The organism is Blautia sp. HCP28S3_G10, from assembly GCF_052065235.1.
Lineage (GTDB): Bacteria > Bacillota > Clostridia > Lachnospirales > Lachnospiraceae > Blautia_A.
Genome location: NZ_JBQHUL010000005.1, coordinates 1 through 115343, shown reverse-complemented (window position 1 = coordinate 115343; position 115343 = coordinate 1). Strand labels below are relative to the sequence as shown.

The 115343-nt window shown below is 41.7% G+C and carries 85 protein-coding genes, 1 tRNA gene and 2 riboswitches (1 of these 88 running past the window's edge); of the genes, 8 read left to right on the top strand and 78 right to left on the bottom strand.

Annotation, left to right across the window (positions count from 1 at the left end; all coding sequences use genetic code 11):
• The 4 genes from ACTNB8_RS04095 to pyrF form a co-directional block, all read right to left on the bottom strand.
• A protein-coding gene (locus ACTNB8_RS04095; protein WP_441052559.1) for an MATE family efflux transporter crosses the window boundary here: on the bottom strand, positions 1-301 show its beginning. It extends 1025 nt beyond the left edge of the window; 301 of the gene's 1326 nt are visible here — the first part of the coding sequence; the start codon lies at positions 299-301; its stop codon lies beyond the left edge, outside the window.
• 86 nt (positions 302-387) lie between these two features.
• A complete protein-coding gene (locus ACTNB8_RS04090; RefSeq protein ID WP_441052526.1) occupies positions 388-1293 on the bottom strand; it encodes a dihydroorotate dehydrogenase in 906 nt (301 codons plus the stop codon).
• Positions 1290-2072, bottom strand: coding sequence for a dihydroorotate dehydrogenase electron transfer subunit (locus ACTNB8_RS04085; RefSeq protein ID WP_441052525.1), 783 nt, complete (start codon positions 2070-2072; stop codon positions 1290-1292). Before ACTNB8_RS04085 ends, ACTNB8_RS04090 begins: the two co-directional genes overlap by 4 nt.
• Positions 2073-2093: 21 nt before the next feature.
• Complete coding sequence (gene pyrF, locus ACTNB8_RS04080) at positions 2094-3020, bottom strand: orotidine-5'-phosphate decarboxylase (RefSeq protein WP_441052521.1); 927 nt, start codon at positions 3018-3020, stop codon at positions 2094-2096.
• Positions 3021-3308: 288 nt separating this feature from the next.
• On the opposite strand from pyrF, the gene ACTNB8_RS04075 reads away from it, so the two are divergent.
• Positions 3309-3509: a cold-shock protein gene (locus ACTNB8_RS04075; RefSeq protein WP_005425201.1), complete on the top strand. Its 201-nt coding sequence runs from the start codon at positions 3309-3311 to the stop codon at positions 3507-3509.
• A gap of 74 nt (positions 3510-3583) precedes the next feature.
• Here ACTNB8_RS04075 and ACTNB8_RS04070 read toward each other — a convergent pair whose 3' ends face one another.
• Both ACTNB8_RS04070 and ACTNB8_RS04065 read right to left on the bottom strand, forming a co-directional pair.
• Entirely contained in the window at positions 3584-3844 is a 261-nt protein-coding gene (locus ACTNB8_RS04070; protein ID WP_441052507.1) for a hypothetical protein, read from the bottom strand.
• Between the two features lie 83 nt (positions 3845-3927).
• On the bottom strand, positions 3928-4767 hold the full coding sequence (locus tag ACTNB8_RS04065; protein WP_441052505.1) for a DegV family protein: 840 nt from the start codon (positions 4765-4767) through the stop codon (positions 3928-3930).
• A 185-nt stretch (positions 4768-4952) separates the two neighbouring features.
• Here ACTNB8_RS04065 and ACTNB8_RS04060 point away from each other — a divergent pair, with 185 nt between their 5' ends.
• A complete protein-coding gene (locus tag ACTNB8_RS04060; protein ID WP_441052503.1) occupies positions 4953-5456 on the top strand; it encodes a DUF5721 family protein in 504 nt (167 codons plus the stop codon).
• Here ACTNB8_RS04060 and ACTNB8_RS04055 read toward each other — a convergent pair.
• The 9 genes from ACTNB8_RS04055 to ACTNB8_RS04015 all read right to left on the bottom strand — a co-directional run bounded on the left by ACTNB8_RS04055 (position 5407) and on the right by ACTNB8_RS04015 (position 15565).
• A complete protein-coding gene (locus ACTNB8_RS04055; protein ID WP_441052501.1) occupies positions 5407-5796 on the bottom strand; it encodes a sporulation initiation factor Spo0A C-terminal domain-containing protein in 390 nt (129 codons plus the stop codon). The two genes, ACTNB8_RS04060 and ACTNB8_RS04055, sit on opposite strands and share 50 nt — an antisense overlap.
• A gap of 380 nt (positions 5797-6176) precedes the next feature.
• The gene (htpG, locus tag ACTNB8_RS04050) at positions 6177-8231 is read right to left on the bottom strand and encodes a molecular chaperone HtpG (RefSeq protein WP_441052499.1); all 2055 of its coding nucleotides are present in this window, start codon (positions 8229-8231) and stop codon (positions 6177-6179) included.
• A 229-nt stretch (positions 8232-8460) separates the two neighbouring features.
• Positions 8461-11535, bottom strand: coding sequence for a choice-of-anchor D domain-containing protein (locus tag ACTNB8_RS04045; RefSeq protein WP_441052497.1), 3075 nt, complete (start codon positions 11533-11535; stop codon positions 8461-8463).
• A 234-nt stretch (positions 11536-11769) separates the two neighbouring features.
• Positions 11770-12027 (bottom strand): glyoxalase, encoded by a 258-nt coding sequence (locus tag ACTNB8_RS04040; protein ID WP_296156345.1) that lies wholly within the window; start codon positions 12025-12027, stop codon positions 11770-11772.
• Positions 12028-12831 (bottom strand): HAD family hydrolase, encoded by an 804-nt coding sequence (locus ACTNB8_RS04035; RefSeq protein ID WP_441052495.1) that lies wholly within the window; start codon positions 12829-12831, stop codon positions 12028-12030.
• Positions 12824-13489 (bottom strand): HAD family hydrolase, encoded by a 666-nt coding sequence (locus ACTNB8_RS04030; RefSeq protein WP_441052493.1) that lies wholly within the window; start codon positions 13487-13489, stop codon positions 12824-12826. Before ACTNB8_RS04030 ends, ACTNB8_RS04035 begins: the two co-directional genes overlap by 8 nt.
• Positions 13467-14084 (bottom strand): Maf family protein, encoded by a 618-nt coding sequence (locus ACTNB8_RS04025; protein WP_441052492.1) that lies wholly within the window; start codon positions 14082-14084, stop codon positions 13467-13469. The genes ACTNB8_RS04030 and ACTNB8_RS04025 overlap by 23 nt, the downstream gene beginning before the upstream one ends.
• A 132-nt stretch (positions 14085-14216) precedes the next feature.
• Positions 14217-14927: a glycosyltransferase family 2 protein gene (locus tag ACTNB8_RS04020; RefSeq protein ID WP_441052490.1), complete on the bottom strand. Its 711-nt coding sequence runs from the start codon at positions 14925-14927 to the stop codon at positions 14217-14219.
• A 565-nt stretch (positions 14928-15492) separates the two neighbouring features.
• Positions 15493-15565: transfer RNA gene (locus tag ACTNB8_RS04015), tRNA-Thr, on the bottom strand.
• A 187-nt stretch (positions 15566-15752) separates the two neighbouring features.
• On the opposite strand from ACTNB8_RS04015, the gene ACTNB8_RS04010 reads away from it, so the two are divergent.
• Entirely contained in the window at positions 15753-17420 is a 1668-nt protein-coding gene (locus tag ACTNB8_RS04010) for a glutamine--tRNA ligase/YqeY domain fusion protein (RefSeq protein WP_441052489.1), read from the top strand.
• A gap of 39 nt (positions 17421-17459) precedes the next feature.
• Here ACTNB8_RS04010 and ACTNB8_RS04005 read toward each other — a convergent pair whose 3' ends face one another.
• The 17 genes from ACTNB8_RS04005 to ACTNB8_RS03925 all read right to left on the bottom strand — a co-directional run bounded on the left by ACTNB8_RS04005 (position 17460) and on the right by ACTNB8_RS03925 (position 33699).
• On the bottom strand, positions 17460-17795 hold the full coding sequence (locus ACTNB8_RS04005) for a hypothetical protein (RefSeq protein ID WP_441052487.1): 336 nt from the start codon (positions 17793-17795) through the stop codon (positions 17460-17462).
• A 66-nt stretch (positions 17796-17861) separates the two neighbouring features.
• Positions 17862-18458: a sigma-70 family RNA polymerase sigma factor gene (locus ACTNB8_RS04000; protein ID WP_441052486.1), complete on the bottom strand. Its 597-nt coding sequence runs from the start codon at positions 18456-18458 to the stop codon at positions 17862-17864.
• A gap of 16 nt (positions 18459-18474) precedes the next feature.
• Positions 18475-19212 (bottom strand): 23S rRNA (guanosine(2251)-2'-O)-methyltransferase RlmB, encoded by a 738-nt coding sequence (gene rlmB, locus ACTNB8_RS03995; RefSeq protein WP_441052484.1) that lies wholly within the window; start codon positions 19210-19212, stop codon positions 18475-18477.
• Positions 19209-19634, bottom strand: a complete 426-nt coding sequence (locus tag ACTNB8_RS03990; RefSeq protein WP_441052482.1) for a Mini-ribonuclease 3 — start codon at positions 19632-19634, stop codon at positions 19209-19211. The genes rlmB and ACTNB8_RS03990 overlap by 4 nt, the downstream gene beginning before the upstream one ends.
• Positions 19619-21028 (bottom strand): cysteine--tRNA ligase, encoded by a 1410-nt coding sequence (cysS, locus tag ACTNB8_RS03985; RefSeq protein WP_441052480.1) that lies wholly within the window; start codon positions 21026-21028, stop codon positions 19619-19621. The genes ACTNB8_RS03990 and cysS overlap by 16 nt, the downstream gene beginning before the upstream one ends.
• 53 nt (positions 21029-21081) lie before the next feature.
• Positions 21082-21549, bottom strand: a complete 468-nt coding sequence (ispF, locus tag ACTNB8_RS03980; protein ID WP_296156330.1) for a 2-C-methyl-D-erythritol 2,4-cyclodiphosphate synthase — start codon at positions 21547-21549, stop codon at positions 21082-21084.
• Entirely contained in the window at positions 21546-22826 is a 1281-nt protein-coding gene (locus ACTNB8_RS03975; RefSeq protein WP_441052478.1) for a sn-glycerol-1-phosphate dehydrogenase, read from the bottom strand. The genes ispF and ACTNB8_RS03975 overlap by 4 nt, the downstream gene beginning before the upstream one ends.
• Before the next feature lie 142 nt (positions 22827-22968).
• Entirely contained in the window at positions 22969-24444 is a 1476-nt protein-coding gene (locus ACTNB8_RS03970; protein WP_441052476.1) for a serine hydrolase, read from the bottom strand.
• 91 nt (positions 24445-24535) lie between these two features.
• Complete coding sequence (locus ACTNB8_RS03965) at positions 24536-26896, bottom strand: ATP-dependent DNA helicase (protein WP_441052475.1); 2361 nt, start codon at positions 26894-26896, stop codon at positions 24536-24538.
• Between the two features lie 196 nt (positions 26897-27092).
• Positions 27093-27320, bottom strand: a complete 228-nt coding sequence (locus ACTNB8_RS03960) for an HPr family phosphocarrier protein (RefSeq protein WP_296156325.1) — start codon at positions 27318-27320, stop codon at positions 27093-27095.
• A gap of 182 nt (positions 27321-27502) precedes the next feature.
• Positions 27503-28822: an aspartate kinase gene (locus ACTNB8_RS03955; RefSeq protein WP_441052473.1), complete on the bottom strand. Its 1320-nt coding sequence runs from the start codon at positions 28820-28822 to the stop codon at positions 27503-27505.
• A gap of 122 nt (positions 28823-28944) precedes the next feature.
• Positions 28945-29226: a DUF2325 domain-containing protein gene (locus ACTNB8_RS03950; RefSeq protein WP_296156321.1), complete on the bottom strand. Its 282-nt coding sequence runs from the start codon at positions 29224-29226 to the stop codon at positions 28945-28947.
• Positions 29227-29377: 151 nt separating this feature from the next.
• Positions 29378-30079, bottom strand: coding sequence for a tRNA (N6-threonylcarbamoyladenosine(37)-N6)-methyltransferase TrmO (tsaA, locus tag ACTNB8_RS03945; RefSeq protein ID WP_441052557.1), 702 nt, complete (start codon positions 30077-30079; stop codon positions 29378-29380).
• A gap of 13 nt (positions 30080-30092) precedes the next feature.
• A complete protein-coding gene (locus ACTNB8_RS03940) occupies positions 30093-30935 on the bottom strand; it encodes a patatin-like phospholipase family protein (RefSeq protein WP_441052471.1) in 843 nt (280 codons plus the stop codon).
• Between the two features lie 7 nt (positions 30936-30942).
• A complete protein-coding gene (larC, locus tag ACTNB8_RS03935; RefSeq protein ID WP_441052470.1) occupies positions 30943-32268 on the bottom strand; it encodes a nickel pincer cofactor biosynthesis protein LarC in 1326 nt (441 codons plus the stop codon).
• A 14-nt stretch (positions 32269-32282) separates the two neighbouring features.
• Positions 32283-33041 (bottom strand): nickel pincer cofactor biosynthesis protein LarB, encoded by a 759-nt coding sequence (larB, locus tag ACTNB8_RS03930; protein ID WP_441052469.1) that lies wholly within the window; start codon positions 33039-33041, stop codon positions 32283-32285.
• A gap of 28 nt (positions 33042-33069) precedes the next feature.
• Positions 33070-33699 carry a hypothetical protein gene (locus tag ACTNB8_RS03925; protein WP_441052467.1) on the bottom strand — a complete coding sequence of 210 codons (630 nt, stop codon included), beginning with the start codon at positions 33697-33699 and terminating at the stop codon, positions 33070-33072.
• Between the two features lie 218 nt (positions 33700-33917).
• Between ACTNB8_RS03925 and ACTNB8_RS03920 the strand changes: the two genes are divergently transcribed.
• Positions 33918-35144: a dicarboxylate/amino acid:cation symporter gene (locus ACTNB8_RS03920; RefSeq protein WP_441052465.1), complete on the top strand. Its 1227-nt coding sequence runs from the start codon at positions 33918-33920 to the stop codon at positions 35142-35144.
• 96 nt (positions 35145-35240) lie between these two features.
• Here the strand turns inward: ACTNB8_RS03920 and ACTNB8_RS03915 are convergent, their stop codons facing one another.
• The 3 genes from ACTNB8_RS03915 to ACTNB8_RS03905 form a co-directional block, all read right to left on the bottom strand.
• Entirely contained in the window at positions 35241-60263 is a 25023-nt protein-coding gene (locus ACTNB8_RS03915; protein WP_441052464.1) for an InlB B-repeat-containing protein, read from the bottom strand.
• 67 nt (positions 60264-60330) lie between these two features.
• Entirely contained in the window at positions 60331-61500 is a 1170-nt protein-coding gene (locus ACTNB8_RS03910) for a tetratricopeptide repeat protein (protein ID WP_441052463.1), read from the bottom strand.
• A 329-nt stretch (positions 61501-61829) separates the two neighbouring features.
• Entirely contained in the window at positions 61830-62948 is a 1119-nt protein-coding gene (locus tag ACTNB8_RS03905; RefSeq protein WP_441052462.1) for an Ig-like domain-containing protein, read from the bottom strand.
• A gap of 146 nt (positions 62949-63094) precedes the next feature.
• Between ACTNB8_RS03905 and ACTNB8_RS03900 the strand changes: the two genes are divergently transcribed.
• Positions 63095-63979 (top strand): aldose 1-epimerase family protein, encoded by an 885-nt coding sequence (locus tag ACTNB8_RS03900; RefSeq protein WP_441052461.1) that lies wholly within the window; start codon positions 63095-63097, stop codon positions 63977-63979.
• Between the two features lie 110 nt (positions 63980-64089).
• On the opposite strand, the gene ACTNB8_RS03895 is transcribed toward ACTNB8_RS03900, so the two are convergent.
• The 8 genes from ACTNB8_RS03895 to ACTNB8_RS03860 form a co-directional block, all read right to left on the bottom strand.
• Entirely contained in the window at positions 64090-65463 is a 1374-nt protein-coding gene (locus tag ACTNB8_RS03895) for an NAD(P)/FAD-dependent oxidoreductase (RefSeq protein WP_441052460.1), read from the bottom strand.
• 641 nt (positions 65464-66104) lie between these two features.
• The gene (locus ACTNB8_RS03890) at positions 66105-67520 is read right to left on the bottom strand and encodes an alanine/glycine:cation symporter family protein (RefSeq protein WP_441052459.1); all 1416 of its coding nucleotides are present in this window, start codon (positions 67518-67520) and stop codon (positions 66105-66107) included.
• 143 nt (positions 67521-67663) lie between these two features.
• A riboswitch (glycine riboswitch) is annotated at positions 67664-67762 on the bottom strand.
• Positions 67763-67772: 10 nt separating this feature from the next.
• A riboswitch (glycine riboswitch) is annotated at positions 67773-67849 on the bottom strand.
• A 164-nt stretch (positions 67850-68013) separates the two neighbouring features.
• Positions 68014-69258: a 3-isopropylmalate dehydratase large subunit gene (locus ACTNB8_RS03885; protein WP_441052458.1), complete on the bottom strand. Its 1245-nt coding sequence runs from the start codon at positions 69256-69258 to the stop codon at positions 68014-68016.
• A complete protein-coding gene (locus tag ACTNB8_RS03880) occupies positions 69258-69764 on the bottom strand; it encodes a LeuD/DmdB family oxidoreductase small subunit (RefSeq protein ID WP_441052457.1) in 507 nt (168 codons plus the stop codon). The genes ACTNB8_RS03885 and ACTNB8_RS03880 overlap by 1 nt, the downstream gene beginning before the upstream one ends.
• Positions 69765-69782: 18 nt before the next feature.
• Positions 69783-71033, bottom strand: a complete 1251-nt coding sequence (locus tag ACTNB8_RS03875) for a 3-isopropylmalate dehydratase large subunit (RefSeq protein WP_441052456.1) — start codon at positions 71031-71033, stop codon at positions 69783-69785.
• A gap of 2 nt (positions 71034-71035) precedes the next feature.
• Positions 71036-71518, bottom strand: a complete 483-nt coding sequence (locus ACTNB8_RS03870) for a LeuD/DmdB family oxidoreductase small subunit (RefSeq protein WP_441052454.1) — start codon at positions 71516-71518, stop codon at positions 71036-71038.
• 117 nt (positions 71519-71635) lie between these two features.
• Positions 71636-72139 (bottom strand): N-acetyltransferase, encoded by a 504-nt coding sequence (locus tag ACTNB8_RS03865; protein ID WP_441052453.1) that lies wholly within the window; start codon positions 72137-72139, stop codon positions 71636-71638.
• 44 nt (positions 72140-72183) lie between these two features.
• Positions 72184-72483 (bottom strand): hypothetical protein, encoded by a 300-nt coding sequence (locus ACTNB8_RS03860; protein WP_441052451.1) that lies wholly within the window; start codon positions 72481-72483, stop codon positions 72184-72186.
• A 189-nt stretch (positions 72484-72672) separates the two neighbouring features.
• Here ACTNB8_RS03860 and ACTNB8_RS03855 point away from each other — a divergent pair, with 189 nt between their 5' ends.
• Positions 72673-72972 carry a LysR family transcriptional regulator gene (locus ACTNB8_RS03855; protein ID WP_441052449.1) on the top strand — a complete coding sequence of 100 codons (300 nt, stop codon included), beginning with the start codon at positions 72673-72675 and terminating at the stop codon, positions 72970-72972.
• An 11-nt stretch (positions 72973-72983) separates the two neighbouring features.
• Here ACTNB8_RS03855 and ACTNB8_RS03850 read toward each other — a convergent pair whose 3' ends face one another.
• Both ACTNB8_RS03850 and ACTNB8_RS03845 read right to left on the bottom strand, forming a co-directional pair.
• Entirely contained in the window at positions 72984-73172 is a 189-nt protein-coding gene (locus ACTNB8_RS03850; protein ID WP_296156293.1) for an indolepyruvate ferredoxin oxidoreductase subunit alpha, read from the bottom strand.
• A complete protein-coding gene (locus tag ACTNB8_RS03845; protein ID WP_441052447.1) occupies positions 73172-74092 on the bottom strand; it encodes an AraC family transcriptional regulator in 921 nt (306 codons plus the stop codon). The genes ACTNB8_RS03850 and ACTNB8_RS03845 overlap by 1 nt, the downstream gene beginning before the upstream one ends.
• A 142-nt stretch (positions 74093-74234) precedes the next feature.
• On the opposite strand from ACTNB8_RS03845, the gene ACTNB8_RS03840 reads away from it, so the two are divergent.
• Positions 74235-74387: a hypothetical protein gene (locus ACTNB8_RS03840; RefSeq protein ID WP_296156290.1), complete on the top strand. Its 153-nt coding sequence runs from the start codon at positions 74235-74237 to the stop codon at positions 74385-74387.
• Between the two features lie 89 nt (positions 74388-74476).
• Here ACTNB8_RS03840 and tsf read toward each other — a convergent pair whose 3' ends face one another.
• From tsf to ACTNB8_RS03760, 16 genes are all read right to left on the bottom strand, one after another.
• Complete coding sequence (gene tsf, locus ACTNB8_RS03835; RefSeq protein WP_178416744.1) at positions 74477-75418, bottom strand: translation elongation factor Ts; 942 nt, start codon at positions 75416-75418, stop codon at positions 74477-74479.
• 32 nt (positions 75419-75450) lie between these two features.
• Entirely contained in the window at positions 75451-76179 is a 729-nt protein-coding gene (gene rpsB, locus ACTNB8_RS03830; RefSeq protein WP_296158180.1) for a 30S ribosomal protein S2, read from the bottom strand.
• An 857-nt stretch (positions 76180-77036) separates the two neighbouring features.
• Entirely contained in the window at positions 77037-77825 is a 789-nt protein-coding gene (locus ACTNB8_RS03825; RefSeq protein ID WP_441052445.1) for a pseudouridine synthase, read from the bottom strand.
• A 13-nt stretch (positions 77826-77838) separates the two neighbouring features.
• Entirely contained in the window at positions 77839-80037 is a 2199-nt protein-coding gene (locus tag ACTNB8_RS03820) for a DUF6449 domain-containing protein (RefSeq protein ID WP_441052444.1), read from the bottom strand.
• Complete coding sequence (locus tag ACTNB8_RS03815; RefSeq protein WP_441052443.1) at positions 80012-80914, bottom strand: ABC transporter ATP-binding protein; 903 nt, start codon at positions 80912-80914, stop codon at positions 80012-80014. The genes ACTNB8_RS03820 and ACTNB8_RS03815 overlap by 26 nt, the downstream gene beginning before the upstream one ends.
• Positions 80911-81288: a GntR family transcriptional regulator gene (locus tag ACTNB8_RS03810; protein ID WP_441052442.1), complete on the bottom strand. Its 378-nt coding sequence runs from the start codon at positions 81286-81288 to the stop codon at positions 80911-80913. Before ACTNB8_RS03810 ends, ACTNB8_RS03815 begins: the two co-directional genes overlap by 4 nt.
• 155 nt (positions 81289-81443) lie before the next feature.
• Complete coding sequence (locus tag ACTNB8_RS03805) at positions 81444-82166, bottom strand: lysostaphin resistance A-like protein (protein ID WP_441052441.1); 723 nt, start codon at positions 82164-82166, stop codon at positions 81444-81446.
• A gap of 110 nt (positions 82167-82276) precedes the next feature.
• Positions 82277-82924 (bottom strand): HAD-IA family hydrolase, encoded by a 648-nt coding sequence (locus tag ACTNB8_RS03800; protein WP_441052439.1) that lies wholly within the window; start codon positions 82922-82924, stop codon positions 82277-82279.
• 65 nt (positions 82925-82989) lie between these two features.
• Entirely contained in the window at positions 82990-83886 is an 897-nt protein-coding gene (locus tag ACTNB8_RS03795; RefSeq protein ID WP_441052438.1) for a hypothetical protein, read from the bottom strand.
• Complete coding sequence (locus tag ACTNB8_RS03790) at positions 83862-85079, bottom strand: serine/threonine protein kinase (protein WP_441052437.1); 1218 nt, start codon at positions 85077-85079, stop codon at positions 83862-83864. Before ACTNB8_RS03790 ends, ACTNB8_RS03795 begins: the two co-directional genes overlap by 25 nt.
• Positions 85080-85308: 229 nt before the next feature.
• Positions 85309-87075: an arginine--tRNA ligase gene (argS, locus tag ACTNB8_RS03785; protein WP_441052436.1), complete on the bottom strand. Its 1767-nt coding sequence runs from the start codon at positions 87073-87075 to the stop codon at positions 85309-85311.
• Positions 87076-87087: 12 nt separating this feature from the next.
• Positions 87088-87957: a DegV family protein gene (locus ACTNB8_RS03780; RefSeq protein ID WP_441052435.1), complete on the bottom strand. Its 870-nt coding sequence runs from the start codon at positions 87955-87957 to the stop codon at positions 87088-87090.
• A gap of 190 nt (positions 87958-88147) precedes the next feature.
• Positions 88148-89404 (bottom strand): ABC transporter permease, encoded by a 1257-nt coding sequence (locus tag ACTNB8_RS03775; protein ID WP_441052434.1) that lies wholly within the window; start codon positions 89402-89404, stop codon positions 88148-88150.
• A 14-nt stretch (positions 89405-89418) separates the two neighbouring features.
• Positions 89419-91461, bottom strand: a complete 2043-nt coding sequence (locus ACTNB8_RS03770) for a hypothetical protein (RefSeq protein WP_441052433.1) — start codon at positions 91459-91461, stop codon at positions 89419-89421.
• Entirely contained in the window at positions 91458-92138 is a 681-nt protein-coding gene (locus ACTNB8_RS03765) for an ABC transporter ATP-binding protein (protein ID WP_441052432.1), read from the bottom strand. The genes ACTNB8_RS03770 and ACTNB8_RS03765 overlap by 4 nt, the downstream gene beginning before the upstream one ends.
• Positions 92135-93664, bottom strand: coding sequence for an efflux RND transporter periplasmic adaptor subunit (locus ACTNB8_RS03760; RefSeq protein WP_441052431.1), 1530 nt, complete (start codon positions 93662-93664; stop codon positions 92135-92137). Before ACTNB8_RS03760 ends, ACTNB8_RS03765 begins: the two co-directional genes overlap by 4 nt.
• Before the next feature lie 302 nt (positions 93665-93966).
• On the opposite strand from ACTNB8_RS03760, the gene ACTNB8_RS03755 reads away from it, so the two are divergent.
• Complete coding sequence (locus tag ACTNB8_RS03755) at positions 93967-95094, top strand: hypothetical protein (protein ID WP_441052430.1); 1128 nt, start codon at positions 93967-93969, stop codon at positions 95092-95094.
• Between the two features lie 77 nt (positions 95095-95171).
• On the opposite strand, the gene aspS is transcribed toward ACTNB8_RS03755, so the two are convergent.
• The 17 genes from aspS to ACTNB8_RS03670 all read right to left on the bottom strand — a co-directional run bounded on the left by aspS (position 95172) and on the right by ACTNB8_RS03670 (position 115181).
• Complete coding sequence (aspS, locus tag ACTNB8_RS03750; RefSeq protein ID WP_441052428.1) at positions 95172-96971, bottom strand: aspartate--tRNA ligase; 1800 nt, start codon at positions 96969-96971, stop codon at positions 95172-95174.
• A 13-nt stretch (positions 96972-96984) separates the two neighbouring features.
• Complete coding sequence (gene hisS, locus ACTNB8_RS03745) at positions 96985-98238, bottom strand: histidine--tRNA ligase (RefSeq protein ID WP_441052427.1); 1254 nt, start codon at positions 98236-98238, stop codon at positions 96985-96987.
• 12 nt (positions 98239-98250) lie between these two features.
• Positions 98251-98826 carry an HD-GYP domain-containing protein gene (locus tag ACTNB8_RS03740; protein ID WP_441052425.1) on the bottom strand — a complete coding sequence of 192 codons (576 nt, stop codon included), beginning with the start codon at positions 98824-98826 and terminating at the stop codon, positions 98251-98253.
• A gap of 9 nt (positions 98827-98835) precedes the next feature.
• On the bottom strand, positions 98836-100362 hold the full coding sequence (gene hemZ, locus ACTNB8_RS03735) for a coproporphyrinogen dehydrogenase HemZ (RefSeq protein ID WP_441052556.1): 1527 nt from the start codon (positions 100360-100362) through the stop codon (positions 98836-98838).
• Positions 100334-100963, bottom strand: coding sequence for an MBL fold metallo-hydrolase (locus ACTNB8_RS03730; RefSeq protein WP_441052423.1), 630 nt, complete (start codon positions 100961-100963; stop codon positions 100334-100336). The genes hemZ and ACTNB8_RS03730 overlap by 29 nt, the downstream gene beginning before the upstream one ends.
• 17 nt (positions 100964-100980) lie before the next feature.
• On the bottom strand, positions 100981-103311 hold the full coding sequence (locus tag ACTNB8_RS03725) for a RelA/SpoT family protein (RefSeq protein ID WP_441052421.1): 2331 nt from the start codon (positions 103309-103311) through the stop codon (positions 100981-100983).
• Positions 103312-103403: 92 nt separating this feature from the next.
• Positions 103404-103928 (bottom strand): adenine phosphoribosyltransferase, encoded by a 525-nt coding sequence (locus ACTNB8_RS03720; protein ID WP_296158158.1) that lies wholly within the window; start codon positions 103926-103928, stop codon positions 103404-103406.
• 115 nt (positions 103929-104043) lie between these two features.
• Positions 104044-105756: a single-stranded-DNA-specific exonuclease RecJ gene (gene recJ / locus ACTNB8_RS03715; protein WP_441052419.1), complete on the bottom strand. Its 1713-nt coding sequence runs from the start codon at positions 105754-105756 to the stop codon at positions 104044-104046.
• Between the two features lie 81 nt (positions 105757-105837).
• Positions 105838-108276: a protein translocase subunit SecD gene (secD, locus tag ACTNB8_RS03710; protein ID WP_441052417.1), complete on the bottom strand. Its 2439-nt coding sequence runs from the start codon at positions 108274-108276 to the stop codon at positions 105838-105840.
• 21 nt (positions 108277-108297) lie between these two features.
• On the bottom strand, positions 108298-109662 hold the full coding sequence (gene scfB, locus ACTNB8_RS03705) for a thioether cross-link-forming SCIFF peptide maturase (protein WP_441052416.1): 1365 nt from the start codon (positions 109660-109662) through the stop codon (positions 108298-108300).
• Between the two features lie 82 nt (positions 109663-109744).
• Positions 109745-109885, bottom strand: a complete 141-nt coding sequence (gene scfA / locus ACTNB8_RS03700; protein ID WP_015541285.1) for a six-cysteine ranthipeptide SCIFF — start codon at positions 109883-109885, stop codon at positions 109745-109747.
• 72 nt (positions 109886-109957) lie between these two features.
• Entirely contained in the window at positions 109958-110308 is a 351-nt protein-coding gene (locus ACTNB8_RS03695; protein ID WP_441052414.1) for a TIGR04086 family membrane protein, read from the bottom strand.
• A 58-nt stretch (positions 110309-110366) separates the two neighbouring features.
• Positions 110367-111941 (bottom strand): hypothetical protein, encoded by a 1575-nt coding sequence (locus ACTNB8_RS03690; RefSeq protein WP_441052412.1) that lies wholly within the window; start codon positions 111939-111941, stop codon positions 110367-110369.
• A 195-nt stretch (positions 111942-112136) separates the two neighbouring features.
• The gene (locus tag ACTNB8_RS03685; RefSeq protein WP_441052410.1) at positions 112137-112724 is read right to left on the bottom strand and encodes a YdcF family protein; all 588 of its coding nucleotides are present in this window, start codon (positions 112722-112724) and stop codon (positions 112137-112139) included.
• A 21-nt stretch (positions 112725-112745) separates the two neighbouring features.
• Positions 112746-113510, bottom strand: coding sequence for an N-acetylmuramoyl-L-alanine amidase (locus ACTNB8_RS03680; RefSeq protein WP_441052408.1), 765 nt, complete (start codon positions 113508-113510; stop codon positions 112746-112748).
• Between the two features lie 73 nt (positions 113511-113583).
• Complete coding sequence (locus tag ACTNB8_RS03675) at positions 113584-114510, bottom strand: DUF5688 family protein (RefSeq protein WP_441052406.1); 927 nt, start codon at positions 114508-114510, stop codon at positions 113584-113586.
• 185 nt (positions 114511-114695) lie between these two features.
• On the bottom strand, positions 114696-115181 hold the full coding sequence (locus ACTNB8_RS03670; RefSeq protein ID WP_441052405.1) for a low molecular weight protein-tyrosine-phosphatase: 486 nt from the start codon (positions 115179-115181) through the stop codon (positions 114696-114698).
• Positions 115182-115343 lie beyond the last annotated feature (162 nt).

Below are 115343 nucleotides of genomic sequence, written 5' to 3'. Positions count from 1 at the left end.
CTACAGCAAACGCTGCCATCAGATAAATCGACATGGCAACATAATGGCGCATTTCATCATATTTACGTGCACCAAACCGCTGCGCCACGATAATTGCAAACCCACTGCTCAGACCGTTCAGCCATCCGGTCACGAAAAACATCAGTGAACCGGTGCTTCCAATTGCAGCCAGTGCATCTACACCGATAAACTGTCCAGCCACAATTGAATCTACTATATTATAAAATTGTTGAAAAACATTTCCAAGAAACATGGGAATCATAAACTGAATAATCAGTTTCACAGGATTTCCAACAGTCATATCATTTGTTCTGTTCTTTTCCACAATAACCTCGTTTCCCAAAAAACAGGAAAAAGCTTTCGCCTTTTCCTGTGATATGTATTACCTTATTTAACAATGCCAATCAACTGACTGATATCTTCAACTTTCTGTTGTTTCATGAATTCTTCAATTCCTTCTGCAATTTCAACTGTTGCATACGGATTAAAGAAGTTTGCAGTTCCAACGGACACTGCTGTAGCACCTGCCATAATAAACTCAAGTGCATCTTCTGCTGTGGCAATTCCGCCCATTCCGATGATTGGAAGTGATACAGCCTGCGCAACCTGATATACCATCCGTACAGCTACCGGTTTAACGGCCGGTCCGGACATTCCGCCCGTCTTGTTAGCCAGTGCAAATGTTCTCCTGTAAATATCAATTTTCATTCCTGTAATAGTATTAATCAGAGAAAGAATATCTGCCCCTCCGGATTCCGCTGCTTTTGCCATTTCTGTGATATCAGTCACATTCGGACTGAGTTTCATGATGATCGGCTGTTTTGCATATTTCTTTACTTCTTTTGTTATAGCTTCCAGTGCCTGTGGATTCTGTCCAAAAGCAATGCCTCCTTCTTTTACATTTGGACAGGAAACATTGATCTCGAGAAGATCTACAGGTTCATCTGCCAGGCGTTCTACTACTTCACAATAGTCTTCGGTGGATTTTCCACAGACATTAACAATTATCTTTGTATCGTACTGTTTAAGAAACGGAATATCTCTTTTGCAGAAAAGATCAATTCCCGGATTCTGCAGTCCGATCGCATTCAGCATTCCGCTTGCGGTTTCCGTCACTCTTGGTGTCGGATTTCCCGGCCACGGTACATTGGCCACACCTTTTGTCACAACTCCACCGAGACGGTTCAGATCAACAAACTCACTGTATTCTGCGCCGGAACCAAAAGTTCCGGAAGCTGTCATTACAGGATTTTTGAGTTCAACTCCTGCGAGATTTACACCTGTTCTGATCATAATTCCACCTCCGTGCTCAGGAATACCGGGCCATCTTTGCACACACGTTTATTGTGTACCTGTGAGTGTGCATCAATTTCTTTTGATTTGCAGACACAGGCCAGGCATGCACCAATTCCGCATGCCATTCTCTCTTCCATGGAAATCCAGCATGTAATGTTTTTCTCTTCTGCATATTCTTTCAGTGCCCGGAGCATTGGTGTTGGACCACAGGCAAAAATCACATCTGCCTCAAGTGCATTCTCTCTGATCGCATTCAGAACATTTCCTTTTGTTCCTGCACTTCCATCTTCTGTTGCAACATAAACATCAGCGTATTTCTCAAATTCATCATTAAGAAACAGTTCATCTCTGTAACCGAGTACTGCTGTTTTCTTTGCATTCAGCTGTTTTGCAGTTTCAAGCATTGGAGGAATTCCGATTCCACCACCAATCAGAAATACTCTTTTGCCTTCTGCTTCTTCTAGTGGAAACCCGTTTCCAAGAGGTCCCATCGCTTCGATGGCAACTCCTGAATGAAGTCTGGAAAAAGCTTCCGTGCCGGTGTTTTTACCGGTAACTCTGTAAACCAGACGGATTCTTCCGTTTTCTTTATCTATCTCACAGATACTGATCGGACGTGGAAGAAGTTTACTTCCATCTCTTGTATAAAGAGACAGGAACTGTCCCGGTCTGGCATTTGCAGCCATATGATCTGCCTGAAGCCAGAGGCTGAAAATCCCTGTTCCTATTTCTTCCTGGCTGACAATCTTCAGGCTTTCTTTTGTTTTCTCACGCATTTCTCTCCTCCTGTTCTTCTGTCAACGATTGGAAAGTGCACCGCTGATATCTTCGATCATTACTTCTACAGCTTTACGTGAAGCATCTGCGTAATTCAATTCTCCATAAGACGCATATGCTTCCTGTTTGTATGCAGCAATAATTCCTCTGGAAGAATTAACAATTGCACCAAGTCCGTCTTCATTAAAGAAATGTACAAGATCAGCACCTTTGCCACCCTGTGCACCATATCCCGGAACAAGAATAAATGTTTTCGGCATAAGTTTACGAAGGACTTTACCCATTTCCGGATATGTGGCCCCCACAACAGCACCAATATAACTGTATTCATCACCCATATGGTCTTCGCCCCACTGAGCTACTTTTTCTCCAACCCACTCATAGAGAGGACGTCCCTCAATAATTCTGTCCTGGAATTCTCCGCTGGATGGATTGGAAGTTTTTACAAGGATAAAAAGACCTTTCTTTTCTTCTTTACATACATCAATGAATGGTTTGACACCATCTGAACCAAGATATGGATTTACAGTTGCAAAATCCTCGTCAAATCCTGCATACTTTTTGCTTCCTACCCGGACTTTTCCAAGATGACCTACAGCATAAGCTGCAGAAGTGGAACCAATATCGCCCCTTTTGATGTCACCGATCACAACAAGATCTTTTGATTTACAGTAGTCTACTGTTTTTTTGTAGGCCACAAGTCCTGGAATTCCAAACTGTTCATACATTGCTATCTGAGGTTTTACCGCCGGAATCAGATCATAAGTTGCATCTACGATTCCTTTATTGAACTGCCAGATTGCTTCTGCAGCCCCTTCCAGTGTTTCTCCGAATTCCGCAAATGCATTTTCCTGGATATGCTTTGGAATATAATTTAACATCGGATCAAGTCCTACTACGATTGGTGCATTTGTTTTACGGATCTTTTCGATAAGTTTATTGATCATAACTGCTTCCTCCTGAAACTTGTTACTTTTCGTTACTGTTCACTCCGTTCACAGTAACTATTCTTTCTACAACATAATACACGAAATATACCATTTAATAAAGTGTTTTTTTATATATACCTTGACAATTTACCCCCTTGGATATATAATCCAAACATAGACCGCTGATTACTTAATATAAAATCACTAGTTTTTAGAGATTATATATTACATGATATAGTCTGTAAAATCTGGTGATTTTTTTCGTCAGATGGACTTTTAACTTTTTATTTTTATGGAGGTAACATCATGAACAAGGGAACTGTAAAATGGTTCAACGCAGAAAAAGGTTATGGCTTTATCACAGGAGAAGACGGAGCTGATGTATTCGTACATTTTTCTGCAATCAATGGCGAAGGATTTAAATCTTTAGACGAAGGACAGGCTGTAACTTATGATTTAACAGAAGGCGCTCGCGGAATGCAGGCTGCTAACGTTACAAAATTATAATTAATTCTGACACTTCAGGTCTTCGGACAAAATAAAAGCCCCCGGCTAAGCCGGGGACTTTTTATTTTACCTGTTTATTCAGCATCGCTGGAAGCAGCTGAAAGACCTGAAACATAATTATCAACTGCCGAAGTATCCATAACCGTTTCCTGTACAGTGCTGGCATCTTTCTGGGCGATCTTGGAATATGCGGAAAAACCAATCCAGCCGATCATCGCAACACAGATTACAACCCATGCCAGAATCTCAAGTCTGTCTATCAGTCTTTCTTTCTTGGAAGTTCTTTTTCTGTCATACTTCCCTGATTTATATTTGTCTACTTTTTTCTGACTCATATCTGAATCTCCTTTGCTGTATCTAAATCGCTTTCTATCCCTTAATTATACCACACACTCATTCAAAATGGAAGTATTTGTTATTACACAGCAACGATTACACCGCCATCATTTGCATACATGCTGCTGACACCGGCTGTATCAAGAATAACCACATCTTTCATTGGCATTCTTTCCTGAAGTGCTTTCTGAAGCAGCTGTGCTCTTTCTTTACAGTTACAATGTGAAATTGCCAGAACCTTTGCTCCACTGTTCTGTGTCTTCTCCACAATCTGCTGAGCCATTTTTACAAGAGCCTTATTAATTCCTCTTGCCTGATCCAGCTGGCAAATTGCACCTTCATCCGTAGAGCCCATTACCGGTTTAATCTTAAGTGCACTGGCTACCAGTGCTTTCACCTTACTAAGGCGACCATTTTTTCGAAGTGTTTCCAGATTATCAAGCACAAAAAATGTATGCTGTTCTTCAATATATGCGTCTACTGTTTCGATTACTTTTTCAAAAGGATATCCTGCTTCTTCACATTCCTGTATTTTCATTCCGATCAGAGTCTGTCCAACTGATGCGGACTTCGAATTAAATACGTGAATCTTTCTGCCCGGCTTCTCCTCCAGAAGAAGATTCTTTCCAAGAACTGCACTGTTATACGATCCGCTCAGTTCTGCAGAAAGTGTAACTGCATAAATGTGATCTGCATCACAGTCAAAAGCTCTCATATAACGTTCCGGTGAAGGGCATGCGGATTTGGGGCATTCTGAACACTCTGCAACTTTTTTCAAAAAAATACTCTGGTTAAATGTATCATCATCTATTATATTTTCACCACCGACATTCAGAGTCAGGGCAACTGACTCAAAGCGCTGATCTTCTTTCCACTGATCTAATAACTCCCCACAACTGTCTATGATAATTTTATAGCTCAAATATATCGTCCTCTTTTCCATAATATGTAGTATTCAATACCACATCTATATTACCATATAGCTACATATTTGAAAAGACTTTTTGCAAAAACTCTGTTTTTTTTTTAGATTCTGCATTATAATAGGGATACTGTCCACGTCATTTACTGTAACATAATAATGGCAATCTGAAAAAGGAGTTCCAAATGCTCGCAATAAAAATCGATAATGTCAAGACCTTTATGAATCAGTTACTTATAGGAAATACTTTTGATTCCTTCTCTCTGATCGAGGCGTCTATCACTACTTTTAATCATTTTTCTATTGATGGTACACTTCATCCGGACTTTTTTGATACAGATATTCGTAATTCTCTGACAGAATCCGGACGTGTTTATTCTTTATGGAAAGAACTGAAGTCCTACTGTTATTCTCTTACCAAAGGCAGGATTCCACCTTTACAGTTTAAATATGTATTCTGCATCCCTCCCCTGCATGCCGCTTCTGTCTGTCAGTCTGCACTGGAATTCCATGTTGATCCTGCAGTTAAGAATTTTGTTTTTAATATACAATACAAAAACCAGGAACTCATCTGCACAACGGGCGTAGCATTCAGCACTTTTACTCTGGATAAATCGGCAGAATCTCTGTGGGATTCTCTTATTGTAAGCTACCTCCGCAAAAATCAACTTGACTACCATAACCTGTAAAAATATTTCGTTTTTCTTCTCCTGTCTGAAAAACATAATATGCCAGCATATCTATAAATTCGCTGTTTGTAGGTTTGTATCGAAGAGGATAACCAGCTATCTCTTCCAGCATTTTTCTGTTTGTAAGCCAACAGACATTTACAACTGTGCGAATGTCATGTTCCACATTTACAGAAGTTGATTTAAATTTTCTCGCCAGACGTGGATATATATCCTTTGTTATTCTGATTGGTTTTCCCTGCTGCTCTATTGTCATATTCACAGCTTCGGCCACATAATAATATCCTTTATATTTTGCCGTTATCCCCATATGTCTGACTACACGAAAAATTTCTCTCATACTTTCCTTCCCTCCTGCTTTTCCCATTTTTCGACAATTCAAGGATCATTCTGTTATTCGAGAATGCCTCTGCATTCTTGCTGCGAGATGCGCGTCATGCAATATTTGTTGCTCGCCACCTACAGAGGTGGGAGGCATCTCACATCTGATATACTTTTCAGGTTCCTTCACATTAACCTTACAGCAGGGGGAAAAATCTCTCTTAATTTTCGCCATAACCAAAGTTCATTCCATAACTACCCGGAAAATCACAGCCATTCTTTTCCTGACAATTACTTAAATAATAATATATAAATTCCAATCGATTTTGTCAATATTTATGTAAAAAAGGCCATTTTTACCGCAAATTCGGCAAAAATGGCCTATGATTTATCTGTTTTCTATTTATTTGTCAAAAGCATAAGAATCTCGTTACTTCTCTGAACAAATTTTGTCATTTCATCCGGAGACAGCTGTTTATGGCTGATCATAGCAAGATCGTACAACTGCTGACAGATCACTGTTGCATGATCAGATTCCTGATTTTTCTCAAGATACTGAACCAGAGGATGGTTTGCATTGAGAACAAGTGTTTCCTGTCCACCAAACATTCCCGGATCCATTCCATACATGTTATACATCTTCATCATATCCTGCATACGACGGCTTTCTTCTGAAAGAGTCATCATTGCTGCGACAGATTCATTTTTAAGATTTTCTACTTTTACTTCCAGTTTGTCATTATTCAGATTCTTGCGGAACATTTCTGTAAGAGTTTTTGCTGTTTCTTCATCTGCTGTACCATCGCCCTTGAGTTCATCAGTAAGATCCGCATCAATTCTCTTAAACTGGATTGTCTGATCTTTCTGCTCCAGATGAGAAATAAATGGCGTATCAATATTATGTGAAAGAATCACAGCATTCTTGCCAGCAGCTCTGAACATATTAATGTACTGGCTCTGCTGTACCGGATCTGTCACATAGAAAATAGTAGTTTTTTCCGGTTCTCTCTCATTATTTTCGTCTTTTTTCTCTTCAGCATTTTCTTCTGTCTTTTCTTCTGCTGTTTCTTTTTTGTTTTCCTCTATACAGTCTTTCAGAGTAAGATATTTGTTATCAATATCTTTGAACAGAATATAATCATGAAGTTTTTCTGCAAATTTGCTGTCTTTTATACAGCCAAATTTGATAAACGGACTGATGTCATCCCAGTACTTTTCATAGGATTCACGGTCTGTTTTGCACATTCCGGTCAGCTTGTCTGCAACTTTCTTTGAAATGTATTCAGAAATCTTCTGTACAAATCCGTCATTCTGAAGAGCACTTCTTGATACGTTAAGCGGAAGATCCGGACAGTCAATAACACCTTTCAGAAGAAGCAGAAACTCTGGAATTACTTCCTTGATATTATCTGCAATAAATACCTGATTATTATACAGTTTAATAGTTCCCTCTATAGAATCATATTCTGTATTGATCTTCGGGAAATACAGAATCCCTTTCAGATTAAACGGATAATCCATATTCAGATGTATCCAGAAAAGAGGTTCCTTGTAGTCCATAAATACTTTACGGTAAAATTCTTTGTAATCTTCATCTGAACATTCATTTGGATGCTTCATCCACAGTGGATTTGGATCACTTAATGATACAGGACGTTTATTGATTTTGACAAGATCCTTTGCTGGTGAAACCTCAACGGTTTCTTTCTCACCTTTGTCATTTTCTTTTTCTTCTGTCTTTGCATCTTCATGAATATGTTCTACAACAACATCATCGTCACGTAAATCTTTTTCATCAATGGTCTCATATTCCTGCTCTGCATTTTCTTTGGCAAGATAAATGTTTACCGGCATGAAAGAACAGTATTTTTCAATTACCTCTCTCATACGATATTCATTACAGAATTCAAGACTCTCATCATTCAGAAACAAAGTAATTTCTGTTCCAGGTGTAGTTTTATTACCATCCTGCATATCGTATTCTGTACCGCCATCGCAGGTCCAGTGTACTGGTACAGCCCCCTCTTTATAGGAAAGAGTATCAATGTGTACCTCGTCTGCTACCATAAACGCAGAATAAAATCCAAGTCCAAAATGACCGATCATCTGATCATCTGTTGTTTTATCTTTGTATTTTTCAAGGAATTCCGTAGCTCCTGAAAAAGCAATCTGAGTAATATATTCCTCTACCTCATCAGCAGTCATGCCGATACCATTATCTATGAATTTCAAAGTTTTTTCATCTGAATTAACAAGTACCTGTACTGCCGGTTTATAATTGTCCGGGAAAGTATATTCTCCCATTACTTCAAGTTTTTTAAGTTTTGTGATCGCATCACAGCCATTAGATACAAGTTCTCTCGCAAAAATATCATGGTCAGAATACAGCCATTTCTTTATGATTGGGAAAATATTTTCACTGTTAATTGATAAATTTCCATGCTTTTCAGCCATATTATCCACTCCTTTAGTTCATTTTTTAACATCTTTCTATATATTAATCCCCTTACACACAAAAGTCAAGGATTTTTTTAGCACTCATTCAATTTGAGTGCTAACAGTTTCTGATATACAGAGAAATTCCCACCGGCAACTTCTCTTAGAACCTATAGCATTAAAAGAGAGGCTCCTGTTTGGAACCTCTCCTGTTAAATACTGTTTCATATAAATTCAGATACAGCTTTTATTTGCGTTTCTTTTTGTATACGATAACTCCGCAGGCTGCTCCTGCCGCAATGATCAGAATAATCACAAATGGTGCAATCGGTGTATTGTCACCGGTTTTGACCGGTTTTTTCTGATTAGCCGCCGGTGTAATATCCAGTCCCGGTGCAGTTACTTTTGCTTTTGTCACAGAGAACGGCACCTGCTTGGTATCATAGCTGCCTGTATCACTCCACATACTTCCTGAATATTTTTGCTGTTTGAATGTTACTTTCAGTGTATAAGAACCACTTTGTGCAAGTCCAAAAGAAGCAGTGTACGGTGCTGCGTTCCAACCATTGGTATTGATCACCGTCCAGTTCAGCGGAACATAACGGGTATCTTCTTCTTTCGGACTGCCGTTATCCATTCCTGCTCCTATAGCAGTAAATGAAATCTTGGATTGTGTTGTATATACTCCGTTATACTCAATTCCCGTAATCTTATTGTTATCTGTAGAAGCAAGTTTTGCTGAGTATGCATTAACACTGACTTTTACGGTTGTGGTAAGCGCAATTTTATTATCGTTATCCACGCCCTCTGGAAGTGTCACTGCTCCTGTCACAGTAAACGACTGGGCTTTTGTGCTGGATGCATCATAGGAACATTTCTTCATGTCCCAGGTGACAGATGCCTTCATGTTTCCGTTTGTAGTTTCTATCACTACTGTAGATGGAAGTTTCAGGGCATTTGCTTCCTTTTTGGTTCCATTTGCCAGATTTTTGATCTCTGCTGGCTGCTGGATCTTTGTTATCGATGCAGTTCCTTTTACAACCTGGAAATCCACTTTAAGAGATCCTTCCGCATTTGATGTAGAACAAACGATTTTAACCGTCTCAGAATAATCTCCTGGATTCAGTCCAGTTTTGGGTGTAACTGTAAAACTTACAGACTCTCCCGGATTAAGATTCAGAGCATCTGCACTGACTACGCTTATCTGGAAATTATTTGCAGCCGGCTGAATCAAAGTCTCTGCCATATTTCCACTGTTGGTAACTGTAAATTCCTGGCCGGATATCTGTCCATATCCTTTTTTTGCGCTTGCAAAGTTCAGAGCTTCAGGATAAACATTAAGCAGGTGGCTCGCATCTTCTACTGTAAAATATGCTGTTACAACTGCATTCGTTCCCTCTGCATCACTGATTTCAAATGAGTCTGTATACTCATCTCCTTTAGCCGAAAGATTTTTTACCGGACGCACTGTAAGTGTTGTACTCTGGCCTGCCGGTATAACAGTATCTTTCAGTGTAAATTCAAAATTGGTAACTGAATTTGTCACTGCAACATTTGTTGCATCTTTGCTTCCTGTATTTGTAATGGTCACATACTGTTCCTTCGGTGCTTCCGCATATCCGACCACTGCCTTTCCAAACTCCAGTTTCGGATTATCCACGGTAAGTACCGGTGCCGCAATCTTTATGGAAGCTTTTACCGTTACCGCCTTTGTTTCATCTTCATCAGCTGTAAAAGAAATACTGTCTTCATATGTTGTTTCTATATCCAGTACCTCAGTCGGAGTAACCGTAAAATCAAAGCTTTCACCAGGGTTGATCATCTGAGAAGCCGGAGTTACTGTCACATTTCCGTTAAGCGCTGCTGCTTTTACTGTAAGTGCAGTTTCTGAAGAGTTTTTAATGGTTACTGTCTTTGGTGTTTTGTCAGTAAATTCTACAGATTCAGAAGACGTCAGTAATGTTACTGTATTTTCATCTGTGCCTGCCGGTTCTTCCGGCGGTTCTTCCGGCGTTTCTTCCGGTGTTCCTGGCTGAGTCTCAGGTGTCACCTCAGGCAGTTCTGCATTATTATCCTGTCCGTCACTGTCCTGAGAATCAGAATTCTGTGCTGCTTCTACTGTAACTTTCGCTGTAAAAGAAGCTTCTGCACCTTCTTCGCTTGTATAAGTAATAATATCTTCATAACTGCCAGGAGAACGGCCTTCACGCGGACTTACCCAGAGCTGGACGCTCTGACCTGGTTCAAGTGGTGAAGTGATATCCTGTACTGCAAAGTTCTCAGGCGTGATTCCTGTAAAATTAAGTGTACCTGTACCTGTATTGGTCACAGTCACAAACTGACCTTCCACTGACGTTTCCTGTCCTTCCGTAACTGTACCGAAATCCATAACTTCTGCAGTTCCGTCTCCGACTACTGCTGAAGCCTGATAATACACTGCCGCTTCTTCTGAACCGGCATCACTCTGTTTTGTCTCATCCGCAGCAGCATCTTCCTGTTCTGATTCTTCTGCCGAATTTCCGTAAGTACCGTCTTCTGTGGCTGCCGGAATTCCATCGACAGCAGTCGTTCCAGCTGTCTCATCTGTATTATCATCAGATGTAGCTTCCGGAATTCCTGTATCTGTGTTTTCGGAAGTTTCCTGTTGATCTGCTACTTCAGTTTCTGATACTTCCTGGCTCTGATCTGTCATGCCGGATTCTGTATCTGTATTTTCTGCAGGTGCTGCCTCCGGAATTTCCTGCTGGGTCTCATCAGTCTGTGCTTCTGTATTTTCCTGTACATCCTGATTCTGATCTTCTGCTGTACTGTCGGAAGTCTGTGCTGTATCTTCTGGAAGTGCTGCCTCCGTGTTTTCTTCGGAAGCAGTTTCTTCTGCTGCATCTGCCGCCGGTGTTTCTGATGGTGTTACCTCAGTTTTTTCAGCTACCGTATCTGTTGTCGCTTTCAAAGTACCCGTAAAACCTTTATCCTCAATTCCGGTAACTGTAAGCACGATCTTTGAACCAACATCATCAGCTGTGATTTTGTAGGTTTTTTCTTTGCCAAGTTCTTTCAGTTCCGGTGTTTCTCCTGCCTTTTCAGCTGCTTCATTCTCGGGTGTCAGCCGGCTCCAGACATAATTGACACTGTCTTCTGTCAGACCCTCCGGCTTTACCTCCTTGAACTCAGCACTCAAAGTACTCTCTGTCATTGCAGTTCCATGAATCTTAAGTTTGCCATCCAGCGTCACAGTTTCTGCTGCAAAAACTGATACCGGAAGCATGGATAAAACCATGAATAATGACATAAGTATTGCAAGGATATTTTTATTTTTTCTCATTTCTTCTCCTCCTTTACTTATTTTGTTACTGCTCACAGTAATCTTGTTTACCTGCCTCATCTCTAATAAATCCTGTTTGTTTTTCAATTATCTGTTAGTGATTATAACATACGCTCCATCAGTAATGTAATTTCTATTTTCCGTTTACATAAAGCAAAAAAAACATTCTGTCTTACTTCCTGCCGAACAGAACGCTAAAACAGAATGTTTTACAGTAATGTAGTCGAACCGTTATTATCCTTCCACAATCAGATATCCACCGGAAGGCAACCTGAATACTTCACATGCATCTTCCAGATCCTGGTCAGACATACCGCTTACGTCTGCCCCGGCTTCGTCCAGATACTTTCTCACTTCTCTGAGGGATCTTACCTCAACGGCCATACAGTCCTCAAGAAATTCCTCTGCTTCTTCATAAGATTCTGCCACTGGTTCATCATAAAGTCTTCCCTGTTCTTTAAGAAAAGTATTTACACATTCTTCTGTATACATTCAGATTACCTCCTCAATATTACCTTTTGCTTTTATCAGTTTTTTTAATATTGTTTCCACCCGTTCTGTCTCATACGATGCAGATTCCCGTACTCCCTGCTTTGCGTGTGCCATGGCAAAACTGTAAGGTACTGCCTTCAGCATTGCCATATCATTATATTCATCTCCAAACACCACACATTCTTCCGGCCGGATTCCCAGACGCTCCTGATACTCTTTCAGGCCTCTGGCCTTATTTGTCGTGAATGGCACGAAATCCACCCACGCAAATCCGGAAGTAACTACCGTACATCTGTCTCCAAAACGTTCTTTCCAATAACTGACAGAATCTTCCAGGATTCCGCCTCTTTCATATACTGCCAGCTTCATACACGGTTCTGTAATTTCTGAAAGATCTTTTATGATCCTGCAGTTGTTTTTGACAACATTCAGCATCAGATCTTCAAAATGTTCTGTTTTCGGTCTGATATAATAATAATCTTTTGTCGAACAGGTGAATTCTGCCCCGTTTTTATTTTCTATTGCTTTTATAATTTCAAGAACAAGTTCTCTGGGAAAACTGTCCTGATACAGTACTTCATCATTAAACACTGCCAGCCCGCCGTTTTCGCTTATAAAAGCCATCTCATCTGCAACAGGTGCAAACAGCCTTTTCATATTGGCATACTGTCTGCCACTTGCAGCCACAAAAAGAATTCCAAGATCCTTCAGCTCTTTTATAAGCGGAAAAAGTTCTTCAGGAAGACTCTGTGCCCCATTAAGAAGAAGTGTTCCGTCAAGATCACTTGCCACCAGTTTAATCATGATTCAGCTCCTTATATATTTTAAGCAGATCCAGAGGTTTTTCTGCAATGATCTGTGCTCCGTTACTTTCCAGTTCCTCTCTATCACGAAATCCCCATAATGCTCCTACCGTAAACATGCCTGCTGCGGTTCCCGTGAGCATGTCCGTTTTGGTATCTCCGACATACATACATTCTTCCGGTTTTACCCCGAATTCCTCTGCTGCTTTAAGAGGGCCATCCGGAGCCGGTTTACGACGTATCTGATCACTTTGTCCAAGCACAAGATCAAAATATCCGGGGAACATTTTTGCAATAACTTTTATCGCAGCCTCGTGGGGTTTGTTGGAGCATACTGCAAGTTTTGCGCCATGATCTTTCAGCTGCCGAAGCATTGTAATAATGCCATCATATGGAACCACTTTATATAAAGGGTCTTCATCAAATTTTCTGCGGTACAGGTTACGTACTTCTTCATAGTGTACCAGCTCAGGGTCGCCCGCATCAATGAGACATCTTCTGACCAGCATATCGGCCCCCTCTCCGCTGTAATATTTAAAATTATCTGCCGGCTGCTCCTTAAGTCCCATATTTCTTAAAATTTCATTGGCTACATATGCCATTGAATCCAATGTATTTGCCAGAGTTCCGTCAAGATCAAATATACATGCCCTTATCATCTTCAATTCCTCTCAGTTCAATTCCTAATTTTTTTGCCTCATAAAAAAGTCTGCCTACCGGAAGACCGACAACGTTTGTATAAGAACCGTCAATCCCTTTCACATAAATCCCAAATTTCCCCTGTATGCCATAACTTCCAGCCTTGTCCATAGGTTCTCCTGTACTGACATATTCCCGGATTTCTTTTTCTGTAACAGGATAAAAAGTCACATCTGTTTTTTCCGCAAATACCGTTGCTTCCCATATTCCCTTCTTTTTGCACAGAAGAGTAACTCCTGTATACACCTGATGAGTAGAACCTTCCAGCATGCAGAGCGTTCTTATCGCATCAATTTCATCCTCCGGCTTGCCAAGGATTCTGCCTTCATAGGATACAATCGTATCAGCTCCGATTATAATGGTTCCGTCTTCCTGTTTACACTCCTTAGCCACTGTCATAGCTTTCTGAAGAGAAAGTTCCTTAACAATATCTTCCGGCTTTTCTTTCGTAATTATTTCTTCCCCATTGCTTCTGCATATCTGAAAAATTACTCCTGCATTTGTCAGCAGTTCTCTTCTTCTCGGTGATGCAGAAGCCAAAATTATATTTCTCATATCAGACTTCCTTTGTATATTTCTGTTAACTGCTCACAGTATAACCGTTTCCGCCAAAAGACGCAACTGCATAAACAAAAAAACTGCGCGGCTGTATCTCACACCAGAAGATCAACCGCGCATTATCCAATATCACATATCTTTTTTCAACATATAAAAATCCCTGACAGCCTTAATCCCGATCTTCGCAATTTTCTTAAGATTTAAGGAATTGGTTCCCGCCTGTCTTGGCTGGAAAGAAATGGGAAGAAAAACAACTTTTTCCTTATAATGCACAAAGTATGTGGTAAACATGATATTAGGAAGGTTGTAGTTTTCAGGAAGCTTTCCTATGTATCGTGCCACCAGTTCTGCACGCATCAGTCGAAACGGCGCATTAGCATCCGGAATTCTCACCCCGAAAACAAGCCTTAGAAGGAAACAAACAGTATTTTCCACAAACTTACGGGATTTTCCATCCCCTCTCTCACGGCGGTTACCTATAACTGCATCATAAGAATTCCGTTTTTCCCAGAAAGGCTCAAATTCTGCAGGATTTGTCTGTCCATCAGAATCAGTTTGAAAAATGTAGTCGGCATGATTTTGGAGAGCATAGCGGTAGCCGTAGAGAACTGTAGAACCATGCCCACCATTGCTTTTTGTAAGCGGAACGAGCAGCGGACGTGTTTTTGCCAGCTCACAAGTCAGGTCATAAGTATTGTCTTTACTTCCATCATTAATAATGACCAGGCGAGAACTTCCTTCTTCATTATGAGATTCTACTATTGGATACCATTCATTAATAGTATTTTCTATATTTTCTGACTCATTATATGCGGGGATTATAATATAAAGCGATGACATATTTTCACTCCTTTTTGATATACATTTCCATATGTTTTTTTCTGCAGCTTAAAATGGATTCTGCCTGACTGTCAACCGGTTCCGGAAATTTACTGTAACTGATCGATGGCAGATAGAAATATTTATCCTGGGGAATTACCCCAAAACTATTATATATGACAACATTATTATTTACAGCCAAGACGGTTTTTATATTGCTGTATTTTTCGTTGTACAAAGTGGTAAACTCATTCACAGCTTCTGTGTACTGTCGGGTATGTGAATATGTGTAAGAATGTAGCTTTGAGGGATAATTGACCATTATCGTCATAAATGCCACAAGTATAATCCCTGCATACGGAATTTTTCCGACAGTCATACCACGTCCTATCGTATCAAACACAGCACTGTCTACGTCAATATACTGTTCTTCAAGAGTTTTGCAGCCTTCTGCACTACCAGAAACATTTGCTTTATCAGAACATTACAAAATAATGTCATAAAAGCAAAAAAGGCACTTAATCCGAGTATTTCCGGAACAGTGCCAACATAAATATATATTTAAAAAACTCAGAATTTTAAAAAAAGCTGCTGACGGGAATCGAACCCGTGACCTCCGCCTTACCAAGGCGACGCTCTACCGACTGAGCCACAGCAGCAATTATCTGTTAATGAGACATTTATCGCTCACATTTGAATATGTTATCAGAAGATGTATGAATTGTCAACTAAAAATTTCAATTTTCTTTTTTCATTATTTTCCCACTAAAACTTTAAAAATTCTAAAGAGTATGGTATCATTATTTATTATTTCATATAGAAGCAAATAATTCAGGAGGAAATGAGATGGAGAACGAAACCGTTTCAAAAAACTTTATAGAAAATATTATTGACAAGGATCTGGCAGAAGGTGTATATGACACTGTTCACACCCGTTTCCCACCGGAACCGAATGGATACCTTCATATCGGACACGCCAAATCCATTCTTTTAAATTACGGACTGGCCAAAGAATATAATGGTAAATTCAACATGCGTTTTGATGATACCAACCCTACAAAAGAAAAAAGTGAATTCGTAGAATCCATCAAAGCAGATATCAAATGGCTTGGTGCGGACTGGGAAGACAGACTTTTCTTTGCTTCAGATTATTTTGGTCAGATGTATGAAGCTGCTGTAAAACTTATAAAAAAAGGCAAGGCTTATGTCTGTGACCTGACAGCAGATCAGATACGTGAATACCGTGGAACTCTTACAGAACCTGGCAAAGAAAGTCCATACCGTAATCGAAGTGTCGAAGAAAATCTTCAGCTTTTTGAAGAAATGAAAGCCGGCAAATACAAAGATGGAGAAAAGGTTCTCCGTGCCAAAATTGACATGGCATCTCCAAATATGAATATGCGTGACCCGGTTATCTATCGTGTTGCCCACATGACTCACCACAGAACAGGCGATACATGGTGCATTTATCCGATGTATGACTTTGCGCATCCTATTGAAGATGCAATCGAGGGAATCACACATTCCATCTGTACGCTGGAATTTGAAGACCACCGCCCGCTTTATGACTGGGTAGTACGTGAACTGGAATATCCACAGCCGCCAAAACAGATTGAATTTGCCAAATTATATCTGACAAATGTTGTTACAGGTAAACGTTACATCAAAAAATTAGTTGAAGACGGCATTGTAGACGGATGGGACGATCCTCGTCTTGTTTCGATTGCAGCGCTGCGTCGTCGTGGTTTCACACCGGAATCCATCAAGATGTTTGTAGATCTCTGTGGTGTTTCCAAAGCCAACAGTTCTGTTGATTATGCAATGCTTGAATACTGTATCCGTGAAGACCTCAAATTAAAACGTCCACGTATGATGGCAGTTCTCGATCCGATCAAACTTGTAATTGATAATTATCCTGAAGGACAGGTTGAGTATCTGGAAGCTCCGAACAACATGGAAAATGAAGCTCTCGGGACCCGTAAGATCCCATTCGGAAAAGAGCTTTATATCGAACGTGAAGATTTCATGATCGATCCTCCCAAAAAATACAAACGACTCTTTATCGGAACAGAAGTACGTCTTATGAATGCATTCTTTGTAACATGTACCGGATTTGAAGCAGATGATGATGGAACTGTACGTGTTGTTCACTGCACTTATGATCCTGCTACAAAAGGTGGAAATGCACCGGATGGACGCAAAGTCAAAGGTACTATCCACTGGGTAGAAGCTTCTCATGCCGGACAGGTTCCTGTACGTCTCTATGAAAACATCGTAGATGAAGAAAAAGGTGTATATAATAAAGACGACGGATCCCTGAATGTAAATCCTAATTCTCTTACTACTGTTACAGCATATGTTGAGCCTGCTCTTATGAAGGCAAAAGGCTATGACAGCTTCCAGTTTGTAAGAAATGGCTTCTTCTGTGCAGATATCCATGATTCAAAAGAGGGCGCTCCTGTATTTAACAGAATCGTTTCTCTGAAGAGTTCTTTCCGTTTGCCAAAAGCATAAAAAAACAAGCACACCTCACATTTGAGGTGTGCTGTTTTTTTACTGTTCTTTATCTGCTGCTTCCGGATCTTCTTCCGGTTCATTTTCTTCTGTTTCTTCTTCGTCGGAAGCTGTTTCTTCTTCGTCGGAAGCTGTTTCTTCTTCAACGGCTTCTTCTACCATTTCTTCAGCTTCTTCCCAGTCAGCAAATTTCTCCTGAGTTCCATCTTTTTTGTCTTCTTTTTCAGTTTCTTCAGATTCTTCGAAATCATCAAAATCCTCATCAAAATTTTCTTCCGGATTTTTCTTAAGTACCAGTGCTGCCACTGCTCCGGCTGCCGCTGCTGCTACTGCTCCTACAGCTACAAGTCCCCAGTATTTGTTTAACTTTGCCATAATCGCTGCTCCTTTCAAATTCAAAGACATGTCGTCTTTTCACTCATAAAAACTACAGATATTGTACTACTTTTTGTACAGAAAAGAAAGGGGAAAGTTTCTTATTTTACCACGTATCCTTTGAAGTGCATTATCTATTGATTTCGGTGTCTTGTTCATCAGTTTGGCAATCTTTATATAGTTGTATCCTCTCAGATAATAATTCAGGACTTTGTTTTCCATAGGACTCAGGACTTTCTGTATTTCCTGCTCCAGTGCCCTGGTACTTTCCTGGTCGATAATAATTGCCTCCGGACTTTCCATCCAGTTTCCTTCAATATCCTCCTGCTCTTCTTCGCTTAGTGATACATACGAATTAAGAGGCATATGTTTCTGACGGTTGGAATTCTGTATTGCACTGTACAGCTGTCTGTCAATGCACAATGTTGCAAAGGTTTGAAAAGATGTATCTTTGTCGGGCTGATAATTCTGCACAGCCTTAAACAGACCTATCATCCCTTCCTGTATGAGATCATCTGTCTCACCACCGATCAGAAACATGGCTCTCGCCTTATAACGGACCAGTTCTTTATATTTTTCCATCAGATAATCAGAAATTCCGCTTTCTCCACTGCGAAGTCTGGAAATCAGTTCCTCGTCACTGTAATCATCATAGTGGCTCATAACAACTCCCCTGATTCTATTTTTTCTGAATACGCTGTCTGACAATTTCATATGCCAGCACGCCTGCCGCAACAGATGCATTCAGAGAATCTATATCTCCCTTCATAGGAATGGAAGCTGTAAAATCACAGGCTTCGCGCACAAGTCGGCTGACTCCCTCACCTTCATTACCGATCACTAGCCCCATAGGTCCTGTAAGATCCAGGTTGTACATTGTTTCTCCATCCATATCAGCGCATACAAACCAGATACCTTTTTCTTTCAGTTCTTTTATTGTTTTTACAAGGTTTGTTACTTTTGCAACCGGTGTATAATTAAGTGCTCCGGCTGATGTTTTTGCAACAGTGGATGTGAGCCCGACAGCACGTCTTTTCGGAATGATCACACCGTGTGCTCCTGCAAGATTTGCTGTTCTGATAATTGCACCCAGATTATGCGGATCTTCCACATTATCCAGAAGAATCAGAAATGGTGCCTCTCCCTTTTCTTCAGCTTTTGACAGAATTTCATCTACTGTTGAATATTCATAAGCAGCGACCTGTGCAATAACTCCCTGATGTGATCTTGTTTCGCTGAGTTGATCCAGTCTTTCTCTGGTCACATAATTGATGATCGTATCTGTTTTGCGTGCTTCCCTTGCTATAGTACGTACTGGGCCATCCTGGCATCCGTCCAGAATAAAAAGTTTGTCTACACACTTTCCTGAACGAAAAGCCTCCAGTACCGCATTACGTCCTTCTATCTGTTCACTCATAATTTATCCTCTCCTATTCCCTTTCGGACCAGGGTGATCATTCTGTCATAGTCCTCTTTCAGATATAAATATCCCATCAGCGCCTCAAATCCGGTTGCCCTCCGGTAATCTGCCATCGTGGCATGCTTTGCCATTGTAGGAGAATGGGCATTTCTTCCTCTTTTATAAACAGCATGTTCTTCTTCTGTCAGTTCACTTTCAATATTATCTATTATGGCAGACTGCGCAGAAGCTTTCACCAGACTGCTGGCTTTTTTGTGAAGCTGATTTACAGGACAGTTTCCTTTTTTTACAAGGATTGTACGGATGATCAATTCATACACTCCATCGCCGATATAAGCCAGAGTAAGTGGCGAATAGCTTCGCATATCCTGGTCTTTCAGATGGAAAGCTTCTTTAAGCTTCATCAGATTCGTTTCCATTTAACACCCTCTCGTGTATCTTTCAGTTCAATTCCTTTTTCAAGGAGTTCTCCACGGATCTCATCTGCTCTTGCAAAATCTTTTGCTTTTCTGGCAGCCTGACGTTCCTCAATGAGTTTTTCGATCTCATCATCAAGAATTTCTTCCTTTTTCTCCACGATCAGCCCGAGAACATCACAGAGTTTCTCCAGAAGAGCAAGTGTTGATGCTGCAAATTCTTCAGAGCTTCCTTCCTGAACATTTGTATTTGCGAATTTGACAAGTTCAAAGATTGCAGCAAGTGCATCTGCTGTGTTGAAATCATCATCCATGGCTTCTTCAAATTTTGTAACAAAAACCTGTTCATCATTAATAAGCGCTTTTTCCGCCTCTGTTGCTTCTTTTATTTCGGCAGCTTCTTTGCGGTCATGAAGTCTTGCCGCAGCCTCTGTAATTCTCTCCAGAGCGTTTTTGGAAGCTTCCATCAGATCTGCGCTGAAATTGAGTGGACTTCTGTAATGAGCATTCAACATAAAGAATCTGAGAACCTGAAGATCATACTGTTCACTGATTTCACGTACTGTACGGAAATTGCCAAGAGACTTGGACATCTTTCGGTTATCAATATTCAGAAATGCATTATGCATCCAGTATCTTGCAAATGTTTTTCCATTGCAGCATTCACTCTGTGCAATCTCATTCTCATGATGAGGGAAAACAAGATCTTCTCCACCTGCATGGATATCAATTTCCTCTCCAAGATATTTTTTGGACATTACAGAACATTCAATATGCCAGCCCGGTCTTCCGTCACACCATGGGGATTTCCAGTATGGTTCTCCTTCTTTTTTCGGTTTCCAGAGAACAAAATCCATCGGATCCTCTTTCTGCTCTTCACCGGATACCTGCAGTGCACGGAATCCTGACTGAAGGTCATCAAGATTTTTGTGTGAAAGCTTACCATATTCTTTAAATTTTATCACACGGAAATATACAGTTCCGTCTGCAGCCGGATAGGCATAACCTTTGTCGATCAGTGTCTGGATCATCTCGATCATACCGTCAATTTCCTGTGTTGCCTGCGGATGAGTTGTTGCAGGTTTTACATTCATACCCTGCATGTCTTTTTTGCACTCAGCAATATATCGCTGAGATATCTCATCTGCACTTACTCCCTCTTCGATGGCTTTTTTGATAATCTTGTCATCTACATCTGTGAAATTGGATACATAATTTACCTCGTAGCCTTTATATTCCAGATAACGGCGTACCGTATCAAAAACGATCATTGGTCTCGCATTTCCGATATGAATGAGATTGTATACAGTAGGACCGCATACATACATTCTCACTTTTCCCTCTTCCAGAGGTACAAATTCTTCTTTTCTTCGTGTCATTGTATTAAAAAGTCTCATTTTTCTTTCCTCCGCTTTCTGTATTTATTTTTCAAGAATGTCTCGGCATTCTTTCAGATAAGAAGGCAAATTGCCTGGGCAGCAATTCCCTCTCCTCTTCCTGTAAATCCAAGTCCCTCTTCCGTTGTTGCCTTGATATTCAGGCAGTCTTCCGGTATCTGCATTGCTTCTGCCATGTTTTTGCGCATCTGGGCAATATGAGGTGCCATCTTGGGTTTCTGGGCAATAATCGTTGCATCAATATTTCCAATACTGTATCCGTTCTGTTTCAGAAGCTCTGTTACATGTAGCAGAAGTTTTACACTTGAGATTCCCTTATATGCAGGATCCGTATCTGGAAAATGCTTTCCAATATCCCCAAGTGCTGCTGCTCCGAGAAGAGCATCCATCACCGCATGGATCAGTACATCTGCATCTGAATGTCCGAGAAGACCTTTTTCCCAGGGAATATTTACCCCTCCCAGAATAAGATCCCTGCCTTCTGTCAGCTTATGTACATCATATCCCATTCCTACTCTCATACTGATTCTCCTTCTATCTCCAGCATTTTACCGATTCTCAAAAGGCTGAGTCTTCTGCTTACATATGGTGCCAGTTTCAGACTCAGAGAAATAATCTCATCTGTAAGTCCGATATCATAAACACTGTATTTGCATCCGGCCTTCTTCATTGCCTGAAGAAGTTCTTCCTCCTGCGGAAGCTCATCAATCACATCCGCAATCTCTGTAAGACATTCTTCAAGTCTTGCCGGGTTGATCTCTTCAAGAGGATCCGGTTGGTTTTCTTTGTTTATTTTTCCAAAAATGTCTTTGTTTCCAAATGTTTTTTTAATAAGTATGCTTTCATCTTGCGGACATGACCTGACTCTGCATCTGCCCTCACGTATTACTGCGGCAATGTGTTTATACTTCTGAAGCACAAGCATGGTTGCAACAGAAATTTTTTCTCCATGAAGAGCCTCCAGCCTGTCATTGATCACTTCCATCTCCCAAAGATGCAAAAGATGATGTTCCGCAGAAAAAGAAGGTCTTGAACTTCCTGCCATCTGCGCAGCCAGTCCTGAAAAGATCAGACCATACATTAATTTTTCACAGGCCGGTTCATCGCCCTCAGCAATGTCCTTCAGGCAGGAACGTACTGTCTTCAATATCTTTTCTTCCAGTTCAATGATTTCTTCACAAATATATTCACCTGTAATTATATGTTCAATTTTCCAGTCCGCAAGGCAGATATATTTTCCCAGGAGATTTGAAACTCCGGAAGCTGTCAGGCGCTCCGGCGCATGTGCAAATATCCCGGTATCTGCAAAAACTGCAATCGGCGGCTGTGCCTGAACTGTTGTCTTCATACCATTCCAGTTCATTGCCGCTATTGTTGATACGAATCCTTCAACGCTTGCTGCTGTCGGAACAGAAATAAAAGGAATCTTATACTGAAAAGCAATATATCTGCTGATATCATGAATTGTTCCTGCACCTACTGCGAGGATCAGATCAATATCCTCGTCCATATAATTTTCTACAATCTCCACTGCATGCTGGTCAGCCTGAAGATCATCAGCGTCCAGAACAAGAACCTGACATCTGTCATAGATATCTTCCATCTTTTCTTCTGTAACCTGACATGTGTTGGTGTCACAGATAAGCAAAGGAGAAATATACTGTTTCAGGAAACCTTCTGACATGGCTTCTTCCAGTTTCTCCACTGCTCCTTCTTCAATAAAAATTTCTTTTACATCTGTCTGGTGCGTCTTTCCGCACCTGCAAGGTCGGGCAAAATCATCCGTATCGACTCGCATGTAGTTTCTTCCTCCTGATTTTTATATACTGTTACAGATTGCTATTATACATGATTCTCAGCCAAAAAGCAATGTAAGTTACCGGTCATTCCATTCGTGGCAATATTATCTGTGAACGGTTACACGGCAATACATTATAATCTCACAGATTCAGATAATTGTATACAGTTCTGGAAATCGTACGGATATTTTCGATTGCTGTATTTCCGTTTTTCCAGTCCTGAGACATTACGCAGAGAATATATGTAGTTTTTGGTCCATATACAATTGCAATATCATGCTGATCTTCATCGGTTTCCCCGGTCTTATTTGCTATTACCACATCATCGCTGATCCCTGACGGGATTTTCACAGTATTCTGCTGATTTTTCAGAAGATCCAGCATACTTGCAGAAGCCTCCTTACTTACGCATTCTCCTCTGTAAATACGTTCCAGGAGAAGTCCACAGTCTGCAACTGTTGTTGTATTATGTTCTCCAAGAGATAGTTTCGGTGAAGCAGAAGGATGCAGTGTACTCTGGTAACTGGTATCTTTATACCCTTCTTTTTTCAGATACCTGTTTACCTCCTTTGCTCCTTCAAGAAAATCATGTTTTTCGGACTGAAGTCTTCCTAATTCATTGCAGGACTCATTGTCACTGACTGTGATCATATTCCAGAGAAGATCATTCACCTTGGTGGAAACTGCCGTGTTATCTACATCTGTTTTCATAAATGCAGCCTCATTTGTAAGAACTATATCCATATCTTCGTAAGTTTTTGCCATAACAAATGCTTTTATGAGACTTGCTGAATATAAAGGTGTATTGTTCAGGAGAATCTCCTCATCCGTATCCAGATTTTTTACGTATACACTCCACTGACCGTCATATTCCTGCAGCATGGATTCCAGCTGCGGTTTCAACGTATCCATCCCCAGATCATCCAGATTCTGGATTTTTCCTGTTTCATCTACAGGAAAACCTTCCGGAGTTGTTCCGTTTTCTTCGGTCAGTACACCATTTACTCCTCCGAAATAATATGTTCCGGAAAATTTTTTGCCATTGGAGGTCATATCAAGCTGATGCATACCGTTTTCTGTAACCATGCGACCGTTTTCATCAAAATAATAATATCCATTGTAATTCACTCCATCAAGGGTCAGATTATCTATATAACGGACCTGCGGTGCTGCTGAAAGTTTTCCCAGATTATTTACCATGTAACAGCCGTCAAAGGTAACTTCTTCTGTAGTCTGTATTCCGGTATCAGCATCTGTGGTATTTTTATCACAGGTAAGATTTTTTATTTTAATAATATGAGGACTCCCTGCCTGAAATTTTCCTGTTTCATCATGATAATAAAAACCGTCCATTACAGTTCCGTCAATCTGCAAATGGTCAAAATAATGAACCGCACTCTGTGTATCTTTTGACCCATTTTCTTTCAGGCAGTAAAATCCGTCACTTTTCAGAAGATATTTTCCAGAACCATCTTCCATTGGTTTTATCTGTGCTTCATCTGTAACGGAAAGAAGGCTGTCTGTATCCGCAGATACGGTTACAACAGGTTCTGCTGCTGCCAGACACAGGCTCATGATCAGAATCCCCAGTTTTTGATAACAGGTTTCATATTTCATTCCATTCTCCTTTGTCATCAGCTGTGCTGATTTATGTTGTGTTCATAGTAGCGTTGATCTGTTCTTCTGTCAAGTCCGGCTGTTTTCCTCCTCAGTAAAACTTTTGAACAGTTGCCCAGAAATCACGAATATGTTCTTCTACAGTTTCCAGGCTACAGTATTTTATCTCCTGCCATTCCTGTGGAAAAAGTGTCCTGTATTCTCTCTGACAGAAACGTTCATCCATAAGAAGAATGGTTCCCCGGTCTTCTTTTGTGCGAATCACCCGTCCCGCCGCCTGAAGGACCTTATTCATTCCCGGATAACGATAGGCATAGTCAAACCCCTGTTCTCCCTTTCTGTCATAATAGTTTTTCAGGATTTCCCTTTCTGCGCTCACCTGCGGGAGTCCGGTTCCCACAACAGCGGCACCGATCAGACGATCACCCATAAGGTCGATTCCTTCCGAAAAAACACCTCCCATAACGCAAAAAGCAAGAAGTGTATCTTCCTGTTCACGAAATTCCTGCAGAAACTCTTCTCTCTCAGACTCTGTCATGGCACTGCTCTGACAGATGCACCTTACCCAGCTGACAGCAAACTCTTCCTGATAAATCTGATATACATCTTCCATCAATTTATATGATGGGAAAAATACCATGTAATTGCCTTTTTTCTGCCATGCCATCCTGGCAATGTATTCCGCAATCTTCCGGTATTCTTTATATCCACGTCTTGTATATTTACTGCTTACATCTGTACAAATCATAAGACAGCGTTTTTTCTGTTCAAAAGGTGAACCCACATAGAGTCCGAAATTTTCAGATCTTGTGCTGAGCATTTTACGATAATACTTTAAAGGCAAAAGGGTGGCAGAAAAAAACACAGTACTGTTGCCTTTGTCCAGACATCGCTGAAGATTGGCTGCGGGATTTACGCAGAATAATTTCATGCGAAATTTTCCATCTTCTCCATAAGAAACATAAACTTCATAATTTTCATCTACCAGTTCTGCTATATTCAGGAAATCACGTACCTGAAAATAAAATTCCAGTATATCATCTGTAAACTCCTGCGAAGGAGGTTCTTCCAGAAGTTTATCCATTTCCCCCTGTACACTCAGAAGGCTGACAGGAAGCGCCCCTGCATTATCGAGTACTTTCCAGCTGATACAGTCTTCTTCCAGTGTCTCCAGTTGTTTCTTTGTTTTATTCAGAAGACGCCCGAGTCTCGGACTGTATTTTTTTACTTTTATTCGGATATTTTCTATATCTTCTTTGCACAGAACTGCACTGTACATTTCTCTTCCTCTGTCAACAAGGTTATGTGCCTCATCAATAAGAAAAATATATTCTCCGGGATTATTTTCTCCAAAAAAACGCTTCAGACAGGCATTAGGATCAAACACATAATTATAATCGCAGATGATCCCATCCATCCACACGGCAAGGTCAAGACTCATTTCAAAAGGACAGACTTTCCATTTTTCTGCCTGTCGGAGTATCGTTTCCCTGTCAAATGCCTGCTCTTCTGTCCATAATTCATAGACCGCATCATTTACCCTGTCAAAATGGCCTTTTGCATAGGGACATTTTTCCGGTTCACATTCTGTTTTTTCACAGAAGCAGAGTTTTTCTTTTGCAATAAGTGTGATTACCTTAAATTTCAGACCTTTCTCCCGCAGAATCTCATAGGCATCCTGAGCTACTGTTCTGGTAATTGTTCTGGCTGTCAGGTAAAAAACTGTTTCACCTTTGCCCTCTCCGACTGCACGTACTGCCGGAAAAACAGATGACATGGTTTTTCCGACTCCGGTTGGCGCCTGCACAAAAATCTGTTCTCCTTTTGAAAGCGCGTGATAAACCCCGGCAACCATATCACGCTGCCCGCTTCTGTATGGAAAAGGAAATTCCAGGTTTTCCATTGAGACATTCCGTTCTTTTCGCCAGGTGATCTGATAACTGATCCACCTGTAATAGGCATCCATAAGATTCTGATACCATTTTTCAAGTTCGTCGTGTGAAACTGTTTCACGAAAACGTCGGACACCTTCTGTATCCAGATTCACATATGTCATCTGCACATCAATCTCATCAAGTTTTTGCTGTTCCATCCATATCCACGCATAACATAAGGCCTGTGCCCGATGTACCGGTACAGGTTCTTCCATCTGATCTATATTTCTGTATACACCCTTGATCTCATCAATACATGTCCTGTCTTCCTCCGTAAAAATTCCGTCTGCCCTGCCTTCTGTCCGGAGAATAACATTTTCATATTCAGTATCTCTTTTCAGGGAAACTTCTGCCTTATAATTGCTCCCCATCTGTTTCTGTATTTTTCTGTGAATGCGGCTCCCCTTCAGCATGGCCTCTTTGTCTGCAGCAGTTCCGCTTCTGCCTGTCAGGTCTCCGCTTCTCAAAATAAATTCCACCAGATTACGAACTGAAATACGTATCACCGGTTTTTCCATTTTTTTCTGCCTTTCATATTGTTACTGTTATATTACCAGTAAACAGTAACACCTCTATTCTTATTATACAACCTTTATTGGAACATTACGGAGTAATCTCTTATAATGAAAAAAAAGCACATATCTCCAGTCCGGATATGCGCCTTTTTAGAAGTCCGGGGCAAATGCCCCAAATTTACACTGGTATCAAATATTATTATGCTGTAGCAAATTTTTCCATCACTTTATTGAATCTCTGACTCTCCCCATAACATCTTACAGTAAGTTCTCTCGTAAGATCCATGCTCAGGATGCCCAAAAGTGATTTTGCATCAATAATAATTCTGTTATACGAAATATCAATATCAAACTCGCACTTTGTTGCTTCGTTTACAAATTCCTTTACGTCCTCTGTGGCGTTCAGTCTGATCTGCTTTTCAATCATATCCTTCAACCTCCTGATTTTGATTTATGCGTATTTTGGCACTTTGTGAATCTCCTGTCAATAGAGTTTAAATTTTCTTCATATTTTTCGATACTTTTTACAAATTTAACTCAGGAGTTATGATTTTTTTGGCGCTTTTTTTATTGATTTCTGTACAGATCTCTTATTTGGATTCTTCCTTATCAGATCTGTGTCATTACAAAAATATCATAAATAGCCTTTACAGCAGTCTCAAAATCTCTGTTTTCCACACCGATAATAATATTCAGTTCACTGGAGCCCTGATCGATCATTTTTACATTTACGCGGGCATGGGCAAGTGCTGCAAATACACGGCCTGCTGTTCCTCTCTGGGATTTCATTCCACGGCCTACAACAGCGATAAGTGCAAGGTCAGATTCCATTTCCACGAAATCAGGCTGTACAGCTCTGTGGATTCCTGCAATTACCTGCTGTTCTTTTTCCTCAAATTCATCCTGGTGAACATATACAGTCATTGTATCGATTCCTGAAGGAACATGTTCAAAACTGATTCCCTGATCTTCAAATACCTGGAGAATTTTTCTTCCAAATCCAATCTCGCTGTTCATCATGGATTTTTCAATATTGATAGAACAGAAACCTTTCTTTCCTGCTATACCTGTGATCACATATTTGGGCTTACGGCAAGTACTTTCTACAATAAATGTACCCTTATCTTCCGGACGGTTGGTATTACGGATATTAATCGGAATACCTTCTTTACGGACAGGGAAAATTGCATCCTCGTGAAGCACAGTAGCACCCATATAGGAAAGTTCTCTCAGTTCTCTGTAAGTGATAGTCTCAATCACTGCCGGATTCTCAACAATCCTCGGGTCTGTTACAAGGAAACCTGATACATCTGTCCAGTTCTCATAAACATCAGCATGGATTGCCTTGGCAACCAGAGAACCTGTTACGTCAGAACCGCCTCTTGAGAATGTCTTCACTGTTCCGTCTTCTTTCCCGCCGTAAAATCCCGGAATTACAGCTTTTTCACATTTCTGAAGACGTTTTGACAGAAGTTTGTCTGTCTTATCAGCATCAAAGTTTCCATTTTTATCAAAACGGATTACTTCTGCGGAATCTACAAATTCATATCCAAGATAAGCGGCCATTACTTTACCATTCAGGAACTCACCTCTTGAAGCAGCATATTCACTTCCTGCATGAGCTTTAAAATCCGCCTCAATCTGTTTAAACTCTTCTTCAAGAGAAAGATCAAGTTTCAGACCCCGGATAATTTCATAATAACGTTCTTTGATTTCTTTAAGAATGTTTGTGAAGTCCTGTTCAGACTCAGCCTTGTTATAACATGCATACAGAAGATCTGTGACTTTTGTATCTCCTGCATATCTTTTACCAGGTGCAGATGGCACTACATAACGTCTGCTTTCTTCACTTCTGATGATGTCTCCAACCTTCTTAAACTGTTCTGCATTGGCCAGAGAACTTCCGCCGAATTTTACAACTTTTTTCATAATAACACTTCTTACCCTTCTGTTTTTATTGATCCGCAGACTTTCCTCTGCTACAGTAATAAAACTTTGTTATCTATTGTATTGAAAAACAGAAAGATTTGCAAGTGTTTCTTTAAAATTTCTTACGCACAGTACTGACGAAGGATACCTTCCAGTGCAGTTGCACTGCTTGTATGACATCTGCACACCGGAATTGATTTTCTTTTTGCCTCCTCTACAGCGCAGTTCACCATCTTGTGAGAAACTGTATTTGTAAAAAGAATCAGAAGATCCGGCGCACCGATTTTTTTCTTCATGGCACCTTTTTCTTTTGCAAATACCTTCGCCTTACATCCAAATCCTTTACAGATATCTTCATACTGACATACCATGCGTTCATTTCCGCCTACGATTACTATACTCATACGGTCACCTCTTTGTTATTCTCAACTAACTTATGTTTTTAAATAAAAGCGGCTTCACCGCCGCCTGATTTCCAGTTTCGTGTTAGTATGCACTAACCTAGTAAGTACATACTAACACACTATAATTTATTTGTCAAAACATTTTTTCAGTTTAACGCAAAAGAGTGTTAAATGGCCGTACATTTACTACCTGGAGCTTTTTGTCCCTCACTCTGAACTGAATGTCCTTCTGTCCATAAGCAATTCCATAAAGCCTGTCAGGATCATTCTGATAGCGTGGCCGTGGATCATTTGCCAATACTTCCAGAAGCGCTTCTCTCTGCTCTTTTGGAATCTGTTCCATAAGTAGTTCCGGAAATTCCACTTCAAGACGATAATCCTCTATTTGGTCCGTAAAACCACCTGCTGCTTCCGGATGGCTGTCCGCATAAGGAAGATATGGTTTGATGTCATAGATTGGTGTTCCATCCATAAGGTCTGCTCCTGATATGTGAAGTACAGGTCCAAGCACCGGATCCTGTTCAATTTTTTCCAGTTTTACGGAAGAAAGTCCAATATTATTAGGACGGAACGGAGATCTTGTGGCAAATACGCCCATTCTCGTATTTCCCCCCAGCCGCGGAGGTCTTACTGTCGGAGACCATCCGTCTCTTACAGCCTCTGAAAACTGCCAGAGAAGCCATATATAGGAGTATTCTTCCAGTCCTCTGACAGCATCACGGACACGGTATTCTTTTTCAAAAACAATTGTTGCCTTCAACACATCAAGACGGTTGCTCTGATGTGGTATTCCAAATTTTGTCGGAAAATCATTATGGATTCTTGCGATTACCCTCATCTCATTTGGATTCATTTTTCGCACGGTCTTATCCTTTCAGCCAGATTTTGACTTTTTCCACCTGTTTTTCTGCATCTTTCCTGCCAATATCATAAACTTTCTGTATTTCATTTATGTCATTTTCCATTCTGCCAATAGTCAGTTTTACGCTTGGTCTGATCACAAAAATCTCTTCTGTTTTTTCCAGATTTTTTATTTCTTTCAGCGTCCGGTTATATTCTTCATGTCTGGTTTTCAACGCATTCACAAAATTCGGATATTTGTGATATTTAAGTTCTGCTACAGCAGCATTCTGCGGTTTCTTCTGATAACCATCTTCTCTTGTCAAAACCACAACTGTACGGTCATATCCCATCTGCCGGAATTTCTGTACCGGTACACTGTCTGCGCAGCCACCGTCCAGAAGTTTCATTCCATTATACTCAACAGTCTTTGAAACATATGGCATCGAAGCAGAGGCACGCATGACATCAATCTGATTCATCATATCTGTGATTTTAATATATTCTGCTTTTCCGGTTTCAAGATTGGTACATACCGCATAAAAATCCGTGTCTGATTTAAGAAATGCCTCATAATCAAATGGATCCAGTCTCTCCGGAATATCATGATAACACAGCTGTGTACCTACTACTTCACCTGTATGTATCAGATTCCAGAGACTCATAAAATGTTTGTCATTTCTGTACTTTTTAAAGTAACGAAGACTTCTCCCTCTCTGACCTGATACAAATGAACAGCCATGAAGCGCCCCTGCTGAAACACCGATCACACCGTCAAAATGAACTCCATGCTCGTCCAGCACATCAAGTACTCCTGCCGTATAGATGCCTCGCATGGCTCCGCCTTCCAAAACCAGTCCTGTTTTCATTTCTGTCTCACCTTCCTGTCTCCCAGCAGTCCAAAATTCTGTTATATGCTTCTCTGAAGCTTATTCCATTTGCATCTGCAAGTGCAGTTGCGCTGTCATATTCAGGATAAGCTCTTTTCTTTCCATCCGGTAATTCACACACCTTCAGAACAGCCTTTCCCATAAATGTTTCAATCTCCTGAATCTCTCTTTTCAGGATTGTCCTGTCCATTGGTGTCCTCCGAATACCTATAGTAGTTGTTTCTTCAAAAATAATCTGCTCAAGTTTAGTTCTTTTGTCCTCTTTGCAGATCACGGTCAGTTCATACGCCGGTCTGTTTTTTTTCATATAGACAGGTGTATAGTGCACTTCTCTTGCACCGTTTCTAATAAGAAGGTTCATTACCCTTCCCATGTTTTCCCCTGAGCAGTCATCAATGTCTGTTTCCAGTTTCCAGACCGTGTCTCTTTCAGTATCACCGGCAGTTTCCGTGCGAATCAGCATCGCCCTTAAAATTCCAGGACAGCTGTACTGTCTTTTGCCAGCTCCAAGGCCGGTTCTTTCTATTGTAAAATCTTCCGGTAGTTTTTCGGAAGTACGGATGGCTGCCACTACTGCCGCACCTGTAGGTGTAACCAGTTCCCCCTGAACATCTGTGATTTTCAGTTTCAGGTGATTTGCAGATACAATATTGGAAACAGCGGGTACAGGTACCGGAATCAGTCCATGCTGACATCTGATAAACCCGGTGCCCTCCCAGAGAACCGGCACGATCACTTCCTCGATATCAAGATCATCAAGGCATACTGCCACAGCCGTGATATCTACAATCGAATCCACGGCACCTACCTCATGAAAATGTACTTCTTCCATCGGCACTCCGTGAGCCTTTGATTCAGCCTCAGCAAGCACACTGAATATCTTAAGTGCTGTATTTCGTGCTCTTTCTGTAAGAGCAGCGCTATTAAGTATTTCCCTGATTTCCTTCATGCCTCTGTGCATATGTTCATGGTGATGATTCTGTGCAGCCTCATTACAATGTTCATGTCCTTCATGATGGTGTTCATGTTCACCATGATAATGTTCATATTCTTCATGGCTGTGGTGCTGCCCTCTTCCATGAAGATATTCCATGTCATGATCATGATTATCCTGATCCAGAATCACAGAAAAATCACATACATCAAGTCCTGATTTCATAACTCTGGAAATTTCTGTACAAAATCCGTCAATAGGCAGGCTTTTCAGTGCTCTGTCAAGTTTCCCCTGATCTGCGCCAAGATCCAGGAGTGCCGCAACTGTCATATCTCCGCTGATTCCTGAATAACATTCTAAATATAAGGTCTCTCCCATGTATATCTCCTGTATTATTTTTTCCAGCCTCTTACTGCAAGCCGGTTGATCTGTGTTGCCATATATCCTGCTCCATATCCATTATCTATGTTCACTACTGCAATTCCGTTTGCGCAGGAATTGACCATCGTCAGAAGTGCAGACAGTCCATTCATGCTGGCGCCATAACCAACAGATGTCGGCACAGCAATTACCGGATTATTTACCAGTCCTCCAAGCACACTTGCAAGCGCACCTTCCATCCCCGCAACTGCTACCACGCAGGTAGCATCCTGGATTACTTCCAGTCTTGAAAACAGTCTGTGAATGCCACTGACTCCGACATCGAAAACTCTTTCTACGTGTGCACCGAAATATTCTGCTGTCTGGGCAGCCTCTTCTGCTACCGGAATATCTGCTGTTCCTGCTGTGCAGACCGCAATCTTTCCTATATGTTCTTTATCCCTTTTTTCAATTTTGATAATATGTGAGAGTTCGTCATATTTCACTCCGGGAAGAAGGTCTTTTACAAGCTCATACTGATGTCTGGAAGCTCGCGTTCCAAGAACTTCTCCATTATCCTCATAGAGTTTTTTGAAAATATGGACAAAATGTTCATCTGCCTTTCCACTTGAAAAAATGACTTCCGGAAAACCTGATCGTATCTCCCTGTGCGAATCCAGTTTTGCATATTCACCCATTTCTTCAAAAGGCTCTTTACGGAAATAATGCTCAGCTTCTTCTATTGTGATCTCACCATTTCTGAATCTGTTTAATATCTCTCTTGCTTCCATATAAATACCTCCGGAATCAAAAAAAATGTCACTGCTCTATATGAAACAAAATCATACCGCCTTTTCGGTCATATCCTGTATCCCATAACTCTTTTAAAGGAAACCATTTATATTCCCCATAGGAAACTGCCTTTACCATAAGATCATCTTCTTTTTCTTCATATCCTGCAACAATAAACCAGTGCCAGATATAATCTTCCAGATAGCCCTTACTGTTCTGATGTTTCAGAAGCAGATAGGGAATCGGACAGTCATTATCTATCTGTCTGCACAGTGCTTTCCTTGCTTCTTCATATGTATGATTTCCATGAAACGGATTCATCTTTACCCTCTGCTCATGGACATCTTCAAGATATTCTTCAAATCCGTTCATAAACATTTCCAGAGTGTCAATCCCGTCCGGCCCCGGACAGAGGTAATGTTTCATAAGATATGAAAATTCATGGTATTCCTCCCAGGTGATCTCATCTTTCCTGTAAGGATACAGCTTGTCCATTCCCGCACGTCTCGCAAAAAACACACTGCTTTCACAGGCTGCTATTGCGCCACAGCCGCAGTCTCTCATAAGCGGATCCGGAAACAGATCCTGATTTCCTCCATATGATTCTTCAACAAAAAAATAATCCAATTCTCTCTTTTGTAATGTTTTGTTATTCACAGTCACTCCCCCAGCCTTCCTCATAATTATTACCTTTTCCCAGGTAATAAATACCATAAAAAGTATAATAGCATACTCGTATAAAAAATTAAACAGGTAGATTTCTGTTTTCATGGGCTTTCTTGACACCATATGACGGTACATGATATAATTTCCAACATATTTCGTGTATATTTATGCTATATATACATCGTTTACATTTATGAGGAGGGAACAAAATGAAACAAATTTATGCCTGGTACCGGAAACACATCACCGGTGCTATCTTTGTAGGGCTCATTCTCGGTATCTGTACCGGACTGTTTCTAGCAGGACGCTTTGGCCTTATTCTGACTGTTACCAGTCTTCTGGGTGGTATCTATATGAATGCCCTGAATCTTATGATTTTTCCACTTGTCTTCTGTTCTATCGTTATGGGAATCTGCAGCATCGGAAACATACGTACTACCGGTAAAATCACCGGTTCTGCCATGATTTTCTTTCTCAGTACAACAGCTCTCGCAAGTCTGGCAGGTCTGATCATTCCACGACTGATCCATCTTGGAAAAGGTGTTTCCTTTGAAATGGCAACTTCAGATATTCAGGCCACAGATATGAGCAATATTCTGGACACTATCAAAAATCTGATTCCATCCAATCCAATCGCTGCTTTTGCAAACGGAAATATGCTTCAGGTTCTTGTATTTGCCGTTATCGTGGGATTTGCATTGATCGCAGTCGGTGAAAAAGGGAATCCGCTTGTAAAAGTTATCGACTCTCTCAACGAAGTCTGCCTGAAAGTAATCAGCACTGTTATGTACTTTACACCGATCGGTGTATTCTGTACCATCGTTCCTGTAGTTGAAGCAAACGGAACTGAAACTATTATTTCACTTGCCACACAGCTGATTATTCTTTATATTGCATTCTTTGGATTTGCAATCATTGTTTATGGTCTTGCAGTAAAAATCATTGGAAAAGAAAGCCCTGTACGCTTCTTCAAGGCTATTATGCCTGCAGCACTGAATGCATTCGGTACCTGTTCCAGTTCTGCAACAATCCCAATCAGTAAACAATGTATGGAAGAAGATATGGGTGTTTCCAACCAGATCACCAGTATCGCCATTCCACTTGGCGCAACTGTAAATATGGACGCGGTTTCTATCCTGATGTCCTTTATGATCATGTTCTTCGCAAATGCCTGTGGAATTAATGTAAGTGTTTCTATGATGGTCATTATCCTCCTTGCAAATGTACTTCTCTCTGTAGGAACGCCTGGAATACCAGGCGGAGCAATCGCATCTTTTGCAGCACTTGCCACTATGGCTGGTCTTCCTGCAGGTATTATGGGGGTCTATATCAGTATCAACACCCTCTGCGACATGGGCGCAACCTGTGTCAATGTTATCGGCGACCTTGCATGCTGCGTTGTCTTAAAAGAAAAAATCAAACTGAAAAAAGACTGATCTTACATATGTTTTTATTTTATAAAAAAGAGACTGCCCCGAGGGCCTTGCGGCCTTTGGGACAGTCTCTTTTTGTTTCAAATTTTTCCGACTTTGTTATCTGTTCTTTCTTCTTTTTTCTTTAAGCAGAAGAAATACTGCTGCCAGAGAAAGTAATGCCAGATACAGATTTGCTTCTGTCGGAGTGGAATCTCCAGTCCTTACAGAAAGCTGAATTCCTTTTGCCTTCTGTTCCGGAATATTTTCACCCGGCTTCTTCTCATCTTCTTTTCCTGAAGACGGTTTCTGCTGAGGTTTTTTATCCGGTTTCATTTCCGGCTGTTTTTCTGAGTTCTGATTCTGACTGTTATTTTTGTCAGGATCCTCAGACGGGTTCGCTTTGCGGTAACTGTTAACATAATGAACTTCACCATATGCAGAACTGATATCTACATTTCCGCTGACATGGATCAGAAGAGGATTATCTTCATAACCGGTATGTCCGTTGGAACGGATCATAAGATTACTGGATTTTACATCTTTTCCAAAGATATCGCCTCTCGCGATGATGTCAATGTCCTCTGCGGTCATTCCACCGATTTCCAGTTTATCTGAAATATTACCCAGATAAATGTTGTCTGCTTTAATTTTGATATTGTCTACATCTGTTGTCATTCTGTCATCCGGTGTTCCGAAGTTTCCATTGATCTCAGCTTCCAGATGACTGCCGCTGATCACAGAATCCGGGGTCTTACCTGTTACGTTTCCGTCAACTTTGATCGCTACAGTGCCGTTATCTCTCTTTCCGTGGATTTCATCCACAGTAAGGTCTCTGTCATTTTCAAGATAAATATCATCTGCGCTTGCTTTGACTTCAGAAACACTGACACTGAACGGATTATCCGGTGTTCCGATATCACCGTCCGCTGCGGACAGATCTGCTCTTTTTGCTTTAACTGCCGGAGCTTTTCCCGGAACATCTTTCAGATTTCCATTTACCCGGATCGTAACATCTCCGTTTCCATCGTTACTGTTGATATTATCTACTGTAAGATCAGACGGTGATGTAAGAGAAACATCTCCTTCTGCTTTTATCTTTACAGTTCCATCAACTTTGACGGAAAGACCATGGTCTTCTTCTCCCACTTCGCCATTGGCTGTGATCTCAAGATTTCCACCGGTGATAATTGTTGCAGTTTCCTTTTCAGCTTTCTTCCTAGCCTCTTCGTATGCATCTTTTGCTTTCTTAAGTTCTTCCTCAGCTTCTCTTAATTTCTCTTTCAGCTGATTCAGTTCTTCTTCACTGGCTGCATATTCCTGTCTGGCTTTTTCTGCTTCCTCATGAGCTTTTGCATAATTCTCTTCTGCCTCTTTGCGGTCTTCTTCTGCTTTTGCAAATTCTTCCCGTGCTGCATCAAGATCTTTTGCAAGTTTCTCAATATCTCCGCTTTCCAGAAGGTCTTTTGCCGGCAGGAGATCTTTCAGAAGTTCCTCTGCTTCCTCTTCTGTCAGCTCACCTTTTTCCAGTCTGTTCTGAATATCCTGAATTCTGCTCAGCATTTCTTCCTCAGAACCTTCTGTATCGTTCAGATTCTGAAGCTGTTCATTCAGCTCAGTTTTCTGTCCATTAAGTTCGTCTCTGGAGCTGTTCAGTTTCTCAAGCTGTTCAGTTTCTTCCGGTGTAAGGTCTTCTTTTGCTTCCAGGTCTTTTATTTCTGCTTCAATATCCTGAATCTTCTGATCTGTGTCTGAAAGTTTCTTCTCAAGTTCTTTTCTGAGCTGATCTCTTGCTGTATCAACAGCTTTCTGAAGCAGCTCTTCACGGTCTTTCTGAAGTTTTTCCATATCCTGGATCTTCTGTTTCAGTTCATCAGACTTCTTCTGAGCTTCATCTCTTGCTTTTTCAGCTTTGGATTCTGCTGATTCTGCCTGATCTTTCTTATCACGAAGAGGTGGAAGGATCAGTTCTTCATGGACACGTTTGTCTGTTTCTGCGGCGTCTTTCTTCACCTGTGCCTTATCAACATCTGCTTTTGCATCCGCAGCTTTGTCAGGCAGGTTTCCGTTTCCGTCGTATACACTTCCATCTGCGTCCAGAACAAAATCTTTCTTTGTTTCTATCTGTTTCAGTGTAAGATCTCCGCTGATTTCACGGATCACTGCACTGTCTGCTTTTACAGCGAGAGTTCCATCTGTGGACGTATCCACCTCATATGGATTTTCTCTTGTTCCGACTTCTTTTCCAGCGATCAGTGTGATGTTTTTTGCAGTTACTGCTGCCGGTTCATCACCTCGTTCGCCTTCAAGAATAGAACCACCTGCTGTTATGGAAGCATTTTCTCCGGCTTTCACTGGTCCGGCCAGTACATCTCCACCAGCTTCAAGAGCAGCATCTTTTCCGGCATTTACTGTATCAACAGTAATGTTTCCGTCTGCTTTTGCAGTTACATTTCCAGGAGCGGTAAGATCATCTGTGTAAAGATTTCCTGCTGCCTCAAGAGTGAGATTTCTTCCGGCTTTTGGTTTCACTACATACAAGTCACCAGTTCCGCCGTTGGACTTCTTACTGCTGGACAGTGTGAGGTCTTTTTCGGCTGAAGCATAAACTTTACCGGTCTGACTGTCAGTCTGTGCGTCCAGACTGTTCTTTGCCTCCAGTCTGATATCTTCGATTGCATCTACAAGAAGTTTTCCTTTGATGTCAACTGTGATCGGATCTGTTTCTGTTCCAATGCTCTTACCTGTAAGGCTGCTGTTTCCATCACCTGCTGTGATATTTACCAGTCCTGCTTCTTTCTGATCCTCTGATCTTCTGTCAAGAATATCGGAATCCATATCTGTTGCGATCTCTACAGTTCCATTTGGTGCTGTGATCACGCCGAGGCCGATGTTTCCTTCTTTTTCCTTTATCTGGATATTTCCTTCTTCGGAGGATGCATTCAGAATGCCTTCTTTCTTTGAATCAAATACCCAGTTTCCGGTATAATCCCCATAACCTGATACAGTAAATTCCGGTTCCCATACAGTAACTGTAACCGTATTACCTTCCTCGTCAACGATCTCGTTTTCTTTCTTAACCATGATAAAGGAAATTTTCGGGTCTTCCAGTTCGTCTCCGTCTTTTTCTGTCAGAAGTTTATCAGATACCTGATATTCTTTCTGGATCAGATCTGTCAGCAGATTGCTGATATTTTTCTTTGCTTCCAGTGTAATGTTGTTTGCAGTTATATTGGCGATTTCTTCGGAATCTGTACCATTCTGGTTAATACCGATGATGCTTCCTCCAAGTGCTTTTACTGTTACATCACCAAGTGCGATGTTTCCAGGTGTAAGATCACTGCGGTTGGTTTCCAGACGTCCGATATGAAGATCTCCGTCTTTCTGGATCACTGTAATATCTCCGTAGTTGCTGATGTTGATTCCGTCAGTAGTTCCTGTAGAAGTGCCGAGTTCAACAACCATGGAAGCAGGATCCTTCGGAATATCTGTCGGGCGTCCTGCCTGTACCTTCTTTTTCAGCTGTTCAAGAAGTTCTGCTTTTTTCTCAGCGGCAATCTTTTCAAGTTCTGCTTCAACAGCTTCTCTTGCAGCTGTCAGTTCTTCATCAGAGCTTTCTTCGGATTCCAGAAGTTTTCTGTATGCTTCCAGGGCACCATTAAATTCTTCTGAATCAAGTCCAGGAATAATGTCCTGCTGACCGTCTTTGCCGTTCGGTTCAGTATCATAATCTTCTGTCAGTCTGTACTGCTCTGCACCTCTGATAAAGGCATTTCTTACAGTAACGATCTTAAATGGTACATCTGATTCTGTAACATCTACAACCAGAGGAATTTCTCTGGAACCGATGTCTCCTCCGAAGGAGAAGGAAGAACCGTTGTTATAAGCATCTTTGCCAAGGATCAGTGTACTGGTTTTTTCTTTTCCATCTTGCTGGATTTCTCCGAGAAGACTTCCTGAAAGATCAAGAACAACTTTGCCCTGTGCATTTAATGTTTCGCCAATAGTCAGGTTTCCTTTCTTCTGGTTTTTGTCTCTTGTTGTAACGATCAGTGATGCATGACTGCTGCCCGAAGAGGAAACATCTGCTTTTTTGACAGTTACGTTGCCATCTGTGGCATTTAATTTTAATACAGCATTGTCTTTGATTTTTACATCATCTGTACGGATGTCTCCGTTTTCTGCTTTCAGCAGAATTTCTGACTGTGAACTTGCACTGACATTTCCTGTCAGGATATTTCCCTTTTTCGTTGTCAGCAGAATTTCTGACTGTGCATTTGCATTAACATCTCCGGAAACAATATCTCCATCAACTGTACTAACATCAAGTTTCGGCTTATCTGTACTTGCAGTTCCCTGTACAGAAATACTGTCAAAACTTACATTGCCTTTGTTCAGGATCTTCAGAGTCATATTTGCATTGTCCCTGAATTCCATATTGGAAAATTCCACATTGCCTGTGCTGACTTTTATAATTGCCAGTGCGTTATCTTTGAGCACCGAATCTCTGAACAGTACATTTCCATTGAAGTCCACACATGCGGTTCCTGTGAATTCGCCTTCATAGGAGATATTTCCTTCAGTATCTTCAACTGCTTCTCTGCGGAAGATCACATTTGTGGTCCCGTTTTCTTTTGTAGGAGATACTTCCATCGGATTTTCCGGATCACCGTATCTGGTGGTTCCTTCACCTTTGCTCAGAAGAACAAGAAGATCTGAAACGATCTTGATTGTTTCCTGGTCACCTTTTACCTGAACAGTACCGTTCTTCGGGCTGGTTACCTCGATGATCACTTCTCCACCCTCTACTTTTCCGAGAACGAGGTCTGTGTCATCTTCAAGATCTGTGTAGATTCTTGCTGTATCTGCTGTCAGGCTGGACAGATTACCATCAGAATCAATGGTACTGTTATCTGTCATGACATAAATTGCTTTATTATTTCTGTCTGACAGTGGATGTTTCACTGTGTTATTCAGAATAGAAAGAAGTTTCTGTTTTCCGTTGCTTAAACCAAAACCTTTTTCTGTTCCGTTCTCATCATCACGTGCCAGCAGATAATCACTATCTGCTTCAACATATTTATATTTCTCATCTGTCTTTGTAAGTTCTGCCAGTGTACTGTCTTCACTGTAGCCGAAGAAGTGTGCATTGTCATAGTCATAATGACTGTCTGCCGGCAGATTCTTATGAAGCCCGTAAACACTTGTATAAACATCCTGTGAAAGGGCCATCAGATAAGTTGCAGTTCCTTTTGAGATTGTTGTATTCAGTTTTCCGTTGCTGTCAACAGTATATTCTGAATATGCACGTTCTGTTTCGCCATCCTTTGTTACTTCCACATACTGCGTTGCTCCGTTTTCGGATTTTGCAGAAGAAATCTCATATACACGGAAAGTTCCATCCGGTTTCAGATATGCTGCGATCCTGCCAGATTCATCCAGGAAAAGAATGGTTCCTGTCGGAAGTCCGGAAGCATTTTCCATTGCCTTATCTACAACTCTCAGGTAACGGTCAATGATTGCATATCCGTTTCTGTCACGGGAAGCAGCAAACTGTTCTGTTGCATTCTTGAAATAAAGATATGCACTGTTACTACTGTCAGTATCTGATTTCTCGATCGGGCTGATGATGATCGTTCCTGGTATATAACCAGTTACTTTTGTAAAGGAGATCGAACGGTTTACCCCAGTTCCAAGCCTTGCGCCCTGAGAGCTGGTATAAGCACCTCTTGCCAGACGTTCAGCTTCTTCATCTGTAAGATAAACATATCCGTTTACTACCTCTATTGTGCCGATATCATTACTTGCCCCGACAAATAATCCGGATTTTTTCCTGTAATACAGGCGGCCATCTGTAAATCCGTCAACTCTGTACTGCTTTCTTCCTCCTGCATCTGTCACATCTGTTTCAAGTACATATACTCTGTCACTGGAAGTGTCATATGCATAATGTTTCTTGCCGTCTGCCGCCATTGTATAATAAGAAATAAGGCTGATATCATATCTTCCGCTCAGTTCTCCATTAATAGCTGCAATAAGATCTTTGTCGGCCTGTGGATTCAGAATGACCACACCGTTATTAATATGGCTTCTGATTTTTCCTGCAAGTGAGGAACTGAATGCAGCTGTCACATCATCTCCGGTAAGCCAGCTTCCTGATCCGTCATTTTTCTGAAGAGAAAGGAATACTTTTGCGTAAACCAGATCTCCGTTCTCATCTTTTTTCTGCTGCATTCCAGGTGCAATTGCCACTGTTTCATTCATTCCAGGAGTACTTCCGGTATCTGTCGCATTTTCGTCCTTGCGGACTGCAACAAAACTGTAAGTCCCATCCGGGAACAGGGCAAGCACACGGTCAGTTATCAGCAGAATACCTTTTTCATCTCCGTCATTATCCAGGAAAGTTACAGTTTTATCAGTAGTCTTATAACCACCTTTTGTCTGATTTTTCAGTACCGTTACAGGTGCAGATGAAATGCGGATAAACAGGTTCTTCACTGTTTCATAAGCTGCATGTCTCTTCAAAAGCCAAATGCCTTCCTCTGCCTGATACCATTCACCGTTAGTCTGTTTCAGGTCAAATGTGAACCAGTGGTCCTTACCCAGCAGGTCTTTTCCTTTTACGTTTATTGTCCAGGTCTTTGTATCATCATCATATCTGTAATAGATATCTGAATCAGCGCTGTCCTGGTAAACTGTGTAGGAATCTGCTGCTTTCGTACCGTTCTGACTGTTTCCGGCTGTCGAAGATGTTACCTCACTGCCGATTTCCAGTGCTTTGTCACTGCTGCCTGCATTGATTTTCTCAGAAACAGAACCCTTCTCATTATAAACAGTTTCACTTACTTCTTTGTCGCCGTTATTTGTTTTCAGAGAAACCACAAACTTCCACGGTGTGTTATATGTTGTATATTCCAGAGTTTTGCCTGTGTAATCATATTTCTCTGTCTTTGTTGTCTTAGACAGGGTTACAAGCACATCAACGATGATATTCGGTGTAACTTTTCCTTTCAGCTTAGCCATGATCGCATTGCGAATAGCATCTGCATATCCGGAAAGTTCTGTCTGTACACCGGCTCCCTTCAGTGCCGTTTCTACCATACTGGTGATGGCTTTGCTGTTTCCAAGTGCATTTTTGACAGCTTTCTTTGCTTCTTTCAGTGACTGATCCAGTGATATTGTTTTTGCTTCCAGATCTGCTCTGTCATAAATGTATCCTTCCTGGAATTCATAATGACCGTCAGTTCCGGTTACATGTACCACATGGTATCTTGTTCTTCCTGCTTCTGTGATACTTTCAAGGAGGATCCAGCGTCCGTCTTTTGTCTCCATGATCGGAATACCATTGACAACCGTATTTGTTCTTTCGTCCAGGAATACCTGCTTGTAGAAAACAACGATTCCGTTCGGAAGGCGCCAGCCAAGTCCTTCTTCCAGACCTGATGACTCAATATAAGTTGTCGCACCATTCTGACCGATCTCCATATAGGCTGTGCCGTTTCTGAAGGTGATCTTCTGGTTAAATGTTCCACCGTTCTCGTTAATGGTAATGATCAGATTTCCATTGGAATCTGTTTCCACTTTCATATTGGAGAGATCATAGATTCCGCCGCTGTAATCTTCAGATTTTTCATCATGAAGCCTGCCTATGATTCTTACAAGTTTCTTTGACACTCTGTCTACTACAACAGTTGCGCCATTTGGAAGAAGATAAGTATCATACTTCGATGTCTGGGATACAAGATATGCATCTGAAACAAAAGTGATGTCCTCACTCATGTTCACAAGCATTCCGTCATCTGTCAGCCAGAAATCTGTAGCATTGCCATTTGCATCCTTGAGCTGTACTTTCTGGAAAGTTTTTCCCTTTACGCCAGGCAGTGTCACAAATTCCATTGCAGTTCTCGGAACAGAAATGAAGTAATCATCTGCTGAATCCGGTTTTCCTGCGCAAACCACCTTCGGTGCCTCAACACTTACATAAACAGTGCTGTTCTGACCTCCGATGATCTCTTTGAGATTGAGGGCTGCTTTTGTACCGATGCCTTTCTTCGCATCATTCATCTGTTTCTGGGTCATCCACTCTCTTACAAGAGTAAGACTGAGATAAATATCTCCGCCGGCTTTTACTTTTACTTCATTCGGACTTGCCGGTTTTGCAGATGCCATTCCAGCGATTCCAGGATAACTGCTGATGTCAAAGATATAAGCACGGAATGGATTCTTAACACCATCACCGATTCTTCCTGCTCCGCTGATATACAGCTTGTTGGCTGCTACAAATGCCTTTCCTGAAGTCTTAAGTGTTCCGCCGTTCATCTCGATAATAAGAACGCCTTCGCCCAGATCTGTTTCCATGAATCCCTTGCCATCCGCATCAGAAGAACCGTCTGCAAAAGTAATATTGCCTTTTCCTTCTGTCCGGATAATAAGATTCGGTGTTTCTTCGCTGACCTGATAACTGAAGCTGTCATTTCCTTCTGCTGATGTATCGATATCCGGTGCAAGAGCAGTGGAATTTGACATTTTGATGTTTTTCAGAATCAGATCTTTGTCAGTGTGGTTAGTGATCTGTACATCCGGAAGATAGGAGTTTGTGATGATCGTTCCTTTGCCGGAGAGATTACCAACGCATGCTTCCAGTCTGAGACTTCCCACATCATTGTTGTAAAGTTTCTTAACAGTAATTATATTTCCAACAGTTTCCAGGAATTTATCAGGCTTTTTCAGGCTGTCTGTAAGATCCTCATCAAGTCCTGTGTACGCGGTCAGTCCGTCAAAAATATCCACGAACATACCGGCTGCACCACCGCCTACATGAGCAGTTCCGTTAAAGATGATATTTCCTGCATTTTTGAATTCACCGGTTTCTTTTGCCTCTGCATCTGAATAAAGAATAACCTCAACAAGTTTATCAACCCATTCAACAACCTTTTTCACGATCTTCTTGATCAGTTTTCCGATCAGCGGGATCTTGCAGATCTTATCTACGATCTTTGTTACAACTGTTTTTACCTTGGTCCATACATAATTGACCACGGTGTTTGCAACAGCTGTTGCACTGCGGCTGATGACCTGTGTGGTAAGTTCCGGAGCATCTGCTCTTACGGAAATATTCTTTCCGGCAAGTTCTGCATTGGAAGTTACTTCTACATTTACATTGTTGCCTCCGGCCACTGTTGATGTTGCATATACGTGTCCGGTAAATCCGACTACTTCTGCATAAGATTCACTCCTGATATTCTGAGATACCACAAGTGCCTCAACATTCAGATTTTCTGTTCCGCCAAGCCATGCATTGACAACTCCTGTTGAAACGTTATTGTTTACATTGGAAGTTGCGTATGCTTCTGTCTTTGAGCCTGCAGATGCAGTATAGGATTTCGCTTTTGCCAGGATGACCTGTTTCTCAATATAAGCACCAATTGTGGTCACTTCACTGAGAATTCTGGATTTTGCTCCGTTTTTGCTGATATTTGTAACTACTGTTACATTGCTGTTAATGTTTGCCTCGCTCTTGTTGGAACCTGCCGCTGCTGCTGCTTTTCTGTAAGCATCTGCATAGAGATCCGTATTTGCAATGGCCTTGATATCAAGTGTTCCATATCTGGCATCAATGTTTCCACCGTTTCCTACAGTTGCAGTTACTGTGGAATTGTAATTGATCTCTGCTTTCGGGCCGCCGCCTGCATATACAGATCCAGAAGAACCTGTCGCTATGCTTTCGATGTGGCTTGTTTTATCTTCTTCTGCAAGAAGTTCAATATTTCCGATCACAGAAGCAATATTTACATTATTGCCGATCACAAGAGAAGTTTTTCTTGTTATATTGTTTTTGCTTTTCACAGAACAGTTAGTTCCGCCGCCATAGGCTGCATCCTGTATCTGTGTCTGTGCATTTGTCTTTGTAACAGCCTTTGCCTGAATGTTGCCCCAGGCTTTCAGAACTGCTCCGTCACCAATCTGAACAGATGCGTTCTGGCTTTCTACGGTATTTTCTGCACTGGAAGCGCCGCCTGCAACAAGTCCTGCACTGAACAGTTCCACATTTGAAGTTTCTCTGATCTTATCTGTTGCAAGAACAAAAATATCATTTGTGGATTCTGCTTTTCCGAAGATTGCTGCCATCGTGTCTGTCTTACCTGTAACAGTTTTTACCAGGAAAACACCAAGTTTCAGTGCTCCGATACTCTTTGTTTCAGGAACCTTTGCCGTAACTGTCAGATTTGAATCTGCAGAAACTTTCAGGCTGTGCAATGTATTTCCGTTTTCTGTTACGCCGTTTGCATATACTTCAGAATCTTTTCCGATATATGCTTTTGTTACTTTGCCGTCTGTGCCTCTGGCTGCCGTAGCAGTAACGATCACTGCATTTCCGTTCACAAGACTGACTGTTACTCCCGGTACTGCTCCTGTTGCTGTTACTTCTGCTGTTCCGTTTGCAAGGATATCAACCTTAAGTGCACTTACACGGCTTGCACCAGTTACATAAGCTTTTACGCTGTCATTGGAATCAGTGTAAACATTCACAATGTTCATTTCTGCCAGTGAAAGACTGAAGTTCGGAGCCAGTGCCTGTGCATCTGTTTTTGATACAGTATCTGCACTGATTGCTGCTTTTCCTCTGGCTGCTTCAAGAACTGCATTATCTGCATAAGCCATATTTACGGATTCTGCTTTTGCAGTTGCTGAAGATGCTTTTCCGTTAATACCGGAAACACTGACACCTTTTCCTGCGCTGTTTCCACCGATCACGCCTGATGCATTTACATTCAGTACTGATTCTACAGTAATGCTTCCATTTTCGGAAACAATTCCTGTATAGGCGGCTGAATTTTTGCCTGCGCCTTCGATGTATGCTTTCTGTTCAGCTTTTACTCTGGAAGTTACAACATTGACTGCAACTGCCACTTTACTGATTTCAATAACAGCACCGTCGATTCTTGCACCGGAATCTGCGGTTCCTGTTACTTTTACATTTATATTACCTTTTGCTGAAATGTTCAGTTTTCCGCTGATGTAAGCATATGCTTTTGTGCTTGTTTCTGCGATTGCAACATTCATACCGGCTTTGTAATAAGCCACTGTAATTCCGCCTGCTGCAGGTACAAGTTTTACTTTGGAATTTCCTTTCCATGTATTGGTAACGTCTACATTACCGTCTGCATGAACTGTTCCGTTTCCGCTCAAGACTGCTTCAAATGTACCTTTTGCATAAGCGTATCCAGTCATAAGTCCTGCATTTACAAAATTTACCGGATCCAGATTGTTTACGGTTACTGTTGCCACAGAATCTGCTTTGTTGTTTACTTTGATGTTTCCGGATACTCTGATGTTATTTACATTTACTTTCGCTCTAGATACTGCATCTGCTGTTGCAACAGCTGCATTTGCTGTAATGCTCACTGCTGATGCGGATGCGCTGAAGATAAATGCCTGTGCCATGGAATCCGGAGTGATCGTTTTCGTGAATTTCTTCGCTGTATCGATCACTACTGTAACAGGATCTTTGCGTTTTGTGGTCTCACTGTTATTCTGTACAGACTCTACAGTAAGACTTCCCACTGTAACAGAAGCCGCACCTTCGAGAAGTGCTTCCTGAATGCTTGACAGAGTCGCCCATACCATAGACACATTTGCGGAAATTCCGCCAACTGCTGCATTTAGTACAATTCCGTAAGCTTTCGTTCTGCCGTCTGCGCGGACCTTCAACTCTTTTTCTGCAATAAGACTGCCGGAAGCACCACCAGCCTGTGCTTTGTTTAACGATCTGTTGATCGCTACTGCAAAGTTCAGGGCAACTGCTGTTGCACCTGCTGCGCCTGTGACTACAGTTGCAAGTGCTTCTGTGTCATAAGGCTTTGCCTCTGTTCCTGCAAGTACAGAAATATTGGCTGCCTTTACAGTTCCACCTGTTACATCAATAAGTGCAACATTTTCGCTTCTGATCTGGGCAACTGCTACAGATGCTCCAACCGCTACAGAACCAGCTACAACTGAAGTAATGTATACGGTAGTATTTCCATCCATGGCTGCTTCCACAGTCAGATCGCCTGTTGCTGTTATATTTGCCTTATTTACTGCCGCATAGCTCTTCGCACGGTTAAATCCAAGTGCTACTGCACCATTTACCGCAACACCGCCTGCTGCAAGACCAAGACCGGTCACTTTTGTGGAGCCGTCAACTGTGTTTCTGACGTCTGCGGAAGATACTGTAATCTGTCCACGTACATCAGATTCTGAAGTATCAATAACATCTCCGCTCGGAGTAATTCCGATGTATGTCATGGATACCGGACGGTTTACTGCTACTGCCACAGATACTCCCACACCTGCAAGGCCGCCTGATACGCTGACGATGATCGCCTTTGCATCTGCTTTCAGATAACCTTTCATATCAATCTTTGCGGAAGTCGCATTAATAGTAACTCCCTGTCCAATAAATGCATCAAATCTGCTGCGGTTTACTGCTACTGCTGTAGTTGTGGAAACGCCTACCGCACCTGCACTTACCGCTGTTGCTGCAGCTGTTGCATTTGTGGTTCCGTCTGTGCTGACTTTAATGGTTCCTGAAATGTTTTCCAGTGCTGCCCTTCCGCTTATGGAAGCTTCTGTTTTTGATTCAAAATCTGTTACTGCAACTGATCCGCTTACACCTGCAATACCGCCTGCTGCTGCCAGTGTAATGGCAAGCACAGTACCGTACTGGGTTTCTGCTGTTACGGTTACATTTTCTGCTTCTACAATATTTCCTGCCATTCTGGCATAGGTCTTATTCATCAGGTTCAGTGAAGCTACTGTTACAGATACACCTGCAATACCACCGCTTCCTGTTACACCGATCACAAGAATTGTAGATTTTTCTCCTGTTGCTGCTTCATTGTCAGGATCAGATTCTTTTACTTTGTCATTCAGCACCTTGCTTCCGTCTGTACCTTTTGCCGCATCATATTTCAGATCAGCTTTGGTCTGTTCAGAAGAGCCGGAAACTGCTTTGACAACAACATCTTTTCCTGCTGAGATGATAACATTGTCTTCCACAACAGCCTGAACATTAGAGTAAAGGACTGCTACGGAAACACCTGCGCCAACGCCTGCATAAACACCTGCTGCCAGTGTGCCGCTTGCCATATAAGCACTTAGGCTGTCACTGGATAATACTTCCACATTGCGTCCGGCTGTCAGAGTTGTTTTGTCTGTTCCGCCACGGACAACAGCTGTTGTGGAATCTTTCAGCTCTGTTCCGTTCACAACGGCACCTTTTGTGCCTTCTTTCTTAATTGTGTCTGCAGCGCTGTCGTATGCTTCATCATTCATATTTGAGCTGCTGCTCTCATCGTTATCCTTTTTGGAGGTATCCTGACCATAATTATCATAGTCAAGAGCTTCGTTTCCGTTCGCAGTATTTTCTGCGGAGGATCCGTCACCTTTCAGAAGATCACCGAGATCATCTTCCGGTTTTGATGAAAGAGCTTCATTGTGAGCCTGTGCAAAAACAGCATCTGTCTGAGCCTGTGGATCCATGGATCCATACTCTTTGCCGTCTTTGTTATTGGTAACGTAAATGGCATTATGTGCATCATCTGTAAGAAGGCTTCCTGCCACGATCACCATAACAGAACCGGAAACACCGGCCTGGCCGGCACCTGCTGTAAATACATAGCCCTGGATCAGACGGTCGGATTTCGCCTGAATGACAATATCTCTGTCTGCATTTATATTGTTTCCTGCACCGATCTCGGCACTGACTGTATTATAGGAAACAGTTGTCAGTACACTGACTGCCACCGCTGCCACGTCGGAAGCGGAAATTGTTCCCACTACTGCGATCAGTTTATAATCATCGGTTGCTTTTACGGAAACATCTGCTGCGGTTCCTCTTGCACGGATAAGAACATTTTTCTCTGTGTATGCCTTCGTAACAACTTTCGTCACGATCACATCCAGTGTTCCTCCTACAGATACGGTTCCGCTGCCTGCTGCACCTGCTGCATCCGCTGTGACAAATTCTTTTGAATCTGCCAGAATGTCTACAGCACCTGCTGCATAAATCCTGCTGTTTTCTTTTACATAACTTAGGGTTTCATTATAGAAGTAAGTAACAACTGCTACTGCTGTCACACCTGCTGTCCCACCAATTCCTGCTGCCGCTGCAAGATTGTAGAGGCTACTGTCAGAGTTTGCAGATACTTTTACAGACTGTACAGAATTTCTTGCATCTCCTACAATTCCACCGAGAGCAGAAGTAATATGATTCTGGAATACCAGTGCGTTGGCACCGCCAGCCACACCTGCACTTCCTCCTGCTGCAAAATTCACAGCCAACAGCCACAGAGTGTCTTTGGCATCTGCGATAACCTGAACTTTTCCAGGTGCCAGAATCTTATGCTCTTTTCCTGTCTCTGCTGTTACGGTTTTGTTGAATACCAGTGCCACTACTGTTGCGCCTGCGCCTACACTTCCTGCTGCTGAAAGAGCGCCTGCCAGATTCAGAAGTTCCGTATCATCATGGGCCTCAATATAGACTCCGGGAAGAGGGTCGGTATCGTTTGCAGACGAACCGGAGGCTTTTTTTACAGAAATGGTCACATGTTCTCTTGATGTTGCTTTTACTGTGTTTCTTGCTACCAGTGTACTTATTACACCGGTTATGGCATTACTTCCACCTGCACCTGCCGATACAGATACCATGACTACATCTTCATTTCCATCTGCGAAAATGATAATGCCGCGTCTGCGTTCGTTACGGTTCGGGATCTTAATGCCGTTTGTTGAAGTCTGTACTGCCGGTGTTGCAGTCGTCATAAGCTCTGTCCATGTTCCTGCATGAGCCTGAATGTCATTTTTCAGGACTGCTGTATTGATAGAAGCGCCTACTGCGTTTGCACCTGCTGCTGCAAGGCCGCCTGCAATGATATAGATATCAGAATCTGCTGCTGCAATGATTCCGATACTGTCACCTGCTGTAATTCTGGAATGAGAAGTTTCTGTTCCATTTTCCACTTCTGCAAGGATCGTGCTGTTGTTTACGATCACAGGAACCACACCCGTCAGTGCATTGCTTCCTGCCGCACCTGCTGCCATGATCACGAGAAGGACTGCTTCTTCACCAGTTGCCTGGACCAGTACGCTTCCTTCTTCTGCTGTGATACTGGAAGGAGCAGCTACAGTTGCCAGAACTTTTCTGTTCAGAACATTTACGCTCACTGTTGCACCCACTGCATTCTGGGATGCTCCACTGACAGAAGCATTGATCTGGAAAAGTTTTGATACTGCTGTTGCCAGAATCTGTACATCTTTCTTTGCATATATTGTTACTTTGCCGATATCTGTAACTGTTTTTGAACCAGATACCAGAACACTGAGTACACCTGCCACGCCTGTGCCGCCAAGAGCAGCGCTTGCGCTTGCCAGTACACTGACCAGTTTTTCTTTAGTATCTGCATTCAGGAGAACAGAACCTTTTTCACTGCGGATCGTTGTTCCGTCATTTACGATCACATTAGCTTCTGTTCCGTTTACTGTTACATTCAGTGTTCCTCCCAATGCTGCCTTGCTTCCGGATACGGCTGCACTGGCTGCGATCAGGAAAAGTTCGCTGTTCTGCAGAGCTTTTACAGTTACATCATCGTCAGCAGTAAGAGATACCTGCTTTCCGATAAGTGCATCGCTTCTGTTCTTCATAACAATTGCACCAAGGTTTCCACCAACTGCATTATTGCTGCTTCCTGCAGCTGCAACTGTGATCACCAGAGCATTTGCTGAAGATTCGGCTTTCTGTGTATAGTTTCCATTTGTACGGATAACTGTTCCATCAGAAACAGCTGATTTTACTTTGTCCTCGTTATACAGAAAACTTAATGTCAGGCCTGCTCCAAGATTTGCCTGGCTGGCAGAAAGTGAACCTGCAATAATCCGGACATTTGATTTATTAACAGCTTCTATAAGCGCATCACCTGTCAGAACAATCTGTACATTCTTTCCGATGACTGCCTGTGTATCATTGAAGAAAAATACCATTGCAAAAGAGCCGGCTCCTGAGAAGTTTCCTTTTCCGCCTGATACTGCACCGGAAATTGCTTCTGCGTAATAATTCACAGAGCTCAGGAAATTCAGAAGGTCGATTCCCTCAAGGATTGTATCTGTGCTAAGGTTGATCTCTACGGAATAAGAAGATTCAGATTTATTACCATTTCTGGTAAGATGAATGATTCCTTTCTGTGAATCCGGAACCTTTGCATCGCCTTCGCTTCTTGTGATAAGACTTTCAAGTCCCATCGGAAGTTCATAATCGGAATCAGATACTTTTTCTTTCAATGCCTGTACCTTAAGTGATGCAGCTGTGATCTTCACATTGTCCATTACCTGGGCAAGAATCTGATTATAGCCGTAAATAAATGCATAAGATGCACCAACACCAACTTTGGCACCTTTTGTTGCAACGGAATATCCGCCTGCACGTACTGCAAGTTTGCTCTTGTCTTTTGCTGTGATCTCCACATCACCACCTATGATCTCAGAGCCGTTTCCTACGGTAGATCTTGTTTCTGCTTTTGATACAAGAACAGATACCGCACCTGCAATTGCTGCGTCTGCTGTTCCTGTTACAGAACCTGCAAGAGCCTGTGCACCAAGATATCCTTTGTATTTGCCATCCATATTCTGAGAAAGTTCAGATGCAATGATCACACTGTCTTTGCCTTCTACAGTAACAGGGGCTGTCTCGCCTGCTGCAACGATTGCTTTGTTGTTATTTACAGAAACAGCTACTCCCATTGCAAGAGAGAATTTTGCCTGACCAAGAGTCATTGTCGCACCACTTCCCAGCGTACGGAAGTTGCCATCATTATCAGCAAACATTTCAAGCATTTTACCTGCTGTGATATTTCCGTTTACAGAAGTCTGCGCCATATGTCCGGTAATATTCAGTCCGACTGCTGCCGCTGCCTGGATTGATTTTCTGCCAGGACCATTCATATTCTTGGTGTTTCCACCCTTACCGGAAGTGTTTGCCTGTGCCTGGTCATTTGCTTCTTTTGAAGCACTTCCTACCTTCGAACCGGAACCTGTATCTTCTGTTGCAACGCCCTGAGATCTCAGTGCGTTTGCTGAAAGCGACAGATTATTATCGGTCTTTCCGGCAGTTTCTCCACTCTGATTGCTGCTGTTGCTGTTTGCGTCCAGTTTGCCGTTGATCCTGCTGGCTGTCTGGTTGTCTTTATTATCATTTTCTGCTTCAAGTCCTTCGTAGTCCCCGTTCATGATCTTGTTGGCATTTTCTTCAGTCACTTCTTTTACATTTTTGAATTTTGCCAGATAACGGGAAATGTCTGCACCAATTGCTGTTGCCAGAGCCTTGCTGTCATCTTCATTGTAAGTATGGCTCTTAAGCGATGCATTTCCGGAAATAATTCCTGTTCCTTCAAAAAGTGCTCTCACATCAGAATCTGCGATATTGATCGCAACTGCCGCGCCGACTGCTGTCTCATTTCCTGCTGCGAATCCACTTGCCTGAGTAAGTGATTTTCCTTTTGAAACTGCTTCCAGTATAAAATCTCCAAATGCCTTAAGGACTGTATCTTTTTTTACATAGGACTTGACATTAATATCTGTCAGTCCAATTGCTACAGATGCATCTACTGAAATATCTTTTGGATTTGTATCATTGGATTTATCACCGCTGATCGGATCTGTACCGGATACAGATGCTGTTGTACGTTCATGTTCTGCACCTGCTTTTACCTCTACAGAATTTCCGGTTACGTTACGTGATGATCCAATTCCGGCTTCCACTGTTACACTGATCACATCAAGTGCAAAAGAAGCACCCACACCGATGGTTTTTCCATTACCGGTCTTCGCCGGTACTGTAACTGTTCCTGCCGGTACCGGTTCAAATGTTGCTTCAATTGAAACATCGAAATCCGGCATATAGAATGCATAGATATTATTACCTCTGTTCTCAAAGGTAACGATCTTCTTTGTGACTTTCTTTCCACCTGATGTGTAGACAAATACAAGTGAATCTTCTTTCAGCCGCATTCCGGTTGCCGGAGCTACCCGGACAAGTACCTTGTCTTCAAACTTTGCTTTGGAGAAATCTTTGCTTTCTCCGTTTTTGGATGGTGTTGTCACAAAAAGATTTCCAACTGTACCATTTACATTTCCGGAAGAATTCAGAGGACGGATCACGATGTCGTGAAGTTTCGACGGATCCTCTTCCACTGTAGAATCGCTTGTTGTACCGGAAATGCCTTCAGAAAGGTTTTTGTCTGCCTTTCCATCATTTCCAACTGCTGCACTGCCTGTTGTAGATCCGCTCTGTCTGGCATCTGCATCAATGATGATATCGCCTGTTGCTGTAACTGCATTTGCAGAATCACCAATATATGCTTTTGTTGTACCGTTGATCACTGCGATCGCCACACTGCCTGCCACGCCCACATTGGAAGCACCTGCACCGGAAACCGCTTCTGTAACAAATACATTGGAAGGATCTTTTTCAGTTTCCTTCAAATCTACATCCAGCCAGCCAAAAAGACCATCAAGTGCTGCTGTCGTCAGTACTCTTCCAAGCTCACTTAATGTTGTCTTTGCATTTGTCTTCAGAGTCTCACTTATGTTTGAACCGATCAGTTCTCTGAATTTAAGAAGATTTGACGGGTTGCTCCGGATATCCTCCAGTTTCATTCCTTCCAGAGGTGTTCCTTTTAACATAGTTGTCTTCGCAACATAAGTTACCTGATCTGCGGTTCCTGCCAGAAGAGCGGTAAGCTTTTCTGTATTTTCTTCACCGATCAGATCTTTGAGCCCCATCTTGTCTACTGCATCATTTACAAGATCTGTCACAAGACTCTTAATCCATTCATCTTCTGATGAATCTTCGCTGTCTGCTTTTTCTTTTTCTCCGGCATCTTTTTCAGGCATCTGTGCAAGAACTTTAAGTGTTCCGGCTTTTACTGTTGCCAGATCAATGTATGCCTTATTAATATAGGAAACAATATTCAATGCCACAGCTACTCCTACGCCGGTTTTTGACTGAGTTGCTGATGCATTTGCATAAATCTCTGCTGCTGTCTGACCAATAGAAGATACTTCCAGTTCGTTTGCTGCTTCTACTGCAATATCACCCTCAATTGCTGCAATACTGCTGTTCTTCATAATATTAAGATTGAAAGCTGCTGCAACCTGCACATTACCTTCACTGGTCTGTGAAGTCTGACGGTTTTCTGTCAGATTGCTGATCATACCCGGTTTAAGATTACTGCTTCCGGTTTTTCCTGCAATCTTAGATGCTCCGCCAATACTCTTGTCTGCCTGTTTGTCCGTATCTCCTTTTTGCGAGGCACTCTCCCCGGAGTCATCACCGGAAGATCCGCCTGATTCTCCACTGGAACCTTTATCAGATGAACCGGACTGTGCACCGTTTGCTCCAGCTCTTGCTGTTGACTTCAGCTTGTTGATACTCTCTGCAAGAACTTTTACATTGTTTGCTTTTATATTTCTTCTAAGGCTGGATCTGGAACTGTCATTGTAAACAGTAATCACCGGAGCTGCTCCGATACCTGCTGACCCGCCTGCCGCTGCTGCGTCAGCTGCGATCTCACGATTGATCACGCTGTTTGAAGAAACTGTCAGATCGTTTCTGATCTGCCACTGAGAACGGTTTCTTAAGTTTGCTTTTCCGATGTAGGCTTCTGTACGCATACCTGATACATTCAGTGCCAGTACCGGACTTACAGATACTCCGCCTGCGCTTCCTGCTTTTGCAGTAACACGTTCTTCGGCTGAATGATCTGCTTTTACTGTTACAGAATCCAGGTTAACAGTATCCTTGATACCGGAAGGTTTTCCCTCTCCTGTAGCAGGATCTGTAACAACAGAATCTGTACCTTTAACTATTACATTGTCATCCATTCCTGAGATAACATCCACACCTGTGATTGCAACTGCAATGCCGGCACCTACACCAACTTTACCTGCCTTATCATTTTTGGATGCATCTGCTATTGTATGGAAACGTTCTGTAGAAGATGCAGTAATTTCCAACTTAGCATCATCTGCCAGATTAATAGCTGCACCTTTCAGAATAACTGCTGTTGTCCTGGCTGATACAACATGAACTGTAACTGCTCCGCCAAGTCCGATCTCACCTTCAGAATATCCACCATAGGATTCTGCAATTGAAGTAACCGGCGAAGTTTTGCTTCCGGAGACTGCTGAAAGTTTCAGTGAACCAGCTGTAATGTTGCCTTTCTTAATATAAGCATTGTTGTGGTGCTTTGTATAGGATACATTTACACCAACACCAAGTGACAGGCTCTTTTTCGGCTGTTCTACAGTTCCTTCTGTAAATCTTGCAAGAATGGTGATCACTGCATCATTACCCAAATCTTCCGGGACCGTGAAACGGTAACTTCCGTTTTCGGCTGCAATAAGATCAACCAGTTCATTTATTTCTTCTGTTCCGGATTTTCTGGTAATCATTACTTTCAGTGAACCTGTAACAAGTGAATAACCCGCATCCGGTGTTACATTGACTGTGATCACATCTCCTGAATCAACTCTGCCAGGAACTGAAACTGTTCCGCCTGCTTTTGCTGCTGAAGCATTTGTGACATCAATCTTTACTTCATATTTTTTCTGTGTTGTGCCGTCTACGGTTACCAGAATGATCATACCGTCTTTCAGGATTACACCTTCCGGAAGTACGAAAGTTCCTGTTGCCGCATCGTAGATAAGTTCGCCATATACATCTGAGTAATCCAGAGAACGGTCTTCCGGTTCGCTGAACATGGATTCATATCCGTACTCAACTCTGACTTTTCCAGGATTCTGTCCTGCTATGGAACTTATGATCTTAACAGTTTCTCCTGCATCCGCTCTTGACTTGTCTGCAGTTGCATTGCCATTAATAACGATGGCATATCCTTTTTCGATGAAATCTGCTTTCAGAGTAATATCTCTTCCAGGCATTTTCATTGTCCAGGTTCCATCTGCGTTGGCTTTCAGTTCAATAATATTCTTTTCTTCTGTTCCGTCAGCTGTATCGTAATAATATACTTTTGAAACCTTGTAACCGTTGGCTGCTGTTATGTTGATCACAACAGTATCACCGGTCTTTGGTGTGGAAGAAGAAATATCAAGACTTCCTCTGGAAGTATCTGTATCTGAAACTGTAATGTTGTGTACATCACCTTCAAAAGAAGCTCTGATAACCAGTTGCGTTCCATCGGCCATATCCTCTGGAATTGTGAAATAATAATTACCTGTCTTTCCGTCATAGGTCAGGATTCCTGTTCCCTGAGTCATGACCGGATTGCCGTTTTTATCAGTTATCACGTTACCCTGTGCATCTTTCGTTACTTTCTGGTAAGCAAATACAAGGGATCCGTCTGTAAGCTTATAGCCTTCTCTCGCAGTTACTGCTACAGCCACTTTTTCTCCTGGCTGAGGTGTCTGGTTATTGGATTTGAATGAGATTGTTCCGTTTGTTGTCGCTGCTATGATGATGTTTCCGTGTTTCTGCTCACCGGTAATCTCTCCGTCATTATCCTCTATTTCTCCTGTTGCCGGATTTGTCGGAGTTACCTGTCCTGCGGAAGATTCATCAAAATTGGAACCATCTGCATTTGAATGTGCATATGTGTCTGCGTTTGCTGTTATGCTCAGTTCACCGCCTGCTGTTATATCCCCGTCAGTATCAATGAATGCATCATTTCTGTTGAAGACAAAACTAATGGCAAGTGCTCCGGTTGCCTGTGAGGAAGAGGTGCTGCCTTTTCCGGTTGTTTCTGCTGTACCTTTTTCAAAATCAGCTGTTAATTCCAGTACTGTTCCTGCCTTCAGTTCAGGCATTGTAAATACATATGCTCCTGCGCTGTTTTTCGGTACTGTATAAGTGATTTTCCTTCCTGCCGCATTGGTATAAACTGCTTTCAGACTTCCATCTTTCAGTTTCATACCTTCTGCCGGATTTACAGTCAGTTTGATCGTATCGCCTGTGTTTGCTTTCACATGGTCTGAAAGAATGGCTCCTTCCAGTTTTCCTGTAAGAGATTTTTTCTCAAAGTTCTTGACGTCGAACTGTCCGACTCTTGTCGGCTGTGCCGGTGTCGGCGCATCTTCTCTGGCCCCGCCGGTTCCTTCGTCAAAAAGATCTCCAAGACCAAGATCATCATCGTCATCTTTATCAAACAAATCTCCGATACTTGTATCTTCTGTTCCACTCTGTACATCTTTTTCGTATACTGCAACAAGAATTACTTCTGATGCAGGCATTTCAAACGTGTAGATTCCAGATGATATATCAATTGACTTGGTTACATAAGAAGATGATCCTGCCGGAAGATAGGTGTAAGTCAGGCCTTTAAGTTTATAACCAGTATTCGGTATAGCTTTTACTGTGACTTTCTGTCCTACTTCTGCTCTTGCCGGTGCAGAAACTGTGCCATGTTCATTTTCCTGTGAAGTAATGCTATTTCCGCTGCTTCCTTCAATTCTGCCAAGCGCACTGTTAATTTTACTGATCGCTGAATTTTTAGCTCCATCTGCACTTGCAGTGAGTTTTTCGGTAACACCCTTAAGCAGAGCTGTAATCTTATCTTTGATTCCTCCCACAGTCTGACTTTCCTGGTCATTCTGTTCTTTGGAACCTCCAACGGAAACCGCCTGTGTATCTGCTTTTTCGTAAGACTGAGAATTAATGGTGATGTTACCATTCACCGCACTCAGACTTCCGTTTCCTGTCACGGATGCATCTACATCCTGAATTACGATTGACGCTGCGAAAAATCCACCGTATTTATTGGAAAGACTGCCGCTGCCTGTAGGGGTACTGCTGCCGTTTCCCGGATTTACCGCATTTTCTGAGGTCTCTGGTGTCTTATTCGTTGACTTTGTAGTCACTTTTGAACTGCCTTTTGCATCAAGACTGATGTCTCCATTTCTGGAAATGATCTTACCAAGGACCTGCACATGAGAATCGTTCACTGCTACAGATAATGCAAGTGATATAGGCAGTGCGCCTACAGTTGAAAGAGTAGTGAGTGTCACATCACTTACAGAAGAAAGTTTCACATCTCCTCCTGCTGTGATGACTGAATCTTTACCTGCTTCCACTCTGGCTTCTGATACAAGGATCCCTGCTGCCAGAGGGATGAAATATTTTGCAAGAGTTTCGTTAGAAGCTGCAATGTTTACTGTGGACGAAGCTGTTGCTTCTACAGCACCGCCTGCTTCTATGTTCCCGAGAATGCTGATCACAGCATTTCCGATTTTTACATTGATGATATTCGCGCCTTCTACAAAAGGAATCAGGTTGTTTTTCTGGCTGCTGACTGCTTTCATTACTACAGAGCCGCCTGCTTTTATGCTGCTGCCTTTTTCAAGAAGAATTTTTGCATTTGTTATAACATCCATAACAGAAGCATCAATTCCCTCTCCAAGAGAGATTTTGTCTGAGATACTTCCAGGAAGTGGATTGTCCACACTGATAAGTGTGTCATCATCACTCGCCTCGATCATAACATTCAGCGCTTCAATACTTCCTTTCAGCGTAATGATCTGACCTTTCAGGCGGACATTCATTTCTGCTGCCTGGATCTTCTGGATCATCAGATTTTTACTGCTGACGATAAGAGAATTCATGAAACCTTTTCCCTTAACAATGAGTGAAACTGCTTCGTCATTCTGAGGATTGTATACAAAATCACTGAAACTTATATTTCCTGCATCATAGACACCGGATTTCAGATCTGCTTTTCTGATTTCGATCTGTTTTTTGTTTGTCAGTTCATCTGTAAATGCGTTAATGCCTTTTGTAAATATCTTCAGAAGTTTTCCGGCACTATTTGTCAGTGTAAAAGAAGCTTCCTGTTTCGTACTGTCATAACTTCCTGTCAGATTGCTATCCTTCTTAAGATCACCTGTAAGATGAAGTCTTCCTCCATCCTGATCATTGATATTTACTGTAGTTCCTGTAGAAACATCTACTGTATAGACGTCACTGCCGCCTCCGCCATCCAGGTCAACTTTCTGATCTTCTCCGCCTCTTCCTTTGACGCGGATATTATCCTGACCGTCGCCGGATACTACATTCAGGCTTGAGTCTTCCAGTTCAACCTGAATATTATCATCTTTCGTTGTACCATAAACAGTTGTTGAAGCTTTCTTTGATGTGATCGTTGTGTTCAGCGAATAATATAAACCGGAAAGTACTACGTTGATTCCGTCAATAATGATATTTCCATTTACTTTCGCTCCGCCGCCGGCACCACTGTTAATGGTTGATTTGTCGATCACACCGTCGGCCGATGGTTCTTTGAAAGAATTTTTGGCAAGAATATAAAGAGTCCTGAAAAATTTCGGGGCACCTTCTGATCCCCAGGAGATATTGACATCTCCATCATATTCACCGTCATCGACAACAATCGTAAGATCTGTTATTCCTGCATTTTCTTTTGCAGCCTTAAGTGCTGCATCGATAGCTTTCTGAATAGCATTCTTACCTGCTTCGTTTTTGACAGTTTCTGCGGAACCAGCTGTGTTCTTGCCGTTTACAATTGTTTCTGCAACCTGGGCACTGCCCTCCGGAATTTCTTCCGGTACTGATGTATCTACATCAGCCGATTCTGCATCTGAAGAATCATTACCTGCTGACTGTACACTTTCCTGTGCCGACGTATCTGCTTCTGGAGCGGATGCCGGTTCTTCTACTGCCGGAGCAGATGCCGGTTCTTCTACCGCCGGAGCGGGTGCCGGTTCTTCTACTGCCGGAGCAGGTGTCGGTTCTTCCACCACTGGGGCGGGTGCCGGTTCTTCCACTGCCGGGGCAGGTGCCGGTTCTTCCACCACTGGGGCGGGTGCCGGTTCTTCCACCACTGGGGCGGGTGCCGGTTCTTCCACTGCCGGAGCAGGTGCCGGTTCTTCTGCTGCCGGAGCAGGCACTGATTCTTCTGCTTTCGGAGCAGGTGCCGGTTCTTCCACCACTGGGGCGGGTGCCGGTCCTTCCTGAGTACCTGCTGCTTCAAGTGCTTCCGGAGCACTTTCTTCCGCTGCCAGTACCGTGAACGATCCACCTGCACACAAGGACATTGCCAGAACAAATGTTATGGTCTTTTTCCTTAAGCTGCGCAGTTTCATCCATACACCTCCTTTCTTTTCGTAACTGTCCAGCCAATATGCACAGCTACTTTCTTTTTATTCAGTTTTAAATGTTCTGTGAACTGTCAGTTGTGTTTTCAGCTCCATCAATCGTTCCTGACTGTAACATGTCAAGAAGTTCTTCTGCTGCATCTGTCAGTTCCTGATTGTCATTTTGCTCTACTACCTTCTGAAGATCTGCGACAGCTTCTTCAGTCTTATTAAGTCCGAGAGCTGCAACACCTCTGTTGTAGTAAAGCATAGTATCACTTTCTTTTTTCCCTTCACCTCCTGTTCCTTCTGCTTCTGTTAATCCGTACTTCATAGCTTCCTGAAAGTCATCATAAGCTTTCTGATACTCTTCAAGCGTAAGCTCACTGACTCCTCTGTAAAAATACAGATCTCCACTTTCTCTGTACTGATCTGTTGTCAACAGTTCCGTAATATAGGAAATGCTGTCCTGAAATTTTTCCTCTTTCAGACTTGCCACTGCCATGAGATATACCAGCGTCAGATGATAAATCTCATCTGCTCCTTTTTTCTCAGCCAGTGACGCATATTTCAGAACATCATTATATTCTTCAAGGTAATTATCACAGAAAGCAAGATGTACATAGCAAAGTGCCTCATCTTCATATCCGTGATCAAGTGCTTCAAGAAGATCCTGTTTTGCCTGTCTGTAATCTTCTTTCTGTATGCTGCATATGGACCTCATGAAATAATAATATCCGTTCTCACTCCGGTCCAGATCTATAAGCTCTGTACAGCCCTCCATCGCCTCATCAAACCGTCCACTGGAGAAACAGAGTGCTGTTCTCGTCATCTTCATCTGTATGGTTTCTTCTTCTGTCAGATCCATTTCTTTCAGAAGATAATCCACGGGCTCAATCGCTTCTTCATATTTTTCTTCTTTGATCAGTTTTTCTGCCTGATCACAGGCTTCCAGTAATTTCTGCTGTTTATCCTGAAGCTGCCCCTTCGCCTCTTTAAATGCCCTGAGGAGCCTTAATGGATCTTTCAGTACTTCCTGCACCTGAGCGTCCATCAGCATCTGTGGTCCAAGTTCTGCCTGCACTGTCTGCTGCGAAGTATAATGGATCACAAGTTCAGATATGACAAGCACTGCCGCCAGGCAGAGAGCTGTTATCCTGAGCCATTTTTTGCGGTACCATTTTACCTGTGACCTGTTGGTATTTTTGGGGTTTTCTGTATTTTGCCGTTTCTTTTCTGTAATCATCTGATGCCACTCCCCTTTTTCAAGAATGCCTCTGCATTCTTGCTGCGAGATGCGCGTCATGCAATGCATGACATACTTCTTCTGCGCATCTCTGCAATCCTGCCGGAGGCTATATCAGATGGGGGATTGACTCCCACCACTGATACTGATTTGTTGCTCGCCACCTACAGAGGTGGGAGTCATCTCACATCCGATATATTATTTCTTATATAAAGGCCTTTTTTGTGAAATCCTTTCACTTTCTACAATATTTTTTTGTAATTTATATACAAAAAGATGCCAGTCTCAAAAAATCAAGCCGACATCTCTTCTGTATTATTTATTCAGTTTTATTTATATGAGGTAAATCCAAGGTCTTTCAGTGTAAGTCCTGTTGTTGCTTTAAGACTGTTGTTTACAATCGGAAAGCCTTCCTGCATCATTGCATTGGCTGCTTCCTGAACTTCTTTTTCTGCCTTTGTTCCGTTTTCATAGCGGAACACAAGGTTTGTTGCTCTTGTATATGTAGACGCAGGGAAATTTACCAGTGTGCTGACACTGTCTTTCTGATAAGTCAGAACTGACTGAGCCTGAACTGTATTATCTTTTGCACAGTTGGCAAAAACATCTATTGTACTGCTTACATCTTCTGCCATATCCTTATAACCTACGCCAAAGTTTATAAGATCTCTGGCTTTGAAATATTTAAATCCAACCACATAAAAATCATTGCCTTCCTGGTGTGTTTCCAGTACTACTTTATTTCCGTCTGTGTCTGTCTTTCCCTTTGTTTCAATATATTTTTTGAGTTTTATATAATTCTGTGCTATCTGCGACTGGGACTGTGAAGCTTTACCGACAGTCACTTTGCAGGTAAATTTCTTTCCTCCAAGAGTGGCTGTAATTATCGCTTTTCCAGCCTTCTTTGCTGTCACAGTTCCTGTCTGGCTTACAGCAGCGACCTTACTGTTGCTGGACTTCCATTTTGCTTTAAGTTTTGTGCCTTTAATATTCAGATCATATGCGCTGCCTGCAGGAACCGTGATTTTCGTTTTGTTTAATTTCAGTGTGCCAAGACCGGCGATCACAGAAATACCCTTTTTATTGTATTTGCTGAAAGCCTTCTTCCCCTTTTTGTAAGCACGTACCGTATAAGTATACTTCTTACCTGTCTTTACTTTTCTGTCTGACCAGGAAGTCTTTTTGGCTCCGGAAACATCTTTTACATTTTGCCATTTTCCGTTACCTTCTTTTCTAAGCACACGGTAACCGGCTGCACCTTTGACATTTTTCCATTTAACAGTAACTTTTTTCTTTCCATAAGCTTTTGCTGAAACAAGTTTCGGAGTTCCAAAAGAAGCTGCCTGAACTACTGTCACTGTACCGATCTCCGGCACTGCAGCCGGTGCTGCTGTTACAATCATCAGCCCGGCCATAAGACTGCATAATACTTTTTTGTAACTTTTCATATCTCTGTCCCCTTTTACATAACCTTTGAATTTTCTTACTATCAATTTACTATATTTTTGTTGTTTTTTCAAGAAATAGTAAAAATCCATCGTTATTTTTCTGACTTTCTGTTATACTGGTTTTATAAATAAATGGAGGTTCTGTTATGATACACACAATCGAAAATAATCAACTTCGTATCTGTATTAATGACCACGGCGCTGAACTTACTGAAATCTATGATAAAGAAAAAGACCGCCAGATTCTCTGGACTGCAGATCCCAGATTCTGGAACCGTCATGCTCCTGTACTTTTTCCCAATGTGGGACGTTATTACGAAAATCACTGCCTGATCAATGGAGTATCTTACGAATCCGGACAGCATGGTTTTGCCAGAGACAAAGAATTCACCTGTATTGAAGAAACTTCTTCCTCTGTGACTCATCTTCTGAAATCTGATGATAACACAAAAATTTCCTGGCCATTTGATTTCGAACTTTATATCACCCACAAACTTGACGGAAGAACTTTAAATGTAATCTGGAAAGTTGTAAACAAAGATGATGAAACCATGTACTTTACTATCGGCGGCCACCCTGGATTTCTTGTTCCGATTCTGCCTGATACCAAACGCAGTCAGTATCACCTGAATTTCTACGGAAAAACCGATCTCGTTTACTGTCAGGTAGATATGTCTACCGGAACTGTACATCCTGACAAAACTCATAAACTTAAACTCAGTACTGATGGGACCTGCCCGATCACAGATCATATGTTTGATAATGATGCACTTGTATTCGACGGTGGACAGGTCGATCATGTAGGGATCACTCTTCCTGACGGCAGCCCTTATATTGAAATGCACTGTGCCGGTTTCCCTAGCCTTGGAATCTGGTCAAAATCGCCTGATGCACCATTTGTCTGCCTGGAGCCATGGATGGGACGCTGCGATAACTTTGGCTACCATGGAGAACTTTCTGAAAAACAGGATATCAATAAAACAGAACCAGGCCAGAGTTTTTCTCATTCTTACAGCATTACGGTTCACTAAAACAGTAACGGTGGCTATAAAAAATCCCACAAACCTGACCAGATATATATCGTTTGCAGATACATACCTGTTCGGTTTATGGGATTTTTATATCTTATTTATCTGTTTGTTCAGTTCTGATCTGCGATATGTCTTGCCACATAGATACCGCTGGCTGATGCATGAGAAAGTGAATGTGTCACACCACTTCCGTCACCGATCACATAAAGGCCTTTGTGGCAGCTTTCCAGATTTTCGTCAATCTCAACTTCCATGTTGTAAAATTTGACTTCCACACCATAAAGAAGTGTGTCATCATTTGCAGTTCCCGGTGCAACTTTGTCCAATGCATAGATCATTTCCATGATACCATCAAGAATACGTTTCGGAAGTACAAGGCTGAGATCTCCTGGTGTTGCGCTGAGTGTAGGTGTTACAAGTCCTTCTTCAATACGTTTTACTGTACTTCTTCTTCCTCGTACCAGATCGCCGAAGCGCTGTACAATAACACCACCACCAAGCATATTGGAAAGGCGTGCAATGCTTTCACCATATCCGTTACTGTCTTTGAACGGCTCGGAGAAGTGTTTTGCCACCAGAAGTGCGAAGTTGGTGTTTTCTGTTTTTTTGTCACTGCCTTCATAGCTATGGCCGTTTACAGTAATGATTCCGTTTGTGTTTTCATTTACTACTATTCCGTTTGGATTCATGCAGAATGTACGGACATTGTCTTCAAATTTCTCTGTACGGTAAACAATCTTGCTCTCATACAGTTCATCTGTAAGATGAGAAAATATTACTGCCGGAAGTTCTACACGCACACCGATATCCACACGGTTGGATTTTGTCGGAATGTTGAGTTCTTTACAGACTGTTTCCATCCATTTACTTCCACTTCTTCCTACAGAAACAATGCATTTCTCGCATTCGTATGTTTCTTTTTCTGTAATTACACGAAATCTGCCGTTTTCAAGAATTTCCAGTTTCTGTACCGGAGTGTCAAAGTAAAAGTCCACATGATCTTTCATTGCATTATACATATTTCCAAGTACAATATAGTTGATATCTGTTCCCAGGTGGCGTACGGATGCATCCAGAAGGTTCAGTTTGTTCTGAAGGCAGAGTTTTTTGAATTTTGTTCCTGCCGTAGAATAAAGTTTTGTGCCTTTTCCGCCGTATTCCATGTTGATATCATCTACGTATTTCATCAGATCAATGGCTTCTTTTTTGCCGATATGTTCGTACAGTGTTCCACCGAAGTCATTGGTGATATTATATTTTCCATCAGAAAACGCTCCTGCTCCGCCAAAGCCACACATGATGGAACATCTTCTGCAGTTGATGCAGGTTTTTATTTTTTTGCCGTCAATCGGGCATTTTCTTTTTTCAAGGGCATATCCTTCTTCAAAAACAGCGACTTTGCAGTCTGGCTTTTCTTTCATTAATTCATATGCTGCAAATATTCCTCCCGGTCCTGCGCCGATTATTATCACGTCATAGTTCATGCTTTTTCCTCCTTATAAGCAATGATTACCTCTTTGCATTTCCCTCAATCCATTTGTAGTTACATAAAAAAAGCTGTCGCAGAATTCAGGACGGTCAGAAACTGTGCTGATTCGTTACGGCAGTTGGAAAAATGATTCGTATTTGTATTGCTTTCGTTAACGTTAATCATAATCCTTTCCTATATTACAGGATTGCTGTGGGGATGTCAAGTATTTTCGGGAGCCCCGAATGGGCGGCGCCTGAAAATACTTGACAGGTAGATATGGAATATGATATGACGCTGGGACATTATTCAGAAAAGTAGAATTCCCGGACACGTTACGGTCCGGATAATTCTCTTTTCTGAAATCTGCCCAGCTGACATCTCCAATTTCTTTTTACAGCTGTCTGATATTTCAGGCTTGCCACATCCACCCCGAAACTGTTAGCTGGCGGTTATGAGTGGAAGTTTTCGCGAACGAACAGCTGAGCAGTAACAGAATAACAGAATTGCCTGTATCCTGCTCAAGCGTTACGTGTCCGAAAATTCTCTTTTTCTGAAATTATTCGGTGTGATGCTTCTATACACAGCAAAAGAAACACAGCCGAATAAGGGAGGAGGAAATTCGAGCTGTGTTTCTTTTTTATATTGATATAAAAATTAAAGTTTATGTTTTTCTGCTTTAAAGAAATCTTTTGTTTCTTTTGCAACAATACCGCTTAATGCAAACAGTGCGATCATATTCGGGATCGCCATAAGTCCGTTAAAGATATCTGCGATCGTCCATACAGCGCTTACTGTCATGTAAGGTCCGATAAATACTGCCAGGATATACAGCCATCTGTATGTAAGAATTGTTTTCTTATGGCCGCCTGTCAGATATTCCAGACAGCGTTCACTGTAGTAATCCCAGCCGAGGATTGTTGTAAATGCAAAAAATACAAGGCAGAGCATCAGGATAAATGCTGTAAACTTCGCCGGAAGCGGAAGTCCGTGCTGGAATGCATATGTAGTAACCTGAACACCTTCCAGTCCATCTACTTTCCATGCACCTGTCAGTACAATAGAAAGACCAGTCATTGTACAGATTACGATAGTATCAATAAATGTACCTGTCATGCTCACCAGACCCTGACGTACAGGTTCTTTTGTCTGAGCTGCTGCAGCTGCGATCGGCGCACTACCAAGACCAGCTTCATTTGAGAAAATACCACGTGCAACACCTTTCTGCATTGCCACGATCATACTTCCTGCCACACCACCGGCTACAGCCTGAGGATTAAACGCTGCTTTTACAACTGTTACAACTGCTGCAGGGATTTCTGTAATATTGCAGATGATCAGAGCAACTGCAATAACAATATAAATAACTGCCATAAACGGTACGATGATCTGGCTTACTGTTGCAATTCGTTTCAGGCCACCAATCAGGATAAGTGCCACACAGATTGCAAGAATCAGAGAAGAAACAACAACTGCTATAGAATATTGTCCCAGATACGGGATATTGATGCAGTTTGTTTTATCTGGATCAAAAAAGTTCTGCACTGCACTGGAAATACCATTTACCTGACTGAAAGTACCGATTCCAAAAAGGCCTACGCATACACCAAAGAATGCAAAAATCTTGCCAAGCCATTTCCATTTCATTCCCATACCTTTTTCAATGTAGTAGAAAGGACCACCAAGGCTGTGTCCGTCTTCTGCAACCACACGGTATTTAACTGCCAAAAGACCTTCAGAAAATTTGGTTGCCATTCCAAGGAATGCTGCTACGATCATCCAGAAGAGAGCTCCGGGACCACCTGCACAGACAGCTGTTGCAACACCTACGATATTACCTGTACCAATTGTAGCACTTAATGCTGTACAGAGCGCTGCAAAACTGGAAATTTCTCCATCGCCTTCTTCTTCGTTCTTGAACATCCACTTCAGTGCCAGCGGAAGTCTGCGAATCTGAAGAAGTCCAAGTCTGCAGGTAAGAAGAAGTCCGCCGGCCATGATCAGTATCATAAGCGGTACGCCCCAAACCTTGTCGTCTACAAATACCAGAAAATTGTTAATAGCTTCCCACATCTCAAAAAGTTCTCCTTTATGTGTATTTAGTTTTCAGCATAAAAGGGATTTAAAAAGATCGTTCTCTCTGAGAACAGATAAGAAATTCTGAAGATCAGACACATACTATCCTGAATCGGATAATAAAATAAATGGATGTAAAATAAGCATCCTCTGTCCTTTTGCCTGAGAGATTCAAGACGTAAACCACGTCGCTTGCACCTTCGGCCCCTGATTTAACAGGTGTCTCCAGAGATACGATCCATTTACAGTTTCTGCCCGGCAATACGGGTACCTGAGAGTTTTACTCCTTCGGCGGACTTCATCAGTCTCTTTCCTGCAAACTTCATCTCGCTATTGCTGTTACTGCATCTTACTATAGTGCTAAATCACTCATATGTCAAGAATAATATTTTTTTATGCTGACCAATAAAAAAGAGCATGGAATTTATGACAAAACTCCACGCTCTTTTCTGCTCCGGACTGCTGAAATCTAATCTGATTTATATCAGATTTATTCAGGTTTAACAATTTTTCCAGCTACTGCACAGGCTGCTGCTGTCTTTGGAGAAGCAAGATAAATCTCTACCTTGGATGTTCCCATACGTCCAAGGAAGTTGCGGTTATTTGTTGCAACAACACGCTCTCCGTCTGTCAGAATGCCGCCTGCACGGCCACAACAAAGACCGCATCCCGGATGTGTGATCATAGCTCCTGCTTCTGCCAGAGTATCCATGATTCCAAGTTCGATAGCCTGTCTGTAAATTTTACGGCTGGCAGGTGTTACGATCAGTTTTACAAAATCAGCTACTTTTTTGCCTTTCAGAACTTCTGCTGCAGCAGCAAGGTCTTCCAGACGTCCGTTTGTACAGGAACCGATAAATACCTGATCAATCTCAGTGCCTTCAAGAGTGCTTACATCACGGATCTTATCAACCTGAGAAGGACAAGCCATTACCGGAACGAAATCCTCTGCCTTATAAGTTATTGTCTTCATATAAACTGCATCTTCATCACCCTTCAGGCTCTTCTGATAATCATTCAGTTCAATACCGCAATATTTCGCTGTTTTTTCATCAGGTGTAAATAATGCACATTTTGCACCTGCCTCAATTGCCATATTAGCCATTGTCATACGACTTGCCACAGACATATTTTCAATAGTGCTTCCAGAGAATTCCAGTGCTCTGTAAGTAGCACCATCTGCCCGAAGATCTCCGATCAGACGGAGGATTACATCTTTTGACATTACATTAGATGGAAGTTCACCGTTGATCACTACTTTGATAGTTTCCGGAACTTTGATCCACATGGTTCCTGTTCCCAGAATACTCGCCATTTCTGTATAACCAATTCCAGAAGAAAAAGCACCAACACAGCCGTATGTTGTAGTGTGGCTGTCTGTACCGAAAGCAACATCACCAGGTTTTACATAACCTGCTTCTGTCATCAGCTGGTGACAGATTCCGTCACTTCTGTGTACATTTTTCATGCCATATTTTGCTGCGAAAGCATCTCCCTCATGGAAATGTCTTGTATCATCCAGCTGACTTGCCGGCACAAGATGGTCATAAATGAGCACAACCTTATCCGGATCCCATAATTTCTTAAATCCCATTTCTTCAAATTTCTCAGCAACAAAAGGAATAAAAATATCATGGATCATGACTCTGTCTACATTTACTGTCACAATATCTCCCGGTTTTACTGCTTTACCGGTATTATGTCTTATGATTTTTTCAATAACTGTCTCACCCATTACTCTTCTCCTTCCTGGTCCAGTCCGTTCAGTTTACGCATGGCCTTTACAAGCCCGCCTTCCTGAATGATATGCATCAGGTTATCCGGCAGAGAAGCGATCGGATACTGTTTGCCATTATAATCTACATGTTCATTCATCACAACAGTAACTGTATCTCCCTCTTTCATATCATCGTAAAGATCCGGCTGTTCGATCAGAAGAAGTCCGTTATTAATGGAATTTCTGAAAAAGATCCTTGCAAAAGATTTTGCAATCACACACTGGATTCCCAGTGCTTTAATGATTTCCGGTGCCTGTTCCCTGGATGAGCCACAGCCAAAGTTCTTACCGGCTACAATAATGTCACCTTTTTGGATCTGTTCTGCCAGTTCCGGACGAAGAGGACTGAATCCGTACTGTTTCATATCATCAATAGTTTTAAGTGCCAGGTACTCTGTAGGAATGATAATATCTGTATCAATATCATCTCCCAGTACCCAGACTTTTCCTGTGAATTTTTCCATAATATGTACCTCGTCTTATTATAAATCTGATTCCAGTGCGATTTCACCTTTGATCGCAGATGCAGTAACAGTCGCTGCTGAACCAAGATAAACCTTGGAACTTGGATGACCTGCACGTCCTTTGAAGTTACGTGTTCCTGTGCTGATCAGTACTTCATTTTCACCGATAACGCCCTGACAGCTTCCCCAGCATACGCTGCAGTTCGGATTCATAACGATAGCCCCTGCTTCCATAAAAATGTCGATCAGGCCTTCTTTCAGCGCCTGTCTGTAAATGATCTGGCTTGCAGGTACCACCAGGAAACGAACTCCTTCTGCTACCTTCTTACCCTTGATCACTTCCGCTCCCACACGCAGATCCTCAATGCGTCCATTATTACAGGATCCAAGAAATGCCTCGTTGATCTTGATACCACGTGTTTCCTCTGCCGGAACCACATTATCTACAAAATCAGGTCTTGCAACAACAGGACGAACCTTACTGAGATCAAATGTATACTCTCTTACATATTTTGCATCCGGGTCACTGTGAAATACTGCCTTCGGTTCACGTCCATGCTCTTTCAGATACTCCATTGCCTTTTCATCAGCCTCAAAGATACCTGTCTTCGCACCGGCTTCTACGGCCATGTTGCAAAGTGTCATACGGTCACTGATGCTTAAGGTCTTTGCACCTTCCCCGGTAAATTCCATTACCTGATAATTGCAGCCGTTGGCTCCGACTTCACCGATGATCGTGAGAATCAGATCTCTGGCCGTAACGCCTTTCGGAAGTTTTCCTGTAAGGTTAAATTTTACGGATTCCGGTACAAGTACCCATGAAGTGCCTGTTACCATGCCATAGAGAAAATCTGTACATCCGACACCTGTACCAAATGCACCAAGTGCACCATAAGAGCAGGTATGGCTGTCAGCACCGAAGATCAGTTCGCCCGGGCGCACATAGTTCTCAATCATAACCTGATGGCAGACGCCTTTACCTTCCCAGAAATCAATGTTGTTTTCTTTTGCAAAATCTCTCATCTTTTTCTGTGATGCAGCTGTTTTCGGGCAGTCAGACGGCACATTGTGGTCTACAATAAAAACAAGCTTTTTTGTATCTGCAATGTGTGGATTTTTTAATTTATTATTATACATATCTACAGTCAGATGTGTGGTTCCGTCATTGCTCATAAGACGATCCAGCGTTACTGTATGGATATCACCTGGTTTTACACTGTCTACACCGGCTGCTGCTGCAATGATCTTCTCTGCGATTGTCATTCCCATGATTAGTTCTCCTCCCTGTTCAGTGATGCGATCAGGCCGCCCTGATTCAAGATTCCCTGCATATATTCAGGAAGTTTTGTACATGTATATGTCTTACCGTTTGCAACTGCTGTTCCGTCTGACATATGCAGTTCCATGGAATCACCTGTCTGAACTTCATCCGGGAGATCTTTACAGACAATTGCCGGAAGTCCTATATTGATAGCGTTTCTGAAGAAGATACGTGCAAAAGATTTTGCGATAACAGCCTTTACACCAAGCGCTTTCAGGACACCCGGTGCCTGTTCTCTGGAAGAACCGCAGCCAAAATTTTCTCCTCCGACAACAAAATCTCCTGGTTTTACTTTTTGGGCAAAATCAGGATCCAGTGATTCAAACGCATGCCCCTTCATTTCATCCAGATTCGGCAGAAGCAGATACTGAGACGCAATGATCTGATCTGTATCAAGGTCATTATGAAATTTAAAAATTTTTCCCTGTTCCATTTTTATGTTTCCTTTCTGTTTCCTAACCAATTTGTGCTGCCGTTCACTTTAATACAGCAACTTTGTATTCCATTGTATCACAAATTTAATCACATTTGAAATGTATATTTGTAATAATTATGCATCTTTTAAAGATTCTCCGACCCACTCAAACGCAATTCGGGGAGTTTTGTCACCCGCATACACGGTTCCTCTTCGCTCAAATCCATTTTTTTCGAGTACGTGCTGCATGACTTTGTTATCTTCATGTGTATCAATCCGAATATGCGGAATCTGTTCTTTACAGTATTCCATGACTTTGTTCAGTACATTTTTAACTGTTCCGTCACTTGCCACTCTGTGTACTGCCGCATATTCACTGTCTGTTATCCAGCTTCCGTCTTCAATTATCCGGTACATAGGATCCTCGCCCTTTATAAATGCAAAAGAGGCATGGATTTCCCCCTCTCCCAGTACATATAACTGTCCCAGTTTTATATCATCTTCCAGAAGAAGTTCTGGCGCATCACCGCCTCCCCACTGGGAAGAGTTCCCGTTATCCCTCATAAATTTTCTGGCTGTCCCATAGATTTCTTTTATTCTGTTCAGATCTTTTGCTTCTGCTTTTCTTATTTCAAACATTATTCTTTCCCCTCCTTATATTTATAAAACTATTTTTCATTCTATCAGAAAAACCAGATTTTTTCAAAAAGTAAAAAGGCACTTCCATTGGATGTGCCCTTTTCGAATGACATAGCTCCAATACAGGCTGCCTGTGCAAGAAGAACCATAGCGTCAAAGTGATGTGCTTCCACTACCATTTCACTGAAAGATCCAATAACAGCTACAAATGGTTTTTTCATATCCTCTTCATCCATTCCTGTTGCATAAAGCAAAGCTCTCTGCCCGGATCTTCCAAGACCATTTGTAAGTGTACTGCTTGGGTACTTACTGTCTTTCATATGAAATTCTTCTTCGTAATTCATAGCTCTTTCCCTTTCTTTTTTTCTCTGTTTGTGTTATTGTCATCGCACGCCTTTATTATTAAGTAAATTTAATAGTTTTTATGTACTGTTAATTTTTTTAATTATTTATAGGCATATTTACCATTTCAAAATGTCGATATGTATCTATTTATCTCAATATTACTATTTTTTTACAAAAGGAAGATATTTATGAATCTGAAAGAAATTGAATATATACTAAAAATAGATGAAGAAAGAAATGTCACAAGAGCGGCTGAAAAACTATACCTTACACCTTCTGCCCTCAATCAGCAGCTTCTCCGGCTGGAACAGGAAATCGGTTCTCCGCTTTTTAACCGTGTCCGTTCCGGCTGGACACGCACCCCGGCAGAGGATATCTATATGGATGGGGCCAGAGAACTTATGCGCATAAAAAAAGGCAGTTATCTCAGTGAACCCATGAAGGATTTTATTTCCCTGGCAACCCGATACTGGAATACAGCATTATAAAAAACTCCGGATTATTCATCCCAGTCCCTGATCGCACCCGGCGGGCAGACCTCTGCACAGCTTCCACAATGCCTGCATTTGCTCTGGTCAATGACCGCCGGCTTTTTGTATACGTCTATGCAATGTTCGGGGCAGGCTTTTACGCACAGCCCACAGTTAATACAGTCATTATTAATAAAATATGTTATTTCTTCCTGCATCATGATTCTCCTTTGTTTCTGAACTCATAAGGTGTCATTCCCATGCTCTTGCGAAACACTTTTCCGAAATAACTGGAAGAATTAAATCCACAGTTCTGTGCAATGGATGTAACAGTATCCTCCGTATTCTTAAGGGCAATACATGCCCTCTGCAGACGATAGTCCTTGAGATAATTAAATGGAGTAATATGGATTTCTTCCTGAAAACACCGGAGACATTCTCTTTTGCTGACACCTGCCGCTTTTGCAATATCTTCCAGTGACAGTTCATTTTCGTATTCCTGGTGAATATAGGTCAGCATTTTTTTCAGCCTCTCTTCTTTTTCAGGAATCTGCTGCTTTACACCCTCCGGCCTTACATTCAGCATATGCAGAAAGCTGATCCACATATCTGCAAAAGCATTTCTGATCTGCATTTCATAGCCATATTGTCTTTCTTTTTCAATAAGCTCTGTTTTACGCAGCTGTTCAAGAATATTTTTCTGTAAAATATTTTCATTTTTCAAAACAACCGCCTGAAGATTATTCGACTTTATTACCGGCAAAACATACTTTTTATCCAGCAGGCTTCCTTCCTCTGCCAGAAAATTCCTGCGAAACATAAACACCAGATATTCGCATCTGTCAGTCTGAGATGTATTTATCACCTGATGCATTACATTACTGTTTATAAAAATGCCTTCTTTTTCTCTGAGTTTTATACTCGCTCCTGCAACATGATATTCTGGCTCACCTTTTCTGATATATACAAACTCAAGTTCTTCATGCCAGTGCCAGGGAGCCAGCTGTTTTTCTCCATATCTCGAGATTACATCTCTGATGCAGAACGGGTAATCCGGCCGCATTTCAAAAATCTCTTCTCTATTTCCTGAAGTAAGAATCAGATCTTCCGGGAACATATTTCTGCCCTCTTCTCTCATTTATTCTTCTGGCGTTATTTTACCATATTTCCGGCGATATATCTATTTTTTCTTCTACTCAATTGCGCTATTATCATATCAAAGTTAAGATTCACAGAAACCAGTATTATATACAGCAATACTTATCGAAAGGAGATCCGCTATGACATACGATTTATTTAACCAGTTACTCTATATCCGCTCTACCCACAACAATGAAGCGGATTTTCTAAATGAATTAAAGAACATGACCAAAGAGGACGTCAGCCGTCATTACGAAAACAGTCAAAAAAATACACAGCAGGTCAGCCGCTAAATGTAAAAAAAGAGCCCCGAAACCTTATAACCACGCTGAAATATGGTGTTTATAAGGTTTTCAGGGCCTTTCTTAAATTACTGGGTTATTTATTTGCCAGCTACCTGTGCTGCAACCTCAGCTGCAAAATCGTCCTGACGTTTTTCAAGACCATCACCTGTCTCGTAACGAACGAAACCTTTGATTGCAATCTTAGCGCCGTTTGCTTTTGCAACTTCTTCTACGTATTTAGCAACAGACTGTTTTCCGTCTTCTGCTTTAACGTATACCTGATCAAGAAGGCAGATTTCTTTCAGCTCTTTTTTGATACGTCCTGTGATCATTCCCTGGATAACTTTTTCAGGTTTCTGGGATTCTTTAGGATCGTTCTGGATCTGAGCAAGAAGGATTTCTTTTTCATGTTCAATGTATTCAGCACTTACTTCGCTGTCGCTTGTGTACTGCGGTTTCAGAGCTGCGATCTGCATTGCTACGTTTTTAGCCATTTCCTGAACTGCATCGTTAACAACATCTGTTTCAACGTCTACAAGAACGCCGATTTTTCCACCCATATGTGTATAGGAAGCAACAAATCCGTTGTCTTCTTTAACCTGAGCGAATCTTCTGATGTGCATATTTTCACCGATAACTGCAATCTGAGCTGCAAGAGCATCGTTTACAGTCTTGGATGTATCAGCTGCCCATGGCTCTGCAAGGAAAGCGTCGATATCTGCTGCTGTAGTTGTAAGTGCCTGTGCTGCAACTTCTGCAACATAGTTCTGGAATTTTTCGTTTTTGGCAACGAAGTCTGTTTCAGAGTTAACTTCTACAACAACTGCGCTCTTACCATCTTCTGCAACGAGAGTCTTGCAAAGACCTTCTGCTGCAATACGGCTTGCTTTTTTCTGAGCTGTAGCAAGACCTTTTTCACGCAGGAATTCAACTGCTTTGTCCATATCGCCTTCTGTAGCTGTAAGAGCTTTCTTACAGTCCATCATTCCGGCGCCAGTCATTTCTCTTAATTCTTTTACCTGTGCTGCTGTAATAGCCATTGTATTCTCCTCCTGGAATGAAATAAAATCAATTATTCCTCTGTTGCTTCTTCAGCTTCTGCTTCTTCAGCTTCAGTTGTTCCCTGATTTGCTTCGATAACAGCATCTGCCATTTTGGAAACGATAAGTTTTACGGCACGGATTGCATCATCGTTACCCGGGATTACGTAATCCAGTTCTTCTGGGTCACAGTTTGTATCACAGATTCCGATAAGCGGGATACCTAATGTATGAGCTTCCTGTACGCAGATTCTTTCTTTCTTAGGATCAACGATGAAGATTGCGTCTGGGAGACGTTTCATCTCTTTGATACCGCCAAGGTTTTTCTGCAGTTTGGCAAGTTCTTTTCTTAATTCAATAACTTCTTTCTTTGGAAGTACATCGAAAGTTCCATCAGCTTCCATAGCTTCGATCTGTTTCAGTCTTGCAATACGGCTCTGGATTGTTTTGAAGTTTGTAAGCATTCCACCAAGCCATCTTTCGTTTACATAGAACTGTCCGCAGCGCTCTGCTTCTACTTTGATAGCATCCTGAGCCTGTTTCTTTGTTCCTACGAAAAGGATATTTCCGCCGTTAGCTACGATATCAGCTACTGCGTTGTATGCATCGTCTACCATACCTACAGACTGCTGAAGGTCGATGATATAGATTCCGTTTCTTTCTGTGTAGATGTACGGAGCCATTTTAGGGTTCCATCTTCTTGTCTGATGTCCGAAATGAACACCTGCTTCCAAAAGCTGTTTCATTGAAATAACGCTCATGTTTGTTCTCCTTTTTGGTTAATTTCTTCCATACAGATCATTTTCTATCCGGACCCAGCCTTCACACCGTCAGGGCACCATCCATCGGAATCTCTGTATGTGATTTTTATTTGTGCGGTTCTTCGCACATTGCAACTTCTAGAGTATAGCACAGTAAAACCCTCTGTGTAAAGAGGGTTTCGGGGATTTTTTGTATTATTTTCTGTATTTACGGCTGATTATCTGATGTGATGTATAACTCACGGCAAAGGACATTCTCAGAAGGCAACCTGAACAACACTGCGTTTTCTATTCGGCGCATGCGCTTATTTGCCATCAGAAACCCGAAACTCGCTTACGCTCAGACATCGGGTTTCATGACGGCAGCTTGCCTGCACCTCATGACGAAATCCTCGTGAGCGTTCAGTCCACCTTCTGAGAATGTCCTCTGCCTGATCTATGCAAATTGCAAGTCTACAAATTACAATTACTTCACAACCGTTTGCAAACAGTCTGTAGATTCTGCATTACCTTGTCCTCATATAATCACTTTTCACAACTATATATATCTGTGTTTATGTCAGTAGATTTTATGAAACATACAGATATTCTGAATACACAGGCAGAACAACTTCCTGTGCAGAGAGCATAAATGCCCGCGAGGCTTTCGTTATGAGATGCAGGCAAGCTGCTGCCACCAAGCCCGATGTCTGAGCGTAAGCGAGTTCCGGGCGACTGGCAGCAAATAAGCGCATGCATCGAATAGAAAACGCAGTGTTATTTATGATCCTGCACAGGAATGCTGTTCTAACGTGCGGAATTCAATACACCTGTTCTGCCATATGATTCACGGTACTCTATCCATAATTTGATAATCTCTAATGACGCTTCAGTGCTGCAATCTCATCCTCCGTCAACTCCCTGCACTCACCCTTCTTCAGGTCATCGGGCAATGTAAGCGGTCCCATGGAGATTCGTTTCAGATAAATCACCGGAGTTCCCACAGCTTCCATCATGCGCTTCACCTGATGGAATTTTCCTTCCCTGATCGTCAGATAAAGCTCTGTATAAATTTCCGGCAGATTTTCCACACGCACATGCGGTACAAGATCCTCCTGTCCACTTATCTGAGAAAAAGATCCACTTCCTCCCACAATTTTCACCTTCGCAGGTAAAGTCAGCTTATTTTCACCAATATCCAGACCTGTCTCCAGCTTCCTGACAGCCTCCTCTGTAACCTGCCCTTCCACTCTTACAAAATACGTTTTATCCACATGTTTCACCGGTGAAAGAAGTTCATGCGCCAGCTGGCCATCATCTGTAATAAGAAGCAGGCCTTCCGTATCCTTGTCAAGACGTCCTACCGGAAACAGTCCTTTTCTGTCAGAGGGTACATATTCCATAACCGTAGGATCATGCCTGTCTTCCGTTGCACTGACACAGCCTGCCGGTTTATTCAGAAGATAATAAACAAACTCCGGTGCAGCACCGACTGTCTCTCCGGCCAGCACTACCTGATCTTTATCCTGATCAACCTTCTGCTCCGGCTTTCTGACAGTAAGACCGTTTATCTGTACCTGCCCTTTCTGTATAAACTTTTTCACTTCGCTTCTGGTACCCTTTCCCGCATCTGCAAGAAACTTGTCCAGTCTTACTGCCTTTGCCATAATCTCATTTCCTTTATTTTAGTTCTATTGTTGTAGGTTCATCTGCTCCACCGATCACAGCTGCTTCCGTTATCGTGGACTCTTCCACTTCCATTCCCTTTTCCTGCATCTTCTTTATAACAAAATCAGGGAGTCTGTCTTTCAGAAGATCTGCGATGACTGTATTCTCATGATCTTTTATTTCAAGCTCTGCTGTAAGATTACTTACGATCTCTGACCGTGCATTTGAAAAAACACCAACCGTTCCCAGAGACATTGCGGCTTCCAGCTTCTTTATTTCCTCCGAAGAATCATATTCTACGATCTCATCCGGATTCTCGTCATCATCAAGATCTGTATAGTGGATTTTGACCTTTGTGATATCAAGCTCTTCTATGGAAAGAGGATAGCCTGTTTTTCTGAGAATTTCAAGTGTATTTTTGAAAGAAGGATATACATAGATGCTCAAGTCTCCATACACGGAAGTATCATACTGCGGATCCGGTGACATATGATCTGCATCAGTTTTTCCCGGCAGTCTGTACATGATATCCAGCCTTGTTGTCGGTACTGACATCAGCTCTTCTGTCGTTGCAGATTCCACGTCTTTTTTCAGAGCATCTATGAACTCTTTTCTGCCTTCTGAACGGTCACTGTCATTATATAACGTATGAGAAACATTGTCTGCTGCCACAAGATCCAGTTCGTCAATATACTTCGGATCAAGTTTCAGGAAATCATATTTCTGATCTTTGAAATTTTCTTCATTATAAAGACCACGCAGAAGTTTTTCCACCACTTCATCTTTTAGCACATAGCTTTTCCAGATATTCCTTCCGGATTTCAGGATATATTTTACATACACACTATATGCATTTCCATGATAGACTTCACTGCTGAATTCTCTCGTACCGGCTGCTGCTTCTTTCAGTGCCTCATAAGTTTCATCACCTATACCACCGTTTTTATCAGACAGCGTAAATGCCGGATTATACCATTTATAACTTTCTGTGACACTGTAGCTTCCATCGCTGTTTTCTTCGACTACAGCATTTGAATCCGACAGAAATGACATCATTCCTACATTCACAGATGCAATATCCTCCTGTTTCGGACAATAACGGTCATATCCAAGCAGATCTTGTTTATATCCAAATGCGCAGATGATAACCAGGATCCCTGCAATACAAAGCTGAAGTTTTTTGTTGAAAAATCCATGAAAACCCATCTGATATACAGTTTCCATCAGGCCATGTGATATAACCGTTCCAAGAAGAAGTCCGAAAATCCACCAGATCATCCTTGTTTTTCCGACAGTCAGTCCATAAAAAATCCAGCCGGTTCCAAGCCCAAATGGTACCACGACCATAAAACGTATCACTACTTCTGTCCATTTATATACCATAGTTTTTCCGGAAGCTTCCGACGGTCTTTTTACATAGGCCAGTCTGGCAAGCTCCATCAGAAGAGCCGTCACTACCAGAACAAGCAGACAGATTTTATAACTTTCACCAGTTCTGTATTTCTGGAGCATCTGCATTACCAGTCCTCCCGGAGAAAAAGTTCCCTCAAGGATTCCCACAATACTGTATACATCAGCCCTGTAATATGTTCTGAAAAAAGTCTCCCCGTAAATTCCCAGCAGAATACTTAAAACACCACTGTATGCTCCAATGAAAACAGCGCTCAGAATTCCGGCCAGTGCATTTCCTGTAATACTTATGATCAGTACAATGCAGAAGTATATAAGAAGATAAATCAGAAGATGAATACCCAGAAGCTGTACCGCCATAAGCATCAGTTTCAGGTTGAAAAATCCTTTTATGGCACCAATACATACTGCCAGAAATTCCATTATAAGATATGGGATCAGGTAATAAATAAGCCCTGTATATACTTTCTGCCAGAACATCCTCGACCGTTTTACAGGAAGGCCGTGATAAAAATCTGTCTTCTTCCTGGAATAAAGATACTGAAAGCCGTTAATTCCATTGCATATGGCAGCAATCACAGCAACTGCCGCACCTGTAAGAACCATTCCGTCTCTCCACAGATTTTCATAAAGAATATCCATCTGCTCTGCAGTATATCCAATATCTTTCCAGTTTCCCAGCATCAGAAGTTCTGCAACAGGAAATGCGAGAAGGAATCCAAGCAAAAGTATTGCGGGAATCCACCAGTTTCCCCTGGACTCTGTCTTTATATGTTTAAAAGAATAAATTCCGGATTTCATATCCTGCCACCTCCGTTTCACTGATAAATATCTCTTCCAGACTTAATGGAAGCACTTCACAGAACAGAGGATTCTTTGCCTGAACTTTTCCCATAATCTCTGTTCTTGTCCCTCTTGCTGTAAAAATCAGGAGCGAACCCTGATGATTCATTTTCAGAATATCAAGTTCTTTTCTTAATTCTTTTTCTTTCTCATTGTCCGAAAGTACACACTGTATTTTATAAATATGAAATTTCATATCTTCCAGACTTTTGCTGAGAAGCATTCCTCCCTGATACAGAAGCCCCACATGATCACAGATATCTTCCAGCTCTCTTAAGTTATGTGAAGCAAGTACCGGTGTAAAATCACGGCTCATGATCTCTGATGCCAGGAGGCTTTTTACACCCTGCCTTATTACAGGATCCAGCCCGTCAAAAGTCTCATCACACAGAAGATATTTTGTCCCTGCACTGATTCCCAGAAGAATCTGAAGCTGTTTCTTCATACCCTTTGAAAAAGAACTGATCCTCTGCTTTTCATCAAGCTGAAACTGACGCATCAGTTTTATAAATCGCTGCTTTTCAAATTTCTGATAAAACAGGCTGCAGTATTCAGCCATATCTGCCGGTGTATAATTTGCCGGGAAATAACATTCATCAGAAAGATAAAAAACATTCTGTTTTGCCTCTTCATTATCGAATACAGGCATATCATCAATCAGTACATCTCCCTGTTCCGGTTTCAGTACACCTGCTGCCATCCTAAGAAGTGTACTCTTTCCTGCACCGTTGCTGCCGACAAGTCCGAATACTTCCCGTTCTCCTATCTGCATGGAAACATTCTTCACAGCTTCAGTTGACCCGAAGGACTTGCTGCATTCCCTGATATCTATCATCTGTTCCCCTCCTCAAATTCTTTCTGTACCAAATCAAGAAGCTCATTTTTTTCAATGCCAAGTTTCATGCCTTTACTGATGATCTGTCGGAATTCTCTGTAAAAATCCTCTTTGCTTTTTTGCCGGATACTGGAGATATCCGCAACAAAATTCCCTTTACCTTTTACCGGATAGATAAGACCCTCCTGTTCCATCGTCATGTATGCTCTCTGGATCGTATTGGGATTTATGGACAGTTCCATAGCCATCTGTCTTACAGAAGGAAGCCTCTCACCAGGCGAAAGCACACCCTGATAGATCAGTGTTCTGAACTTCTCAGTGACCTGTTCATATATTGGCCGCCGGTCCTGATAATCTAAAATGATCAAGAACATCCCCCTTTCTTTTTGTGTGTTGAGTGTATTAATTGTTTTAATACACTTATGTTACCATATACTTTCCATTAATACAATTATATATTTCTTAATAATTCTAAAATAAATATAAAAAAGTGCCTCCACCACTTCCGGCAGAAACACTTATTCGTATTCTATATAATTCTGTCATAGACTGATTCTGATTTTCTGATAAAATAACCTGTACCCAAAACCATTACAACGATAAACAATAAAACCATCAGAAAAATACTTAAAACATATTCCTCCATCAGCCACTGTACAACATACGGCGATACCAGCGACCAGATATTTGCTCCCATATGAAGCAAAACACTTGTCCACAGATTTCCGGTGAGTTCCAGAAAACATGCAAACACCATTCCCAGTATGCTGGCGTAAACAGCCTGTACCAGATTTCCATGATAAATACCAAAAATCAGTCCGGAGATTACTGCTGCAGCGCCCATTTTCATATAATCACGCAGTCTCAGATAGATCAGCCACCGAAATACCACTTCTTCTGCGATCGGAGCGATCACTCCCATGCAGATGATCAGAAAACCAAGGCTTTTGTTACCTGTAATCTGATCCATTGTTTCCTGATATTCCTGATAATCAATAAATGACTGCAAAAGCGCCACAAACATGTTTGCAAACTGGGAAAATGCAGCTCCCATAACAAATATCAGTGTCACTTCACCTGCAGTCAGCTTTCCTGCCGCTGTTTTTTGCGGAATCAGCGCACCTGCTTTTCTCGCAATATGATCTTTTCTGTATAAATACAGACAGGGAAGCATAGCAAGTATTCCCGTTATCCCTGTCAGAAGCACTGCATTATCATAATAAACCTGACTCCCCCCTCCGTTCATCTTCATAAGAATCCAGAGTCCCGCATATCCTACAATCTGTGAAACCAGAAAATGGATTCCACAGGGATACAGGACTCTCCAAATATGTCGTATATGACTCTGTCTGCGAAGAGGGCTCAGGCGAAAAAATCAAGAATTTCATCTGTTGATACAACTGTCTTAAATGGAGCTGCATTTTTCAGTTCTTCTTCTGTACCATAGCCATAAGAAACTGCAATACACTTAAGACCTGCCTTACGTGCGCCAAACACATCATGCTCTTTGTCACCTATCATGATCACCTGATCACGTTTATCAGACATATGAAGTCTTGAGAGAGTTTCTTCGATCACTTCTGCCTTATTGGTACGTTTTCCATTCATTTCACTGCCTACGATCTCATCAAAATATCCGGTCAACTGGAAATGATCAAGGATCTGTTTCACATAATATTCCGGTTTGGACGAAGTTACTGTCAGAAGATATTTTTTTCTTTTCAGTTCTTTCAGCATATCTTCAACTCCGGGATACGGTCTGTTTTCAAAGATTCCCTTCTCTGAATAACGTTCCCTGTAATATTCAACCGCTTTTCTTGCAGTTTCTTCATCAAGGTCTGCGTATTTCATAAACTGCTCCATAAGAGGTGGTCCGATGAATACCTTCAGTTTCTCCAGATCCTCTTCCGGTTTTCCAAGTTTTCCAAGTGCATACTGTACAGATTTCGTAATGCCCTCGCCGGATTCTGTCAGAGTCCCATCCAGATCAAATAAAATTGCTTTATACATAATATCCTCCAGTTGTATTTTCAGAATTATTGTAACTGTTCAGTATCCTCACAGTTACAAATCATTTACAAAATGTTATAGCACAGTATAACATTGTTTTTTCTTTCCGTCCATGATAATTCTTCTATGCCTAGAAATGTAAGTTCTATACAACTTTGCTTATGCTGTTCCAGTTTCAGAATCACTTTATTACCGTATCGTTTCCAGGATTGTTCCTGCCCGTTGATTCTGGCAGAGATCAGTTCACTTTCTGTTCCTGGATTCATAAGGATTTCTGCCTGTGAACCTTTTTCGATTTTTGCCGACCAGAAATAAAGTTTTGGAGACAGTGTTTTATTTTCCTCAGGTAATGTCTCCGGCATCATTGTTACAGTCGCAGTTACTGGTGCCACGGGAGTTACTGTTACTTTCGGAGTTACTGTCTCTTTCGGAGTTACTGTCACCTTCGGTTCAGGTGTCACTTCTGAAGCATTTTTTTGTTCCGCAGATACCGATGGAGTTGCCGTTACCTGTATGGTATTATTTTCTGGCATCGATGTCACTGATGTCAGAATATCTGCTGAATCTTCAGTCTGTATATTCTGGCTGTTTTCCGGTGTATTACTTTTATTTCCATATTCACTGCTGGTTTCATAACTCCCATATGCCTTATTCACTGTCTGGTTTTCGTTGTTTCCGTTTCCACGACTTTCATCAGGACTGTCGCTGAATCCTCCCTGCTGCCAGTACCCTTTCTCATTATCTTCCAGAAGACTGTCACTTTCTTCATAATATTCAGACTCATTATTCCATTCCCCATTATCTTCTTCTGAATCATTTCCTGTATCTGTGCCCCATTCTCCCTGATTTTCCCACAAAGCATCTTCTGCCTTTATCTGTTTTTCTCCGGATCCAACAGACAGTATTCCCCAAATCACCAGTATCAGCAGAATTTTTTTTATGACTCCAGATCTTCCTCCCATAACCTTAACGCCTCCTGATCTGTATTTTTTTGAATCTCAAAATTTTCTTTTTGCTTTTCTTTCAGTTTCTTCAGTATTTCACTGCTTTCGCCAGTCTTATTCTGTCTGCACAGATATCTGCCATATTTTATATATCCATTTCCATATTCCGGTTCATACATAAGAAGCTGACTGTAATAAGCCTCTGCTTTTTCGGGGGCAGCCTGCAGTTCTCCATTCAAAGCCAGAAGTTCCAGTATCCGTATCTGATCTTCTTTATTGCTGTATACTTTCAGTAAACGCTGCAGGATTTTTTCAATATTCAGTTCTGCTGCAGTCCGGAGTTCACGACTCCCGTTCCTATACTCAAACGAATAGTAACAGGCTGTGACAGGAGAAAGTATCTGCTCCATGACAGGCATTTCTTTATGTCCATGTCCTCCTGTCATAAGCAGCAAAACAACAGCAAGAATACCTGCTGCCGGAAACAGTGCAGTTTTCAGCTTTATTTTCACAGGCTCGATTTTCTCCAAATATAACGCAGCCTCTCCTGTATTTTTCCAGCGTTTCTTTTCATCAGTAAGACAACATTTCCATATAAAATATCCAAACTGAGGACACATAAGAAAATACTTCCAGCGATTCCTGCCACAAAGTTTCTCAAGCGTTTTTCCAAGCCCGTACAGATCACTGGCTGCGCTCATTTTCCCCTTATACTGTTCCGGTGCGGCATACCCGACAGTACCCTTGCATTCTCTCGGATATACTCCACGGACAGTGACTGCACTCCCGAAATCCACCAGATAGATCCGCCCGGTTTCCGAGAGCATCAGATTATCCGGTTTCATGTCACCATAACAGACTGCCGGTTTTCTTGTATGAAGATATCCCAGAATATCCAGTACAGTTCTGCCTGCAGACAGAATTTCCTTCATCGAAAATTCTCTTCCCTCTCTCAGATGCTGTGCAAAAGACTTCCCGTGAATATATTCCATAACAAGATAACAGCAGTCATCTTTTTCTGCAAAATCAAACATTTTCGGAAGTGACGGATGTTCCAGAAGTCTGAGCAGTTTTGCCTCCCTGCTGCTTGTAAGCGGCAGTACCTTCACTGCACGTAAAGTCCCAAGTTCCAGATCCCTGGCAAGGTACATGGAGCCTTCTCCTCCCTGTCCGATCTGTTCCAGAATACAGTATCTCCTTTTCAGGATCATCCCAGTAAGATTTATAAAACCATCTCCTTTTATTCGGTTATTATCATTCTCTTTTGTGGAATACGAACCGGAGAAAACCGGCAGCAGAATTATTATTCTTTGATTATAGCACAGAATGTACTTTTTGTTTCTGAAATTTTTATAAAAAACAGCCCTACTCCTGGGAATAAGGCTGTTAATTCAAGAATGCCTCTGCATTCTTGCTGCGAGATGCGCGTCATGCAATGCATTACATACGGTCAGGTGCGGAAAATCCAAGAAGATCAATACTTGTCTCCAGAATACTCTTTGTAAGTCCAAGAAGTTTCAGGAAAGATTCTTTCTGCGCCTGGTCTTCTTCACTGAGGATCTTTGTCTCATGATAAAAGCTGTTAAATGCATTGGACACTTCATAAATATATGCACAGATCTTATGCGGCGCTTTTTCTTCAAAAGCACTTTCAACAGTGCTGCCGAATTTTGTCAGTTCAAGCATAAGATTTTTCTGGCTTGCATTTACTGCCGGAAGAATCTGACCTGCATCCGGATTTCCGCCTTCTTCTTTATAGCGGTTCAGGATAGATTTGATTCTTACGATAGTATAAAGGATATACGGTCCTGTATTTCCCTCAAATGAAGTAAATCTGTCAATATCAAAGATATAATCTTTTGTAGCCTGATTGGAAAGATCGCCATATTTAATAGCAGAAAGGCCAACAATCTCAGCAGTCTCTCTTGCATCTTTGTCTTTGACACTTCTGTTCTCTACAATTTTATCAAACATCTCTTCATCAATATCTGCGATAAGATTTTCGAGACGCATAACGCCGCCTTCTCTTGTTTTGAATGGTTTGCCATCCTTGCCATTCATCGTACCAAATCCAAGGAAAGAAAGTTTTGTATTCTCTTTTACAAGACCTGTTTTTCTTGCACAACGGAATACCTGAATGAAATGAAGTTCCTGACGTTTATCAACCACATACAGAATCTCATCAGGATCAAACAGTTTCATTCGTTCAACAATCGTTGCAAGGTCTGTGGTTGTATACAGAGAGGCACCATCTGATTTCAGAAGCATACACGGAGGGATTTCCTTTGTATCTGTTTCTTCTTTGACATCTACAACGAGAGCTCCCTGATCTTCATATGCAAATCCCTGATCTTTCATCTTCTGAACCATGTCCGGAATATACGGCTGTGCATCAGATTCTTTTTTCCAGAGATCAAAGTCAACATTAAGATTTGCATAATTTCTCTTAAGGTCTGTCACAGAAACCTGCATGATATGATTCCACAGCGCCATGTATCCTGGTTTTCCCTGCTGCAGCTGATGAGTTGCCTCAAGAGCTTCATTACGGTATTCTTCATCCTCTTTTGATTTACCGCTTGCGCATGGATAAATTTCTTCCAGTTCGCTGATCGTAAACGGTGCTTCCTTCGGATATTCTCCTTCGTAGCTGTCATCAAAATAAACCAGCTCAGGTTTGCGGTGTTTAAGTTCAGTAATGATAAGTCCCATCTGAAGTCCCCAGTCTCCAAGATGAACATCACCGATCACCCTATGTCCTACATATCTTCCGATACGTTTGATGCTTTCACCGATAATAGCTGAACGGAGATGTCCTACATGAAGAGGTTTTGCAACATTCGGTCCGCCATAATCAATGATAATTGTTTTCGGCTCTTTTGCAGTCTCTACTGAGTATTTAGGATCTGCTTCCATTTTTTTCAGATAATCTGCAAGGAATTCTTCTTTTACTTTGAGATTAATAAATCCAGGCTTTACAACTTCTGCCATAGAAAAAATCTTACTGTCCTTTAAGAATGCCACTACATCATCTGCAATCATAAACGGAGCCTTTTTATATGCTTTTGCACCTGCCATTGCTCCATTACACTGAAATTCACAGAGATCAGGTCTGTTGGATACTGTTACCTTTCCATATTCCGATGCATATCCCGCTTTTTCAAAAGCAGAAGCAAGTTCTTCCGCCATTAATTCCATTAATTTTTTCATACTCTTACCCCTTTATACTGTTACCTTTTTGGCACATGCTATTGCCAGTGCGCCATGTCCGATATGGCAGGCTACGCTCAATGACAGAGGATCCATTTGGATTTCCATTCCCGGAAATTCTTTTTCAACTTCTTTTTTGAATTCTTCTGCTTCTTCCCTGTTTCCTGTATATGCCATTTCCAGACACATTTCACCACTTTCGACATATTTTGCAAAACGATTCTCAAAATCTTCTTTTATAGCCTTTACCATGACACGTTTTGCCTGTTTTTTGCCTCTGACTTTTGCATAGGCATCCAGCTTCTCTCCCTGGATCTGAAGTACCGGTTTCAAATTCAGAACTGTACCGATAGCTGCTGCCGCAGGTGTGATACGTCCACCTTTTTTTAAATATTTCAGCGTTTCCAGTGTGATATAAATACTGGATTCCATTTTTTCTGCTTCCAGTCTCTCTTTAATCTGTATCGCACTGAATCCTGCTTTCACAAGTTCGAGCGCATCCAGAACAGACTGGCGCTGTGTTACAGAAATTCTCTGGTTATCTACAACCTGTACCCTACCGTCATAATCTCTCGCCAGAGCCATAGCTGTCTCACATGAATTACTTAATCCACTGGACATCGGAATATGAACAATCTCATCATTTTCTTCCAGAAGTCTGTCCCACAAACCACAGACATCTGCTGGTCCGGGTTGGGATGTGGAGATAGGCTCATCATTTTTCAGTTTTTCATAAAATTCTTCCTGTAAAAGGGTAATTCCCTCCAGGTACATTACTTCATTAATATAAAAAGGCATCGGAATCACAGAGACACCAAGGACTCTTCCTTCGTCCTGAGTAATACCGCTGTTGCTGTCAGTTACTATTGCAATTTTTCCCATACTGTATTCTCCTCATCTGGTTCTTCCTGATTAATTGCATACTGGTTATAGTTTAGCACATTTTAGTCTGTATCACAATTGAAAAAATGAAAGGTGATAACAGTTTTTTTATTCAAATATTACAAAAACAGATACTTTCTGCCTTTGAGGTGTCACCTCACTGACTGAAAGTACCTGCTTTTGTAATTATTTATTCACTTCGAAGTGCATCGATCGGATTAAGATCTGCCGCCTTTACAGAAGGAAGCAGTCCGAATATAATTCCAATCAGTGTAGAAAACAGCACCGATCCTATGATAGACGGTACACTGATCGCCGTAGGTGCTCCTGAGAGCTGTGATACCACTTTCGACAGAACAATTCCCACAATTACACCAATTATGCCTCCTATACTTGTCAGCATGGAAGCTTCTGTCAGAAACTGGAACAGAATCACCTTTTTTCTTGCCCCGATTGCCTTTTTCAAACCAATTTCCCTTGTTCTCTCTGTAACAGAAACAAGCATGATATTCATTACACCGATACCACCAACAAGGAGCGAGATGCTTGCAATCCATATCAACTGATTATTGGTACTCTGACTGAGATTCTGCAGTTTCTTAACCTGTTCCATAACATCGTCTGCCTTGTATTTGAATTTTGATGTATTGCTGTCAATTCCCTGATTAAGTATATCTGCGACCGCCTTCCCTGCACTGCTCATATTGTCAGTGGAGTCTGCTTTTATGACTACATTCTCAGGTTCATCAAACTGAAATGCCATAGGCCAGCATTTGTCAGGAATCATTACTGCACCTGTTACAACCTGAGAATACTCATAATACTGGTCAATCGTGGAAATATTCGGCAGATGACTGTCGCTCTGCTGAATCACTCCTATCACAGTAAATGGTTCTGAGCCAATCTCAATTGTTTTCCCCAGAGGATCTTCCCCTGGAAAAAGAGTCTCCGCAGCATTACTGTCCACCAGTACAACTTTATGGATCTCATCATAATCCTTCTTGATAAAACCTCTTCCAGAACGAACCTGGTATCCACAGGTTTCAAGATAATTCTGGTCAATTCCATAGACTGTGCCGCCCTGGAAACTGGTATTCTGGTAATATACATTACTTGTGTAAGAACGTGAATAGAAAAATGTTGCCGTTTCTACATGAGAGGCATCCATTACATCTGATTTCTGATCATCGGAAAGGATCGGTGGCTGACTGCTCCCGCCTATCCCATATTCAGGATCATAAGTATCGTCTCCATAATACAAACTCACTGTAACTGTATTATTTCCTGAACCAATCAGGTCTTCTTTAATCTGTTCACTTGTTCCCTTGATTGTTGATACAATTGCAATAATAGATGCTATTCCGATAATAATACCCAGCATAGTAAGAAAGGAACGCATTTTGTGTGACCAGATTCCCTGAATGGATATCCTTAAATTTTCAATCATAATGCTCCACCTTTCTAATAACCATAAAAATCATTAAGCGAAACTTCTTCTGTAGCTGCACCTTCTTTTACCGTATCACCATAGGGAAAAGCAATTTTGTCATCTCTTGAAATGCCACCTGTTACCAGAACGCTGTAACCGCCATTTACATTTCCACCGACTTTAAGAATCTGTTTTTTCAGAACTCCGTTGTCATCTTTGTAGACATAGCTTACTCCATTCTCAGAACGCACAAATGCCTTGTCCAGAACAATTCCGTTTTGCTGTGAATCGCTTTTCAATGTAACTGTAAGCCAGTCGTCTTCCGATACTATTACTGACTTGTCAGGTATGGAGGCAAGATAAGAATAATAAGAAACATTGGGATTTCCGCTTCCTCCGTAACTGTCTCCTGATACAGGATAATCTGACACATAGATTACATCTGCCTCAAAATTTGTAGAACCGGAACACTGGAGTTTCGTGCCCTCTTTTACCTGATTCAGCATAAGTTCGCTGACAGTTCCTTTTACATAAAATCCATCTTTATTTTTGATTGTCATAAAATAATTTCCGCTCGAAGAGCCTGTCACCGGATCGCCGACTCTTGCCACAGTTCCATCCAGCTTACTGTAAATCGTCTGTTTTTTTACTTTTTTCTCAAGCTTTTCGATTTCGATCTTACTTTCCCTTAAATCAAGTTTCAGGCTGTCAATCTTCATCTGCTGTATCTTAATGGCATCTGCTCTGGAAACAGTAGATGAGCTGTCATCACTTCCATCTCCGCCTCCACCGGGATCCGGATCTTCCTTCTCATAATGAGATGCTTCATCAAGACTGAATTCCACTTCTGAATTTTCATCCACCATCTTATCCAGAAGGCTTCCATCAATCAGATAATATCCTGTGCAGGATTCCTTACGATTTGTAAAATCTGTAATCGTATCATTCTGATGAAATTCCAGTTTATACCAGTAACCGTCTACTCCGAAATCTTTTGTTCCATCATCTTTATAACCTGCCATTTTGTTCAGGAAAGAACCCTTCGCTGTCACGTATCCCTTTGCTGAACTGCAGAGGAATACATAAGGACTCTTCTTTGTTCCTTTTCCCTTAAAAGGCATTGAATCGCTGTCCAGAACCTGATAAAAATTCGGCTCACCATCTGTGATATCTGAATTTCCTGGATCCGATCCCGGATCTGTATCTTCTATGATATCAGAGATATCCTCCCCAGTGAGGTCACTCTCATCTGTATCTTCTGTTTCAGATGTATCTGTATCTGCAGAAATATCAGGTGTATCCGCACTGTTACTTCCATCAGCATTGCCGCCACTGCCATTTATATCGTCTTCGTCAGAACTGAAATCTACGCTGATTTCATCCTGCGAGGTATCTGCATTTCCGTTGTCAGAATCACCTGTTTCTGAGTTTCCATCTGTTGCAGAATTGCTTTCCTCTTCAATCTGAGCTGAAGCACTCTGCGTTTCTTCTGTATCAGTGAACTCATCAGTAAATATATCAGCAGCTGCGAGTACCGGTCTCATAACAGCCGCCAGATATGCCCCAGAAACGCTTCCTGCTGCTGACGCTTCGACGTCATCTTCATCTCCTGTTGTGTCTGTATCAGTATCAGTGGACAAATCTGAAGAAGTATCTGTAGTATCTCCATCAGATTCTTCTATTGGTCCGCCGTTTTTCAGACTGTTCAGCCTGTTGATAGCCTTATTCAGATTTTGTTCCTGCTGCTGCTGTTTCAGCTTTGCGATCTTAAGTTCCATTTCCACAAGAGTCATATCAAAAGAGATCAGCTTATCTCCTTTACTTACAGAATCGCCCTTGGAAACATACAGTTCCTGAATGATCATATCCTTATCAACACTGATATTCTGCACTGCACTGGTCGTGATAGTTCCATCCAGATTTGTATCTTCTGCATAATACTGACCAGCCAGACTATCCACACTGACTACTGAAACTGTTTTCTGGTGAGACTTTCTATAATATACGCCACCGCCGGCAGCTCCTCCTGCTATCAGGGCAGCTACTAGAATACCTATGATGATTTTTTTCTTCATTCTTTCACCTCTTTTTCCCTCAGCTCCCCGTCGCGGATCATGACTACCCGTTTGGCGTGGGAAGCTATATCCGGATCATGAGTGATCATCAGGACAGTAACTCCTTCATCATTAAGTTTCTGAAAGAGCTCCATAACCTGAGCACCTGACTTGCTGTCCAGTGCACCCGTTGGTTCGTCTGCCAGAAGCAGTTTCGGATTATTTACAATTGCTCTTGCAATGGCAACCCTCTGCATCTGACCGCCGGAAAGCTGATTCGGTTTAAAGTCAACCCTGTCTGCAAGTCCCACTCTGTCGAGAGCTTTCAGCGCTCTTTCTTTACGCTCCTTCTTGGGGACTTTTGCATAATTCAGCGGCATTTCCACATTAGACAGTGCAGACTGCCTGGGAAGCAGGTGGAAGCTCTGAAAAACAAATCCTATCTTATTCAGCCTGATATCTGACATGTCATTTTCAGTACATTTGTTTACATTCTGTCCATCCAGCAAAAACTCACCCTTGGTTGGTTTGTCCAGACAACCTATGATATTCATCAGCGTTGTCTTACCTGAACCGGAGGGTCCCATGATTGCCACATACTCTCCTTCTTCCATGGAAAAATTTATATCCTTGAGTACCGGAACAATCATCTTCCCCTGCTGGTAATCTTTGTATATATTTTTTAACTGAAGAATCATTCCTCTTCCTCCGTATCATCTTCTGCCGGCATAAGATCAGTATCTAATGAATCTTCGTCACCATCTGTAATTTCTGAATCTTCATCGGAATAGGAGTAATCTTCTGTTTCATCACCTTCATCCAGCATCTCCGGATCATCGATCACTGTACCATCATCATCACTCTCATATTCTTCATCAACGCCATCATATGATCCATCATCTTCAGAGAAATCATCCTCTGAAAAATCATCCGTATAACTGTCCTCAATTGGTTCCATATCCACACTGTCTGCCGCCTCACTGTTTGTTGTGGTAGCCTGACCTTCTTTAATGCTATCTGACGGATATGCAATATAATCACTCTTGGAAAGTCCGTCTGCAATCTCATATTCTCCGAGATTTTCATCATACTGTCCGAGGATCACGGATCTCTTTTCCAGTTTTTTCTTATCATTTGCTGCCCATACATACGGGTTTTCCGTATCTGCATCAACAATATAAACTTCACTCAACCAGAGTCCAGCTTTCTTTTCTTCCTGACCTTCATCAGGCTCAATATATACATGCTGTCCCAGCATGAGACCATCAGAAGAATCAAGATTTACATAAAACGGATATGTACTGGAAGATGTCTGTGAATCATCACTGCTGTCTGAATAAGATGAATAGCTGTTATTATTGCTTGAGGACGCAGTGTCCTTATCTATAGTTCCCATAGTTCCTTTCCAGGTCTGTGTGCTGTCAACCCTTGATCGAACTATAACAGGCTCCCCCTCTACAATATTCTGAATATTCAGCTCATTTACAGTTCCTTTTACACGGTAAGCACCTGTACTGAGGATTGTAATAAAACCATTTCCACTGCTTCCGTCACTTTCTGAAGCACCTGAAGACATATCGGAATCGTCCATTGTGCCGTCATCTGAAACCTCATCTCCGTCTTCTGATGAAAGTTTTGAAGTATCTATCTTCTGAATCACACCGTCAATACTGCTTCGTACCTCTGTATTTCCGGTAGCATTCTGAAGTTTCACTATCTCTGCTGATTTACTTTTCTGACTGTACTCATTTTTTTTGAGATTCATCTTATTTGTTTCAATCTCAATCGTATATGACAGCTGACTGTCCTTGCTTGCCTGTTTCTTTTCTTTTTCAAGAGTTGCAATCTGTTCCTGCAGACTGGCAGCCTCATTTTTCAGACGGTCAAGATCAAGCTGCGCCTCCTCCAGGCTCTGCTGGATACTGCTGAGATCATATTCAAAAAGAAGCTGGCCCTTTTTGACCTGTTCGCCTGTCTTTACCTGCACTTCCTTTACAGTACGTCCGCTTTCGAGTTCTACCTGTACGGTTTCCTGAGGTTCCACTACTCCTGCATAGCGGTTAGTAACCCCTGAAACCTCTCCTGTGATAGCACTTACCTCAGATACATAAACTGCATCACCGGAAACCTGTTCCTGTCCGAAGAGGCCCATTTTCCAGCAGACACCGCCGGCTCCTCCTCCAATAATAAGAATTCCAAGAAGAATCAGTAATTTTTTCTTCATATAGATTTATTTCCTCCTCAGTTTGGATCATAAAAAATACACCAGACTGTTTTGTTACCATTTAAAATAACTACTTTTTTATATTTTACACCATTAAATAACTGCTTCTGTAACAGGTGTTTTGACTCTATATATAATATCAGATTAGCCTTTAAAAGAAAAGTCCTCTGGGAAATCCCTTCAGTTTTCACATTTTTTTCACTGTTTTTTCTTTTATAAATCAGCCGAAATCACCGATTTTTTGACTTTTTCTCAGTTATCTGGTAAAATAACAGGGACTATTTTTGAAAGGAAAGATACCTATGAAGATCGCAAAAGGTCTGTTACCCTTTCTTCTGATTATTCTGGCCGTCATCACTGTTACCGGCTGTTCCCACACAGATAAGACAGATGTAGAAGGTGTAATCACAAATGAACTGGATTTACTCAAAAATCTGGATACTGACACGACCCGGAAATATGTATCCTACAAAGAACTTTTTCCTGACGCAACTGAAGATACTGAACTTTCCAAGGAAGTAAAGGAAGTTTTTTCTCTCTTTTTTAAAGATTTCAACTACAAAATTCTTACCATAAACGTCGACACGGATAAAAAAGAAGCCTCTGCATCTCTGAAACTTACCACTATAGATGCACGGAAGCTTGCCACTGATTATGCAAAAGCTTTCCTTCGCTCCGAAATACTTCAGGCTGCTGCTTCTGATTCACTGACCACAGAAGAAAGCTCCCCTTCACTTGAAGACCGCTATCTTGTTCTGGACAAACTTCTGAAAAAGAATGAGTATGATACTGTAGAACGTGACTGTACCATCACTCTGAAAGATACAGGAACAGACAGTGAAGTGTGGGAGATCCAGAGAACACACACCCTGGAAAATGACCTTGTCGGCGGACTTATGACTTATCTGTCTGACAGTGATCTCCTTTCACCGGAAGATACACTGACCGTCTACCTGAAAACCCTCAAAAAAATGGATACCGAACAGATGGGAAATTATCTCGGCCTGGAAAGCCTTATGAATTCTGCCGATTCTGACAAAAATTCAATTGCGGCAGCACTTGTCGAACAGGTCCATAATAATTTTGATTTTAAAATTACCAGCTGTGAAACAGAAAGTTATACGGCAGTTGTTGAAGCTGCCATAACAACCTTTGACAGTAACGCAATTTTATCTGCCTATCAGGAGGAACTTGACACATATCTTTCTTCTCCTGATGCAGTAATTGACGGTTCCACCAAGCGATATACAACTTCCCTGAACCTGCTTCTGAATAATATCGAGAAAAATACGGCAACAACTGCTTCCTCTGCCGTTTTCCATCTCATGAATGACGGTGTTTCCTGGAAACTTCAGGACAGTAATACTGCAATTGGTTCAGCAATTTTCGGTACTTTAAGCAGTACCCCTGTTTCTCAGGAAAGCGAATAACAACTACATATAACAAAAACACAGCAAAAGACCTGTACTCCATAGCATTCATGGAAATACAGGTCTTTTGTTATTGTTTATTCTTTTTCTTCTTCCGGAGCAACTTCCAGGCCAAGTTCTTCCAGCTGGTCTTCACTTACCCTGCTCGGAGACTCTGTCATAAGGCAGGAAGCATCTTTAACTTTCGGGAATGCAATGACATCACGGATACTGTCAACTTTCGCCATAAGCATAACAAGACGATCCAGGCCGTATGCCAGTCCTGCGTGAGGCGGAACTCCGTATTTAAATGCATTCAGAAGGAAACCGAACTGTTCATGAGCAGCTTCTTTTGTGAATCCAAGCATTTCGAACATTTTTTCCTGAATATCATTCTGATGGATTCGAACACTTCCTCCACCGATTTCATTACCATTCAGTACAATGTCATATGCTTTTGCACGGATTTTTCCAAGATCTCCGCTTTCGATCAACGGTATATCTTCATCCATAAGCATTGTAAATGGATGATGCATTGCTGTATAACGGTTTTCTTCTTCACTCCACTCAAGAAGCGGGAACTCTGTTACCCATACAAATCTGTATTCATTCTTGTCAAGAAGATCCATCTGTTTCGCAAGTTCCACACGAAGTGCACCAAGTACGTCATATACAAGTTTTGTCTTATCAGCTGCAAAAAGAAGCAGATCTCCGTTCTTTCCATCCATAGCCTGAACAAGAGCATCCATCTCTTCTTCTGTCATGAATTTTGCGAAAGAAGATTTACGTGTACCGTCTTCTCCGATTGCAATGTAAGCCAGGCCTTTTGCACCGTAACCTTTCGCAAATTCAACCAGTTTGTCAATCTTTTTACGTGGCATTGTGCCCTGACCTTCTGCATTGATACCGCGAACTGTACCACCTGCTTCAAGAGCGCCCTTAAATACTACAAAATTACAGTCTTTTACTACATCGCTTACATCATGAAGTTCCATTCCGAAACGCATGTCAGGTTTGTCAGAGCCGAAACGATCCATAGCTTCCTGCCATGTAATTCTCTGGATTGGAAGTTTTACATCAACATCAAGCACTTCTTTGAAAAGATATGCAAGGAAACGTTCATTGACATCAATGACATCATCAACGTCTACAAAAGAAAGTTCCATATCAATCTGAGTAAATTCAGGCTGACGGTCAGCTCGAAGGTCCTCGTCACGGAAACAACGTGCAATCTGGATATAACGATCGTATCCGGAACACATCAGAAGCTGTTTGTAAAGCTGTGGAGACTGTGGAAGTCCATAGAAAGAACCCGGGTGGATTCTGGACGGTACAAGATAATCTCTTGCCCCTTCCGGTGTACTCTTTCCAAGCATAGGAGTCTCAATTTCCAGGAATCCCTCTTCTGTAAAGAATTTACGGGTAAGCTGGCAGACTTTGCTCTTCAGCATGATATTTCTCTGAAGGTCAGGTCTTCTCAAGTCAAGATAACGATATTTCAGACGGATTTCATCTTTTGTTTTACTGTTTTCCTCAATCGGGAAAGGCGGTACCTCTGCCTCAGCAAGAACACGCAGAGAATCTACACGGATCTCAAGTTCTCCTGTAGCCAGGTTTGTATTTACAGCTCCTGAGCGGTTCTCAACTGTACCTGTAACTGCAATAACAAATTCACTTCTCAATTTACCGGCTTTTTCAAAACCTTCCTGATCAATACTTCCGTTTTCAAAAATCAACTGCATGATACCGGAACGGTCACGAAGGTCAACAAAAACGATTCCACCTTTGTTACGTGCCTTCTGTACCCAGCCCATAAGAGTTACTTTACTGCCGGTCATTTCTTTTGTTACTTCTGCACATCGGCATGTTCTGTGCAGACCTTTCATACTTTCAGCCATGATTCTGTCTCCTTTATTTATCCCTGAAAAATTCTACAAATTCAGTATATCCTTCATTTGTCAGCTGTTCTTTCTGGAATTTTTTGTTCTTTTTCATAATAGAAATATTTACCTGAACACCATTATTACGTTCTTCGGCTGCCTGTTTCAGAATTGTAAGCAGTTTGTCAGCCGGCATATTTTTTTCAATAAGATATGCTTTCTTTTCTCCTGCTCTCGGAATCTGATATCCACGTTCCAGAAGAAGCATAACGATACGTTCAAATCCAATAGAAAATCCGCAGGCAGATGTATTCTGTCCTGTAAATTTACCGATCATTTCATCATAACGGCCGCCGCCGCCTACAGAACCGCCAAATTCGTCCATTGCGATCTCAAAAATCGGTCCTGTATAGTAAGACATTCCACGAACCAGTGTCGGGTCAAATGAAATCTTGAAGTCTGCTGTTTTTACAGCGTCAACTGCGGAAATAATTGTTTCCAGATCTTCTGCAACCTTCGGATCCAGTACTTCACTCAATTTTTTCTTACAGTAACGAACACCTTCAATATCCGAAGTGATTTCCTTGAACATTCCAAGATAAGTATCGATGCTCTCTTTTGCGAAGCCCTCCTTTTCCAGTTCTTCTGCGACACCTTCAAGACCAATCTTGTCCATCTTGTCCAGAATAATAAATACTGTATCAAAGCTTTCTGCCGGGAATCCGCTGTACTGTGCCATTGCTTTCAGAATCTTACGGTCATTGATTCGGATAGTAAAATTATGAAAATCCAGTTTGCCGAGAAGTGTGGTAGTTGCCAGAACCAGTTCAATCTCTGCCATGTAGGTAGACTCACCCAGGATATCAATATCACACTGCATAAACTGACGAAAACGTCCTCTCTGCGGTCTGTCGGCTCTCCATACATTTCCCATCTGAAGTGCCTTGAAAGGCGCCGGAAGTTCATTTGCATTGTTTGAATAATATCTGGAAAGAGGAACTGTCAGGTCATAACGAAGTCCGGAATCTACCAGGTCTGCTTCAGTCTCTGCTGTATCAAGTTTCAGTTTTTCTCCACGTTTCAGAATTTTGAAGATAAGTTTTTCATTTTCGCCCCCTTGCTTGCTGCTGAGGTTCTCGATATGTTCTACACATGGAGTTTCTATTGATGAAAATCCAAAAGAGCCATATGTCTCCCTGATCATATTCATCACATAATTACGGATTTCCATCTCTCTGGGTAAAATGTCCTTCATACCGGTAACCGGTTTTTTCTTTAATGCCATACTGACCTCCTGTTATTCATTGTTATGTATTACTCTTTGAAATGCAAGAAAAACTTCCATGTCAAAGTTTTTGATTTCATCGATCATCAATTCCATCACTGTCTCAACATCAAATGCTTTGCGGTAAGGCCTGTCAGAACTCAGTGCCGCATAAACATCACAGACTCTCAGGATCCTTGCCCCAAGTGGAATGCTGTCACCGGAAAGATTCTCCGGATAACCGCTTCCATCATAGTTTTCATGGTGATAAAGAATACTTTTCAGAACTGTCTCCGAATAATTCTGATTTTTCAGTTCTTCATATCCAAGCGCGGAATGCATCCTCACATATTTCAGTTCTTCGATCAGAAGCGGATCCTTTTCCTGACCATCAATGTATCCGGTCAGTTTCAGCTTGCCAATATCATGAAGCAAACCAGCGATTGCCATCTGATAACAGAATGTTTCATCTTTCCCCAGTTCTTTCGCCACATCATAAGCAAGATTACTGACTACAATTCCATGATTCAGTTCAGTTGACAAATCAAGATCAAGAATTCTGTCCGATGACTTTGCCACCGCCTGTTGTGCCAGACTCAAAAGGCACACCTCCTAATTTCACAGCCAGGTTCTGATACCTGTTCTTTTTCTTTCGATCATTTCATCGATACGTTCTATATAATTAGTAACATCCTTGACATTTTCAACACGCTCAATTCGATTTCCGTGATCAAATACAAGTTTTGAGGAACCACCAGCCCCCAGTGCTATGATCGGCTGTTTTTCCTCCATAATTAGTATATTGTAAATCCCGGCTTTGTCAACCTTTGCATAACCGACATTTTCAAAATTTCCCTTCATATTCTTCTGTCTGTACAGATAATAGGGACCCATTTCCATCTCATAGGCTGCTTTCATGGTCATATCCATGATCTCCTGATTATTTTCAAAAGTCATTTCCTGATATCTGTCTCTGAAAATATTCAGGCGCGCTGCTCTCTTTACAGCAAGAGAATGCACTGTCATACTGTCCGGTGCCAGAGTTCTTACTTCTCTCAATGTATTCTCAACCATAAGTCTGTCCTCGCCCGGAAGTCCTACGATCAGATCCATATTAATATTGTCAAAGCCACATTCTCTCGCAAGCGCAAAAGCTGACTTCGTTTCTTCTACTGTATGCCTCCGCCCGATGATATCAAGTGTTTCCTGATTCATTGTCTGCGGATTTACTGAAATTCTGGTCACAGGATAATTACGGATCATCATCAGTTTTTCTCTGGTGATACTGTCCGGCCGACCGGCCTCTATTGTAAATTCTTCCAGTCCGTCAAAGCCAAATGACTCACTCAGTGCATCCAGAAGTTTCTGAAGCTGATATGGTTCCAGTGTTGTAGGTGTTCCCCCTCCGATATAAATCGTATCAAGCTTACGTCCTTTCATCATCTGTGCCACTTCATGGATTTCTTTGCAGAGAGCTTCAAGATAAAGATCAACACGGTCCTTCCACTGTTTCAGAGGATAAGAACTGAAAGAACAGTAAAGGCAGATACTTGGGCAGAACGGAACTCCCACATAAAGGCTGTAACCATTCTCATAATCAATATTTTTCAGTATTTCTCTTTCTCTGTTTGCAATCGTGATCGCAAGTGCTGTCTTCTGCGGGCTCACAAGATAACGTTCTCTCATTTCCCGGGCAGCTTCTGTATTTTTCATTCCGGATTCAATCAGTCCCATTGCAAGCTTTGCAGGGCGGATACCCGTAAGATTTCCCCAGGGAAGTGTTTTTCCTGTAAGTTTCACAAGCAGCTGATAAAGAGCAAATTTCAGCTGATCTTTTCTTTCTTTGCGAACCGCATGGGCTCTGTCCTTATCACAAGAAATAAGGGCATCCGAAGACTGCCCCTCTGTGAATTCTGCGGTTATCGCACCTTTTTTCTCTTCATTTTCATAGCCGATCAGACAGCAGCCATCCTGATCTTCTATCCGGAAAAACAGGTCACATTCCGTCACTTCCTCACTGCTGTAAAAAGAAGTCAGGCTGCTTTCCGGATAAAAGGCTCTTATCAGTTCATAAATATCATGTTCAAATTCTCTTTCGAGAAACAAAATTCCGATTTTATACAAATGGATTGTACCTCTTTTCATAGCCAATAGTTGTAGATGCATCATGTCCGGGATAAACTTCTGTCTCCTCCGGCAGTGCATCCAGAAGTTTGTGAAGACTTCTTACAATCTCAGCTGTACTTCCGTTCGGAAAATCTGTTCTTCCTACCGAACCCTGAAATACTGTATCACCACTGAAAAGCACGCCTTCATCTTTCAGATAATAACAGCAGCTTCCTTCTGTATGTCCGGGTGTCTCGATCATCTGTACTGAAAATCCGGCAAGATCAATAACCTGAAGATCTGACAAAAGTATGTCTGCCTGCAGAGTGACGGACTGTCCGTGGTACTGAGAAAGATTTATTCCGGGATTCATGAGTGTATTCACTTCTTTTGCGCAGGCATACACCTGGATTCCATACTCCCGGCGTACTGCATCAGCTGCAAGAATATGATCAAAATGTCCATGTGTCAGAAGGATTCCGACCGGTCTTCCCTGCATTTCATTTACCTTCTGGATAATTTTTTCCGGACAGGCTGCAGGATCAATAATGATCATTTCTCCTGTTTCTTTGTTTTTCAGAAAATAACAGTTTGTATATACACTTCCAAGTATGCATTTCTGCAATTCCAGTTTACTCATAATGATCCTTTCTGCTGTCAGCCAGTTGTACGTTCCACATCAATAACACTCTCCACCTGGCGGATTTTGGCAACAAGTGACGCAAGTTCTTCTTTACTTCCGATTTCAAAACTGATTGAAATCGTAGCCTTTTCCTGTTTGCTGGTACGACTGTTGATCGTTCTCATATCAATCTTACGTTCAGTAAAAATTTTGGACAGGTCAACAAGAAGGCCTGTACGGTTATTTGCATAGACCTGAATCTCTGCCATATATTTTTCGGTACCCTTGTTGTCTACCGGCTGCCATTCAGCCTCGATCAGACGGGTTCTGTCTGCTTCAGACATATTCAGTACATTCACACAATCTGTACGGTGAATTGTAATTCCTCTTCCCCTTGTGACAAATCCCACTATCTCATCACCCGGTATCGGACTGCAGCATTTCGAGAACCTTACTGCAACATCATGAATACCCTTAACAACAATTCCGCCTTTATTCTTGGTAATGTGGAGTTTTTCCTGAGAATCAGATGCAGCTTCCAGAACCTGCTCGTCTGTAAGATTTTTCTGATTTTCTCTTTCATATGCTTCAACAAGTTTGTTAAATACCTGTCCTTCTTTCAGTCCTCCATGACCGATTGCGGCAAGTACAGAGTCCCAGTCCCTGAAACCATATTTACGCATTACAGATTCCAGATACTGATTTTTTGTGTAGATACTCAGTTTAAAACCTTTAGATTTTGCATACTGTGAAAGCATTTCTTTGCCTTTCAGTATGTTGTCTTCCTTAAGTTCTTTCTTAAACCACTGGTTGATCTTGTTTTTTGCCTGTGTACTCTTGACAAGTTTCAGCCAGTCTCTGCTTGGTCCCTGGGAATTCTGAGAAGTAATAATCTCAATTCTGTCACCGTTTTTGATCTGGTATTCAATCGGCACAAGTTTGCCGTTTACCCTGGCACCAACCATACGGTTTCCTACCGCGCTGTGCACACTGTAAGCAAAATCAATCGGCGTGGAGCCATTCGGCAGTGTTTTTACATCTCCCTGAGGAGTGAAACAGTATACACTGTCCGCAAAAAGGTCCAGGTCATTTTTGAGAAGACTCATAAACTCCCGGTTATCGGACATATCTCTCTGCCATTCAAGAATCTGACGGAGCCAGTTAAGTTTTTCTTCTTCTCTTTTGTCCACAGGGACCTTTCCATCAGAAGATTCCTTATATTTCCAGTGTGCGGCAATACCATATTCCGCAGTCTTATGCATTTCGAAAGTACGTATCTGAATCTCAAAAGGCTGTCCGTTCGGTCCGATCAGCGTTGTATGAAGAGACTGATACATGTTCGGTTTCGGCATAGCAATGTAATCTTTGAAACGCCCCGGGATCGGTTTGTACATTTCATGGATAACGCCAAGTGCCGCATAGCAGTCCTTGACTGTATCCACAAGAATACGGACTGCAAACAGATCATAAATCTGGTCAATTGTTTTGTCCTGATTGACCATTTTTTTATATATACTAAAGAAGTGCTTGATTCTTCCATCTACCTGCGCCTTGATATCAGCATCTTCCATATGCTGTTTAACCTGTTTGACAATTCCGTCTACAAAATTCTGACGTTCACTTTTACGAAGTGCAACTTTATCAACCAGATCATAATAAACATCAGGCTTCAGATATTTAAGTGAAAGATCATCCAGTTCTACTTTGATCTTTGAAATACCAAGACGCATGGCTATCGGTGCGTAAATATCCATTGTCTCTCTGGCTTTTTCCTGCTGTTTTTCCGGTCTCATATACTGCAGAGTACGCATATTATGAAGGCGGTCAGCCAGCTTAATAAGGATAACCCTGATGTCCTTTGCCATGGCAAGAAACATCTTTCTGAGATTCTCTGCCTGCAGTTCTACCTTGTCAGCAGAATAGTTCAACTGTCCCAACTTGGTAACACCATCAACCAGAAGAGCAACTTCTGACCCGAATTCTTTTTCTACTTCTTCATAGGTCATCCATGTGTCTTCTACAGAATCATGAAGAAGACCAGCCACGATTGTTTCTTTGTCCAGTTCCAGGTCTGCAAGAATGATTGCAACACAAAGCGGGTGAATGATATATGGTTCACCTGATTTTCTTTTCTGGTCTTTGTGTGCTTCTCTGGCAACTTCATAAGCTTTCTGTATCATAGAAATATCTGTAGAAGGATGATACTTTTTCACACTGGAAATCAGCTCCTGATACAGCACTTCCGGGCTGGTAAAATCGCTCATGGATTTTACAGCTGCATCAGCCTTTTTGACCGATTCCAGTTTTTCTTTTTCTATCTGACCTGCACCGGTCTCAGGTTGTGTACTATTTTTTTTATCTGCCATTATCTCCCCACCTGTCTGCCCTCGAATTAACGTTGCTTTTTACTCAGTCTGAAGCTATCTGGTCAAAATCCATTCCAGATCTTTCAGAATATTTATTTTCCATCATAGCGGATTACAGATGCAACATCATATCCGGCAAGTCGTTCACGGCCTTTCAGTCCGGCAAGTTCCATAAGAAATACAACTTTGACAACTTCACCGCCAAGTGCTTCCACAAGTTTGATTGCTGCTTCTACTGTTCCACCTGTAGCGATCAGGTCATCAATGATTGCTACCTTCTGTCCAGGTTTAATAGAATCCTTATGCATTTCGATAGTAGCACTTCCGTATTCAAGGTCATAGCTCTGTGAAACTGTTTCACATGGAAGTTTGCCTTTTTTACGAATCGGTACAAAAGGTTTGTGAAGATTATAGGCAATCGGTACTCCGAAAATGAATCCACGTGATTCTGTACCTGCGATTACATCCACATCAACGTCATCCAGACATGCCTGCATGGAATTGATTGCAAGATTCAGTCCGTCTGCATCCTGCAACACACTTGTTATATCACGGAAAATAATTCCCGGTTCTGGAAAATCCGGAATACTTCTTACATATTCTTCTATTTTTTTCATTATACGGTCCCTCCGCCTTTTTTCTATAAAATCTAGGGTTTTAGTATATCACTTTTTTTTTAGGGAATCAATGCCAAAGCCGACAGGGTTCTGCAAAAAGCGCCATATTATGCGGTCAGCAGTAGTTTCGTATTACCAGCTGAAGCGTTTCCCTTCCCTGATATACATTAATATCAGGATAGTAAGTTACTGAAACATTCGCCCGGGCCTGCACATATTCTGCAAACTTCTCTGCTTCTCCGAAATATACGGCATCAATTTTCAATCCCGCCGGATCTGCCAGGAACATCTTTGCCACATTATGATTTTTTCCAATAATCCTTAAGTTTAAAACACGAAGTCCATTCTGTGCAAAAAGGGGTTTCGTATTTCCCTTTCCAAAAGGTTCCAGAAGCGAAAGCTGTTCTGTCAGTTTTCTTGAAACATATGAAATCGGCATTGGAACATCAATCACGATCTTAGGCATCAAATCAGCCTCTGTCAGTCTGCAGTTTCTGTTCAGTTCCTTACGAAAAGCTTCCACATTCTCTTCTTTCAGTGAAAGTCCTGCTGCCATCGGATGCCCGCCAAACTGTTCAAGCAGATCCCTGCATTTTACCAGTTCCTCATACATGGAATATGTCTCAATGGAACGTCCGCTCCCTTTTACCATTTTCTCTCCCTTTGTCAATACAAAGACCGGTTTATGGTACAGTTCTCTTATTCTTCCTGCAATGATCCCGGCAAGGCTTTCATGACAGTCCGGAAGATAAATCACAAGCACCGCATCATTTCTGATATCTGTCTCTTCCACCATTTTTATGGCTGCTTCTTTTCCCTGTTCAGTCATTGCCTTACGGCTTTCATTCAATGCCAGAAGATCTCCTGCCAGTCTGGCAGCTTCAACAGGATCATCCGTACACAGAAGATCCAGTGCCCTTGCAGCTGTATCCAGACGTCCGCTTGCATTAATGCACGGTCCAAGAACAAATCCCACATGATATGCCGTGATATCTGTATACTCCAGATTATTCACCTGAATCAGTGCTTTTAATCCGGGAAAAGATGTTGTCCTGAGTCGTTTCAGTCCCTCTTTTACAATAATACGGTTTTCACCTTTCAGATCCATAACATCCCCTACAGTAGCAACTGCTGCAAGTTCTGTAAATTTCAGGATTTCATCTCCAGAGATACCTGCGTCTTCGTACAATGTCCATATCAACTTCCAGGCTACAACTGCACCACACAGATATTTATTCGGATAAAAACAGTCCGGCTGCTTTGGATTCACCACAGCATCTGCCGGTGGAATCAGCCATTTTCTGCCTTCTTCTGTATCCTGGAAAGGAATATCATGATGATCTGTTACCACAACCGTAAGCCCTGCTTTTTTGGCAGTTTCAATCTCATGCCAGGCAGCAATCCCGTTATCGCAGGTTATGACCGTATCTATCCCGTCCTCCACAGCCTGGCTTATCAGATGTTCATTAATTCCATATCCGTCTTTTATACGGTCCGGAATATATGTATCCACCACTGCCCCCAGTCTCTGCAGTCCTTTCAGCAGAATCGTTGTTGCAGTAACTCCGTCTATATCATAGTCTCCGATAATACGCATTCTGCTTCTGTCGGCAATTTTAGCCCGGATAATCGAAACCGCCCTGTCCATGTCTTTCATCAGGCTTCCGGAAGGAAGTTCCTCCAGCGTACCATGCAGATACTGCCGGATATCTTCTTCACGCTCCACGTCACGGTTTCGGATCAGCCGTGCTATAACCGGATCTATATCAAATTCCTGTGCAATTTTGTTAAAATCAGCTTTTTTTGCACAAACAACCCATTTTTCCATTTTAATTTTTATTCCTTTTCTTTTACCTTATAAACACAGGTCCCGGGGCAGAAATTCTGTCCCGGGATCATTGTCTCTGTATTATTCAGATTTTTCTTCGTCAGAAGATTTGTTTTCGGCTGCTGCTTTTGCAGCTGCCTCCTGTGCCGCCAGACGTTCCGCTACTCTTTTACGGTTTTTCTTTTTCGGCTGATCAGGATTCTTTTTGGAAGTCTGTGAAGACTGTTTGTCTGCATTTCCATTCTGTTTTTTCTGTGCTTTCGGTGCTGTTGCTCTTGTAGCAATTGCCGGCTGTGCAGCTTTTTTCTGTGCTCTCTGTTTCATAACAAGCCACAGAGCACCGGTGATGCAAACAGATGAATATGCTCCGCAGATAACACCTACCATAAGAGGTAATGCGAATTCACGGATAGAAGATACACCCAGAATATACAGTACAGCAACCATTACAAATGTTGTAAAGGAAGTGTAGATACTTCTGGTCAGTGTCTGCATGATACTGTTGTTAACAATTTCCGGAAGATTGGATGGATTCTTGCTTCCATGCATATTTTCACGGATACGGTCAAAGATAACGATTGTTGCATTGATGGAATAACCAACAATAGTCAGCATGCAGGCAATGAAAGTATTACCTACGGAAGTTCTGGAAACTGCATAGAACATCAGTACAACCAGAACGTCATGAAGAAGTGCCAGAACTGCACTGCTTGCAAAACGGATATCCTTGAAACGGAACCAGATATATACAAGCATACAGAGTGTAGCCACGATTACGGCAACTACGGCATCTTTTCTCATTTCGGAACTTACTGTTGCAGAAATACTTTCTGTGGAGATAAGGCTTTCATCAACTTTAAATTTGTCAACAAGTGCCTGATCCAGTTTCTCTCGTTCTGCCTGAGAGAGTGTACGTGTCTTAATCACAACCTGATTGGTTCCGACAACTTTGGTCGGCTGTACGTTTTTATCACCTGTAACTTCTTCAACAACAGGTGTAACTTCAGAATCAATCTGTTTGATATCCATATCTTCATTAAATGTTACTGTTGTTGCAGTACCACCTGAGAAGTCAAGTGCATAATTCATACTTGTTCCATCTATCTGATGATGAATCACCATTGCCAGCGGTCCGCAGAGAATAAGAACGATAGACAGTATGAAGAAAACTTTACGTTTGCCAACAAAATTGAAAGCTTTTCTTTCTTTTGCACGGCCATAAAATTTAGCATCATGGAATCCAACAGCATAAAGTGCATTTACAATGAATCTGGAAATAACCAGTGCTGTAAACATGGAAACTACAATACCAAGTGCCAGTGTATAGGCAAAACCTTTAACAGTACCGGAACCCAGCCACATCAATACGAATGATGCGATCAGTGTTGTAATATTTCCATCAAAGATTGCGCTGAAAGCTTTTGAGAAACCTGCTTTAATAGATGTCTTTACTGAGTTTCCTGTTGCAATCTCTTCCTGAATTCTGGCATATATGATAACATTGGCATCTACCGCCATACCTATACCAAGAATAATACCTGCGATTCCCGGAAGTGTAAGAGTAATATCAAATGCATTCAGTGTGATCAGTACGATCGCTGTATAAAGGATCAGTGCAATACTTGCAACAAAACCAGGTATACGATACACCAGAATCATGAACAGGATAACGATCACAAGACCAATGGCACCTGCCATAACACTTGTTGAAATAGCTTCCTCACCAAGCTGTGCTGCAACTACGCTGGAACGAAGTTCTTCCAGTTCAAGGCTCAGGGAACCGATACGGATATAGGATGCAAGGTTCTGTGCTTCCTCTACATCAGCCATGCCTGTGATCTGCGCCTGTCCGCCTGTGATTGCCTCATTTACCTTCGGTGCGCTTAAGATCTGATTGTCATAAACAATCGCAATCTGTTTTCCAACATTTTTCTCTGTTGCATCTGCAAATTTTTTCTTACCTTCTTTTGTGAGTGTAAGACTTACTGCATATTCCTTGGAACTGTTCTTGCTGTCCTGGAATGCACCACCCTGTGCATCTGCAACATCTGTTCCTTCCAGAACTACAGAACCTGCCTCACGAATCTCATCAAGGCTTCGTGACAGTGCATATCCTGCACCACTGCTTGCAAAGTTCTGATTTCCGTCATCATCTGTCTGCTCAATAAAGCAGAGAGAACCCGGTTTACCAAGATCATTCAGGATTGCATCAGCATCTGTTGCTCCTGGAATCTCGACAGTAATACGATTGTTGCCTTCTTTGTAGGCCTGAGCTTCTGTACTGTACTGTTCCACACGTTTCTGCATCTTGTAAACAGTATCTGACATGTCTTCGCTGCTTGGATTGCTTTCCTTGGTCTGGTAGGTAATGCTGACACCACCGGACAAGTCAAGACCGGTATTGATGTTTTTTGCAGAACCGGTTCCGGTAGGACCAAGGCCAACTCCGGCCGTATAGCACAGAAAGACTGTGATAATGGCGGTCAGAAGCAGCACAACGATTGCTCTGTTTTTCTTCATTGTTCTTTCCCTTCTTTCCTTTTAGTCCGCTAATGCGGCCTTTATCATGATTGCGCACTCCACTCGTTTCCGCTGAAGTTCACATCCGATATCATAATTACCATTAATGTCTTTCTGGAAATGATATGCATTGGCTGCACATCCTCCACTACAGTAAAATCTTGCAAAGCAGTCCTTGCAGGCCGGCTTTGTGTAAACGTTACATTTGCTGAAATCATCTCTGACAGAAGGATTGGTAATACCCTCATTCACATTTCCCATAAGGAACTGTTCTTCTCCGACAAACTGATGGCAGGGATAAAAATCTCCCCACGGTGTCACCGCAAGATACTCTGTTCCTGAACCGCATCCTGACAGTCTCTTATAGACACAGGGGCCACCGGTAAGATCGATCATAAAGTGGAAGAAATTGAAACCATTTCCTTCTTTTTCTCTCTTTATCATTTCTTTTGCAAGTGCATCATACTCTTCCATGATCTGTGGAAGATCTTCTCTGCGGATCGCATATTCTTCTTCATCTGCTGCAACTACAGGTTCCACGGAAATCTGTTTAAATCCCAGATCAGCCAGATGAAGTACATCTTTTGAAAAATCAAGATTATGATGAGTGAATGTTCCTCTCACATAGTATTTATCCTGATTTCTTGATTCTGCAAATTTCTGGAATTTCGGAATGATCAGATCATAACTTCCCGCACCTTTACGGAACGGTCTCATATAATCATGTACTTCCTTACGTCCGTCCACACTGAGAACAACATTTCCCATTTCTTTATTGCAGAACTCCATCACTTCATCATTAAGAAGTACACCGTTTGTTGTCAGTGTAAAACGGAATTTCTTGTTGTGTGCCTGCTCCTGTGATCGTCCGTATGCAACCAGATCCTTGACTACCTGCCAGTTCATCAATGGCTCACCGCCAAAGAAATCAACTTCCAGATTTCTTCTGGATCCGGAATTGGCAATAAGGAAATCGAGAGCTTTCTTTCCTACTTCAAAGGACATAAGTGCTCTTCTGCCGTGATATTCACCTTCTTCAGCAAAGCAGTACCGACAGGCAAGATTACAGTCATGGGCAATGTGAAGGCACAGTGCCTTAACTACTGTCTGGCGGTTTTTGGTAAATTCTTCAATAACATTTTCGTAGGCATCTTTTGTAAAAAGCATGCCTCCATCTTTCAGTTTCTCACATTCTGAAACAGAAGTACGGATATCTTCTTCCGGAAAACAATCTTTAAGTTTTTCCACAATATCCTGCTGTGACAGCCCTTCTTCCATATACGGAAGCACTTCGTATGTCACCTGATCCACTACATGAATGCAGCCACTGTTAATATCCAGAACAATGTTGTATCCATTATTCCGGTATCTATGTATCAGACTCATTTCTAGCAAAAATCCTTTCCTTTTAACATAAGAATAAGCAGCGGCTTTCACCCCGCTGCTTATCTGATTGCTCTGAACCTTATTATTTGTTCTCGCAGCTCTGATTTCCTACTGTGCAGGAAGTTTTACATGCAGACTGGCAAGATGTCTGGCATTCACCGCATCCACCTTTTTTCACAGTATTCTGCAGGTTCTTTGTATTTAATGTTTTGATATGTTCCATCATATATCCTCCTTGTATATAATTATCTGGGCATAGTATATCATAAAAAGCATTTAATTAAAAGTCTTTTTTTTAGGCAAACATACCTCCCAGCGTACCGCCTCCAATACACATACAAAATGTTGTAAGTGTATGTATCAGAGTCATATTCCATCTTCCTCCTGTTGCAAAAGAAACAGCTGCAAGGAGCAGAAAATAACAGATTCCAACAAGTCCGCCCCACCGGTATTTATCCTGTTGTATCCTTCTTCCCGCCAGGAATCCGCCTGCCATACATGATACCACATAAATCGCGGTCACTGCTACCGCTACAGGTCTTACTCCAAGATTCAGCCGGAACACAAGAAATGCAAGCAGAAGCAGAAAAAGTCCTGACAGCAGATATGCAAGAAACAAAGACTTTAATATCATCTTTATTTTCATAAAAAACCCTCCCATAAAAATATATGGAAGGGAATTTTTTCATATGACTAAGAATCTTTTATTTTCTTTTTCTCAGGTAAATAATCACACCAATGATTGCAACTGCTGCAATTCCAAGAAGAACAAATGGAAGAATTGGTGTATTATCACCGGTATTTACAGATGATGTGGAACTGCTGCTATCCTCCTGTGTACTCTGCTGATCCTGTAAAGATGCAGACGATGTATTCGTACCTGTACTCTGACCGGATGATACGGAGGTCTGTGCGGATGTCCCGGAAGTGTTCTGTGATGCGCTGGCAGTTGTCTGTGCTGCCGGAGTTGTTGTGGTAGTTGTCGTGTTTGTTCCATAACCATTATCTTCAATCTCCTGGCCAACAAGAGCTTTGCTTCCAGCGATTCCAAACGGACTGAATGAATGTGTACTGAACACCATTGTACTTCCATCTACACTTGGAACAATTGTTTCCATTGCACCACTGTCAAGAAGGTGCTCAATTGTATAATCGTAACCTGCTTTTACAGGAACTGTAACACTGATATACTCACCATCCGGGATCTGATATTCTGTGTTGCTTTTAAGATCCCACAGTTCAAATTCATAAGACTTGAACACATTTGCAGCTTCTTCGTTTGTGAATTCATAATTATCGCCATTGGATACCCTGAACTGCACATACCATGGAAGATTGATTCCTGATACAGAAATACCATTACAGGAATGATTTTCTGATGCAAGTTCCTCTTTCTGGTCATCTGTCAGATTGTCATCTGCCTCCTGTGGCCTTGTATCTTCTTTAATATCTTTTTCTTTTCCGTCAAAAATATTATCTTTATCTGCTTCCGGAGTAACAGTTGCTTCCGGGGTAACAGTTGCTTCCGGGGTAACAGTTGCTTCCGGGGTTTCTGTCACTTCTTCTGCAGGTGTTTCCGTTACATTTGTATCTGGCATTTCTGTAATAGCCGGATTATCTGTCGGCACTTCTGTAACTCCCGGTGTCTCAGTCACTTCTGCCGGTGTTTCTGTTATATCAGCTTTCGGCACTTCTGTTGTTTCCGGGGTTTCCGATGCTTCCGGAGTTTCTGTTACTTCTGCCGCAGGTGTTTCTTCTGTTGCAGGTGTTTCAGTTTCTTCCGACGGCATTTCTGTTGCTGAAGAATCCTCACTTACTTCTGAATTTTCTTTATCAGACTGATCATAATTATTTTCATCTTCCGTACTGCTATCTGAATTGTTCTCTTCTGAATATGTATCATCATTTTCCAGACTGCTGACTACCACAGTCACAGTTCCATAAATTGCATCTGACTGTCCATCCCAGCCGGAAATTCTGGATAAATCTGCGGAATTATATGGTCGAAAAACCACATCATACGACTGGACTCTTTTGGATGGTACGCTGGAACTGTCTACCCAAGAAAGAGTACCATATTCACTGCCTGGAAGAGAAATTTCAGAAAGAGACACCGGCTGTTCCACTGTAACATTGTCCGGTATCAGACTGCTTACCGTTATAGCCGAATTATCTGCCCATACTGTTCCTGCAGGTATCTGTCCTGCCATAAGTGTTGCTGTCAGCGCTGCGACAGCAAAAATCTGTACATTTTTCTTGATATTTCTCTTTTTTTTCATAATTACACCTCTAATTTATAATAAACATGTAAAAATCCTCAGTCGAATCCTTACATTCTCATAAGCATCTTTAATGTTACTGTCCACAATAATCTATTCAAAATACTGTAATTCTTTTGTAATATAATATTTTATTTTATGACACAGATATTATATCACAGTTCTACTTTTTTCGACACCCCTTAATTTATTTTTTTACTTCATCATCAGTGAAAACTGATGGATAATACGGCTCACTTCTCCTGTTACCGTATCAATTCCCCGTTCTGTCTCTGACCAGTTCTCATGATTGATTCCATCCACAACACAGGGGCATACCAGAAATTCGGTTTCCGGGTACGCCCTCTGATAATACATAAGCGCTCTTCTGGCATGATGAGTCTTGCAGCAGATGATTGCTTTTTTTATTTTCAATTCTTTACTGTCTGTAACATTTCTGGAAAATCTGGCATTTTCCCATGTAAAAGTTGCCTGATTTTCTTTAAGAACTGCAGATTCAGGAACCCCATTCTGCATGAGAACAGATTTAAGGAACTCCCATTCTGTTTCATAGCAGCCATTATATTTCTGCCTTTCTGATAATACACCACTAAATTTTCCATCTGTAATACTGTATTTACCGCTGGGCAGAACCAGCGGAGCGAAACCCTTTTTATAAAGTTCCGCCGCCTTCTCCGCCATCTGAGGATATCCGTTACCGGGAACAAAAATAATATCTGCCCTCTCCGGATCATTTTCCAGAAAAATAAAATCTCCTATTTCTTTTACAAATTCCCGATACATAAAATTCCTTCTTTCCGTATTTTACTTTGTAACAATTATCGTACTGTATCCTGCGTCTCTCAGTTTCTGTTCCATATTAACTGCATTTCCCAGCTGCTGATAAGCACCGGTCTGCACTTTATAAAACTCTCCCTCCTTAATTATATAGGAAGGATATCCCTGCTCCTCAAGCCGGTAAAGCATCCGGTCTGCATTTTCTCTGTTTCTGAATGCTCCGGTCTGCACTCTGTAATACAGCGGATCTTCAATTGTCTCTCCTGTAAGTGTTCCCAGAATTGCTCCGGCAATAGCTTCCGCAATCTCATTAAATTTCTCGTCATGTAATGTATTGTCTGAATCCGAATTCAAAAAACCTGTCTCAACCAGCAAAGCCGGCATATTGGTCCTTCGAAGCACCACAAGACCTGGTCGTTCTTTTACACCGATTTCACGAAAGCCCAGTTCTCCCAATGCGCCCAGAATATTTTCTGCCATATCATATTTCACGCCTTTTTTATCATATAACAGTACCTCCACACCCTGATACTGATTGTCTTCCGGGCTGCTGTTTCTGTGGAACGAAATAAAATAGTCTGCGCCTGCTTCATTTGCCAGTGATGCTTTTTCAAATGGAGTCTGATAAATATCTTCCGTTCTAGTATACACCACATCAATCCCATTGTCTTCCAGGATTTTACCAACTGCCAGTGTAAGTTTCAGTGTATCATCCTTTTCCTGTCTTCCTTTATATACTGCGCCCGGGTCACTTCCGCCGTGACCGGCATCAAGCACAATCTTATATGCCACCTTTTTATTCCTTTTACAGTCTTTTATTATCAATATATGCTGAGAATCCTGTACCTGTACCAATGCACTTGCTTCAGCAATATGTAAATTCACCTGTAGCCGGATCATAATGATATATATAATAAGTAAGAAAATCCTCTTCAGGTGTCGAATCCTCAACAGTTTCTTTCAGAATTGCCTTCAAATCTTCTGGATCTGAATATCTGTCACTGTGTATCATAACCTCATGCACGCTTGTAAATACCATATAAAAACCTCCATTCATCAGATTTCCAATCCTGTCTGCCACACCTGGCAAAAAAATTGCTACTGCGCCGTTTGTCCTGATTGTTGTACTTAGACAGTTTCCAACAACATCTTTTCCAATTTCAATATCTGCTAAAAGGTTCATAAAATTTTCTCCCTCATAATCAGAATCAAAAAATAATTTTTCCCAGTAATAAATTCTCGGCGGTGAAAGAAAATATGTATTCAAAAGTGCATTCTCAAATACCATACCTTCATCTTTTTCCCATTTTTCCAGAATATGTCGCTTAATCTTTATACTGGTTCGATTCCCCTCCAGTTCTCCCAGCCTGGCATACAGCACAAGCGCAATATCTCCTACTGTCTGATAAATAGAATCCTGAAGTTCTTCCCTGTTTCGATCCAGATTCAGAAGCCTGATAAAAAGGTCTCCTTTTATTTTGTCATAGTCTTCCAGATCTCTTGTCTTTTTAAAGCATTCCGACTTCATGACAGCTTCCAGGCGATGAATCACCTCCTGCACAATTGATTCTATACTCCAGCCTTTCAGGTATCCTTCATACAACTCCCGGACATACAGTGCGCATACTTCATATACCCCTTCCTGTCGTGCGGTCTTTAACAGTAACCGATCTCCTGCTGTCCTCGGATATTCATCACCCTTTTTAAAGCTGATCATTTCCTCCTGATAATCCGTAACTTCCAGCAGACTGTGCCGAAGTGTCTCTACAAATTTCATATACTCTTTTTCCATTTTGTTTTCCTCATCTTTCCTGGATAATTTGGGCGAGTGCCCTGATCAAATAGATAAAAAAAGAAGGGAGCAATGCTCCCTCTAGAGTTGCTGTGAGTTCAGTATATACACTCTCTCACCTGATTGTAAAGAACTTTTCATCGTCAAATTCTGTACTGCAAGTGCGATAAAACCAGCATTTTTGCTTATTTTGTCTGAATCTGTCCATTTTGCTCCAAATATGAAATAAAAGCGAGACATCCTTCTCTGATATCATTGTATGTCTGGTGGAAATTTCCGCAGTACCATGGGTCTGCAATGTCCCTGGAGTTCTCCGAATAGTCCAACAGAAGGTGGATTTTATTCTGCGGATCATGTCTAAATATCCGCATCATATTTCTCATATTTCTGGAATCCATTCCCAGAATATAATCATATTTTTCATAATCGGCTTTTTCCATCTGCACAGCTCTTTTACCTTCACTGGAAAGTCCATGCCTGGCAAGCTCCTCTCTTGCCGGAGGATATACCGGATTACCGATTCCATTCCATATTTCTTCCGAACTGGTTGCTGCCGAAGCAATATAAAAGTTATTTTCCTGTCCTATATTACGGACAATGTCTTTTAGTATGAACTCAGCCATCGGCGAGCGGCAGATGTTGCCGTGGCAGATGAAAAGTACTTTTATCATGTGTTTCAACCTCCATATTTTGCTCGATTTTGCCAAGAAATGCCGTATTTTAAGGGCACTGAAAAAGTCTGATTCCAAAAAAGAATTGGGCTTTTTTTAGTGGCCCTGTTATAATAGAATCATGAGGAAGGAGGTTCTGTCATGTTGAAAGATCATTCACAG

Bases quoted from the DNA above. Each gene is read 5' to 3' on its own strand.
- ACTNB8_RS04085 (WP_441052525.1), bottom strand. From the start codon at position 2,072: ATGCGTGAGAAAACAAAAGAAAGCCTGAAGATTGTCAGCCAGGAAGAA.
- ACTNB8_RS03805 (WP_441052441.1), bottom strand. From the start codon at position 82,166: ATGAAGATGAACGGAGGGGGGAGTCAGGTTTATTATGATAATGCAGTG.
- ACTNB8_RS03770 (WP_441052433.1), bottom strand. From the start codon at position 91,461: ATGAAGAAAAAAATCATCATAGGTATTCTAGTAGCTGCCCTGATAGCA.
- ACTNB8_RS04060 (WP_441052503.1), top strand. From the start codon at position 4,953: ATGCTCGCAATAAAAATCGATAATGTCAAGACCTTTATGAATCAGTTA.
- ACTNB8_RS04045 (WP_441052497.1), bottom strand. From the start codon at position 11,535: ATGAGAAAAAATAAAAATATCCTTGCAATACTTATGTCATTATTCATG.
- hemZ (WP_441052556.1), bottom strand. From the start codon at position 100,362: ATGAAAAGAGGTACAATCCATTTGTATAAAATCGGAATTTTGTTTCTC.
- ACTNB8_RS04090 (WP_441052526.1), bottom strand. From the start codon at position 1,293: ATGATCAGAACAGGTGTAAATCTCGCAGGAGTTGAACTCAAAAATCCT.
- ACTNB8_RS03850 (WP_296156293.1), bottom strand. From the start codon at position 73,172: ATGCAGGAAGAAATAACATATTTTATTAATAATGACTGTATTAACTGT.
- htpG (WP_441052499.1), bottom strand. From the start codon at position 8,231: ATGGCTGAAAAGCATGGAAATTTATCAATTAACAGTGAAAATATTTTC.
- scfA (WP_015541285.1), bottom strand. From the start codon at position 109,885: ATGGAACATATCAAAACATTAAATACAAAGAACCTGCAGAATACTGTG.
- ACTNB8_RS03675 (WP_441052406.1), bottom strand. From the start codon at position 114,510: ATGGAAAAAGAGTATATGAAATTTGTAGAGACACTTCGGCACAGTCTG.
- ACTNB8_RS03790 (WP_441052437.1), bottom strand. From the start codon at position 85,079: ATGATCCTGAAAAGGAGATACTGTATTCTGGAACAGATCGGACAGGGA.
- tsaA (WP_441052557.1), bottom strand. From the start codon at position 30,079: ATGAATCCAAATGAGATGAGGGTAATCGCAAGAATCCATAATGATTTT.
- ACTNB8_RS03800 (WP_441052439.1), bottom strand. From the start codon at position 82,924: ATGTATAAAGCAATTTTATTTGATCTGGATGGGACTCTGACAGAATCC.
- ACTNB8_RS03965 (WP_441052475.1), bottom strand. From the start codon at position 26,896: ATGGAAAAACCGGTGATACGTATTTCAGTTCGTAATCTGGTGGAATTT.
- ACTNB8_RS03920 (WP_441052465.1), top strand. From the start codon at position 33,918: ATGAAACAAATTTATGCCTGGTACCGGAAACACATCACCGGTGCTATC.
- ACTNB8_RS03775 (WP_441052434.1), bottom strand. From the start codon at position 89,404: ATGATTGAAAATTTAAGGATATCCATTCAGGGAATCTGGTCACACAAA.
- ACTNB8_RS03725 (WP_441052421.1), bottom strand. From the start codon at position 103,311: ATGGCAGATAAAAAAAATAGTACACAACCTGAGACCGGTGCAGGTCAG.
- ACTNB8_RS03905 (WP_441052462.1), bottom strand. From the start codon at position 62,948: ATGAAAAGTTACAAAAAAGTATTATGCAGTCTTATGGCCGGGCTGATG.
- ACTNB8_RS03950 (WP_296156321.1), bottom strand. From the start codon at position 29,226: ATGAGTATAGTAATCGTAGGCGGAAATGAACGCATGGTATGTCAGTAT.
- ACTNB8_RS03730 (WP_441052423.1), bottom strand. From the start codon at position 100,963: ATGAGTAAACTGGAATTGCAGAAATGCATACTTGGAAGTGTATATACA.
- ACTNB8_RS04000 (WP_441052486.1), bottom strand. From the start codon at position 18,458: ATGAGCCACTATGATGATTACAGTGACGAGGAACTGATTTCCAGACTT.
- larC (WP_441052470.1), bottom strand. From the start codon at position 32,268: ATGGGAGAGACCTTATATTTAGAATGTTATTCAGGAATCAGCGGAGAT.
- ACTNB8_RS04055 (WP_441052501.1), bottom strand. From the start codon at position 5,796: ATGAGAGAAATTTTTCGTGTAGTCAGACATATGGGGATAACGGCAAAA.
- ACTNB8_RS03765 (WP_441052432.1), bottom strand. From the start codon at position 92,138: ATGATTCTTCAGTTAAAAAATATATACAAAGATTACCAGCAGGGGAAG.
- ACTNB8_RS03955 (WP_441052473.1), bottom strand. From the start codon at position 28,822: ATGAAAAAAGTTGTAAAATTCGGCGGAAGTTCTCTGGCCAATGCAGAA.
- rpsB (WP_296158180.1), bottom strand. From the start codon at position 76,179: ATGAGCGTTATTTCAATGAAACAGCTTTTGGAAGCAGGTGTTCATTTC.
- ACTNB8_RS03880 (WP_441052457.1), bottom strand. From the start codon at position 69,764: ATGGAAAAATTCACAGGAAAAGTCTGGGTACTGGGAGATGATATTGAT.
- ACTNB8_RS03970 (WP_441052476.1), bottom strand. From the start codon at position 24,444: ATGAAATATGAAACCTGTTATCAAAAACTGGGGATTCTGATCATGAGC.
- ACTNB8_RS03840 (WP_296156290.1), top strand. From the start codon at position 74,235: ATGACATACGATTTATTTAACCAGTTACTCTATATCCGCTCTACCCAC.
- secD (WP_441052417.1), bottom strand. From the start codon at position 108,276: ATGAAGAAAAACAGAGCAATCGTTGTGCTGCTTCTGACCGCCATTATC.
- hisS (WP_441052427.1), bottom strand. From the start codon at position 98,238: ATGGCATTAAAGAAAAAACCGGTTACCGGTATGAAGGACATTTTACCC.
- ispF (WP_296156330.1), bottom strand. From the start codon at position 21,549: ATGAGAGTAGGAATGGGATATGATGTACATAAGCTGACAGAAGGCAGG.
- ACTNB8_RS03885 (WP_441052458.1), bottom strand. From the start codon at position 69,258: ATGGGTGAGACAGTTATTGAAAAAATCATAAGACATAATACCGGTAAA.
- aspS (WP_441052428.1), bottom strand. From the start codon at position 96,971: ATGGCTGAAAGTATGAAAGGTCTGCACAGAACATGCCGATGTGCAGAA.
- ACTNB8_RS04035 (WP_441052495.1), bottom strand. From the start codon at position 12,831: ATGATTAAACTGGTGGCAAGTGATCTTGACGGAACACTTCTTCTTAAT.
- ACTNB8_RS03685 (WP_441052410.1), bottom strand. From the start codon at position 112,724: ATGTATCGGGAATTTGTAAAAGAAATAGGAGATTTTATTTTTCTGGAA.
- ACTNB8_RS04040 (WP_296156345.1), bottom strand. From the start codon at position 12,027: ATGTATACAGAAGAATGTGTAAATACTTTTCTTAAAGAACAGGGAAGA.
- ACTNB8_RS03720 (WP_296158158.1), bottom strand. From the start codon at position 103,928: ATGAAAAAAATAGAAGAATATGTAAGAAGTATTCCGGATTTTCCAGAA.
- argS (WP_441052436.1), bottom strand. From the start codon at position 87,075: ATGAAAAAATTAATGGAATTAATGGCGGAAGAACTTGCTTCTGCTTTT.
- ACTNB8_RS03960 (WP_296156325.1), bottom strand. From the start codon at position 27,320: ATGATTGAAAAGCAGATCAGACTGAACGCCACAGAGGACGTAAAGGAA.
- ACTNB8_RS03695 (WP_441052414.1), bottom strand. From the start codon at position 110,308: ATGAAAATAAAGATGATATTAAAGTCTTTGTTTCTTGCATATCTGCTG.
- ACTNB8_RS03760 (WP_441052431.1), bottom strand. From the start codon at position 93,664: ATGAAGAAAAAATTACTGATTCTTCTTGGAATTCTTATTATTGGAGGA.
- ACTNB8_RS04030 (WP_441052493.1), bottom strand. From the start codon at position 13,489: ATGATAAGGGCATGTATATTTGATCTTGACGGAACTCTGGCAAATACA.
- ACTNB8_RS03940 (WP_441052471.1), bottom strand. From the start codon at position 30,935: ATGAAAACAGGACTGGTTTTGGAAGGCGGAGCCATGCGAGGCATCTAT.
- ACTNB8_RS03670 (WP_441052405.1), bottom strand. From the start codon at position 115,181: ATGATAAAAGTACTTTTCATCTGCCACGGCAACATCTGCCGCTCGCCG.
- ACTNB8_RS03900 (WP_441052461.1), top strand. From the start codon at position 63,095: ATGATACACACAATCGAAAATAATCAACTTCGTATCTGTATTAATGAC.
- ACTNB8_RS03780 (WP_441052435.1), bottom strand. From the start codon at position 87,957: ATGGGAAAAATTGCAATAGTAACTGACAGCAACAGCGGTATTACTCAG.
- scfB (WP_441052416.1), bottom strand. From the start codon at position 109,662: ATGAGTCTGATACATAGATACCGGAATAATGGATACAACATTGTTCTG.
- ACTNB8_RS04025 (WP_441052492.1), bottom strand. From the start codon at position 14,084: ATGAGAAATATAATTTTGGCTTCTGCATCACCGAGAAGAAGAGAACTG.
- rlmB (WP_441052484.1), bottom strand. From the start codon at position 19,212: ATGAGTGAACAGATAGAAGGACGTAATGCGGTACTGGAGGCTTTTCGT.
- ACTNB8_RS03860 (WP_441052451.1), bottom strand. From the start codon at position 72,483: ATGAATTACGAAGAAGAATTTCATATGAAAGACAGTAAGTACCCAAGC.
- tsf (WP_178416744.1), bottom strand. From the start codon at position 75,418: ATGGCTATTACAGCAGCACAGGTAAAAGAATTAAGAGAAATGACTGGC.
- ACTNB8_RS04020 (WP_441052490.1), bottom strand. From the start codon at position 14,927: ATGTCATCGCTTTATATTATAATCCCCGCATATAATGAGTCAGAAAAT.
- recJ (WP_441052419.1), bottom strand. From the start codon at position 105,756: ATGGAAAAATGGGTTGTTTGTGCAAAAAAAGCTGATTTTAACAAAATT.
- ACTNB8_RS03690 (WP_441052412.1), bottom strand. From the start codon at position 111,941: ATGAAAAAAAAGAGAAATATCAAGAAAAATGTACAGATTTTTGCTGTC.
- ACTNB8_RS03975 (WP_441052478.1), bottom strand. From the start codon at position 22,826: ATGCGAGTCGATACGGATGATTTTGCCCGACCTTGCAGGTGCGGAAAG.
- ACTNB8_RS04070 (WP_441052507.1), bottom strand. From the start codon at position 3,844: ATGAGTCAGAAAAAAGTAGACAAATATAAATCAGGGAAGTATGACAGA.
- ACTNB8_RS03895 (WP_441052460.1), bottom strand. From the start codon at position 65,463: ATGAACTATGACGTGATAATAATCGGCGCAGGACCGGGAGGAATATTT.
- ACTNB8_RS03990 (WP_441052482.1), bottom strand. From the start codon at position 19,634: ATGGAAACGAATCTGATGAAGCTTAAAGAAGCTTTCCATCTGAAAGAC.
- ACTNB8_RS03795 (WP_441052438.1), bottom strand. From the start codon at position 83,886: ATGGGAGGAAGATCTGGAGTCATAAAAAAAATTCTGCTGATACTGGTG.
- ACTNB8_RS03890 (WP_441052459.1), bottom strand. From the start codon at position 67,520: ATGTGGGAAGCTATTAACAATTTTCTGGTATTTGTAGACGACAAGGTT.
- ACTNB8_RS03810 (WP_441052442.1), bottom strand. From the start codon at position 81,288: ATGTTCTTGATCATTTTAGATTATCAGGACCGGCGGCCAATATATGAA.
- ACTNB8_RS03820 (WP_441052444.1), bottom strand. From the start codon at position 80,037: ATGAAATCCGGAATTTATTCTTTTAAACATATAAAGACAGAGTCCAGG.
- ACTNB8_RS03870 (WP_441052454.1), bottom strand. From the start codon at position 71,518: ATGGAACAGGGAAAAATTTTTAAATTTCATAATGACCTTGATACAGAT.
- cysS (WP_441052480.1), bottom strand. From the start codon at position 21,028: ATGAGACTTTTTAATACAATGACACGAAGAAAAGAAGAATTTGTACCT.
- ACTNB8_RS03865 (WP_441052453.1), bottom strand. From the start codon at position 72,139: ATGTTTGAAATAAGAAAAGCAGAAGCAAAAGATCTGAACAGAATAAAA.
- pyrF (WP_441052521.1), bottom strand. From the start codon at position 3,020: ATGATCAATAAACTTATCGAAAAGATCCGTAAAACAAATGCACCAATC.
- ACTNB8_RS03845 (WP_441052447.1), bottom strand. From the start codon at position 74,092: ATGAGAGAAGAGGGCAGAAATATGTTCCCGGAAGATCTGATTCTTACT.
- ACTNB8_RS04005 (WP_441052487.1), bottom strand. From the start codon at position 17,795: ATGGCAAAGTTAAACAAATACTGGGGACTTGTAGCTGTAGGAGCAGTA.
- ACTNB8_RS03910 (WP_441052463.1), bottom strand. From the start codon at position 61,500: ATGATTACAGAAAAGAAACGGCAAAATACAGAAAACCCCAAAAATACC.
- ACTNB8_RS04075 (WP_005425201.1), top strand. From the start codon at position 3,309: ATGAACAAGGGAACTGTAAAATGGTTCAACGCAGAAAAAGGTTATGGC.
- larB (WP_441052469.1), bottom strand. From the start codon at position 33,041: ATGGAAGCAAGAGAGATATTAAACAGATTCAGAAATGGTGAGATCACA.
- ACTNB8_RS03875 (WP_441052456.1), bottom strand. From the start codon at position 71,033: ATGGGAATGACAATCGCAGAGAAGATCATTGCAGCAGCAGCCGGTGTA.
- ACTNB8_RS03815 (WP_441052443.1), bottom strand. From the start codon at position 80,914: ATGATAGATATCAGGGAATGCAGCAAGTCCTTCGGGTCAACTGAAGCT.
- ACTNB8_RS03915 (WP_441052464.1), bottom strand. From the start codon at position 60,263: ATGAAACTGCGCAGCTTAAGGAAAAAGACCATAACATTTGTTCTGGCA.
- ACTNB8_RS03855 (WP_441052449.1), top strand. From the start codon at position 72,673: ATGAATCTGAAAGAAATTGAATATATACTAAAAATAGATGAAGAAAGA.
- ACTNB8_RS04010 (WP_441052489.1), top strand. From the start codon at position 15,753: ATGGAGAACGAAACCGTTTCAAAAAACTTTATAGAAAATATTATTGAC.
- ACTNB8_RS03755 (WP_441052430.1), top strand. From the start codon at position 93,967: ATGAAGATCGCAAAAGGTCTGTTACCCTTTCTTCTGATTATTCTGGCC.
- ACTNB8_RS03825 (WP_441052445.1), bottom strand. From the start codon at position 77,825: ATGGCAAAGGCAGTAAGACTGGACAAGTTTCTTGCAGATGCGGGAAAG.